Origin of the sequence: Pseudomonas fluorescens (assembly GCF_000968015.1) — a bacterium.
Classification (GTDB): Bacteria; Pseudomonadota; Gammaproteobacteria; order Pseudomonadales; family Pseudomonadaceae; genus Aquipseudomonas; species Aquipseudomonas fluorescens_W.
This window is the reverse complement of sequence record NZ_LACH01000032.1, coordinates 1-102,931: the sequence shown is the minus strand read 5'-3', so window position 1 is coordinate 102,931 and position 102,931 is coordinate 1. Positions and strand designations below refer to the sequence as shown.

Here is a 102,931-nt window from a genome sequence, read left to right as displayed (position 1 = left end):
CGAGTCCATCCAATTACAGGTTTTGTACTGGTTCGGCTGTCAGGGCTGCCAATACGTCTGTTACCGACCCAAACTCCCGATCAACCCCCGGCAACACTGGCCGCTGCAAAACAATTACCGGCACCCCACGCTCCCGTGCCACTTCCAGTTTCGGTTCGGTCGCGGTGCTGCCGCTGTTCTTGCTGATCAGTACATCTATCTGCCGACGTTCAAACAGCGCACGTTCATCCTCGATCAGAAACGGCCCACGCGCGCCGATGACTTCGCAACGTTCGTTGCCGGGGTAAACGTCCAGGGCGCGCAAGGTCCAGAATTGCTCTGGCGGTATTTCATGCAGATGCTGCAAGGGTTCGCGGCCGAGGGTGAACAGCGGTCGCCGAAACGGTTTCAGCGCTTCGATCAACTCGGCCCAATCGCTGACGTCTCGCCAGTCGTCGTCGGGCTGTGGCTGCCAGGCCGGACGCCTCAGCGCCCAGCATGCAATGCCGCTCAATTGCGCGGCAGTGGCGGCGTTCTGGCTGATTTGTGCGGCGTAGGGGTGGGTGGCGTCCAGTAGCAGGTCGATCCCTTCATCCCGAATGAACTGCGCAAGCCCTTCGGCACCGCCGTAACCGCCAACGCGAACCTGGCAGGTCAGATCCGTCGGCACACGCCCGACGCCGGCCAGGCTATAGATGTGTTCTGGCCCGAGGGTCCGGGCGATGGCCAAGGCTTCTGTCACGCCACCGAGCAACAACACGCGCTTCATTGAAAAGCTCCCGCATGGCCGACAATCCCACCCTGGCGATCGATGGCAAATACTTCAACCTGAACCTGCGCCGGCACCACGCTGCGAGCAAAGTCCAGGGCGTGCTGACACACCGCATCACCCAGGGCGATCCCGGCAGCGCTGGCCATTGCCAAGGCTTGCTGGCTGGTGTTGGCTTCGCGAATCCCTTGCTGCAACGCCTCATCGGCACCAATCGCCGCCGCCCACTCGGCCAGTTGCGGCAGGTCGATGCTCGAATGTCGGCTGTGCAAATCCATGTGCCCGGCTGCCAGTTTGCTGATCTTGCCGAAACCACCGCAGAGGCTGAGTTTATCCACAGGCACTTTGCGCAGATGTTTGAGCACGGCGCCGACGAAGTCGCCCATTTCGATCAGGGCGATTTCCGGCAGATCATAGACCCGGCGCATGGTGTCTTCGCTGGCGTTGCCGGTGCACGCGGCGATGTGCAGGTAACCGTTGGTTTTGGCGACGTCGATGCCCTGATGGATCGAGGCAATGTAGGCCGCGCAGGAAAACGGCCGGACGATGCCGCTGGTGCCGAGAATCGACAGCCCGCCGAGAATCCCCAGGCGCGGGTTCATGGTTTTCAAGGCCAGTGCTTCACCGTCCTCGACGTTCACCGTGACCTCGAAACCGCCGTGGTAATCGAGTTCCTCGGCCAGCAGGGTCAAGTGGTCGGTGATCATCTTGCGCGGCACCGGGTTGATCGCGGGTTCACCGACGCCCAGCACCAGCCCCGGCCGGGTCACCGTGCCGACGCCGCGACCGGCATTGAAGCGGATACCCGGCTCGCTACTCAGTCGCACTTGGGAATAGAGCAGCGCGCCATGGGTCACGTCGGGGTCATCGCCCGCGTCCTTGATCGTCCCTGCTTCGGCGCCGTTGTCGATCAGACGACAGAACTCCAGCCGCATCTGCACCTGCTTGCCCTTGGGCAAAACGATCTCCACAGCGTCAGCACTCAGCCCGCCCAATAACAATCGTGCAGCCGCCAGACTGGTCGCGGTGGCACAGCTGCCCGTGGTCAAACCGCTGCGCAGCGGTGCGGGTTGTTCGGCGGTTTCGTCACGCATCGAAAGGCTTCGTCACTTCCAGCAAGGTAATCGGCAACGCCTGACGCCACGTATCAAAGTCCCCCAGCGGTTGCGCTTGGGCGATATGAATGCGCGTCAGCTCGCCGCCGTGCTGCTCGCGCCAGGCCATCAAGGTCATTTCACTTTGTAGCGTGACGGCGTTGGCGATCAGTCGGCCGCCGGGTTTGAGTGCGGCCCAGCACGTGTTGAGCACGCCCTCGCGGGTGACCCCGCCACCGATGAAAATGGCGTCTGGATCCTCGAGCCCGGCCAAGGCCAGCGGTGCACTGCCGCGAATCAGCTGCAGGCCGGGAACACCGAGGGCCTCTCGGTTGTGTTCGATCAACAGCTGCCGCCCTTCATCCGCCTCGATGGCCAGCGCCCGGCAACTGGGGTGGGCGCGCATCCATTCGATGCCGATCGAGCCGCTGCCGGCGCCGACGTCCCACAAGAGTTCACCGGGAATTGGAGCGAGGCGGGCGAGGGTGATTGCGCGCACGTCGCGCTTGGTCAATTGGCCGTCGTGCTTGAAGGCTGAGTCCGGCAGGCCGGCCAGTCGCGACAGGCGCGGCGTGTTGGGTTCGGCGATGCACTCGATGGCGATCAGGTTCAGATCGGCGATCACAGGATCGTTCCAGTCATTGGCGACACCCTCGATGCGTCGTTCGGCTGCACCGCCCAGATGTTCCAGCACGGTGAGGCGACTCGCCCCGAAACCGCGTTCACATAGCAACGCAGCGATCGCGGCCGGGCTCTGACCGTCGTTGCTCAACACCAGCAAGCGAACACCGCTGAACAACTGCGCATTGAGTGCGGCGATGGGACGGGCAACCACCGAAAGTGTCACCACATCCTGCAACGGCCAGCCCATTCGCGCCGCCGCCAATGAACAAGAAGAGGGCGCTGGCAATATCAGCATTTCATCGTTGGGCAGTTTCCGGGCAAGGCTTGCGCCCACGCCAAAGAACATCGGATCGCCGCTGGCCAGTACGCAGACCGGTTCGCCGCGCAGCGCTAAAACCGGTTCAAGGGAGAAAGGGCTGGGCCACAATTGCCGCTCGCCACGGATGCACACCGGCAGCAAATCCAGTTGCCGCTGACCGCCAATGATCCGCGAAGCGCGCAACAGAGCGTGCCGGGCGTTTTTGCCCAAGCCCTTGAAGCCGTCTTCACCGATTCCCACTACTGTCAGCCAGGAGGCCATGTTGTTCCTTAATCCAATGTTCAACGTCAAGGCGACATGATAACGCGGCTTCTGTCATCTGACGCAGGTCTATGGCCGGGAAAAGGTACTTCGGGTTGCAGACACTTAATGTCGACGAAAAATTGTCTGCTGTAATGATGGTTTTGGTAGTTTGGTTTTTGTTCTGGTTACGCAATCTTATATGTATTAAATATTTGGCCTGTCGTTGATGTTGGTCGCGACACTATCAAGGATGAAAGAAACTTATATGGATAACGTGTTAGCTGAAAGTGTCATCGAGCATGATGCGCTGATGATGAATAATGTGCTGCTGGTCGGCATTGCCGGCCAGACTATCGCCGACAATAGTTTTGTCAAAAATTGCATCTATCTGGCCCAGAATGGCGCGGATAAAGTCGCAAAGAGCGAGACGCAGCCGGGGCCTTGGTTCGATCATTACGCCGGTATATTTTGGTCAATGGAATGGAAACTTGCCGAGCCTGTCGAGTACATCATGCCGCAGTTTTCGGGCAGTTTGAAACAGGCTTGGTTGAACGTGGCACGTCCCTACCTTACGAGCGCTCAAATAGCGCAGGTGGGAGCAGTACTTGGAAAGCTGGAGAGTGACGCCAGGTTGCTGGCGAAGATTGCGGGTTTAAGTGGAAAAATAGCCGGATTCAACATCGTACCGTTCAGTTATAAACCCAACGGAGATCTGGAAATGGTGGTCAGTCATGTCAGGTTGATCAAGTTGGGCATCACTACACCCTATCTGTTCTGGACGATAGACCAGAGTCTGTCCCAATTGGATATCCGGATTCGGCGGTTGGAGATCAAGCGTCGAGACATGGACGCCATTCGACAACGCGTGGAAGATGCCACGCGAGCCCTTGCGCTCGAGTTCAGCGAGTACGAGCTCTAATCCACGCAGGCCGAAGCATTCTTTTGCTTGATCGATACGTTGGCAGCGTTTCCGACCGGCAGACTTTTCATGCGCTCGGGCAAAGCAGGCATAATGGCGGCCCTTCGCCTTTCACATGCATCCAGTCAGCCGGTCACTCATTGAACGAACGCCCGATGTCCAACGCTTTACGCCCCTCGGCCTGTCCGGGGTTGCTGCGTATCGTCCAGGCGCTGGACGGTGGGATCTGCCGGATCAAGCTTAATGGTGGTTCGATCATGGCAGATCAGGCCGATGCAGTGGCCGATGCCGCCGAACGGTTTGCCGACGGGGTGATCGAGGCGACCAACCGCGCCAATCTGCAAATTCGCGGGATCGGCAGTGAACAGGGCGCCTTGATCGATGGCCTGATGGCGGCCGGGTTGGGCCCAAGCACTGCCGCTGGCGACGATGTGCGTAATCTGATGCTCAGCCCGAGCGCCGGGATCGATCAGCAGATGCTGTTCGACACGCGACCGCTGGCCGAAAAGATCCTCGCCACGCTGCAAAGCCATGAGCGCTTTCACGACCTCAGTGCCAAGTTTGCCGTGCAACTGGATGGCGGCGAAGGCTTGGCGATGCTCGAGCATCCCCACGACCTGTGGTTGTCCGCCACTGAGCGAGAAGGCGAGCTGGTGTTTGCATTCGGTCTGGCAGGGTGTCCCGTGGATTCGCCTGCGGGCGCGGTGTCACTGGAGCAGGGCCATGCGCTGGTGGTCGGGGTGCTTGAATTGTTTCTCGACCTGGCGCGTCCCGACCAGACACGCATGCGGCATTTGCTCGCTGATTGCTCGCTCGACGGGTTTCTCACTTGTCTGGCCGAGCGTGTGCCGCTGATGCCCATCACGGGTTGGCAACGCAAGGTTAGTCCGAGTGTCTTGCACATCGGCGTTCATCCACAGCGCGAGGCCGAGCGTGTGTATATCGGCGCGGTGCCGCCTCTGGGTCGCCTCAATCCCGCGATGCTCAGAGGCGTCGCACAATTGGCACGCAATCAGGGCGATGGCAGCCTGCGTTTCACACCTTGGCAAAGCCTGTTGTTACCCGGTGTCCATGTCGACGACGCTCGCGAAGTTATCCACCGTCTTGAACAGCTCGGTCTGCGTTGCTCGGCCGACGAAGCCTTGGCGAATCTGATCGCCTGCACCGGCTCGACGGGTTGCGGCAAAGGCCTGGCCGACACCAAGGGCGATGCCCGGCAACTGGCCGCGCTGTTGCAACACCAGGGCCAGACACAGAACGTGCACCTGTCCGGTTGCTCACGTTCCTGCGCGGCCGCACACATCGCACCCATCACGTTGCTGGCGGTTTTTCCCGGTCACTACGACCTCTATTTTCGCGATGCAGCGCAGCCGGGTTTCGGCGCGCTGCACGCATGCAACCTTACTATTGAAGCGGTCGCAGCCTTGCTCGACGCCCGCTCACGGAGCCCCCTTGATGCTTGATTACATCCGCGACGGTCAGGAGATCTATCGCAACTCCTTCGCGATCATTCGTGCCGAGGCCAACCTCGAGCGTATTCCGGCCGATCTGGAAAAACTTGCGGTCCGTGTGATCCATGCTTGCGGCATGGTCGACGCCATCGACGGCCTGCAGTTTTCCGAAGGCGCAGGCAAGGCCGGACGTGATGCGCTGGCCGCCGGTGCACCGATCCTGTGCGATGCGAGGATGGTCAGTGAAGGCGTGACCCGCACGCGGTTGCCTGCGAACAATCAGGTCATCTGCACCCTGCGCGATGAAAGCGTTCCGGAGCTTGCCCGCGAGTTGGGCAATACTCGCTCCGCCGCCGCGCTGGAGCTATGGCGTCCGCACCTGGAAGGCAGCGTGGTGGTGATCGGCAACGCGCCGACCGCACTGTTTTATCTGTTGGAAATGCTCGACGCGGGCGCACCGAAACCGGCGCTGATTCTCGGTTTCCCGGTGGGCTTCGTCGGCGCCGCCGAATCCAAGGCAGCGCTCGCGGCGGACAGCCGTGGCGTGCCTTTCGTCATCATGCAAGGCCGGCTGGGCGGTAGCGCCATGGCCGCCGCCGCCGTCAATGCCCTCGCTACGGAGATCGAATGATGCAGCAACCTGGACGTTTGATCGGCCTGGGCGTCGGCCCTGGTGATCCGGAGCTGATTACAGTCAAAGCCCTGCGCCTGCTGCGTGAATCGCCGGTGGTGGCGTACTTCGTCGCCAAGGGCAAAAAGGGCAACGCCTTCGGCATCATCGAGGCGCATTTGCAGGATGCGCAAACGCTGCTGCCGCTGGTGTATCCGGTGACCACCGAAGCGTTGCCGGCGCCGCTGTCGTACGAACAAGTCATCAGCGATTTCTACGATGCGGCCGGCGAAGAACTCGCCGCGCACCTGGACGCTGGCCGTGACGTGGCGGTGATCTGCGAGGGTGATCCGTTCTTCTACGGCTCCTACATGTACCTGCACGATCGGCTGGCCGAGCGCTACGAAGCCGAAGTTGTGCCGGGCGTTTGTTCGATGCTCGGCGGTGCCTCGGTACTGGGCGCGCCGCTGGTGTATCGCAATCAGAGTTTGTCGGTGCTGTCGGGCGTATTACCTGCCGACGATCTCAAGCGGCGTCTGGCCGATGCCGATGCCGCCGTGATCATGAAACTGGGGCGCAACTTTCCCAAGGTCCGTCAGGTGCTCGAAGAACTCGGGCTGGCGGAACGTGCGTTGTACGTTGAGCGCGCGACCATGGCCAACCAGAAAATCGTCCCGCTGGATCAGGTCGAGCCGATGTCCTCGCCGTACTTCTCGCTGATCATTGTGCCCGGCGAAAGGTGGCAAGGCTGATGTCCCGTCCAGTTCCGGCGATTGTCATTCTGGGCAATGGCAGCCTCGCGACCGCGCGCAAGATTGCGCAGTTGTACCCTGGCGCATTGATCCATGGCCTGGCCGAGCGGGTGGAAGGCGCGGACCGCGTCTATCACGAGTTCGGTGCCACCTTGCGTGAGTTCTATCAGCAGGACACGCCGATTATCGCGTTGTGTGCGGCCGGCATCGTGATCCGAACGCTGGCCTCGCTTCTGCTGGAAAAAGGCGCTGAGCCGCCGGTGCTGGCCGTGGCCGAAGACGGCAGCGCCGTGGTGCCGCTGCTCGGGGGGCTCGGTGGCGTGAACGTCATGGCGCGCGAGATTGCCGCTGGTCTCGAGGTTGCTGCGGCGATCACCACCAGCGGTGAATTGCGCTTCGGCACCTGCCTGCTCAATCCACCCAGCGGTTACGCCCTCGGCGATCTGGAACTGGGCAAGCGCTTCGTCTCGGATTTGCTCGCCGGCCAAAGCGTACGCGTCGAAGGGACTGCGCCGTGGCTGGCGCAAGCGCAGTTGCCGCAAGATCCTCAAGCGCAGCTGTCGATCCATGTCGGTCATGCCGAGCGGACACCGGCAGCCAATGAATTGAGGATCTACCCGCGCAATGTGTTGGTGGCGGTGAGCGGCGAGGTGACGGGGCTGCCAGGCGCGATTCGCACGGCCCTGCATCAAGCGAAAATCGCCGTGCAATCGGTGGCGTGCCTGTTGGCCAGCGATCTGCACATGGCCAACACGACATTGCGCGAAGCGGCACTTGAACTGGGTGTGCCTCTGCGGTTTGCGTCGGTCAGCGGCGGCGTTAGCGAGTTGTCCCGCCACACCGTGCCGAACGCTAGCATCGTGTCAGCGGATACCGGCATTGCCATCGCGGTGGCCACTCAGCCGCTGGACGCTGCGCAGATCGGCCGTGCACGCGGTCGTTTGGCGGTGATCGGTCTGGGGCCGGGCGCCGCCGAACTGATGGTGCCAGCGGTCAAGGCTGAACTGGCCAGGGCCACCGACGTACTCGGCTACGAAACCTACGTGCGCATGGCCGGGCCGTTCCGTGAAGATCAGGTGCTGCATTGCACCGACAACCGCGAAGAAATGCAGCGTGCCCGCCACGCCTTCGAGTTGGCGGCGCAAGGTCGTTCGGTGATTGTGGTCTCGTCCGGTGACCCCGGCGTGTTCGCCATGGCGGCGGCGGTGCTTGAAGCGTTGCATGAGTCGAGTGAGCCGAGCTGGCACAGCGTCGATCTGGAAATCCTGCCGGGTGTTTCCGCTTCGCTGGCGACTGCTGCGCAGGCCGGTGCGCCGTTGGGGCATGACTTCTGCGTGATGTCGCTGTCGGACAACCTCAAGCCTTGGGCGATCATCGAGAAGCGCCTGGACCTGGCCGCCGAAGCCGATCTGGCGTTGGCGTTCTACAACCCGATCTCGCGTTCACGTCCATGGCAATTGGGTCGGGCCCTGGAGATTGTCGCGCAGCACCGCACCGCTGAAACGCCGGTCGTATTGGGTCGCGACATTGGTCGCCCGGGCCAGACCTTGCGCGTCACCACGCTGGGGCAGTTGACCCCCGACCAGGTCGACATGCGCACCATGGTGCTGATCGGTTCCTCCACCACCTGCGTGTTCCCGCGTGCCGAGGGTGGCGAGTGGGTGTATACGCCTCGTTGGTACGGCGACAAGCCAACTTCGTGAGTGTCGGCGGCCTCGTCCTGAGGCCGCTTTTATACCTGACTGTTGTTAATGAAGACGTAGTGCTTGCGGCCGACAGTTCGATGTCTTGATGTAAGTTAATATTTGATTTGGACGTAAGGTCGCTATCGTATTTATTGATGGTCGAGCATTTTGTTGTCTTTCTTTTGTTGTTTGGGTGGGTGTTTAAGTTTCTGAATGTTCGGTTGGTCATCAATTGTTTGTTTTCTGTTTTGAGGCTGTAAGTGCGTTCGGCTAGTGTTGTTTGAGGTCGGATGGTTTCTGCATCTTAGTGGGATGCCAGCACTTAATTTTTACAAGGAAGTACTTTATGGGTGAGCAAGCAGTCGGCCGTGTGAACGGCTACGTCAGTTTTATTGATCTTTTTAAATTGTCTGATCTTGAGCAGGCATTGCAGGAGCATAAAGGTACCGACAAGTACGACGCGGTGTTTCGGTATTACTTCGCGTGTGTCGGCGTGCTCGATTTTCCGAGAATGCTGCCACCGCTAGGCTTGCTGCGCGAGGCGCTTGAATCTTTTGTTGAACCCACGAGCCGGCATCGACGCGCGGCGGGGATGGAACCGCCAATGGCGCCGGAGGGCGCTGCGACGCCGGGCCTGGCTGAAATCAGCAACAGGGTCGAAGGCTTTCATGCACGCCTGTCCGACAGCATCGAACAGCTGACTGCCGTAGCAACCGAAGTACCGAAGAATATGCACTTCGTATGGCTGGGAGGTGGCCTGGGGGACATCCAGCGCGACTACATTAATGTCTGGAAGAAGGTTCTGGTCGAGCAAGACTATGCCGTTAAACTCTGGTACGACAGCGATGCACTACTGGCTTATGAAACCAACCGGATTATTGTCGAGGCGGCGAAAGCCGATGCAATGGTTAATGGCGGGCATAGCAGCGAATCGGATCTTGATCTTGTTAGTCTGTATGAGGAACGAGCCATTGTTCTGAAGCAACAAATGTTTGCACATGTCAACAAGGCAGTAGAACGCGGTGTTCGCGCGGATGATGCACGAATTGATCTTCTGGTTCGTGGGTATGGCCAGAAGGAAGCGACACTGAAAGCCTTGCGGGAAAAGAATAGCCAAAGTATTTCCGCACTGGGCGAGGGGGGTGTGGAACTTCGTGATTTAGCGGCGAATGAAACACCGCTGCACTTGCAGGATATCTACCAACGGGAAATCAGTCTGCGAGGCAATTTTGCCGCCGCCTCCGATGTTGTGCGCATCGAGGCCTTGGATGCCGAAGGCGGAAGTTACGCGGATGTCGATAACCTGCCACCGCTTCATGAAGTGTTGGGCGATGTGGACATCAGTCAGTTCGGCACCGATGCGCGCCTGGGCATATTGCAATTGTTGCTGGATCAAAACCCGGAATGGATGCCTGGTCGTGAGGCATCAAGAAGTAAGTACACCAATTATTTTGAGCGCATCCCTGAAGAACATCGCCCGGCGCTGGAACGGTTCGCCAAAAGTCGCCCGCAGTTGAACAGTGTCTTTCGCGCGCCCGCAGAACGCCTCGTTCGTCCCGATGGACTGCGAGCGGTTTCCGAGCGGAACAGCCTGAGCAATGCGTTTCTAATGGCTCATCCCGGATCGGCGATGTTGGGCGCCGTGATCGATCGATTCAAACTCAACTATGAGATCGTTGATGCCACGGCCCGTTTGGCCATGGAGCGCCAGGTCGCCGCTACCGACTCTGAGGCGATAAGTCATATAGCGTTGGAGGTCGTCGAAAAAAAGTTCGGCCCATTGCACGCTCTGCCGGCGGATGCAGAGCTCGCCCTGTATTTTCTGGCAAAAGCTGCAACCTTTTACTACAGCGACGGCATTCGCCCGCAAAGCGAAGTGACCATCTATTTGACCGGGCCCGCAGCGATGCGCGATGCGCTCGCTGATTACGCCAAGATGCACTTCACCCCGAGTGCAGCGGGCGCCTGGCGAAAAGACGTGGCTATTGACCCCGCCGCTACGGTGAACCGGGCCACCGAGGAGGAGCTGGACCACTCCTGGAAAGAAAACGAAAGTGACACCGTCGAATGGCTCAAGAACGAAAAACAACGTTGGGAGGCCGGGCAGTTCAAAGCACGTTACGTGGGCAAAGTGGATCAGTTGTTAAAGAGTCAGACGATCCATTTCGACCATGGCTGGCCTGTTATCGAAGGTCGACATGTGTTGTCGACCGAATTGCTGCAATCCCTGGCACAGCACCTTGGCGAACCGTTTTTGCGTGCGATGAGTCAGCGGGCCACCGGTGGGGTGACTTTCGACAAGCCGTTGCAGCTGAGTTTTGACGAGCGTCAATCTATTCTCGCGCAGGAGATCGCGCTCCCGCCGTCGTTGGTCGGTGACCCGGCAACAGCGGATTTACCCCTGGATGAATTGCTTCACCGAATCGGCCGAGGCGCTTTGCAGGTTGAACAGCTTGACCCCCTGCAACGGTTGTTGATCGGTTCGTTGCTGGGCGCTCGGGCCATGGATCAGCGCAACTTTGATCACGTCAGCGCACGGCTGGAAAACCTTGCCAACAACGTCTCTGAACTGGGCGTGTCTCACCGTTACGGGGCTATTGAGCGGGAGCTGTTCAAAGAGAATCACCCAGCGTTCGTGGCAGGTTTGGCCAGTGCCTCGACGCCCACCGTAGCGTTGTCCGAGACCAGCATCGAACTGAAGAAGCAGGCGCTCGAGCAGCCACTGACTTTGCTGCAATGGGGGCGTCAGGTTGCCCGTATTCAGCAGATAGCAAAACTCGAATTCCGTGACCGTATTGGCGAGCGGATGACCGATGTGCTGGAAAGCTTCAATCACGGCAGTTTCAAGTTGGTCCCGCAGGACTTGTTGCTTCAGGGGACCGGTGACCGTATCGCCGGGCGTTGTTACCCGTTGGCACTGGCCATGGCAGCGGCCATGAGTAAAGGGAGCGATGCGGCCAACATTCTGCGTGAGCGGTTCTACCTGGCGGTCATTGAGCCCGACACCAGCGATTCCAAGGCGTTTGTGAGCATTCTCGAAGAGTTACGCGATACCGACATCCATGACCTGGGCGGGGCGATGGTGCGTTCGGATCTGACCCAAGTCATTGCGACGCTCGAAGGAAAAAACGGCACCAGCACGCTGATGCTCAACTCTGACAACCATTCCATGCTGGTGGCCAAAACGTCCAATGGCGGGCGCAGCACGTACCATTTCTACGATCCGAATTTTGGTGTTTTCGAATTTGATTCCGCCAAAGCGTTCAGCGAAGCGCTGACACATTTTTTCGTTCGACAGGAAATGGCCAGGCATTACGCAGCCTATGGAGAGGTCGCTCGTCCGAGCTTTGATTTGATTGAACTCGACGCTACCCGACTCAATGAAAGGGTGCTGTCGTCGGGTGTCCAGGTGTCCAGTCTTTCCGAGTCGGGCGGCCTGCCTGAGCAGGTGCCGCGGGTAAGACAACGGCTGGCGAGTGCCCGGGGGCAGTCGCTGGTCAACAATGCAGCGCTGGGCAGTTCATTGCTGGAACTGGACGCGCACTGGTGGGGTGGGCAGATCGCGCAGGCGACCCGGCAGTTGCAGGAGCAACACGGGTTGCCGCCGGGCGCTGTTGCGTTGTTCGAGACGCTGGAGATAACCCCGGCAGGAGAATACAAAATCAGTCTGGTCAACACCGATGCCGCGAAGACCATTGTGCGTGTGACCACCGATGATCATCGACTCCTGAGGATTAAAAACTTCCTCTCGGAAACCTTCCATTCGTTAGCCGCTCGCCCGCGTGCGCCGGTCAATCCGCTTGATCCGACGGACGCCGGCAGCGTTCATACGCTCAATGCCGGTTTCACCATACAGGCCCTGATGAATGCGCTGCGACATCACGAGGGCGCGGCCAGCGGTGGTGACAAGGCCCTGACCACCGCTATTCGCCTGCATGCCTACGTCAACTATGCCCAACTGGCCCATGGCAACGTAGTGGATTTGCTTGGCGTTGTGAAACTGGTGCGTCAGGCACTGGACGATGTAAAGCTGATCGCCCGTACCAGCGCACCGTTGGTGCAAAAGGCCTTGGGGCATATCGCCAATGAAGGCGTCGGTACTGTGCTGGGGCTGGTGAATGTCGGGTTTGATATTTATCAGTTAAGCCACGCCACCAATGACAGTGAAAAGACGCAGTTCGGAACGCAGTTGGCCTTTGACTCCGCGAGTGCGGTGGTAGGCGCCGCCGGTCTGGGGGCGGCACTGGCTGGCGCGGGTACGGTGGCCGGGGTGCTTGGGGGTGTTGGGGTGATTCTGGGTGGGCTGGCGGTGGGCGTTACGGCGCTGGCCGAAGGCTTTGCGACGATTGCGGAGGAAGCCAAGGAGGTCGCGCTGTTTTTTGATGGGCTTGAAAAGGCGTATCAACAAGGCGGCTATTACCTGGACAAGGCGTCGAATGCCTGGATTGCGCATCCCTTGCTGGTGTTTGCCGATTTGGATTTGCGCGCATCCACCGTCCATTTCGACAGTCCGAAACTGTTCCCGCTTCGGGATCATTTCGGGGTTCCGGATTTCGATGTGGATTACAACCGCGCCATCGATATTCGTCAGGGCCTTGAGTTGCCGGACTCGGCGCGTTTCTCACCGCAGGCCGGACAGACAATCGTTCTGCCCTGCAGACCCAGGACCTGGTACGGCTATCAATACAAGTTGCTGCCGTTTGTCACGTTTCGTCATGCCGGCGGGTACGACACGGCACGTCGACTGGAGAAAAAGAACGAACAGGGGCAATGGCAGTTTCTGTTCTCGTTCTATTCGTTTCCCGGCGAGTACGTGGTCAACCGGCTGAACCCGGTCTACAAACCAACGGTATTCAATGTACGGCTCGATAACGTCGAGCGTTCACTGGCGGTACCTGTGCTGCCGAAGGCGTGGCATGGCCTGGTGTCCTACCGGGTAGAAGGTGCAGGCGCTCAATGTTCCATGCTGCTCAATCCTGGGGTGAGCCTTGAACTCGCCGCACCCGGTCACACGGCCATGCAATGGGTGCTGCTGACGCCTTGGCTGGCGGAGACAGACATCCAGATAGAAGCCGGGGGGCGCCTTGTTTCGCAGACGCTGGATGTGACGTTCAGTGGCGGCGGCGTTCACCATGTATTGCTTAAGCTGGCGGGTAACAAAATCGTGCTTGTAGATCTTGCTGCCCGGCGGCTGGAGGTGGTCGAAGAGGAGGCCAATCCGGCCCTCGGGGAACAAGCGTTGCTGGATCACTTCAAGACACTGACCCATGAACATCGCCTGGCCACGTCTTACACCCCCGTTCGCAACTTCGTGGTGCCGTTCGAAAAGCCGGACGAACCCAGGACGGTAGTCGCGTATTACGACTCGGCACAGGATCGTTTTCTGTACATCCGCGACCCGAATGTGCTGTTGGCCGATGAGGCCGTGTTAGGGGCCGTGGTGGAGGGTTCGGCTTACTTCTATCACCCCGAGACTTTCTATGTCTGGCAGGTCGATGCGAACACCGGCACGCTGGTTCAGCGCTATCGTTTGCTTGTAGGAAATAGCATGGCGATTGTCCGCTGCGAGGCCGTGACCAATGGCGGCATTCAGATCGTGCAGCAGATCACTGGAAAGGACGGCCAGCGCGATGAACTGACCTATGTGATCCATGATCGTGCCATGTTGCTCAGCTCGATCACCCGCGGTCAGGATCCTGCGCTGCAGGCTGTTTTGAAGGCTGACACGCTGACGAACTGGAAGCAGGTACTGGGCGACTATTTCTTGCCGGCAGAGTCCGCCAATACCGTTAACTGGCGTCCCGGTGCACTGGTTTCGATTTGTTGGCAGATCGATGACACGTGGCGGGATATGGTCTGGGTGCGCAACGGTGATGGGTTGATTATTCGTGCGCCTGCCAGGCGTCACCACGTGCGGGGATGGGCAGACTCGATCAAGGCCTTGAATGAGCTTCTGCTCATCGCCCCTGCCGGTGCCGAGGGCGAAGTGTTCGTTACCTACGACAAGCCTCACGCAAGGCTCGTGCGACAGCAAAGGTCGATGGTGGAGGGGCGTGCACAATGGTCGTCCAGAGAAATCGCCCCACCTGGGTTGAACAATGTTATCGCCGTTGAACGGGACTATCTCGCCCTGACCGACTCTGGTCTGTTCTTTGACATTACACCGGACGGGAATCTGAGATTCGGCGGGCTGACCGAGCACTGGTTCAAGGGCAAAACCCAGTGGTGGTCGGCGCTGGCAACAGTTGCGTTGCAATACCCGGTGCCGAGTTTTGCCATCCTGGGTTTGGCCGGTTTCAAGGGCGGTTTGTGCGCCTGGTACCTGGGAGGGCGGCTGCTGCTCGCTGAAATGGGGCGCGGTAAAGAAGTACGGCTACTGAGTATTACGCCAGACAATCAGGCCACCTGGCTGTTTGATCTTTCCACCGGCAAGATTGTCCGTCAGGGTTTTATCGATCCAGACCACTTGAGCACGGCATTTGGCCAGGGAACGAAACTGTTACTGGCTGAGGCATTGCCAGCCCCGACGCAGGAATGGGCGAACTGGACCTTTAGTGACGTAACAGTGGAAGGCGCTGGCCTGAGGGCAACGACGCTTGAAGGCGTGGAGGTGGATTTAGAGCACAACGAACCGGTACGGATTACGGGCGTTAACAGCCATTGGGTCGCTGCACTGGAAGGTGAATTGAGTGAGGGGCTGGCGGCGCTGGCGAAGGAACATCGATGCGCCGATTTTCTGTCCGTCGAAGACCCCGACTACCAACAGTGGTACGTGGTCCGGACCGGACGGTTGATCCGCATTCCGAAGACCGCTATTGCTGCGCAATTCACGCTCGTCGGCACTCAGCATCAAACCAATGTGATGCTGCATGACCGTGGGGATGGTTTTTTGCACACCTACCCGCAAAACAACAGGGTCGGGCCGCTCGACTATGTCGAGCGAAACGCCGAAGTACTGGTGGTCGAGGGATCGAAAACGCGTACGGAGCTGCTCCCGTTGATTGCCGATGATGTCAGCATCCTGGTGCTCAAACTGGGTCAAGGGGCAACGACGAGTCGGCTGAGCAGGGCGGCTTGGTTGAAACTTGAGTCCGTCATCGTCGACTGCCGATACCCGCTTGATCACCGGCCCTTGGTTCCGGGCAAGCTGATTCTGGACGCCTCGGTAACGGATCAGTTGTGGGTAAGCCTGGTCGACGAACACTTGGTGATGAATGGCTTGGACAGCGGGCACAGCCTGATCTTTCGCGGAGTTTACTCATCGGATGTGACGTTGTGCGGTGATGTGTTTCTTGCGCTCAGTGGCTATCGATCGTGTGCGGTATCGGAAATAGTGGCCGAGTTGCTGAGGCAAAAGGGCGCTGCCGGCAGTGCCACGTTAAATGAGCTGATGTCGCATGATCAGGTCGAAGTGATCGCAGAGCCGGCGTTTTAGGACGTAGCGTTCTCTTGGCCGCTTATGGCACGAGGTAACCTTTCACACCTGTGAAGATAATCTGTGCCGCCAGCGCGCACACAAACAACCCCATCAACCGGCTGACGATCTGTAAGCCCTGGTCGCCGAGAATGCGCTCGATGCGGTTGGACAGATAAAGCACCACGCCGACCGTGAAACTGGCCAGGGCAATACTGAGAATGGCCGTGAGTTTGTCGTCCCAATGAGGCTGACTCACGCCCATCACCAGCAAGGCGCCGATAGTGCCGGGGCCGACCGTCAGGGGAATCGTCAGCGGGACGATGGTCACGTCCTGCTGCACGTTGTCGGTCTGCACGGCCGACTTGCCCTGGGCCATGCCCAGCGCCGAGATGAACAACACACTGCCGGCGCCGATGCGGAAGGCGTCCACGGTAATGCCAAAGACACTGAAAATCACTCGCCCGAACAGGTACAGCAAGACGCTGGAGACCAGGGTGGCAGTCGCCACTTTCCAGGCCAGTCGGCGTTGTTCCTTGCGCGAATAACCGCGGGTCAGGCTGATGAAGCAGGACAACACGAAGAACGGGCTGTAGAGCACCAGCATCTTCAGGTAAACGCTGAACAACACGTGGAGCATGGTTTCGGCTCGCATCAGGAGAGGGGTGACGGGGAGTCTATCAGTCAGTTAATTGCTTGGGGATTTGAGTTGTGGCGTACGCGACAATTAATTTTTCTGTTGGGCGTTTTTATAGTCGAATGGGCGTCTTGTAAGTTGCATGGTTTGGTTGGGTTTAATGTTACAGATTTGAGTTTGTCGTTGTTCGGTTGTTTGGTTATTGTTTTATCGCAAGTTCATGAGGAACTTGTCTGGTATTTTTAAAAGGAATTCGTTATGTATAATCAAGCTGTTCGTGAAAGTTATGTTGCCGCCTGTATTGAAGCGATTGAAGAGTGTGAGCTCGATGAGCAGGTGATTATTCGTCCTCGTCGCATGATGGTTGTGGGCGACGACATTGAAGCGCCGTCGAAAGGTTCAATTGTGGGCGAAGGCACATTGGGTTTTGCTGGCAAACTCAGTGCCGTAAACAAGTCGGATGCTGAAAACGCCTTTCTGTTTGCAACCCGTGCAGCGAACAAACTCTACCCTCAAGAACATCAGGGCAAAGAGTGGTATTTGAGGTTCCGGGAAATCATGACCATCGCAGGCTGGACACCTGTCAGCAAGTACTATAGTGGCCTGCAAGTCGGCGGCACCAGCGTGCGGATGGACAAACTGGTGCTGGAGATTCTCGGTTCGGTGGTTGCCGGCGTTGCATTGCCTGGTCCATCGACCGCGTTGATGCTCAAGGTCGCGGGGGATGCAATCGCTGCCCTGCAAAAGCGTGACACGGCTGCTCTGACTGTTTATGAGCGAAATCTGCTGGAAAACGGCGTAGGCGGAATCTCGGCCGGCGCGTGTGTCGAAGTCGAAGGTGAGGCCATCATGGCCGTCGGTGCAGTGCGTTTTCTTCGCAAGAACTACTCGACCAAAGTGATGTTCGTGGATGTGGATGTCCGTAATGTGGACCTGTATCGCGGCGAAACGGTATTTGCCAAAAATACATTGGTTGCTGACGCAGTTCGTGAATCGGTCAAGAGCAAGCTGATCCCGCATAAAGACCAGATCGCAGACATTGATATCTAATTGATCTGAATCGGCAGCCGGTTATCGGCTGCCTTTTTTTATTGTCGAGGGAGTTGATATGAGTTGCGAATATTCTGTATTGATCGTTGGGGCTTGTGTCGTGATTATTCCGGCCGCGGATGGGGCGACCCAATATAAGGATCTGGTCGATTCCGTGTTGCTGGCGCAATTGATTGCCAATAAGAAAATCGAAAAAGCTCCGGATATCGACTGGTACAACGCCTATGTGGAATTTCTGGATGACTACTGGCTGCGACATTCAAGAGCAAGACAGGAATGGCCTGTCGCACAAGATAGCGTCGAGTGTGTCGGCGACTGGGTCATCGCATCGTTGTTCAAAGATGCTGTGAACAAAAGAGGCGCAGCGGCTGCAACGTTGCAGCGGCTGACAAGGCTGTCCGGCACCGAACCCGCAATAGAGTTGCTGCGCGGGCACATGCAGAGAATTTCCACGGGGGAGCCGGGGGATGTGCTTTCACCTGCCATGGCTGTGCGTTTGCTAGTAGTTGTAGCGTACACGCCGACATCCGTCACAAGCGTGTACATGGACCTTAAGACTGACCAGGGCCTCGACTCCAACCCGTTGGCCCAGCGCTACCAGGCCAAGGATGTACGAGGCAATGTTTGCATGCGCTACGCCGACGCCAACTTATCCGAAACGCTCTACGGCCCCGTGCGCGACGCGATTGCCTTGAAAGTCAAAGACAGGCTCGAGGACAACGTTGCAATGTTGACACTGACCGATGAGGGTTCGGACAAAGGGTTCTGCGCAGCAGATTGAGTCATGGCCGAGCAGGCGCCACACGCCTGCTCAAAAGGTCGACGCCGTGCGGTTCTGCTGATCGCGCTGAGCCACCCAATGTTCGATCAGGTCACGCAGTTGCGACAGCTCGACCGGTTTGGCCATGTGCCCGTCCATGCCGGCCTGGCGCGCGCGCTCTTTGTGCTCGGCAAGGATGTGCGCGGTCAGCGCCACCACGGGGGTGCGAATCCGCTGATTACCGACTTCCCAGGCACGCAATTGCTGAGTCGCGGAGAAGCCGTCGAGGATCGGCATTTCGCAGTCCATCAGGACCAGGTCATAACGCTGGGCTTTCATCGCCTGCAAGGCTTCTTCGCCATTGCTGGCGGTATCCGGTTGCAGGTTGAGCTTGCCTAGCATGCCGCGAATCACTTTGGTCGAGATGCTGTTGTCTTCGGCCACCAGGATGCGGAAATCACTGGGTACCTTAACCGGTAAGGTCGGGCCGGTGGGCAGGTGATGGGAGATGGAAAGGCCCTTGTTTCGTTGGTTCAGCTCATCGGCCAACGTTGTCTTGAGGGTGTAACCGGCCACCGGTTTGGCGAGGATGCGTTTGATCCCGGAGTTGCGCGCGATGATCTTGCTGGGCGCATTGCTGATGCCAGTGAGCATGATCAGCAGGATGTCGTGGTTCAGGCTCGGGTCTTCCTTGATCTTGGCGGCCAGTTGCATGCCGGTCATGCCGGGCATGTTCTGGTCCAGCAGGACCACGTCGAAGTAATCGCGCAAGTGAGCCTTGGTGCGCAGCAGCGCCAGCGCTTCCTTGCCGGACGCTACGGCACTGACATTCAGGCCCCAGGCGGTGCACTGTTGCACCAGCACTTTGCGGCAGGTGTCGTTATCGTCCACCACCAATACCCGTGCACCCTGCAGGGGGCCATCAAGGTCAGACGTCGGGTGTTCGAGGCGGTCAGGGTCCAGCGGCAGTGTCAGCCACAAGGTGCTGCCCTGATTGGCGCCGCTCTTGATCCCGAACTCCCCTTGCATCAAGCGAATCAGCTGACGGGCGATCACCAGTCCCAGGTTGCCTCCCAAACGGGTGGCCGAGAGGAAGTGCTTGCTGTGCAGTTCGGCGTGCATCAATGCGTCGCGTTCTTCGGCGTCCATCGGCTCGCCGCTGTCCTGCACGGCAATGCGCAAGCGCGGTTTGGCACTGCGCTCATCGAGCGCGACGACGATCAGGATTTCGCCTTCGTCGGTTTTTTTCAGGGCGTTTTCCAGCAGGCTCAGCAGGGTCTGGCGCAGGCGAGTCGGGTCACCGCTGATGACGCGCGGCACTTGCGGCTGGATAAAGCTGATCAGCTCGACGTTCTGCTGTTCGGCCTTGGCGCGGAAGATGCTCAGGCAGTCTTCGATCAGTGCGTTGAGGTCGAACTGCACATCGTCCAGTTCGATCTGCCCGGACTCGAGTTTGGAGATGTCGAGAATCTCGTTGATCAGTGTCAGCAGTTCGTTGCCGGCACTGTGGATGGTCTGCACGTAGTCGCGCTGCTTGACCGAGAGCGGCGTGCCCAGCAGCAGTTCGGTCATGCCCAGCACGCCATTCATCGGGGTACGGATTTCGTGGCTGATTTTTGCCAGGAATTCGGCCTTGGCGTTGATCTCGGCGTTGCTGGCGGCCAGGTCGCGGCTGACGCTGAAACGGTCTTCGGTGATGCTGCGCTGACGTTCGCTCAGCGCAATGCTCATCAACACGCCGCTGATGCAGATCAACCCCAGCAGCGTCATGATCAAGCCCTGCGGTGCGACAAGGGTCAATCCCAGCAGTGCCGGCAACATGATCAGAGTGCCGATGTTGAACACCACCATCGCCGCGACGAACAGGCGCGCCGGGCGATAACCTTTTTGCCAGTGATAGGCGCTGACGAACAACATGCTCAGACCTGCCAGAGCGACCAGGGCGTAAGTCATGATGTTCAGCGGCAGCGTGTTGACGAACAACAGCAGCAAGCCGCAGACCACGATGAACAGAATGTCCCCCAGCAGCAGCTTGTTCAGCGGGTGCGGGCCGAGTGGGGCGAAGAAGCGATAGGCGAACATCAGGCCGCACGGCGCCGTCAGCAGCAAGGCGAGGTAGGCGCCGGGTGTCTGCACTGCGTGCCAGTTCGGCAGCCAGGGCCCTGCCAGATTCAGCAACAGCAACAGGCTGAGCATCAACAATGCTTCGCATCCGGCCAGCCAGAGACTGCTGCGTGAGCGGGTATAGGCGTAGCGGACGAGGCTGTGCACGATCAGCATCGCGATACAGCCGAACAACAGTCCGTAGATCAGCGTCCGATTCTGATTGGCCGCGGTCATGACCGCCGACTGCAGGGTGATGTGAGGCCTCAACTGATGGTCGGAGACCAGTCGCAGGTAAACGTCGAGAGGTTTTTCGTTTTGCGGCAGCGGCAACATGAAGTCGCTGCTGGGCAGTGGCCGTTCAGCCTGGGGCTGGCCGGTGCCGGTGTTCAGTTGCTCGATCAGCGTGTCGCCGTCCAGCACATACAGATTGAGGTGCGACAGATCGGGAGCGAACACCCGCAGCAACTGTTCATGCTTGCCGGGAGCGAGTCTGAAACGCAGCCATAACGCGCCATCGGGCTCGGCGGCGGTGAGGCGGTCGAGTTCAATGGGGCTGAATTGATTGGTGTAGCGAGCGGAACGGATGTCGCTGAGCTGCAGGTCACCCTGTTCGTCGAGCAATACCGCCCAGCCACTGCCTTGCGCGGCCTGGGCCGGGAGCATCATGCAGAGCAAGGTCAGCAGAGTGACGGTGAATCCTATGGCAATCCTGAGCCAGCGCACGGCGAAATCCCTTCGTAGGTTAATGCCAGAATATAACTATGCGCGGCGCCGGAATAGTCCGGCAAGGGCCCGAAGCCCTTGCCTGGCCGAATGGCGTTCTTATTCCTGATTTTCGCCACGCTCGCGGGCAATGGCACGGTAGCCAATGTCCTTGCGATAGAAACAGCCTTCCCAGTCAATTTTCGCCGCCAGCTTGTAAGCCTGCTGCTGAGCGGCATCGACGCTGGCCCCCATTGCCGTGGCGCAGAGTACCCGACCACCGGCCGTCACCACTTGACCGTCCTTGAGTGCAGTACCGGCGTGGAAGACTTTGCCTTCCAGTGCTGCAGCTGCATCGAGACCGTTGATGGCAACGCCTTTAGCATAGTCACCAGGATAGCCGCCAGCCGCCAGCACGATGCCGACGCTCGGACGCGGATCCCATTGTGCTTCGACCTTGTCCAGGGCTTGCGCCAGCGCCGCTTCGACCAGCAATACCAGGCTCGACTGCAAACGCAGCATCACCGGTTGGGTCTCAGGGTCGCCGAAACGGCAGTTGAACTCGATAACTTTTGGGTTACCGGCTTTGTCGATCATCAGGCCGGCGTACAGGAAACCGGTGTAGACGTTGCCTTCATCGGCCATGCCGCGCACGGTTGGCCAGATCACCAGGTCCATGACGCGCTTGTGCACTTGCGCGGTCACGACCGGGGCAGGGGAGTAAGCACCCATGCCACCGGTGTTCGGACCGGTGTCGCCGTCGCCGACGCGTTTGTGGTCCTGGCTGGTGGCCATCGGCAATACGTTCTTGCCGTCGACCATGACGATGAAGCTGGCTTCTTCGCCATCCAGAAACTCTTCGATCACCACGCGCGAACCGGCGTCGCCGAATGCGTTGCCCGCGAGCATGTCGCGTACGGCGTCTTCGGCTTCGGTCAGCGTCATGGCAACGATCACGCCTTTACCGGCGGCCAGGCCATCGGCCTTGATCACGATCGGTGCGCCTTTTTCACGCAGATATGCCAGGGCAGGCTCGATCTCGGTGAAGTTCTGGTAGTCGGCGGTCGGGATCTTGTGGCGCGCCAGGAAATCCTTGGTGAAGGCTTTCGAACCTTCCAGCTGAGCAGCGCCAGCGGTCGGACCGAAGCAATCCAGGCCACGGGAGCGGAACAGGTCGACGACACCCGCGACCAGCGGCACTTCCGGGCCGACGATGGTCAGGGAAACGTTTTTCTCGGCGAAGTCTGCCAGCTGCTCAAGGGCCAGCACGTCGATAGCGACGTTCTCGCACTTGGCTTCAATGGCGGTGCCGGCGTTGCCCGGAGCCACGAAAACTTTCTGCACACGCGGATCCTGAGCCACTTTCCAGGCCAGGGCGTGTTCACGGCCACCGCTGCCAATGATCAAAACATTCATTTCAAAAACCTCGGATGACGCTAATTCTGTAGGCAGCACTGAAGCTGCTTTTCTGTGGGAGTGAGCCTGCTCGCGATGACGGCGTTACAGTCAGAATCAATGTGTCTGAAAGGACGCTATCGCGAGCAAGCTCACTCCTACAGTTAGGCGTGTACTTAGTGACGGAAGTGGCGCATGCCGGTGAACACCATCGCGATGCCAGCTTCATCAGCGGCTGCAATCACTTCGTTATCACGCATCGAGCCACCCGGCTGGATCACCGCAGTGATGCCAACCTTGGCCGCGTTGTCGATGCCGTCGCGGAACGGGAAGAATGCATCCGATGCCATGACCGCACCTTGCACCTGCAGACCAGCGTGTTCAGCCTTGATCGCAGCAATACGAGCGGAGTTCACGCGGCTCATCTGGCCAGCGCCGACACCGATGGTCTGACGGTTTTTGGCGTAGACGATGGCGTTGGACTTAACGTATTTGGCGACTTTCCAGGCGAAGATCAGGTCGTGGATCTCTTGTTCGGTCGGAGCGCGTTTGGTCACGACTTTCAAGTCGTCGGCACCGATCATGCCGATGTCGCGGCTCTGTACCAGCAGGCCACCGTTGACGCGTTTGTAGTCCCAGGCAGCAGCGCGATCAGCCGACCACTCGCCGCAGGCCAGCAGGCGCACGTTGGCTTTGGCAGCCACGATGGCGCGAGCTTCTTCGCTGACGGACGGGGCGATGATCACTTCGACGAACTGACGCTCGACGATGGCCTTGGCGGTTTCAGCATCCAGTTCGCGGTTGAAGGCGATGATGCCGCCGAACGCCGACTCGGTGTCGGTGGCGTAGGCCAGTTCGTAAGCCTGACGGATGCCGCCTTCGGCGTCCGGGCTCACGGCCACGCCGCACGGGTTGGCGTGCTTGACGATCACGCAGGCTGGCTTGACGAAGCTCTTCACGCATTCCAGCGCGGCGTCGGTGTCGGCCACGTTGTTGTACGACAGCTCTTTGCCCTGCAGTTGGGTCGCGGTGGCGATACCGACTTCGGCTGGCTTGGCTTCAACGTAGAACGCCGCGCTCTGGTGCGGGTTCTCGCCGTAGCGCATTTCCTGAGCCTTGACGAACTGGCTGTTGAAGGTGCGCGGGAACTCGCTGCGACCTTCGGTGCTGAGGGTGTCAGCCGCCTGGTTCACGGTGCCCATGTAGTTGGCGATCATGCCGTCATAGGCGGCGGTGTGTTCGAACGCCTTGAGCATCAGGTCGAAACGCTGAGCGTAGGTCAGGCCGCCAGCCTTGAGGCTTTCGAGGACGTTGGCGTAGTCGCTGGCATTCACCACGATGGCCACGTCTTTGTGGTTTTTTGCAGCCGAGCGGACCATGGTCGGGCCGCCGATATCGATGTTCTCGATCGCGGTCGGCAGGTCGCAGCCTGGCTTGTTGATGGTGGCTTCGAACGGGTACAGGTTGACCGCTACCAGATCGATCGGCTTGATGCCGTGCTCGTTCATGATGGCGTCGTCGATACCGCGACGACCGAGGATCCCGCCGTGGATTTTCGGGTGCAGGGTTTTCACCCGACCGTCCATCATTTCTGCGAAACCGGTGTAATCCGCGACTTCCACTGCGGCAACACCGTTGTCGCGCAGCAGCTTGAACGTTCCGCCGGTGGAGAGGATCTCGACACCCAGGGCTTCAAGTTCTTTGGCGAATTCGAGGATCCCGGTCTTGTCGGAAACGCTGATCAAGGCGCGGCGGATCGGCAGGCGGGTAGTCTGGTCGGTCATTTCAATTTCCATCAAAAGCAAAGGAGTCAGCAAAAAAGGCGACCGTTTTAAGCGGGCGCCTTTCTGGTTTGATTGAATGCTTACAGCAAATCGTACTGCTTGAGTTTCTTGCGCAGCGTGCCCCGGTTCAGCCCGAGCAGCTCGCTGGCCTTGGTCTGGTTGCCCTTGACGTAGTTCATCACGCACTCGAGCAGGGGAGCCTCGACTTCGGAGAGCACCAGGTTGTACACATCCGTGACGGCAGCGCCCTCAAGGTGGGCGAAATAATTGTGCAGCGCCTTCTCGACACTCCCGCGAAGGGTCTGACCTTCTTCGCTCGGCGTATTGAGGTGCTGTTTCAAATTCACGTTGTCGCTCACGGGTGTTGTTCCACTCACTAAAGTCTCGGTCATCATCGTCATGCGGCCACCTCGTCTCCGTCCCCTGTCAGGCTCTTGTAACGTTCGGCGAAGAAGCCCTGAACGTTGGCGCATTGTGCTTCCGTATCTTCCAAACGATTGAAGTGGGCGCGAAACTCCTTGGCGCCCGGCAAGGTTGCGAGATACCAGCCCACATGCTTTCGAGCAATGCGTACGCCCATGACGTCTCCATAGAAGACGTGCAGCGCAGCCAGATGCTCTAGCAGAATGCGTTCCACCTCAATCAGTTCCAGTGCCGGGAGTTTCTCGCCGGTACGCAGAAAATGATCGATCTCACGAAAAATCCATGGCCGCCCCTGGGCGGCCCGGCCTACCAGCAGGCCATCGGCACCGGTCGCATCGAGCACGTACCGGGCCTTCTCTGGCGAATCGATATCGCCGTTGGCAAAGACCGGAATCGACACCGCCTGCTTGATCGCGGCAATGGTGTCGTATTCGGCTTCGCCGGTGTACAGATCGGCACGGGTGCGGCCATGAACCGCCAGCGCCGTAATGCCTGCCTGCTCGGCGATCTTCGCCACGGTCAGGCCGTTCTTGTTGTCCCGGTCCCAGCCGGTACGGATCTTCAGGGTGACCGGCACATCAACCGCAGCCACTACGGCCTGCAGGATCTCGGTCACCAATGCTTCATCTTTCAGCAGCGCGGACCCGGCGGCCTTGTTGCAGACCTTTTTCGCCGGACAGCCCATGTTGATATCAATAATCTGTGCGCCCAGTTCGACGTTGGCCCGGGCCGCATCCGCCAGCATCTGTGCATCACCACCGGCGATCTGTACCGAGCGGGGCTCGGGATCACCTTCGTGGATCATGCGCATCCGCGATTTGCGGGTGTTCCACAAGCTCATGTCGCTGGTGACCATTTCCGAGACTACAAGTCCTGCGCCCAGTCGCTTGCACAGCTGACGAAAGGGTTGGTCTGTGACCCCCGCCATCGGGGCGAGAATCAAGCCGTTGTGCAATGTGTAAGGACCGATGCGTACCGCCGACATAGGACTTCCCTGTTGTGGGGTCGGATCATGAGAGTTCGAAAAAGGGTTGGCATGATACCCGCTCTCGATGACTGGATAAAGGCTGAATTGAACAAAATCTGAACAGTTATTCTGTTATCGCCAGCGGTTTGGTGTGAGCGGTCAAAGTCAGAAATATGCCGTCAAAGCCGTAGCACTGAACCGTTTCACTCGGGCGAATGGAAGCTCAGGCTGTAATTCACCGCTTTGGAGCCTGGATCGAGGATATCCAGTGCGATGTGGATCGGCGTTTGCGGAGGCATCTCCGCCATCCCTTCGAGATCGCCGTTGAGGTACTCGCCGGGCTTGAAGCGACGGCTGGCGATCAGGTGGCCGTTGAGGTCGGCAAAACGCAATTCCAGCAGCGGGAAAGGCTGGGAGAAGGGCGCGCGGTTGTAGATGATCGCGTCGACCACCAGTGCGCCGTTGAATTCCGGGTGGCTGCGGACCACCAGGTTGCTGCTTTTGATTTTGGCGATGTCGACTTTGGATGGCACGGTGCAGCCGATTTGCGGGCACAGTTGCTGGAACCACGGACGGTACTGGTCCTGACGCGCCAGTTCCTCGAAATGGTAGGCGACGTACTGGCCGGCGAGCGCGGCAACGCCGAGCAGGATCAACAGCAGCCAGAAAAACCGGCGGCCCCAGGGTGAGCGGCGCTTTTGCCAATCCAGTTGCAGTGGGTCATCGGTCAGGTCTTGCAGGGCTTCCGCGCGGACAGCCGGCTCACGCTTTTTGCGCACAGGCTCGATCGAGGGCAGATCGTCGTCGATGTCATCGGTCGCCGACAGGCGTTCGTGATGTATCGGTGCGTCGAGTGGGTCGTGCAGGCGCAACTGTGGCGGCAGAGACTCGTCGTCCAGTTCCACCGGTTCCAGGGACAGCGAAGGTTCGGTGCGCGAGTATTTGCTCGGATCGAGTTCCAGCTCCGGCAAGTCGGCTTCAGCGGTCTGCGCACGATCGGCGGCCGATTCGCTGAACAGGCTGTCGGGCCACGGCGCCTCTTCGTGCTCGACGGTATCCCGGCTGGCACTCAGGTTATCTGCGCGCTGACGGCTGAATTCCGTGGTCGGCTGGATCTCCCGTTGTTCGAGGCGGGCGAGTTCTTCGTCCAGGTCCAGGCTGTCCAGATCCAGCTCGGCGGCGGTCCATTGCTTTTGGCTGATGGCCCGCGGCTCCGGTGGCTCGACGATGGCCGAGGCAGCTGGCGTGATCGCGTCTTTGCCGGCCCGTTGCTCAAGTAGCTGCTTGGCGGCGTTGAACACCTGCAAACACGAGCCGCAACGAACCACCCCGCGGGCCACGCTCAATTGAGCATGGCTGACACGGAAGCTGGTTTGGCAATGCGGGCACTGGGTGACGAAGCTGTCGGTCATGCGGCGATCCGGTTTATGCAGGCGCTCATTCTAGCGCCGACGGCCAGTGATGCGCACCCAGCCATCGCGATTGGCGATCGGGTCCAGATCGAAGTCCTGAGCGTAGGCTTTGGCGACTTCTTCACCTTGCTCGGCGAGGATGCCCGACAGCGCCAGGCGACCGCCGGATTTGACCAGGCTGGACAATTGCGGCGCCAGGGAAACCAGCGGGCCGGCAAGAATATTGGCCACCAGCACGTCGGCCTGAACCTGCGGCAAGTCTTCTGGCAGATACAGGGGGAAGAGTTCTTCGGCAATATTGTTGCGGCCGGCGTTATCGCGGGAGGCTTCCAGGGCTTGCACGTCGATATCGGTACCGACGGCTTGCTTGGCGCCCAGCAGCAGGGCGGCAATCGCCAGAATCCCTGAGCCGCAACCAAAGTCCAGCACGTTGCAGTCTTTCAGGTCCTGACCATCGAGCCATTCCAGGCACAGCGCGGTAGTCGGGTGAGTGCCGGTGCCGAACGCCAGGCCCGGATCCAGCAGCAGGTTTACGGCATCAGGCTCGGGTGCGGCGTGCCAGCTCGGAACGATCCACAGGCGCTGGCCGAAACGCATCGGCTGGAAACCGTCCATCCAGCTACGTTCCCAGTCCTGGTCTTCGATGACTTCGCTGTGATGCTCGGGCAGCGGGCTGCCGGTCAGCAACTCAAGGTGGGCCAGTACGGTGGCGGCTTCGGTGCCACCTTCGAACAGGGCCAGCAGGTGCGTGTGCGACCACAGCGGGGTGGTGTTGAGTTCCGGCTCGAAGATCGGCTGATCTTCGGCGTCCATGAACGTCACCGACACGGCGCCCACTTCAAGGAAAGCGTCTTCGTAGGTTTCGGCTTGTTCTGGGCTGATGGCGAGACGGACTTGCAGCCAAGGCATGGCGGGCACCTTTGAAAAATATTGATTGCAGCCTAGCGGGCTGCGAGAAGCGCGCAAGTTTACGCGAGCGCGGAGGTTTTGTGGGAGCGGCTTGACCTGCATCCACCGCCGGGTCCCCGGGTGACGCCGGACCCTGTGGGAGCGAGCTTGCTCGCGATGGCGTCGGCAAATCCAATATCAGCGTCGGCTGACACGCCGCCATCGCGAGCAAGCTCGCTCCCACAGGGAGGCATGGCGACAGGTCGGATGAAACTTTCAGAAACAACAAAGCCGCCCAAAGGCGGCTTTGTTGATGGGGTCGAAGCTTAGTGCTTCTCGCCTGCCAGCTTGTGCTCGAGGTAGTGAATGTTCACGCCCCCTTTGCAGAAGCCTTCATCACGGACCAGGTCGCGGTGCAGCGGGATGTTGGTCTTGATCCCGTCGACAACGATTTCGTCCAGCGCATTGCGCATGCGCGCCATGGCTTCGTCACGGGTTGCGCCGTAGGTGATCAGCTTGCCGATCAACGAATCGTAGTTCGGCGGAACGGCATAGCCACTGTACAGGTGCGAATCGACGCGAACGCCGTTGCCGCCTGGTGCGTGGAAATGCTTGACCGTGCCTGGGCTCGGCATAAAGGTTTTCGGGTCTTCGGCGTTGATCCGGCATTCCAGCGCGTGACCGCGGATGACCACGTCATCCTGGGTGAACGACAGCTTGTTGCCGGCGGCGATGCTGAGCATCTCCTTGACGATGTCGATGCCGGTGACCATTTCCGAAACCGGGTGCTCTACCTGGACACGAGTGTTCATCTCGATGAAGTAGAAGTGACCGTTTTCGTAAAGGAACTCGAAGGTGCCAGCGCCACGGTAGCCGATGTCGATGCAAGCCTTGACGCAGCGTGCGAGGACTTCAGCCCGTGCCTTCTCGTCGATGCCCGGTGCCGGCGCTTCTTCGAGAACCTTCTGGTGACGACGTTGCAGCGAGCAATCGCGGTCGCCCAGATGGATGGCATGGCCCTGGCCGTCGGAAAGTACCTGGACTTCCACGTGACGTGGGTTGGTCAGGAATTTTTCCAGATAAACCATCGGGTTGCCGAACGCCGCGCCTGCTTCGGAGCGGGTCAGTTTCGCCGAGGAGATCAGGTCTTCTTCGTTATGCACAACGCGCATGCCGCGACCACCGCCGCCGCCAGCGGCCTTGATGATCACCGGGTAACCGACTTCGCGACCGATGCGCAGAGCGGTTTCTTCGTCTTCAGGCAACGGGCCGTCGGAACCCGGAACGGTTGGAACGCCCGCAGCGATCATGGCGTGCTTGGCCGATACCTTGTCGCCCATCAGGCGAATAGTGTCGGCTTTCGGGCCAATGAAGGCGAAGCCGGAGTTCTCGACCTGTTCAGCGAAATCAGCGTTTTCCGCAAGGAAACCGTAGCCTGGGTGAATGGCGGTAGCGCCGGTCACTTCAGCCGCGGCGATGATTGCCGGGATGTGCAGATAAGAATGCGCGGCCGAGGCCGGGCCGATGCAGACGGATTCGTCTGCCAGGCCCAAGTGCATCAGCTCTTTGTCAGCCTTGGAGTAAACGGCGACAGTCTTGATGCCCATCTCTTTGCAAGCACGCAGGATCCGCAGGGCGATCTCACCGCGGTTGGCGATCAGAACTTTTTCCAACTTCGCAGTCATCAAAGTCTCTCCGCGGTTCAAACGATGGTGAACAGCGGTTGGTCGTACTCAACCGGCTGGCCGTCTTCGACGAGGATAGATTCGATCACACCGCTGGTTTCAGCTTCGATGTGGTTCATCATCTTCATGGCTTCGACGATGCACAGGGTGTCGCCTTTCTTCACGGTCTGACCGACTTCAACGAAGGACGGCGAGGATGGCGAAGATTTGCGATAGAAGGTGCCGACCATAGGCGAACGGGCAACGTTACCGTTCAGAACTGGCGCGGCCGGAGCAGCAGGTGCGGCGGCAGCAACCGGGGCAGCAGCAACAGGCGCAGGCGCCGGAGCATGCATTGGAGCCGGTGCGTAGTACTGCTGAGCCGGGGTCTTGCTGTGACGGCTGATGCGTACGGACTCTTCGCCTTCCTTGATCTCGAGTTCGTCGATGCCGGACTCTTCCAGCAGTTCGATCAGTTTCTTAACTTTACGGATATCCATGAATCATCAACTCCCAAGGGTCGGTCAGGGGCGTTACGCTTGTTGTTCAAGCTGTTGCCGGTCTTTCAAGCTGTTCTAGGGCAGCCTCCAGGGCCAGTCGATAACCGCTGGCGCCAAGGCCGCAGATCACTCCCACCGCTACGTCGGAGAAGTAAGAGTGATGGCGGAAAGGTTCGCGTTTGTGCACGTTAGACAAATGCACTTCGATGAATGGGATGCTCACCGCCAGCAGCGCGTCACGTAATGCGACACTTGTGTGCGTAAAAGCTGCTGGGTTGATCAGAATGAAGTCCACACCTTCGCTGCGGGCAGCGTGGATGCGGTCGATCAATTCGTACTCGGCGTTGCTTTGCAGGTGCAGCAAATGGTGGCCGGCTTCTCGGGCACGGCGTTCCAGGTCCTGGTTGATCTGCGCCAGTGTCGTAGCGCCGTAGGTGCCCGGTTCACGGGTGCCGAGCATGTTCAGGTTGGGTCCGTGCAGAACCAGTAGCGTCGCCATCTGCTGTTCCTTGTTATCTGTGTGCAATTGTCAGAACCCGGCGACTATGCCGCAAAGCCTTTGTGACTGTCCAGTTCTATGCAATAGCCAGCACGATGGCCGATGTTTGCGCGAAATATGTGACCGGGTTATTAAATCCGGTCATTTGCTTTCGCAACACGTTCGGCGAAGTCGGTGGCGTTGATCTCGCCGATCACCCGCACATCGGTGTGTTCGACGCCGTCCTTGCCGAAAAACATCAGCGCTGGCGGGCCAAACAGTTTGTAGCGGTCGAGCAAGGCGCGTTGCTCGGCGTTGCTGGCGGTGATGTCGAAGCGGATCAGGCGATAGCCTTTGAGGTGTTCGACGACCTTGGCGTCGTTGAGCACCTTGCGTTCGATGACTTTGCAGCTGATGCACCAGTCGGCGTACCAGTCGAGCAGCAGCGGGGTGCCCGATGATTTGGCTTCGGCGAGGACGCGGTCCAGGTCAGCCGGGGTGCTGACAGTTTGCCAGGCGCTGGTGTTTTGCGGTTGCTCGTTGCCGGTAACCGTGCGCGGCTGGCCAATCGGATTGAGCGGGTCGGTCTGGCCGCTGAACGCTCCATACCAACACGCCAGCGCATAAAACAGCAGGAACATTCCCAGCAACTGGCCCAGGCGTTTTCTCGGCGGTTTGTAGACGAACTCCAGCGCCCCCATGAACAACCCGACGCCACCGGCCAGTAAGCCGATCAGCAGCAATGTGATCTGGCCCGGCAGTACTCGACTGAGCAGACCGATCGCCAGCCCCAGCAACAAAACGCCAATCGCGTTTTTCACATAGATCAGCCAGGGTCCGCTTTTCGGCAACCAGGCGGCGCCACCGGTGGCGACCAGCAACAGCGGAGCGCCCATGCCAAGGCCGAGCATGAACAATTTCAGACCACCGCCCAATGCATCGCCACTGGCGCTGATGTACAGCAGCGCGCCGGCCAGCGGTGCCGAGACGCAGGGCGAAACCAGCAGGCTGGAAACCACACCCAGCACAGCGGCGCCCCACAACGAACCACCCTCGGTGCGACCGGCGATCCGATCCAGCCGACTGCTGATGGCGTGAGGCAGTTTGAGTTCGAAGACGCCAAACATCGCCAAGGCAAACAGCGCAAAAAACATCGCGAACGGCACCAGCACCCACGCCGATTGCAGCCGCGCCTGAAGATTGAGTTGTGCGCCGAACATCCCCATCAACGCGCCGAGCAGGGCGAAGCAGACGGCCATTGGCAGCACATAAGCGAGGGACAGATTGAAGCCGCGCAAACCACCCACCTGTCCGCGCAACACCACGCCGGACAGGATCGGCAGCATCGGCAACACGCACGGTGTGAACGTCAGACCCAGGCCCGCGAGGAAGAACAGCGCCAATTCGCGCCAGCTCCAGGCCGGGGGCGCACCTGTGCTGCCCTCAATACTCAGGCGCTCGGTCTCGGGCGGATAGCACAAGCCTTTGTCGGCGCAACCCTGATATGTAACCACCAGGGTGAAGGCGCGTTGATCGGTGCGCGGCAGCTCTACATCGAGAACCCCGTGGTAGACCTCGACATCGCCAAAATACTCGTCGTGTTTCTGTTCGCCCTTGGGCAGTTGTGCGGCGCCCAGGCTAACGTCCTGCGGATCGGCGCGAAATTGAAAGCGGTGCCGGTAGAGGTAGTAACCCTCTGTGGCGACGAAACGCAGCTTGATCGATTGCGGCGTGCTTTCTACCAGGCTCAGTTGAAAGGCTTCACGTACCGGCAGAAAGTCGGCGCTGTTGTTGATCGAGCCCAACGTCGAACTGGGCCGACTGTCCAGCAACCCGGCAGCGGTGGCCGGCAGGGCGAGCACTAAAAACAACAGGCAGAGCAAACGGCGCATGACAATCTCGCGTATCGAAAGTGAGGGCATGATAGCGGACAGTCGCGGGGTGTGCAGGGTGGGGAGTTTTGCGGTGATTGTTCTGGCGCCATCGCGAGCAAGCTCGCTCCCACAGGGGTACGCATTCCATTGTGGGAGCGAGCTTGCTCGCGATGGCGATCTATCAGACGCGGAAGGCTTGGACGGCTGTATGCAACCGTCCACCCAGCACCAACAAATTCTCCCCCTGCACGCGCCCCTCGCCAATGCGCAGCAAGTTATCCCCACCCAATTGGTGAATCCGTTCACTGTGATCGCGGATCTCGCTGACGGCGCCGCTCTGCTGGGCGGTGACATCGGCGATACGCACGGCGGTGTCGGAAATGGTCTGGATCGCGCCGACGATTTTATCCAGCGCACCGTCGGCGGCCTGGGCCTGATTGGCAGTGGCTTCGGCGTGTTCGACCTGGGCGCGCATGCCTTCCACCGATTGTCGCGCCGCGGTTTGCAAGCCGGCGATCAGTGTCTGGATCTCTGCTGTGGCGCCGGCGGTGCGTTGTGCCAGTGAGCGAACTTCTTCGGCCACCACCGCAAACCCTCGACCCATTTCCCCGGCACGAGCGGCTTCGATGGCGGCGTTCAGGGCCAGCAGGTTGGTCTGGTCGGCAATCGAGCGGATGACTATCAGCACGCCTCCGATGGTTGCCGACTCTTCGGCCAGGTGTTCGATCATTTGCGCGTTGCCTTGCACTTCACCGACCAACGCGTGCAGCCCGGTGAGGCTCAAGCCGATGACTTTCTGGCCGTGCTCCACCGCCAGCCCGGCATGGCGGCTGGCGTCGGCCGCTTGGCTGGCATCGCCGGCAACCTGTTGAATGGTCGCTTCCAGCTCGCCGAGAGAATCACGGATCAACGCCGTGTCGCCGGCCTGATGTTCGGCACCGCTGTGCAGGTCATTGCTCAACTCGGCCAGGGTTCGGCTGCTACCGGCGACCTGCTCGGCGTTGAGGCGAATGGTCCCGACCAGGTCGACCAGATAGGCGCGCAAGCGATTGAGCGAAGCTTGAATGTCATGCAGTTCGCGATTGGTCGCGCCCAGTTCAATGTCCCGACTGAAGTCGCCCTCGGCCCAGGTCGAAAGGGCCGGGGCGAGGTTGGTCAGCGTCCGGGCCAGTTTCCGTTGCAAGGTGTCGATCAACAACGCAATCAGCAGAATCAGGCCGATCATCACGCCTTGCATCAGTCGCACTTCGCCCTGGATCTGCCCGTGCTGGGCGCGAACCACCGGCTCCAGTCCGGCAATGGCCTGCTGCACGGCGGCGATTTTCTGGTGAGTGGCGGCGCTGAGGTCGGTGCGTTTCTGGATCTGGTCACGAGTACGGGAAAGTTCGGCCGGGTAGCGCGTCAGCAGGCTGTTGAGTTCGCGCTTGAGGCCAACGCCCGCATCTTCGGCAACGGCTTTTTCGGTATTCTCCAAGCCCATCATCGCGGCGAAATCATCGGTGCCGGATTCGCTGCTGCTGGCTACACCGAGCAGCGGCAAGGCGCCCAGCAACTCAGCCTGAGTGCGGATGTTGCTGACTTCACGCTCGACGTCGGCGGCCAATTCGCTGCGGCCGCTGCTGACCAGTTTGTCCCGGGCCAGAGACAACTTGCCCAAGTGCTGGGAGGCGGCGAGCAACGGCGTCAGATACGCCGCGTTAGTGCTGGCGTACTGGCTGAGCTGATCGAGGCTGGCACCGAGCTCGCGTTCGGCTTGCAGCAGCAGCGCTTGCGGATCACCCGCGAGTTTGCCGGCGGCCAGCAGGTCGGTTTTGCTGAATTCTTCGAGGTTCGACAGGCTCGGGCGCAAGGTGTCGGCCAACGCTGGCGGCAACTCACCGAGTTCCTTTTGCAGGCTGTCGATGGCTTGGCTGGCGCTGCTCAGGCGCAGGGCATCGCCGCTGGCGAGGTAGTCGTCGATGTTGCGCGCAACTTCATTCTGAAATTGCTGGGACAGGCCCAGGTAACGCTCCATCAATAGATAGGGGCGCTCCAGGGCCTTTTGCGACCACCACAGCGTGGCGCCAAGGGCCACGCACACGGCGACTAAAAGGAGGGTGTTGAGATTGGTCAGCAGCTTCAGGCGCATCGCGGGTCTACCAGCGGCAGAATGGTAAGCGCCTGAATTTATTGCGTTTGTGTTACAGGGTTATGACCGAATGGGTCGATTCCGATGAAAAGGTGGCACTTTGCTTTGCTGTTCGCGCGGCCTGCACGCGGTTGCGTCCGGCGTTCTTCGCGCGGTACAGCGCTTCGTCTGCCTGGCTGGCCATCATCAGGCTGTCGGAGTTTTCACACAATTCCACCACCCCGGCGCTGAACGTGCACCAGAGGTCCTGCGGTTGAGCCGGGTAGTGAATCTCGGCAAAGCGTCGACGGATTTCGTCGAGCACTTTATGGGCCGATTCGAGATCGGTGTCCGGCATGACAATTGCGAACTCTTCGCCGCCGTAACGGCCGATGAAATCGGTCTTGCGCAAGCGTTGCTTGAGAAACAGCGCCAGGCTCTTGATCACCCGATCGCCCATGGGGTGGCCGTGGCTGTCGTTGACCCGTTTGAAGTGGTCGATGTCGAGCATCGCAAAGCTCAGCGGCTTGTTCTCGCGACGGGCGCGGAAGCTGCAGTCTTCGAGCAATTGCAGAATGTGCGTGTGGTTGTACAGCCCGGTGAGGCTGTCGCGGACCATCCGCGCTTTCAGATTGCGTGCCCGCGCCGCGCGGTTGCGCACGGTGGTGATCAGGTGCCGGGGCTTGATCGGTTTGGTCAGGAAGTCGTCGCCGCCCTCGCTCATGGCGTCGAGCTGTTTGTCCAGATCGTCTTCGGCCGACAGGTAAATGATTGGCACGCTGACGTAACGGTCGTTGTGGCGAATCACTTTGGCCAGTTCAGTTCCGGTGCAGGCCGGCATGTACATGTCGAGGATGATCAGGTCTGGCTGGAAATCCGCGAGCTCGGCCATGGCCAGGATCGGCTCGATCAAGGTCCGCGTGACGATCCCGGCACTATTGAGCAGGCGCTCGGTGTGCAAGGCCTGGGCGCGGGAGTCGTCGATGATCAGCACTTTATAAGGTTCGTACTGGGCGACGCAGGTCAGGACTTCGATTTTCTCCAGCAGGCTCGAGGCTTCGAGGGTGCCGGTCAGGAATTCCTGGCCACCGGCACGCACGGCGGCGAGACGGGTCGGGGTATCGGTTTCGTGCAGGCTGAAGAACAACAGCGGCAATTGATGATCGAGGCCTTCCTGGGCTTCGGCGGCCAGTTTCAGGCCGATGCCGGTACCACCGAAGTCCACGTCCATGACGATTGCCGCGGGCAAGCGCTCGACCATCGAAGAGCGGAACGCCGCAACACTGTCGAGGGCTTGCGCGCTGAGCCCGAAAAACTCCAGCTGCTTGGCCAGACGCTCGGCGCGGTCGTAATCCTGCAACATCACGTAGATCGGCTTGCGCAGCGGCGGCAGGAAGGTTTGTTCGAACTGGTCGCCGTGGCGCAGGCCGGTGCGCGACAGACGCTGCATCAAACGATTGAGTTCGGTGATCAGTCCGCTGCTCAGGCGTCCGCGATTGGCGTCGACAGCCTCCAGCGACTGACCGATGTGGCGTGCCAGCTGCGTGTGTTCAGGTTGTTCGAAGCGTTCGGCGAAACGCAGCAGGCGCAGGTTGGCCTCGCTCAGTTCCGATAAGTCGGTGGTGGACCACTCATTGCGTTGCAGGCGCTGCCATATCTCAAGAATTTGACGTGCCTGATGAATTACCCGCTGGGCAAAGTGGTGCTTGAGGCGCTCACGGCTGGGGTCTTCTGGCTCGGTCATATCCTGACTACTAGTTAGGGTGCATGCTGAGATCGACTGGTGGCTCTATGCTAGCACCTCTTTTCCATCGCATGAGTGTCGTATGTCAATTAACTGCAAAGCGACCTTATTCAGTTCCTGACCGACTGGTCGCATAGGATCCAGGTTGTGCTTCATTTATAGTGGCCGTCGATCATGGTCATTGTGCGGGTAGTGTTTGCGCAGGATTTAATGCGCGGCAAACGAGGCACGATGAGATAGGGTTGTGGTCGAACCGATGAACTCAAGTGATTGAAAGGATATCGCCATGCTGGACTGGAAGAACCGCGCGGGCAGCGCGCCTGAACGTGCCGCTGAACCGAAATCGGCCACCCGGAGTTACTTCGGTGGTCTGTTGTTCAGCCGGGCGCTGGCCACTCTGATTGGCCTTTACTTGCTGGTGGCTATTGCGCTGGGCTGGTACTGGAGCCAGGAACCTGCGCTGTTCCCGGTTCAGCAGAACGCCCAGATGGCCGCCGAGAAAGAAGGCAAGCAAATGGTCATCGGCTACACCACGGTCGAAACCCTCAAGACCGTCGCCGGTACTTTGCTGACCAAGCCGGGTGGCTATATTTCCAACGACCGTTTCCCGCCGGGCCTGTGGATGGATAACACGCCGAGCTGGGAATATGGCGTGCTGGTCCAGGTCCGCGACCTGAGCCGTGCCATGCGTAAAGACTTCGCCCGTTCGCAGTCGCAGTCCACCGAAGACGCCGACCTGGCCAAGGCCGAGCCGCGTTTCAACTTCGACAACAAGAGCTGGGTGCTGCCTTCCAGTGAGTCCGAATATCAGGAAGGCATCAACTCCCTGAGCCGTTATCAGGCGCGCCTGTCCGATCCGAGTCAGAAAAGCGCGCTGTTCTATGCCCGCGCCGACAACCTGAACAATTGGCTGGGCGATGTCGGTACCCGTCTGGGTTCGCTGTCGCAACGGCTGTCGGCCAGCGTAGGCCGGGTCAAGCTCAACACTGCGCTGAAAACCGAAGTCCTGGCCCCGGGTCAGGTGCCGCAGGTCGACGAAGAAATCGTCGAGACGCCGTGGATGCAGATCGACAACGTGTTCTACGAAGCTCGCGGTCAGGCCTGGGCCCTGTCCCATCTGCTGCGCGCCATCGAAGTCGACTTCGCCGATGTGCTGGCCAAGAAGAACGCCACGGTCAGCGTGCGTCAGATCATTCGTGAACTGGAAGCTTCGCAGGAGCCGGTCTGGAGTCCTATGATCCTTAATGGCAGCGGCTTCGGGGTGCTGGCCAACCACTCTCTGGTCATGGCCAACTACATCTCCCGGGCCAACGCCGCAGTGATCGATTTGCGTCAATTGCTCAATCAGGGTTAAGTCATGGTCGATAGCGCCAGAGAGGTCGCGCACCGCGCGGCCTCGGATGCCGAACAGATCGCCTGGGTTGACGAGCAGGACAACCTGCTCGGCGCCCTGGTCCGCTCCGACCTGCGTGAGCGCGGGCTGATCGGGCGCGGCACTTACATCATGCTGTTCAATTCCGCCGGTGAACTCTGCGTGCATCGACGCACGCTGAGCAAAGCCATTTATCCAGGTTTCTGGGATGTGGCGGCGGGGGGGATGGTGCTAGCGACCGAAACCTACGCCGAATCCGCCGCCCGCGAACTGGAAGAAGAGCTGGGCGTGAGCGGTGTGGAACTGACCGCCCATGATCACTTTTTCTTCGAAGACACCGGCAATCGGCTCTGGTGTTCGGCGTTTTCGGCGGTGTGGGACGGTCCTTTGATCCTGCAACCCGAAGAAGTCCTTGAGGCGCGCTTCATCCCCGTTGATCAAGTCCTGCTGGAAATCCAGCAAAAGCCTTATTGCCCGGACTCTCTGGCCGCATTGAAGCGGTATCTTGGTTCTCGGGGGAATGACGTCGCAAAAGAGGTATAAATTGGCGCCGATTGGCTCTTAGCAAGTCGGCTTTTTGCCGTTACACTGCGCGACCTTGTAGGAGCTGTCGAGTGCAACGAGGCTGCGATCTTTTGATTTTACCGTTGAATCAAAATCAAAAGATCGCAGCCTCGTTGCACTCGACAGCTCCTACACGCATACACAGTGTTGTACGTTTTCAGTAGCGCTGCCCCTGCCTGAGTGGGGCTTCGCGGTCGATAGCCTGCCCAAGTGCTGCGACCAGTCTTTGTCCTCCCAAGAGGATTGCCGGTGGCCAAAAAAGCCGCATCCTTCGCCGCCCTTGGTGGCTTGGTATTTTCCACCGACGCAGGTCGTCATTGCCCGGATTGCAGTAAACCGGTGGATGCCTGCATCTGCAAACAGACCGTTATCCCGGCCGGCGACGGCATCGCTCGTGTGCGTCGCGAAAGCAAGGGGCGTGGCGGCAAGACGGTGACCACCATCACCGGCGTGCCGTTGGCCGAAGACGCGCTCAAGGACCTGGCGACCACGTTGAAGAAACGTTGCGGGACCGGTGGTGCGTTGAAAGACGGAATCATTGAAATCCAGGGCGATCATGTCGAGCTACTCTTGGCCGAGCTGATCAAACACGGTTTCAAAGCGAAGAAGTCCGGCGGCTAGCAGCCTCTGTGAAAACCACCCTCGGCTTGATCCAGCCCTGATCCGATTCAGGTTTGGCGTCGCCTACATGGTTTTCACAGAGCCTGTTCTGACCGGTTTCTAAACTCACTGCGGTCAGCGAGGTCTATCCCCTCGTTGACGAACCGTCATTTTCATTCTTTAGACTGCGCCGGCCTGAACCCAGGCGACGCTCTATGACTTCTTTATAGGGGACTTCAATGTCCGTACGACGCACACGCAAAGACGATGGCAGCCAATGGACAGTTGCGGACAGCCGCAGTGTTTACGGGATTCGCCATTGGGGGGCCGGGTACTTCGCGATCAATGACGCCGGTCGCGTCGAAGTTCGTCCGAACGGTCCGACCAGTTCGCCTATCGACCTGTTCGAGCAAGTCGACCAGCTGCGTAAAAGCGGCCTGTCCTTGCCGTTGCTGGTGCGTTTCCCTGACATTCTGCAAGACCGCGTGCGCCAGCTGACCGGCGCCTTCGACGCCAACATCGAGCGCCTGGAATACCAGAGCAAGTACACCGCGCTGTACCCGATCAAGGTGAACCAGCAAGAAGCGGTGATCGAGAACATCATTGCCACCCAAGACGTGTCCATCGGTCTTGAAGCCGGCTCCAAGCCTGAGCTGCTGGCCGTGCTGGCCCTGGCGCCGAAGGGCGGCACCATCGTCTGCAACGGCTACAAGGATCGCGAATTCATTCGTCTGGCGCTGATGGGCCAGAAGCTCGGCCACAACGTGTTCATCGTGATCGAGAAAGAATCCGAAGTTGAACTGGTGATCGAAGAAGCCGCCTCGCTGAAGGTCAAGCCTCAGGTCGGTCTGCGCGTGCGTCTGTCGTCCCTGGCGTCGTCCAAGTGGGCAGACACCGGTGGCGAGAAATCCAAGTTCGGTCTGTCGGCGGCGCAATTGCTGTCGGTGGTCGAGCGTTTCCGCGCGGCGGGCCTGGACCAGGGCATTCGCCTGTTGCACTTCCACATGGGCTCGCAGATCGCCAACCTGGCGGATTACCAGCACGGCTTCAAGGAAGCGATTCGCTACTATGGCGAACTGCGCAACCTCGGCCTGCCGGTGGATCACATCGACGTCGGTGGTGGTTTGGGCGTGGACTACGACGGTACGCACTCGCGTAACGCCAGCTCGATCAACTACGACATGGACGATTACGCCGGTGTCGTGGTCGGGATGCTCAAGGAATTCTGCGACGCGCAGAACCTGCCGCACCCGAACATCTTCTCCGAAAGCGGCCGTTCCCTGACCGCTCACCACGCGATGCTGGTGGTGCAAGTGACCGACGTCGAGAAGCACAACGACGACGTGCCGCAGATCGACAACAAGGAAGAACTGCCGGAAACCGTGCAGTGGCTGGTTGACCTGCTGGGCCCGACCGATATCGAAATGGTCACCGAAACCTACTGGCGCGCCACGCACTACATGAGCGACATCGCGACCCAGTACGCCGACGGCAAGTTGACCCTGGCCGAGAAAGCGCTGGCCGAGCAATGCTACTTCGCGGTGTGCCGTCGTCTGCACAACTCGTTGAAGGCTCGTCAGCGTTCGCACCGTCAGGTGCTCGACGAACTCAACGACAAGCTGGCCGACAAGTACATCTGCAACTTCTCGGTATTCCAGAGCCTGCCGGACACCTGGGCCATCGGCCAGGTCCTGCCGATCCTGCCGCTGCACCGTCTCGACGAAGAGCCGCTGCGCCGTGCCGTGCTGCAAGACCTGACCTGCGACTCCGACGGCAAGATCAAGCAATACGTCGACGAGCAGAGCATCGAAACCAGCCTGCCGGTTCACAGCTTGAACGACGGTGAAGACTACCTGCTGGGTATCTTCCTGGTCGGTGCCTACCAGGAAATCCTCGGCGACATGCACAACCTGTTCGGTGACACCGACTCGGTGAACATCTACCAGAATGCTGACGGCAGCGTGTACCACGCCGGTATCGAAACCCACGACACCATCGAAGACATGCTGCGTTACGTGCACTTGTCGCCGGAAGAGTTGATGACCCACTACCGCGACAAATGCGCCAGTGCCCGCATCACCGCCGCCGAGCGTACCCAGTTCCTCGACGCACTGCGTCTGGGGCTGACCCGTTCCTCTTACCTGTCTTCTTGAGGTAAGGCACCGCTCTCATCAGGTTGTCTGAAAATGTTCCGCACGTAGCGGAAATTTCAGATGACTTGGTGGGATGCCTCTCTGATTTCAAGCGAAATGACTTACATTCTTGGCCATCCAAGCGATGTGGTCTTCTTTTCGCGTAGGTCATTTCCTAAGTTGTACTTCGGCACTCTACTCGGCCAACTCTCTCGGAGAGAATCCCCGACCGCCCCTCCTGTAGAGAATCGCCGATGTTCGATCCAGTCAACGAGCCGTCATTTCGTCTGGATGTAGAGGGTCTGCCCGAGCCCTTTGAGGTCTTGGCGTTTACCGGTAGTGAAGCCATCAGCGAGCCTTTTGTGTTCGACGTGGATGTGCTGATCGATGACCCGACACTCGACCTTGCAAGCCTGCTGTACCGTCCGGCCTTTCTGCATGTCGGGCCTGCGGGAAACGGCTTTCACGGACAATTGCATGAACTCGTCCAACGTGATCATGACTCGGCTGTCAGGCTCTGCCGCGTACGTCTGGGGCCGAAGCTGGCGTGCCTTTCCCTGCGCTTTAGCCAGCGTATTTTCAGCGCGCGCTCGGTGCCGCAAATCCTCAGTCAGGTGCTCAAGGAGCACGGTATTGCCGGCAAGAGTCGGCGCTTTGAGCTGAGTGGCGATTACCCGGCCCGTGAATTCTGCACGCAGTACCGGGAATCAGACCTGCAATTTATCCAGCGTCTGTGTGCCCAGGAACGGCTTCACTACCATTTCGAACACGGCGAGCGCGGGCATTGCGTGGTTTTCGGTGATGGTCAAAGGCACTTTCGATTCGGTGAGCGCGCGGTCTTCCAGGTAGAGAGTGAGCAATCGGCCGTGCGTCAGTTCAAGCTTCTGGGGTGCGCCGGGCAACGAGCCGTGCCGATTGCCGAAGGTCGCACGGACCTGACGGCGCTGCGCAGCGGTCAGTTGATGCCGCTGTCCGGCCATCCGATTGCCGACTGGAATCATCTCTGGCTGCTGACTCACGTCGAGCATCAGGGCCGGCAGGATTCAACGGCGTCCTACAGCAACCAGATCCGCGCGACTCACTGGCAGATGCCTTTTGTATCGCCTCATTGCGCAACGCAACCCAGGATGCACAGCCTCCAACGGGCCTGGGTGGTCGACATTGATGAGTCACGCCCCGATCCGTCCAGGCCGGTGGCGGTGCAATTTGACTGGCTTTATCAGGGCGAGGGTGCGGCGCCCAGCCACTGTTGGCTGCCGTTGGCCGCTGAGCTGGGCGACGCGGCAGTCACACGGTTGAGTGAAGGGGACGAGGTGGTGGTGAGCTTTATCGAGGGGGATCCGGATCAGCCGCTGATTACCGGATTTCTTCACACCCCTTCGTCCGTTGAAGGCGTTGAGGAGGTCGGCCCTACGCGCACATCAGCGACAGACGACGTCGAGGGCTTGCTGGAGTTTCTGCAAGCGAGCGAACCATTGATGTTGCTCTGTCTGCTGCCCGGTGGCGGCAGTTTCAGCCATTGCACACAGCCCCTCTGCACCTGCAGGGCGGCGATGCAGTTTGGCCAGAGCGGTGCGGCATGATCGCCGTGACCCCGCAATGGCTATTGCTGGATGTGCCGGGTGCGCCACAGGCGGGGGCGATGCTGCAACAGCAGTTTGCGCATGCCCGGTGGTTCTGGTTGTTCGAAGGCACTGAGTGGCATGCGTTGCGTGAACACGGCCCGGCCCTGATCGACCTTCGGACATGCCCTGAGCTGGTCGGGTTATGTGACAGCGAAGTGCCCCTCTGGCGCGGTTTGCTGATGGCCAGCGACGTGCCGTCGGCTCTGTTGCTGGAGCATTTGCGCCGCATGCTCACGGTCACGTTCGGTCTGCATCACCGAGCCTTGTTGAGTTACTACAACCCACAAACGGCCAGTTATTTGTTCGATGCCTGCGATGCGCAGGAACTGAGTCGCTGGCTGGGTCCTATCAGCCATTTGCGCTGGTTCGGCGGGACGTGGGCCGACCGAGCGATCGGCAGTCAGGGCTGGCAGCAGTTGGTCAATCCGGGGCTTGCCGTCAGCCCTTTGGCGGTTGAAGAAAACCTCAGTCCTCATCAGCAGGAAAAACTGCAGACCTGCCTGCTGGAGCAGCATGCCTGGCTCTGGAGTCGATCCACCGGGACTGACTACAACACGCTGTGGTCCCACGTGCAGGAAGGATTGGCGCTGGATTTTACCGAGCGCCCAGTACTCGATGACTGGTTATGGCTACGCTTGCAGTACCCCGGCGCTTTGCCTGGGCACGCGTTGCCGGGACTCACCCAGCAGGAGCGTCTCGATAGCCTGCGCAACCTGTGGCAGAACGATCAACCCTGAACACGAGGTTCAACATTGATGGCGAGCACCACGCGGCGGTTGTTCAGCCTGATAATCGGCGGCGTAATGCTGGCCGTGATGACGGCGTGCTCGCCGCTGAAGTTGCTCAATGCGCTGACCCCCGACGCAACCTTCGACAAGACCGAGGGCATTGCCTATGGCCCTGATCCGCGGCAAAAACTCGATGTGTATGTACCGCGCCCTCCCATGAAAAACGCCCCGGTAGTGGTGTTTTTCTACGGCGGCAGCTGGAACAGCGGTTCACGCAGCGATTACGCTTTTGTCGGCGAGGCCTTGGCGTCCCGGGGAATTATTGCGGTGCTGGCGGACTATCGGTTGTATCCGCAGGTGCGTTATCCGCTGTTCCTTGAAGATGGCGCCCGGGCCGTGGCCTGGACCCATGAACACATTCGTCAATATTCCGGGAACCCTCAGCGGTTGTACCTGATGGGCCACAGTTCCGGGGCCTACAACGTTGCGATGCTGGCGCTGGACCCCGGATTACTGGGGGCGGTGGGTTTGTCGCCGCATAACCTCAGCGGCTGGATCGGTCTGGCGGGGCCTTATGATTTTCTGCCGATCAAGAATCCGCAGGTGCGTCCGGTGTTTTTCTGGCCGGACTCACCACCCCGGTCGCAGCCGATCAATCATGTCAGTCGTGGTGCGCCGCCAGCCTTGTTGATCGCGGCGAGCGACGATGAGCTGGTCAACCCGGCGCGCAACACTGGTGGTCTGGCGCGCAAACTGCGCGAGGCGGGCGTGCCGGTGCAGGACCTGTATTTCTCGCGCACCAGCCACGCCACGCTGGTGGCGACGCTGTCCCGGCCGATGCGCGGTTTGGCTCCGGTGCTGGATGTGGTCACGGCCTTCGTCAATGCCACGCCGACTCAGTGAGCTTTGCCGGCGAACCAGCCGTCGTTTTTGTGCAAATACCAGGCAAACGCGCCGAGGGTCAGGCTGCGCAGCAACATGAACAATAGAAAGGTTATCCACAGTCCATGGTTGCCCAAACCTTGCAGCGCCCAAGCGAACGGCAGTAACAACACCACCGTCAGCAGCATGCCGTTGCGCATTTCCCGGGCGCGGGTGGCGCCGATAAACAGCCCGTCGAGCAGGTAACTTCCGACCGCGATCAGCGGCAGCGCGGCGAGGTAGGGCAGGTAAATGAACGCCGTGTCGCGCACGCTCTGAATGTTGGTCTGCATCTCGATAAACAGATGGCCGGCGAACAGGAACAGCACGGCAAAACCCAGGCTCGCCAGCAACGACCAACCGCAAGCCACCACCAGTGAGCGGCGCAGGGCCTCTCGATCACGAGCGCCGATGGCATGCCCACACAGGGCTTCCACGGCGTGAGCCAGGCCGTCCAGCGCATGGGCGGTCAGCAGCAAACCATTGAGCAGCAGCGCGTTGGCGGCGACAGTGGCATCACCCAGTCGCGCGCCTTGCACGGTGATCAGGAAAAACACCGATTGCAGCGCCAGGCTGCGGATGAAAATGTCGCGGTTGACCGCCAATAGCGGCCGCCAGCTCTGCCACAGCGCCAGCGCGGCCCAGGCGATGTGACCGGGATAGGCGCGCAGGGCATTGCGGGTCATTAGCAGGCCGATCAGCGCGCCGGTCCATTCGGCGATCACCGACGCTCGTGCCGCGCCGACCACACCCCACTCCAGCCCGAGAACGAACCACAGGTTCAGCGCGATGTTTACCAGGTTGGTGCTCAGCAGAATCGCCAGCGGCGCCCGGGCGTTCTGAGTGCCGAGGAACCAGCCGACCAACGCATAACTGGCTAGCGCTGCCGGCAGGCCGAACAGGCGAGTGTGGAAAAACTCGCGGGTCAACTGATCCAGCTCCGCCGACGGCTGCATAAAGTGCAGCGCGACCCCGCTCAACGGCACACCCAGTGCTCCCAGGACAATGGCCAGGCCCATGGCCAACAACAGACCCTGCAACAAAATCTGCCGCAATGCCGCGCCGTCCCCACGCCCGGCGGCCTGTGCGGCGAACCCGGTGGTGCCCATGCGCAGAAAACCCATGGCCCAGGCGAGAAAGGTATACAGGCTGGCCCCGACCGCGACGGCGCCCAACTGATGGGCATGGGGCAAGTGGCCGATGACGGTACTGTCGACCAGCGCCACCAGCGGTACGGAAATGTTCGAGAGAATCATCGGCGCGGCGAGCGCCCAGACTCGACGATGGGTAGGGCGGTCGCGCCAGTCGGCGATCAGGTTGGACATGCAGGCTCCTTGGGGGAGCGGCATTGTAGCGGTTGATTGGGGATGTGCGGCGATTCGGAAATCGACCCCTCACCCCAACCCTCCCGAAACGTCGGACCGCCCCATGGGGGAGAGGGGGAAAGGGAGCTGATCTCCAGGCTTTTCAAAACCTGAGTTCGACGCGAAGTTTCAGGTCGATGTAGCTCGAGAGAACAACCCGGTCAGTCCCCTCGCCCCTCGGGGAGAGGGTTAGGGTGAGGGGGGATTGCCGATCAATGGATTATCCAGCTCAACAACCACAACCCCAGCAGCAACCAGATAATCCCCATGATGATCGACGCATTCATGAACGCCCGAATCGCCGACCACAACAGCATCAACCCCAAAATCAGCGCAACGATGCTGATGATCGACGCGTCCATGCCCAGCGCACGGGACAGCCCTTCGACAAAGTTGCTGCCGGCGTGGCTCAGCAGATTGAACAAGCCGCTGAGGCCGTCAACGATGAAACGGATAACCGAACCGAGTGCCTGGCCGAGCCATTCGAAAAAACTTTCTACCTGCATGTCGTGAGCGTCCTTGATGAAAGTGGTGGCAGGGTTGCCGGACTTGAGCCTTGGGCTATCGAGCAGGGTGCCGAGTTCCCGTAGGAGCTGCCGCAGGCTGCGATCTTTTGATTATGGTGCAAAGATCCGCGCCTCACCGAGACGCTTGCCTTCCCCCGTCATCCCCCCGAAGCTATACGCCTTCAGGAGAGCCCGATGAACCTTGTTGAACTGACCGAACGCCTGCACGCCATCCGTGACCGCAATGACTGGCGGCAATTTCACAGCCCTAAAAACCTGGCCATGGCCGCGAGCGTGGAAGTGTCCGAGCTGGTGGAGATTTTCCAGTGGCTGACCGAAGACCAGTCGCGCCAGTTGCCGGCGGACAAGCTCGCCCATGCCGGGCAGGAAATCGGTGACATCGTGCTCTATTTACTGCTGCTGTGCAGCGAGTTGGGGTTGGACATGAATGAAGTGGTGCGCAGCAAACTCGCGGACAGCGAACGGAGGTTCAGCTGATGAGCGACCGTCATTTCGATCAACTGGCCACCCGTTTCGCCGAAAAAATCTACGGCGGTGCCAAAGGCGCGATCCGTCTGGCAGTGCTTCAGTCCGACCTGGCTGAAACCCTGCCGGACCGGCCGTTGCGCGTACTGGACATCGGCGCCGGCTTGGGCCACATGTCGTTGTGGCTGGCCCAGCGTGGTCATGAGGTCACGCTGGCCGAGCCCGCCGAGCCGATGCTCGAAGGCGCCCGCCAACGCTTTGCCGATGCCGGGCAAACAGCGACGTTCATTCAGGCGCCGTGGCAGGATCTGCTCGGCCAACTCACCGAGCCCTACGACCTGGTACTGTGCCACGCGGTGCTGGAATGGCTGGCCGAACCTCACGCGATCCTGCCGGTGCTGCATCAATTGACCAAACCGGATGGCTGGTTGTCCCTGGCCTTCTACAACCGCGATGCGTTGATCTATCGCAACCTGCTCAAAGGCCATTTCCGCAAGATGCGCAAGAACGACATGGCCGGCGAGAAACAGAGCCTGACCCCGCAGCAGCCGCTTGATCCGCGCGAACTGGCGGCGCAACTTGAAGGCCTGTGGCAGGTCGAAACTCAGAGCGGGGTGCGAGTTTTTCACGACTACATGCCGGTGGAATTCCAGGCCCGCGCCGAACTGGTGGATTTGCTGGAAATGGAACTGGCCCACCGTCGTCACCCAAGCTTTGCCGGGCTTGGGCGCTACTTGCACTGGATCTGTCGGCCGGTCTGATCGGAGCGCGAAATGAACAGTCGTTCGGGGTTATTGGCGATCTGTCTCGGGTTGGCGGCCTGTCAGGGCAGCAACCCTTATGTGGCGTCATCCAACCCCTTGCCACCCGCGCCGCCTCAGGCGGCCAACACCTTTGATCGCAGCGCCTATCCGGTCGCGCCGCGCGACTATGGGCGTTACCGCAGCTGGGCCTGGCTCAACGGGCAGTTGCCGCCGGGCACCACCTGGGCGGATTCGGCGCAGGTCGCCGAAGCCGTCAGCAATGCGCTTGATCAACGTGGCTTGCGCCCGCTGCACGATAGCCGTCCGGCCGACCTGTTTGTCAGCGCCGACCTGCACCTGGAAACCCGCCTGCGTCAGGTTCAGGACGACTATGGTTATTACGGTGGCGGTTATGGCGGTTACAACCGCTACGGCAGCGGTTACGGCATGTACAACACCGTGCCGATCGTTCGCACTTATCAGGAACAGGTCGTGGTGGTGCGGGTTGATTTGTTTGACGCTCAGAGCGGTGAACCGGTCTGGAGTGCCAGCGCCGAAACCAGCAATCGCGGCAGCCAGAGCGAGCGTGTCGATGCGATACGGGAGGCTGTAGAAAAGGCGATGTCGGCGTATCCTCCTAGTTAGCTTCTGTAGTTAAGAAGCATTACGCAGGTTCATGTCTTCAACCGGAGAAATATCATGTTCCGCCGTCTCGCTTTACTGACTGTGGCCGTGCTGCTCACTGCCTGCGCCGGCAGCCAGGTCAATCATGACTTCGATGCCAGCCGCGACTTCGCCGCCTATCGCAGCTGGAGCTGGAAAGAACCCGCCCTGCAATATCGTCCCGATGACCCACGGATCAAGAGCGACCTGACTGAACAACGCATCCGCCAATCGGTGACCGATCAGCTGGATCAGCGTGGCCTGCGTCCGGCAGCGGATGGCAAAAAGGGCGATTTGAGCGTGCAGACCTATCTGATCGTCGAACAACGCCAGCAACAAGTAACCACCAACTACGGCGGCGCGTGGGGTAATCCATGGAACGGCTACTGGGGTGGGCCGATGTACAACGAAACCCGTAACGTCAGCTACAAAGTGGCGATCATCCAGATCGACCTGCTTGATGGCAAGGACGGCAAACTGGTGTGGCGCGGCAGTGACGAGCAGATACTCAGCCGCACACCGAACCCGTCGGATCGCAGCACGGCGATACGTGAAACGGTGGGGCGAATTCTCGCCAACTACCCACCCAAATAAACAGCTGGAAGATCAAAAGATCGCAGCCTCCGGCAGCTCCTACAGGGGTACATCAATCCAATTGTAGGAGCTGCCGGAGGCTGCGATCTTTTGCTTGTGATCTGCGAGCAGCCCGCAAAAGCGCCAACTACACTGCTGTTCACCCAAGGAGGTAGCCCTCGGCTGCGTACCGGCAAAGGAGTGCGTGATGTCTCCCCGTTTGCAGTTTCGCAGCCCGTCCCGGCAACGGGGTGCGATCGGTTTGATGGCGGCGCTGACATTGGGCATGGCCCTGATGTTCTTGCTGGTCGTGGTCGACAGCGGTCGTTTGTACCTGGAAAAACGTGACCTGCAGCGCGTAGCGGACATGGCCGCACTTGAAGCCTCCACCCGAGGCGGTGATTGCGCCGCTGGCAACACCGCTACCGTTTATGCCACCGCCAGCGCAAACCGTAATGGCTTCACCCTTCCTGACCCCAATCGCAATCTGCTGGTCGCTTGCGGCGCCTTGACCCTGGATGCCAATAACCTTCGAGTATTTGGCGCCGACCCGAGCAAGAGCGAAGCCATTCGGGTGATCGCCAGCCATTCGGTCCCGCAGAGTTTCGCCGGCGGTGTCGGCGCCCTGTTCGGTGGCGCTCCACGCGCGGCAACCATCAACCTGACGGCCAGCGCTGTCGCCGCATTACCACCACCGCAGGCTTCGCTGACCCTGCGCAGCACGACGTTGAGCGTCGACACCAGCAAATCGGCCACGCTCAACGCGCTGTTCGGTGGTTTGCTCGGAGGCAACCTGAACATCAATGCGGCGGGCTGGAACGGACTGGTGAACACCAACATCAGCCTGCTCGGCTACCTCGATCGATTGAAAGTCGACCTTAACCTCAGCGCTGCCGGGTATGACCAGGTATTGGGCAATACGATTGCCGTCAGCCAGCTGATTCAGACCGCCGTCAATGTACTGGACCCCGGCGGCACTCTCGGTGCGACCGCCACCATTGCGAGTCTTCAAGCGCTGAAGGTCGCGGCAGGCGCAACCACCGTCGTACTCGGCAACGTGCTGCACGTCGAGGCTGGCAGCACCGTGACGGCGCTGGGGACCACCCTGAAAGTGTTCGACCTGATCGAAGCCGTCGTGCAACTGGCCAACAAGAAAAACGGCCTGGTGGCGACCCTGCCGATCAACCTCGCGGGGCTCGCGCAAATTACTGCTCGGGTGCAGATACTGGAGCCGCCACAGCTCTCGGCCATCGGCAATCCGAAAAGCGCCGCGCTCGCGCCTTTGGGGCCCAACCGGATCTATGTGAAAACCGCTCAGGTGCGTACATTGCTGTCGATCGACTTGCCCATTCTGAGTGCGATACAACCCTTGCTCGAGGCAGCGGCGGATCTTGCCGGACCGTTGACCAATACCTTGAACGCCTTGCTGCATCTCAATCTGGTCGGTGTCATTGACTCACTGACCTGCGCGCTTGGCGCGGCCTGCGAAACACCCTCGATCGTGCCGCTTTCCAATACCGTAAGGCTCGATGTCGCACTGGACGTCGCGAGCGCCAACAGTTACGTCACCGCCTACAGCTGCGTCAGCGCCACCAACAAATCCCTGACCACCAATACCAGCACTTCACTGGTGAAGCTGAAAATCGGCAAGATCGATCCGAACACGGCTTTCGGCAACAACACCACGCCGCCCGCCGTGGTGGTACAGCCGTTGAAGGTGATCGATATCGGGGTGAAGACCTGCCGCCGGTTCCTGATCTTGCCCGTCAGTTGTGACCCGCGAATTCCAGGCGTCGGCGGCGGGATCGATATCATGGCCGACACCACCGTGGCACAGAGCGCCAACCTGCCGCACGTCTATTCCGCACCGCCGGCCACCAGCCTGCCGGAGATCAACCAGCCACCGTTCTACTATTCCTGGTCCACCAGCAATATCGTCAGCAGCCTTACCGACACGGCGACCAACATCAAGGTCAACATGTACGGCCCGACGGGCAGTCTGGTCGGTGGTCTGGGGGCCATCCTCAGCAGTGTCACCACATTGCTGGTCAACGCGATCAACAGCGTGCTCAGCCCGTTACTCGACACCTTGATCAACACACTGCTGCTCAGCCTGGGGATCGATCTGAACAAGGTCGATGTCGGCGCCAACCTCAGTTGTCACTCAGGACGAGCGACATTGGTGATCTGATCGTCGACGGCAATCGGCAGTTCGATACAAAACCGTGCGCCCTCGACCGAGTTTCTGACGCTCAGTTTTCCGCCCATGTTCTCGACGATGCCGTAACTCACCGACAACCCGAGCCCGGTGCCGACACCCACGGGTTTGGTGGTAAAGAACGGCTCGAAAATCCGCTCCAGCAACCGCGGATCGATACCGCCACCGTTGTCCTCGACCCACAGCCGCACCGAATGCGCATCACGTTCGGCGTACACCGAGATCCACGGTTTGAACTCGCGGTCGGCCTCGCGTTTGCCGAGCAATGCATCCCGAGCGTTGACCATCAAGTTGATCAATACCTGTTCGAGCTGATCGACGTAACCGCGCACTTGCACTTCAAACCCGGTCTCGTTGACCCGCAGTTCGACCCCTTTGCCGCGCATCCCTTCGGCCAGCAGCGACAGCGTGCCTTCGATGGCTTGCGCCGGATTAAACGGATGCTGCTCGATCTCCGAGCGGCGGCCAAACACCCGCATGTGATCCACCACCCGCGCGGCGCGCTGGACCTGTGCATCGATGCGGTTGAGCTTGTCGGTCAGGTAGTCGATCTGTGCATCGCCGTTGCTCAGACGCTTGAGCACGTTGACGATGGCCATGCGCATCACATTCAACGGCTGATTGATTTCATGGGCCAGCCCTGTGGCCATTTCACCGAGGGTGGCCATTTTTGCACTTTGGGTGAGCTGCTGCTGGGCGCGGCGCACCTCGGTGTTGTCGCGCCCCACGGCCTGAATCTCCAGCAAATGGCCGTCTTCATCGAACACCCCGCGATCCGACCACACCCACCAGGCATGTTCGCGTCCAGGCAGTTGCAGATTGATTTCCGCGGTGCTGACCGGGAACTCCGGGCTGAGTCGGCTGAGCCGCTGGAGAAACGCTTCGCGCTGTTCCTGCGACATCCAGCTGCCCAGATTCACCCCGGGCAGTTGTTCGGGCTGACACTCCAGGTAAGTCGCCAGCGGGCGGTTGCCAAAGGTCAGGGTCAGGTCCGGGCGGTAGCGGCAGATCATCGCCGGAGAGTCTTCCACCAGGATCCGGTAGCGTTCTTCACTCTGCTTTACCTGTTCGGCGGCCAGGGTTGCTTCGGTGACGTCCAGCCACAGGCCGACGGCCTCCACCGGCAAGCCAAGGTCGTCGCGCAGTAGCTTGGCTTCATCGAGTAGCCAGTGGTATTCGCCGCGACTGTCGCGCAGCCGATAGCGGGTGCGCACCGAACCTTCACGCAGCAAATGTCGGGTACGTTCGAAGTACCGATCACGGTCATCCGGGTGCACCCTTTCAACCAGGTTTCCCGTCGCGCAATCAGCCAGTGTCCAGCCGAGCAGCGGCAGTAGGCTGTCACTGAAAAACGTCGGTTGCAGCGCACCTTCGACATAGCGCTGCACATAGATCACCGCCGGTGAACTGGCGATCAGATTGTCCAGTCGGGCATGGGCCGCCGCGGCGTTTTGCTCCTGGTTTTTGATGTCGCTGATGTCGAGCATGAAACCCAACAACCGCCGGTTTTTACCGAGGCCCAGAACCTGGCCCTGCAGGCGATACCAGTTTGGCGTTTGTGCCAGACGCACGCAAAGCAGCAGCGGGGTGCCGTCGTCTTGCAAGGCTTGCAGACGACTGCTCAGCTCTTCCCGGTCGGCGGGGTGCACCCGATCAAGCCACTCGTGTAGCGGCAAACGATCGACCGCAAGGTTCAGGTTGCTGGCCAATGACGGCGCCAATTGCACCTCGCGACTGTCGCTGAACACCTCCCACCATCCGGTGCCGAGCAAGGCTTGCAGCGACTCCAGCCGTTCCAGCTGCAGATGGTGCCGGTGCTCGCGCAAGCGCTCAAGCAACGGGCCTGCCAGCGCGGCGGTCAGTTGTAACCAATCGCGATCTTTCAGGTCAGGTGCCTGTTGCTGCACCGGATAAAGGCCACACAGCAACCAGGCCGCCACACCCTGAGCATCGTGATAGGGCACCGCGAACCCTTCGGCATTACCGAAGATGCCTTGCAAACGGGGATGTTCAGCGGGTGTCAGGCATTGCGGCGCAGAGCTGTTCAGGCTTTCGAGCCCCGTGCCCAGGCGCTGAGCGTTTTGCCACAGGTGGGGCGCATCGAACGCCGTGTATTGCTGGTGGATCTGCCAGCCTTCTTCCTGTTCATCGAGTAACGCCACCGCAATGCATGGCATGTGGAAACGCTGGGCCAGGCCTTGCAGTTGTTCCGCTAACACCTCGGGCAGGCGCGTCAGGTTGCACCGACGCAACTGTTCGCCGATCTGCGCTGCGAGTAATTGGCATTGCTCGCGGTTGCGTGATTGCCGGCGATCGAGCAACAAGTCGCCGATGTCCAGCAACTGCAACAGCCACGCATCGGCCAATGGCTGGACCCAGCCACGCAGGTGCAGGGGTTGTCCGTTGAGGCTGTAAAAGTCCAGGTCCAGACTCTGTCCCTGCCAGTCGGTGGGCGAGCCTTCAACGGCGAGGCCGCTGTGGGGCATGAGGAAATCGAGCAGATGCGGTGCGTGCGCAGCGGGCGTCTGCTGGGCCAGCACATGCCGCAGCGGGCCGGTCAGGTGAATCACTCGACCTTCGGCATCCAGATGCATCTGCAAACCGACACTTTGCACGCTCAGGGTGTCTGGCGTGTCCACTGGCTGAGGCGGATGGCGGTTGAGCAGGCGCCCGAAAAGTTTGTCTGCGGAACTCAAAATTGCAGGCTCGAACTGGCGCTGAGGTTTGCCGGCAGATTGGGCACTTGGCCAATTCCCGGCAAGTTCAGAAACGGGATCACCTGCTGCAGTTTGCTGGTGGGGTAACTGATGCTGACCTTCAACACCCCGCCCACGTAGGTGGCGCTGGTGTCGGTGGCGACATTGAAATTCAGTGCGGCAGGAATCCAGGCCAGCTGTCGGCTCAGTTCTGTCGTGGCCACGGTTTTTACTGCGGTGTCGTATCCGGGGGTGCTCGGATCCAGCGCCACGCTTCGGCGCACCGCTTCGGCGGTCGACTGGGTGAACGATTGCATCAGCAACAATGGCAAGCTGTAAGTGACAATTCCATAAAACACGGCGAAAAAGATCAGAAACACCAAAGCGAATTCAATCGCTACAGCGCCTTTTTGCTTACGGGGGAGGCCTGTTTTCATGACTGCGTCTACCCTGACATTCACGACGTGATATCAGCATAGAATCATTCAGCCAAAACGGACGTTTTTTACCGGATGCAGAGCTTTGTACTACTGATCTGGCTGACGCTATGCGCAGCACAGGATGCTCGAGAACGGCACATCGCCAATGGCCTGACCCTTGGCGCCGCGGTGTTGGCGCTGGCGTATCTCCTGTGGACGGGCACTACCTGGCTGGGGGCCGAGGGGGTGCAGGGCGGCTGGGCTTGTTTGCTGGCGCTGGCTTTCACCTTGCCCGGTTATGCGCTGAGACGCTTGGGCGCAGGCGATGTGAAACTGATGACCGGCCTGGGGCTGGCGACTGACGGCATGCACCTGCTCGGCGTGTTCATCGGTGCCGGATTGGCCAGTGTGCTGTGGCTGCTGCTGGCGCCAAGAGTCTGGCTTCATATGGGCCAAGGGCTTAGAAATCATCTTCGATACCTGGGGCCTGGAGTGTCAAAGAAACAGCCCTTTGCACCCTTCGTGTTGGTGGGCCTGTTGCTCACACTCGCCTGGTTTCACTAGTCACCCGTTCTATGTACAGAGTCGGATAGTACGTCTACTTTCAATTCAGCAGTTGTCCAGTCTGTTGCTGTTTGTAGAGGAACGGTCAACGTTGACCCGGCAGGGAGTCGCACGTGAACACGCTTTCTTCGGCAGTAAAAATCCTTGTGGTCGACGACCAACCGTTTATTGCCGCGCAGCTTTGTGAGTTTCTTGAAGGCCGCGGTTACCGTTGCGTTCCTTGCGAGACTGGCAAACAGGCCGTCGAGCGTTTCAATGAAGACGAAGCGATTGGCCTGGTGCTTTGCGATTTGCACATGCCCGGTCTGGACGGGATTCAACTGGTTCAGGAGCTGCAACGGTTATCCGGCAAGCACCGTGTGTTTGAAGCAATCATGCTCACTGGGCGTGCGGACAAGCAGGATGTGATCAAGGCTCTGCGGGCCGGGTTTGCCGATTACTACCAGAAGCCGATCAATCTGGGTGAGTTGCTCGAAGGGATTGCGCGTCAGGTAGTGGTTTTGCAGGAACGGCAGAAGAGTGTGCAGCTGGGGCATCTGGATCAGAAGCTGCAGTATCTTGCCGAGTCGATCGATGATCTGTATCAGGATCTGGATAAGGTTCGACGTGGGCCGCGGTTATCGGTTTCCACTGATGAAGATGTCAGTGCTGTGGATCGGGTTGAGATTTCGGCGATTTTCAGTCAGCTGTCGCCAAGGCAGTGGGAGGTGGCGCGGTTGGTGGGGAAGGGGCAGACGAATTATCAGATTGCCTGTGAGTTGGGGATTACCGAGAACACGGTGAAGCTTTATGTGTCGCAGATTTTGCGGTTGACGCATATGCATAATCGGACGCAGTTGGCGCTGGCGTTGTTACCCGGTCATTCTGGATTGCGTCAGGGGGTGACTGCGCGTTAGGTTTTTGTTGGTTTACCTCTCCATTCCTGCGGTAACGACCGGCGACTCACTTTTTTTACAAGCGCCCGGAATGCCTAATGCCAGTGAGGTAAGCCGTAACGCGATTTGTAGCAGCTGCCGAGCCCGCGAGGCTGCGTTCGGCTGCGTAGCAGTCGTAAATCAGTCATTGCGGTACGTCAGGCATACCGCGTCAGCCGGCCTCACGACTGCTTCGCAGCCGAACGCAGCCTCGCGGGCTCGGCAGCTGCTACAAAAAGAGTGTCGCGGCTGGAATTACTAACGACTGGCATTACCCGGAATGCCGGCCCGAAAAAAGTCAGCCAAAGAACGCTAGTCCCAAGCGTCCAATTCCCGGATCAAGACTACCCCCCCGTCCCACTGTCCACCTGCCCGCTTTCATACTGATCGAAGTACTCCGGGATCTCATGCTGATAGCTTTTCAACCAACGCTGCATGCTCAGCTCGCGCTCGGTCGCGGTTGAGGTTTGCGGTTTCTGGGAAGCCGCTTTGTTGCTGCTTTGCAGTTGCAGCCAGCCTTCGGTTTCCTGTTGTTGGGCCGAAGAGGGGCCGGGGTCGATGGCGTGAGCGGTGAGGGGCAGGGCCAGCAGGCCGATGCAGCAGAGGATGGTTGGTTTCATCAAAAGCCTCTCCTTATTGAAGCGTCGGTGTGGCGACGGCGACCTGGTTTGCGGCGGTCGGGCCGGACTTGCCCGGTGTCTTGAGTCTTTGCGCGCGGGCCTGGGCTTCGGTGACTTGGGCGGGGCTCAGGCCGAGACGGCTGACGAGTTCGGCCGCGCGGCTCCAGTCGTCCTGGTAGATCAGCAGCGTGACCAGATTCAACGCAGCCAGTTGATCGCTTTGCTTGAGTTCCATGGCCGTCAGGAATTCAAATCGCGCATCCTCGACGCGTAATTGATTGAGGTACACCACGCCGAGGTCGTTGCGAATTTTCTCGTCCGTCGGCGCTAGCCGTGCGGCCCGTTGCAAGTGGGCTTGTGCCAGGCCGTTGTCGCCCTTGGCGGCGGCGAGTTGGCCCAGGCCGTGTTCGGCTTCGGCGGCCAGGCAACTGCCGAGCAGGCTGCGGTACAACGGCTCGGCTTCGCTGCGGCCCAGCAGTCGATAGACCTTGGCCTTGCGCAGGCGCACGTCGGCCAGGTTGTCGGGCAGGCTTTGCAGGTTGGCGAGGCTGGCGTGCAGTTTGCCGTCATTGGCCATGTCATCGGCGAGGTTCAGCGACAGCTGTTCCTCGGAGGTCAGCTTGCCGCAACTGGCCGTGTTGGTCAGGGCGCTCCAGGGCGTCGCCCCGTTGCTCGCGCAACCGCCTAGCAACAGCAGACTCAAACCGGCAATGATTGCTTTCATAACGATCCCTCTAAGAACCAAAGGCATGGGACAGGGCGGTGAAGCCCGGGCCGGCCAGTACGATCAATAACGCCGGGAAGAGAAACAGCATCATCACGACGGACATTTTGGCGGACAGCTTGGAGATGTATTCCTGCAAGCGCGTCAGGCGCCGGTCATCGAGCAATTGCTTGAGGGTCAGCAAGGATTTCATCGCCCCGCCCCCCTGATGGATCAACTGCTGAAGGATGACGCAGGTGTCGGTGAACTCGTCGACGGCCAGCAATCGGGTGGCTTTGTTCAGCTCTTCACCCAGTTCCAGGCCGGAATCGACTCGGGCCAATACCAGACGCAACTCATGGGTCAGGGCCGGCAACAATTGTTTGCCTTCATTGCTCAACACTCGCAGCGACTGCTCCACCGCCATGCCCGATTCGAACAGGATGCGTAGCAGCGGAATGAAGGTGGAAATCTCGCTCGCCAGTTGTTTCTGCCGACGCTTCGCGGCAGCGGCCAGCAACCGTTTTGGCAACAGATAGCCGATGCCGGTGGCGAACATCGGGGCCATCCAGTGGTTGTCGGTATGAGGGAAGAAAACGCCCTGGATCAGCAAGGTCAGGGCCAGCGCCAGCACCGGAGCGCCTACCTGGAACGCCGCGAACAGTGACCGTCGCCGGGCGCTGCGCCAGCCGAGACGGTTAAGCAATGCCTGGGTTTCGTTATCCAGGTTGACCGAGCGCTGACCGATCCGGCTGCTGCCCAGCAGCTGTAGCCACTGATCCACCCGGTTGTCGCTTGCCAGTTTGCCGTCGAGTCGTTGCGCCACCTGGCGAACCCGCCGACGGTGTTCCAGCAAACCGCTGAGCAGCAACAAGGTTGCGCCCAGAAACAGCAATGCGCAGATCAGCAAAGGCACTTTCATACGCTGCGCAACATATGCCAGAGCGCCAGGCTGCCGATCACCTGCAAGCCGAACGCGGACGCGAGCATGATTTGCCCTGATGGGTCGTGCCACATGGCGAGCAAATAATGGGGGTTGGTCGCGAGGAAATAGCCGGCCAGACCAATCGGCAAACAGCCCAGGACCCACGCGGTCACCCGGGTTTCACCGGTCATGGCCCTGAGCTGGCGCGCAGCCTGCTCGCGCTCGCGGATCATCTTGATCAGGTTTTCCAGCAATTCGCTGGCATTGCCGCCATAGCGGTGATTGACCTTCAAACCGAGTGCGAACAGGCGAAGTTCATCTTTCTCATACAGCTCGGCGAGGTCAGCCGCAGCATCCGGCAGGCTGACCCCCAACTGCACGTTGCGCTGAATCCGCCCCATGGCATTTTTCAGCGGGTCTTCAGCGACGTCGATGGCACCCAGCACCGCATCGGCCAGGGTGCGCCCGGACTTCAGACTGCGCACGGTGTGATCGAGCATCGGTGGCAGTTGTTCGATCATGCGCTGGAGTCGGCGCTGATAACGCCAATTGACATACAGACGCAGAATCAACGGCGGCAGCAGTAACAGAACCAGCAAGCCGACCCAGCCACCGCTAGCAAATCCGAGCAAGATGCCAAAAGCCCATAGCAGCAGCCATACCCCCAGGCGCTCGGAGGGACGCCCAAGGCCGGCCCGCAGAAAGGCCCGATCCAGACCCACCCAGGAGGTTTTCGCCTGTATCGGCTGCGGTTGCCCCTGGTTCAGGCGTCCCAGTACCCGCTCGGTGCCGGTCTGGCGCAAACCGCGATAAAACAGGCGGATCGACAGTCCGAGCAAGACCAGGCAAACGAGGATGAGCAGCACCGGTTTGAGCATGCCGTGGCCTTCAGTACGCAGAGGGAGAGCGCGCCAACTCACGGCGCAGTTTGTCGCCGGCGGGGTTGACCGCCTCGCGCATGAATCCGAAACCGCTGCGCCGGTCGAGCCGGAACAACGTGTTGGTGACATACACGTCATCACGCAAGCCAATCACCTCCACCACTTCGCTGACGCAGCGGCGGCCATCGGGCATGCGCGTCAGCTGGATCACTACGTCCAGTGCGGCGCAGATCATTTGCCGCAAGGTCCGTTCGGCGATGGTGCGGCCCGTCAGGCCCACCAATGTCTCCAGGCGCAACAGCGCATCCTGGGCGTTGTTGGCGTGCACGGTGCTCATGGAACCGTCGTGGCCGGTGTTCATTGCAGTGAGTACGTCCACCACTTCGACGCCACGAATCTCGCCGAGGATGATTCGGTCCGGGCGCATCCGCAGGGCGTTGCGAATCAGGTCACTGGATTTCACTTCGCCGTGGCCTTCGGCATTCGGCGGTCGGGTTTCCAGACGCACCACGTGAGGGTGGCCCAGTTGCAGTTCGGCGACGTCTTCGATGGTGACGATTCGCTCGTGAGGGTTGATCAACTGGCTGAGAATGTTCAGCAGCGTGGTCTTGCCGGTGCCGGTGCCGCCGCTGATCAGGATGTTGCAGCGCTTGCCCACGGCCTCCTGAATAAAGTCGAAGATCGCCTGATCGATGGTTTGCATCGCCATCAGGTCCGAGCTTTTGAGCATGTCCTTGCGAAATTTACGTATCGACAGGCAGGGACCGTCGAGCGCAATTGGTGGAATGATCGCGTTGACCCGGCTACCGTCGGGCAGTCGTGCGTCGACCATTGGCGACGACTCATCGAGCCGTCGACCGAGGGGCGCGAGGATCCGTTGCATGACCCGTTCGACGTGATGCGCATCGATGAAGCGCAGGTCGCTTTGATGCAGTACGCCGTCGCGTTCAATGAACACCCGGTGCGGGCCGTTGACCAGAATCTCCGTCACTGCCGGGTCCCGCAGCAGCACTTCCAAAGGGCCGAAACCGGTGAGTTCGTCGACGATTTCTTCGGCCAGGCGCTCCATTTCATAGCGGGAAATCGCGAGGTGCAGCCGGGCGATGTACTCGGCAACCTTGTCGATGACGAACTGCGAGAGCACCTGCCGCGAACCCTCCAGCAGGTTTTTGCCGGACTCCTCGATGGCGTCGATGATGTAGCGGTGCAGCACCAGTTTCAGACCTTCGTGGTCGGTGTTGCCGCTGGTGGTGCGCACAGGGGCACCGAAGAGTTTTTCACCGCTCATTGCGCACCCCTCAACCGGTTGAACCAGCCAGACTTGGGTTTGGCCAGCCCCTCGGAGCGCTTGGCCAGACGATCGCCGAGGGCGCGCAAGCTTTGAGTCAGGCCTTCGCGGGGGGCCAGTTCAAACAGTGTGACACCTTGGTTCTTGGCGTTAAGCCGAACTTCCGGGCTGTAGACGAGGGTCGCGATGATCTCCATGCCAAAGCTTTTGCTCAGGGTGTCGGCGTCCGGTGCGACGTTGCGCAGGTAGCGATCCACCAGCAGCTTGGCGTGATCGAGCTTCATGCCTTTTTCACGCCACTGGTTGAGTACCGCCAGGTTGCGACGGCAGTCGAGTACGTTCTGATCGGTGTACCACAGCAACTTGTCGCAATGGGTGACGAAGGTGCGTAACGCTTCGCTGTCCGGCTGGCCAGTCAGGTTCACCACGATGTGCTGGAAGTGTTGGCGCAGGGCGCTGAGCAGCATGTACAACTCGGCGGTGCTGGTGTGTTCCAGCGGCTCATCGTGGTGGGCGTAGGCGAGGATCCGCAACCCGGCGGCGCAGTGGGTGAACGCGCTGTCGATCAGCGTCGAGTCGAGGCGCCGCAGGTGCCGGAGTGCATCGCCGAAGTGGAACGAACTCTCCAGCCCGAGCAAGGCCAGGCTGTCACCGCGCGGCAGGCCCAGGTCCAGCAACAGCGTTTGCTGTCCGCTCTTTTGCACCACTTGCGCCATGTGCGTGGCGAGCAGCGCGCCGTCGGCGTTGATCTGCACACCGTAGAGCACCGTCAGGCCTCCCAGCTGGGTGTTCGGGGCCACGGGCGGCAGGCGTTTGCTCAGCCGTCGCACCAACCCCGCGACTTCACTGGAACGCGAACCATAGGCCACGAAATCCCGTGCACCGGCGCGCATGGCATTGAGTACGAGTTGGTTGTCCATGCCATCGCCCAGCGCGACGATCGCCAGCATCGGTTTGGCTTCCAGGGCGCCTTCGATCAGTGCGCTTTGGGCCACCACGTGTTCGCGGTCCAGGCCGATGAACACCAGGCTGGCGAAGGTCACGTCCACCAGCGCCAGCAATTCGTCGAGGCTGCCACTGCCGGCGCTGACCACTTGGCCCAACGGGGCGAGGGCGCCTTGCAGCCACTCAAGGTCGGTACTTTTGCGCGTGATCGCGAGGAAGGTCTGGCTCAGGTTCTGGCTCTGGCTCATTGCGATAACCCGCTGCGTTTATCGAAGTCGCCGTTTTCGAGGAAGTACAGGCGATACCAGTTCGGGTCATAGTTGCGCAGCTTTTCACCCGGCAACGACGGCAGTTGTGCGTTGGCAGCCAACGGTTGGACCAGGTGCGGCGTGACGATCATCAGCAGCTCACGCTCTTCGCGGTTGACCGATGAGGTGCGAAAAAACGCACCGAGAATCGGGATATCGCCCAGGCCTGGAAACTTGCTGACTTGCGAAATGTTGTGAGTGCTGATCAAACCGCTGATGACGAAACTCTCGCCATCGGCCAGCGAGATGCTGGTATCGGTGCGCCGAATGGTGAACGCCGGGACGGTGGTGCCGCCGATGGTCACGCCATTGTTGAAGTCGAGTTCGCTGACCTCCGGCGCCACTTTGAGGGTGATGCGGTCGTGGCTGACCACGGTCGGTGTGAGCGTCAGGCGGATGCCGAATTCCTTGTATTCGATGGAGTAGCTGTTGCTGTTGGCGCTGGGCACCGGGATCGGAATTTCACCCCCGGCCAGGAAGCTCGCGCTCTGCCCGCTAAGAGCCACCAGGCTCGGCCGTGCCAGGGTGTAGGCGAAGCCGCTGCCTTCCAGGGCGTTGACGATGCCGAGGACTTTGCTGCTGCCACCGCCCCAGACAATGTTGAAACTGTCGTTGAGCAACGGGATGCTGGGTACCGCGATCCGCGGATCAAGGTTGTGCAGCGGCACCACACCCGGCGTCACGGCCGTGTTGGGCACCGTACCGGGTGCGCCGAAGAGGAAGTTGTTCGAGCCCTTGCCGAAAATCGACGTGCCGGCCTCCTTCAGTTTGGTCCGGCTGACTTCGACAAAACGAATATCGGTCTGTACTTGCGACGGCAGCAGTGGGTCATCAGAGGGTAACCGTGTCGCGGTGGTCATCGCCGTGGTGGCCTTGCCCTGAACGAACACCATGCTCTGGCGCGGCGCGCTGGCGCAGGCAGTCCAGACCATCAGGCTGGTGGCGCCGGGGGCCATCCCTGTTAGCAAGAATGCTTGATTACCGTTGACTCGCACGTCGGCGATTTTCGGGTCACCCACCGCCACCCGAGTGATTGCTACCGGCGATTGCACCTCCTGTTGCAGCCCTTCACTGACTTCCAGCACCGCAGGCAACGAACCCAGCGCGGCGCAATTGCCGGCGGCGGCGAACGTTACGCCAAGCGGCACACCGCTCAGTAAAGAGACCCAGAGCAGGCCTTGAAACAGGGGCATGGAACGACTGCGCATTTAGATGCGTCCTTGCTCGATTCAGGGGGTTTGTTGGGTAATTTCGTTGCCGCGGATGACTTCCACGCTCGGCTTGCGCGGTGCTGTGCCACCGTGGGTGACGACAGATTTTTGGGGGGGCGTCATGGCCAGTTGACTGAACTGGATCAACTCGCGGTTGGCACTGGCAAGGTTGGCCGATGAATCGCTTTCGCCGGCCCAGTAACGAGCCAGACGTTTTTCATCGGCGCTGCGTACGGCCAGGCGCAGCACGCCGGCCTGGGCCGCTAACATCAGGCGACTCAATAGTTGTTCGGGGACGGCAAGCAAGACGCTGCGGGCGCTGGCGCGCAATTGTTCCTGCCGGAGTTTTTCTTCGAGGCTGCGGACCGGGCTTGCGGGTTGACCGTCGTTGGTCAAGCCCAACTGTTCGCCCACCCCGAGCACCCGCAAGGCCGGCACTACCAGTTGCGCCGACGGCTGAAGGTTGTTGTTGTCCATGCGCAGAAACAGCAGCACATCGACATAGTCCCCCGGTGTCAGTTGCCCACCGGCATTGATCACTTCATCCACCGCGACGGCGAGGGCGCGTTCATCGGGACGAATCATCCGTGCCAGTCTGCCGCCGGCTTCAAAGCTTTCATCATTGAGCCAGGTGCCGGCGCTGAGGGCACGCCAGGGCGTTCGGCCAATCGCTTGATCGAGGCGGCTCAGACTGCCGGCCGGGACGGTACGCAGATTTTCCAGGGTCACGTCGGCGGCGCTGATTGGCACGAACGGTGGCACATCATGCAGCAGCACCACCACCGGTTGGCGAGTGGGGTCGTCCACGGGGGCCGGCGTCTGGGCGATGGGTGCAGGCGTGGCGATTTCGGATTGTAAGACAGGCTCGGGAGCGGGTTGGCGGCTCAGCATGAGGCCCCAGTAACCGGCAATAATGGCGCCCACCAGAAACACACCGGCCAGGCCCAGAGTGATACGACTGTTCGTGGCGGCTCTCCCTTTCCTGCTGCTTGAGACCTCATCGCATCCAACGAGTCAACTTCGCAATCAGGCAGCTAAAAAAATGGAACTATTTCGCTATTTGACGGTAGCTCAGCTAGAGCAAAAAGCCATTACGGGCCGGAAAATAACTGACGAAAGTAAGGCGCCAGGGCGAAAACGAGACTTTTTTGGCGTCAACGAAGCGACTAATACTTTAGTGATAATTCGTTCTTACAGTTGTGGGTACGGGGAATGCCGACAATGCTGATGCTGGCAAAGGGGAACCATGTTGCGACCGTGCAACACCCGTCGTCTTCAGGAGAACTGCCATGTCCTTTACCAAGATTGCTCAGAAGATCAAATCCGAAATCGCTTTTTACAAAGGCCTGGCCAAAGATACCGAGGGTGCTTCGGGTATTGAGTACGCGATTGTTGCCGCCATGGTCGCAGTGGTGATTGCCGGACTCAGCGGGGATATGGGGGACTCGATCACTTCCATATTTGGCAAAATCAAAACCGCCCTCGGTTAGCGCCATAAGACACGCCGGCAACTTGCTAATGTTCAAAAGGGCTTCTAACGTCAGCGCTTAGTCCATTGCAGGTGTTGCCCATGAACGCTCCCTCACTTCCACGCCAACAGCTTCTTCTGGTCGATGATGAGGAGGAGGCGTTGCTGGAACTGGCGGAATTGCTGGAGGGCGAGGGCTTCAATTGCTTTACTGCCACCTCGGTCAAACTCGCGTTGCAACATCTGACGCGCCACCCTGATATTGCGTTGGTGATCACTGATCTGCGGATGCCGGAGGAGAGCGGCATGTCGTTGATCAAGCGGTTGCGCGAGCACACGTCCCGCCAGCATTTGCCGGTGATTGTGACGTCGGGGCATGCGGACATGGAGGATGTCAGTGACATGTTGCGGTTGCAGGTGCTCGACCTTTTTCGCAAGCCGATTTATCACGTGCGGTTGTTGGAGACGTTGAATAATTTGTTTCCACTGCCTCGCGTGGATTTAGTGAGTCCGTGATTGATCGTTCCCGTGCGCTGCGTCCCAAGAGCCGAACGCAGAGCACGGGAACGATCGGGTCAGGTAACCGGCCGCCAATGCCCCGCCATGTGCTCAAGATCCCCCGCACCCACCAACAGCAAATCCCCGCTCGACCCTGCCGCACTGGCCAGCAATGTCACTTCACTGGGTAACCGCACCGGTTTGCGAAATTGCACCGCAATCTCGACATTCGCCGCCGGTAGATGATCGGAAAGCGCCGCCAGGGTGCGCGCCTTGTTCCACAAACCATGGGCGATGGCGGTCGGAAAACCGAAGAGTTTGGCGCTGACGGCACTCAGGTGAATCGGGTTGTAGTCGCCGGACACTTTGGCGTACTGCCGCCCTATGTCCGACGGCGCTTTCCAGTGAGCCACTTCCGACATTTCCAGCGTCGATGCCAATACTTCCTCGACGGGCTCGCCTGCGAGTTTGACCCCACGGCACAACATCTGGCTTTCAGCTTCCCACAACGCCCCTAACTGATCGTCGAGCGTGGTTACCAAATCGAACGTCGCGCCTTTTTCATGGGGTTGTAGGTTTTGCACCTGAACGCTGACCCGCACGCGATTCACGCCGCCCATTGGGCGAAAGATGCGAATGCGGTTGCTCAGGTGAATCAACCCCAGCAGCGGGAACGGAAACTCCTTGGCCGTCAGCAATTGCATCTGCAATGCGAACGCGAGGATGTGTGGATACGTTGGCGGCAACAAACCGTTCTCGGCAAAACCGCAGACCTTGCGATAGTCCGCCAGGCGCTTCGGATCGACATTGATCCAGCAGCGCAAACCCGAATCGGGCAGGGTGGTGCCGGTGATTTTGCGTCGCGTCGCGGCCCGCACGTAGAGTCCCGACAGGCTCGGTTCGCGGTTGAGTGTGTGCCAATCGATGATCATGCCTAAGCCCCCAAAACACTTTGTCCGCACACTCGCAACGCTTGGCCGGTGAACGCGCCGGTGCCCGGTTGAGCCAGCCACGCCACCGCTTCGGCGACGTCTTGCGGCAGGCCGCCCTGGCCCAGCGAACTCATGCGCCGCCCGGCCTCACGCACGCCGAACGGAAGGTGCGCAGTCATTTGAGTTTCGATGAAACCGGGTGCTACCGCATTGATGCTGATGCCGCGCACATTCAGCAGCGGCGCCCAGGCTTGGGCCAGACCGATCAGCCCAGCCTTGCTCGCGGCGTAATTGGTTTGCCCGCGATTGCCGGCGATGCCGCTGATGGACGCCAGCAGGATCACCCGGCCGTTGTCGTGCAGGGTGCCGCTGTCGAGCAGAGCCTTGGTCAGCACTTGCGGCGCATTGAGGTTGACCGCCAGCACCGCGTCCCAGAATTCCGGGGTCATGTTGGCCAGGGTTTTATCCCGGGTGATGCCGGCGTTGTGGACCACGATGTCGATGCCGTCGGGCAGTTGCTCGACCAACTGCGCGGCGGCGTCTTCGGCGCAAATATCCAGGGTGATGCTGCGCCCGCCGAGGCGTGCAGCGAGGGCTTCGAGGTCAGTCTTGGCCGGTGCTACGTCCAGCAGGATCACTTCGGCCCCATCGCGGGCCAGGGTTTCGGCGATGGAGGCGCCGATGCCGCGTGCCGCGCCGGTGACCAGAGCCTTACGGCCAGACAATGGGCGAGTCCAATCCGTCACCTGCGCGTCGCAGGCGTTCAAGCGAATCACTTGCCCGGAGACGAATGCACTTTTGGGCGAGAGGAAAAACCTCAGCGGGCCTTCCAGTTGATCCTCGGCACCCTCGCCGACATAAATCAGCTGCAAGGTGCCGCCGCTGCGCAGTTCCTTGGCCAGCGAACGGCTGAAGCCTTCCAGCGCTCGCTGGGCGCTGGCGGCGAACGGATCGCTCAAGGTCTCCGGAGCGCGCCCCAGAATCACCAGGTGCGCGCTGTGATCAAGGTTTTTTATCAGTGGCTGGAAGAACTCGCGCAGCTGTTTGAGTTGATCGGTTTGCACCAGGTCGCTGGCGTCGAATACCACGGCTTTGAGTTTGGGGCCGTGGCCGGGAATCCACGCGGTGGCCAGTGAAGACTCGGTGCCGTAGCTGTAAATCGCGTCGGTCAGGCGGTTGGCGAAGGAAACGATTTTCGCCGTCAACGGGCCTCCGCCTATCAACAGCGCCCCCTCTACAGGCCGCAGCCGGCCTGCTTGCCAGCGCTCCAGCCGAACCGGCGACGGCAGACCCAGGGCCCCGACCACACGATGGCCGATGGACGAATTGGCGAAGTCGATATAACGGTCAGACATGGAACGCGCTCCAGCAGCTGGGGTTCAAAGTGTGGACCATGAATCGCAATCAGTCGTTCGATCCACGAGATTAGGCCTACGCTTGTGGGTTATGGCCTTCACAGAATAGGAAGCTTTTCATGACTCAGCTGCGCCGCGTTGCGATTATTGGTGGTAACCGTATCCCCTTCGCCCGTTCCAACGGGCCGTACACCACCGCCAGTAATCAGGCGATGCTCACCGCCGCGCTCGAAGGCCTGATCGAACGCTACAACCTGCACGGTTTGCGCCTGGGCGAAGTGGCGGCGGGGGCGGTGGCCAAGCACTCCCGGGATATGAGCCTGACCCGCGAATGTGTACTCGGCTCGCGGCTGGCGCCAACCACCCCGGCCTACGACATTCAGCAGGCGTGCGGCACTGGTCTGGAAGCGACGCTGCTGGTGGCCAATAAAATCGCGCTGGGCCAGATCGAATGCGCAATCGCTGGCGGCGTCGACACCGCCTCCGACGTGCCGATCGGCGTCAACGAAGGCCTGCGCAAAATCCTCCTGCAAGCCAACCGCGCCAAAACCACCGCCGATAAACTGAAAACCTTCCTGCAACTGCGCCCCCGTCACCTGATCCCGGATCTGCCAACCATCAACGAGTCACGCACTGGCCTGTCGATGGGTGAGCACTGCGAGTTGATGGCCCAGGCCTGGAACATCCCGCGCGACGAACAGGACCAACTGGCCTGGGAAAGTCACCAGAAAATGGCTGCGTCCTACACCGAAGGCTGGCACAACGATTTGATGACGCCGTTCCTCGGTCTGACTCGCGACAACAACCTGCGCCCGGACCTGACCCTGGAAAAACTCGCCTCACTCAAGCCGGCGTTCGAGAAAAGCGCCAAGGGCACCCTGACGGCGGGCAACTCGACGCCGCTCACCGATGGCGCGTCGTTGGTGCTGCTGGGCAGTGAAGAGTGGGCCAAGGAGCGTGGCCTGCCGGTCCTTGCCTATTTGCGCGATGGCGAGGTGGCGGCGGTGGATTTCGTCAACGGTGCGGAAGGATTGTTGATGGCGCCGGTGTATGCAGTGCCGCGTTTGCTGGCGCGCAACGGCCTGACCTTGCAGGACTTCGATTACTACGAAATCCACGAAGCCTTCGCCGCGCAGGTGCTCTGCACGCTGAAGGCCTGGGAGGATCCGCAATTTTGCAAAACCCGCCTCGGTCTCGATGCGCCACTGGGCTCCATCGACCGCAGCCGCCTCAATGTCAAAGGCAGTTCACTGGCGGCGGGGCATCCGTTTGCAGCGACAGGCGCACGGATCGTCGCGAACCTGGCGAAGTTGCTGGATGCGGCGGGGCGGGGCCGAGGGTTGATCTCGATCTGCGCCGCCGGTGGCCAGGGGGTGACAGTGATTATCGAGCGCTGAGGGCCGGGGTGCTTTGTTGTTGGGCCAGCTGCCGGTTGCGGTTGGCGTAACTCTCGGCCATGACCGAGCAGACGATCAACTGCAACGGGTGGTAGATCATGATCGGCAGCAGAATCAGCCCAAGCCCCGGGTTGGCGCCGAAGATCAGCGCCGCCATTGGCGCACCGGCGGCCAGGGACTTCTTGCTGGCGCAAAATACCGCTGCGATTTCATCGGCCGGGCTGAATTTCAATGCGCGAGCGGTGCGGGTGGTCATCCACAGGATGATCGCCAGCAGGATCGCACTGCCGATCAGCGCCGTGAGGATCACGCTGTTGCCCTGCTGTTGCCACATCCCCGAGACCATCGAATTGCAGAACGCCGCGTAGACCAGCAACAGAATCACCAGTTTGTCGACGATGTTGGTGTAGCGCTTGTGGCGGGCGAAGAACTTGCCCAGGAATGGCCGAACCAATTGGCCAAGCACCAGTGGCAACAGCAACATGGCGCAGAGGTCGAGCAGGGTTGAGCCCAGATCGATGCCACCCGCGCCGCTGCCGACCACGAAACTCACCAGCAACGGCGTCAGGAAAATCCCCAGCACGCTGGACAGGCTCGCATTGAGAATCGCCGCCGGTACGTTGCCGCCCGCGCTGCCGGTCAAGGCCACGGACGATGAGATGGTCGAGGGCAGGGCGCAGAGGTACAGGAAGCCGAGCATCAGCAGCGACGGAATGTGCGAACCCAACAGCTTGTCACTGAGCAGCCAGATCAGTGGAAACACCGCGAAGGTGAACCCCTGGACCATCACGTGCAGCTTCCAGTTTTTCAGACCGCGGGTGATCTGCTCGCTGGACAGGTTGACCCCGTGCAGGAAGAACACCAGGAACACGCCGATGTTAATCACGTATTCAGCGTGCATTCCGCCGCCGGTGGCGCCGAAGGTCGGGAAGAAATACGCCAGCAGCGTGGCGATCAACATGCCGCACAAGAACCAGTCGGTGACCACGCGTTTGAGGTGTTTGAAGGCATGCATAACAGGCACCGAATACATTTGTAAGAATTGGTGACTTAGCCTAACGTCGGCTCCATCAGCCGTCTTGCGACATAAGGCCAATCAATGCCGACTAACGGACAACTTTCCCTCGAACGGACGATTCCGACGCTGACGGCGTTGCCGCGTCCGCTGTATGCCCGTGCGGAAAGCCTCAACGCCGGTTCATGGACGCCTCCGCATCGACACGATTGGGTGCAGTTCTCCTACGCGATCAGCGGCGTTCTCGGCGTGCACACCGCCGAAGGCAGTTTCTTTGCGCCGCCGCAGTGGGGCATCTGGATTCCGGCGGATCTCGAACACCAGGTGGTGACTTCGATGCGCGCCGAGATGCGTAGCCTCTATGTGCGCCGCGAGGATTGTGAATGGGCGGACGGGCGTTGCCGGGTGCTGGAAGTGACGCCGTTGGCCCGGGAGCTGATCAAGAGTTTTTGTTTGCTGCCGGTTGAATATCCACAGGGCGACAGCCAGGAAGCGCGGCTGGTGAACGTGCTGCTGGACCAGTTGGCGCATCTGCCGGAGGTCGGCTTCTCGCTACCGTTACCGCGCCATGAACGGTTGCTCGGGTTGTGCAACGAGCTGATTGAAAGCCCTGAGTGCAATGTGACATTGCAGGCGTGGGCCGAGCGGTTGGGGATGTCGGAGAAGACCTTGATGCGGTTGTTCCAGCGGGAAACCGGGTTGAGCTTTCGAGGGTGGCGCCAGCGGATGCGGTTGCTGTCGTCGTTGAGTTTGCTGGAGGAGGGCGACAGCGTGACCAATGCCGCGCTGTCTTGCGGGTATGACTCGACTTCGGCGTTTATTGCGGCGTTCAAAAGCCTGTTCGGCTTCACTCCCGGCGAACTCTTCAGACACTGACACCACCTGACCACTGTGGGAGCGAGCTTGCTCGCGATGAGGGCTCAACATTCAACATCATTGTTGACTGTCCAGCCGCTATCGCGAGCAAGCTCGCTCCCACATTTGTTTTGCGGCGTTCTTGAGGATCAGGTTCTAAAGCGGCGAACCAACCCGTCCAGCTCGTTCGACAACCCCGCCAGACTCTGCGAATCCAGCCGCGCCGAGTTCGCCAGTTCTGCCACCAACTGCGCATCACCATGAATCTGGCTGATGTGCCGATTGATGTCTTCTGCCACCTGATGTTGTTCTTCCGCCGCGGTAGCGATTTGGGTGTTCATGTCGCGGATCACGTCCACTGACTCCCGAATCAGCCCGAAGCTGCTGCGTGCTTCACCGATCCGCGTCACCGATTGTTGGGACACTTCCAGGCTCGCATGCATTTGCTGAGTCACCTGACTGGTGCGCTTGGCGAGGTTGCCCAGCAAACCGTCGATTTCCGCCGTGGAATCGGCCGTCCGCTTGGCCAGTGCCCGAACTTCATCGGCCACCACCGCAAACCCACGACCCTGTTCACCGGCCCGCGCCGCTTCGATGGCCGCGTTCAGTGCCAGCAGGTTGGTCTGTTCGGCAATCGAGCGAATGGTCCCGAGGATTGACTGAATGTCGTTGCTGTCGCGCTCAAGCTGTTGCATCGACTGGGCCGACTGTTCGATTTCCTGGCTCAAGCGATCAACGCTGGTCACGGCCGCATCAATCTGCTGCTGACCTTCACGCGCCTGGCGCTGGCCGCTGTCGGCCGATTCCGCCGCCTGGCTGCAAGAGCGCGCGACTTCGTTGGCGGTGGCGACCATTTCGTGGAACGCCGTGGAAACCATGTCCACCGCTTCACGCTGACGCCCGGCCGCTTCGGCCATGTCGCTGGAGACCTGGGTCGAACTCTTGGAGGTGGCGAGGATCTTGGTCGCGGCGCCGCCAATGTTCTGGATCAGGTTGCGAATCGCTGCCAGGAACTGGTTGAACCAGTTGGCCAGTTGCGCGGTTTCATCGCTGCCACGGATTTGCAGGTTCTTGGTCAGGTCGCCTTCGCCTTGGGCGATGCCTTCCAGACCGCTGGCCACGCTGCGGATCGGCCGCACGATAAGGCTGGCGAAACTGGCGCCGACGATGGCGAAGAACACGGCCAGCACGGCGGCGATGATCGCGATCAGCCAGGTCAGCTGGGTGGCCGAACTCATCACGTCGGTTTGCTTGATCAGGCCGACAAAGGTCCAACCCAACTGCTCCGACGGCCAGACGTTGGCCATGTAGCGCTCGCCGTTCAGCTCGACTTCCACCAGCCCTTTGCCGGCCTTGGCCAGTTGCGCGTAGCCCTCGCCGAGGCTGCTCAAAGCTTTGAAGTTGTGTTCCGGTTGCTTCGGATCGACCAGCACGGTGCCGGTGTTTTCCAGGAGCATCAGGTAGCCGGTTTCACCGAGCTTGATCTGTTTGACGATTTCGGTGAGCTGCTTGAGCGTCACGTCGATGCTGACCACGCCGCCATTGGTGCCCAATTTGTTGTCGATGGTGCGCACGGTACTGACGTACGTAGCGTCGTCCTGGGCCCAGTAATAGGCCTCGGTGCGGAACGGTTTGCCCGGTTTGGCCTGGGCAGCCTTGTACCAGGGGCGCTGGCGCGGATCGTAATTGCTCAGCTTCGCATCGTCCGGCCAGGACACATAACCGCCCGCCGCGGTGCCGAGGATGGCATAGGCGTAGGACGGGTGACTGTTGCCCAGGTCCTGAAGGAGGCCGAAGACCTTCTTGTCCATCTCGCCTTGAGGAATGCTCTCGGCGTTGGCGCTCATATAAGTCTTGAGGCTGTCGTCGGAATTTTTGATCAGCGGTTGGGTCGCCAGGTAATCCACGTTCTGGCTGATGCCGTCAAAGAACAGTTGCATGGCGTTGCTGACCTGACGAATTTCGCGGCCACTGCCGTCAACGAAACTGTCCTTGGCATCACTGCGCAAGTTCAGCACAACCAGGGTAGCGACCAGCACCACCGGCAAGCAGGCGATGATTGCAAACGCCCAGGTCAACTTCTGTTTGATGTTCATCCGCGCTCCAGATTTTTCTTGTAGACCCACGCAGTGCAGATGACTCGCGGATTATTGGCAGCCGTAAACGTTTTTGATCGACCCGGTTCCGTGAGTGCGCCATCGTTGTTGTTGTTGTCGAAACGATTGTCGGACAAATCACTTTGTCTCTGATGACTTCGGCTGGCCGAGGCGGAAATTGAGGCCTATTTAGAAAAATCCTACGAAGGGTATGAATCGAGATGTCAGCTTCTGTCGCAAATACCCGCTTAGCCCTTCAGCAACAAGTGGCGCAAGGTCAGCTATGATCTGTGGCGCCGATGACGACCGGCGGTTGTTGCCTGATTAAACCGGCACATTGTGTGCTTGTTGACGGTCACAGGAACGTTCATAGGTCGGCAACCCCTCCCCCGAATGAGTGGATTGCCGTATAAGGAATGACTTTCGCGTGTTTGGTAATAAAGGACCCCCAATAAAAGCTGATGAAGACTCCAAAACGCATTGAACCCCTGATCGAGGACGGTCTGGTCGACGAGGTGCTGCGCCCACTCATGAGTGGTAAAGAAGCAGCTGTTTATGTGGTGCGCTGCGGCAACGAGTTACGTTGCGCGAAGGTCTACAAGGAGGCGAATAAACGCAGTTTCCGTCAGGCGGCCGAGTATCAGGAAGGCCGCAAGGTGCGCAACAGCCGTCAGGCTCGAGCGATGGCCAAGGGCTCCAAGTTCGGCAAGAAAGAAACCGAAGACGCCTGGCAGAATGCCGAAGTGGCGGCATTGTTCCGTCTGGCCGGTGCTGGCGTTCGGGTCCCTCAGCCTTACGACTTCCTTGAAGGCGTGCTGCTGATGGAACTGGTGGCCGATGAGTACGGTGATGCCGCGCCGCGTCTGAACGACGTGGTGCTGGAACCGGATCAGGCGCGCGAGTATCACGCGTTCCTGATTTCGCAGATCGTGCTGATGCTGTGTACCGGTCTGGTGCACGGTGACCTGTCGGAGTTCAACGTATTGCTGACCCCGACCGGCCCGGTGATCATCGATCTGCCGCAAGCGGTCGACGCAGCGGGTAACAACCACGCGTTCAGCATGCTGGAGCGGGATGTTGGCAACATGGCGTCCTACTTCGGGCGGTTTGCGCCGGAGTTGAAAAAGACCAAGTACGCCAAGGAAATGTGGGCCCTGTTCGAAGCCGGCACCTTGCACCCGGCCAGCCTCTTGACCGGCGAGTTCGATGAGCCGGAAGAGTTGGCCGATGTTGGGGGGATCATGCGCGAGATCGAGGCGGCACGCCTTGATGAAGAGCGCAAGCAAGCGGTGCGCGCGGCAGACGATGCGCCACCAGGCAAAACCGAAGAGCCGCCTCCTCCCTGGATGCAGTGATTGGTTAACGAAAAACCCGGCTTCGGCCGGGTTTTTTGCAGATGCTGATCTCCAGACACTGGAGATCAAATGTAGGAGTGAGCCTGCTCGCGATGGCGGTGTGTCAGTCGACAACAATACAACTGACACACCGCCATCGCGAGCAGGCTCACTCCCACAGTAGATTTTTGGTGTAACAGAGTTTTGTGTTCTCCCTGCTGCTCCCCACACTCAAGGACTGAATGTGAACTCCACCCGCAACACCCAACTGATCATCGCTGCCCGTCTGGTCTCGGACTTCGGCGCTTTCCTCAACATGGTCGCCCTGGCCACCTACGTCTACCTGCTCAGCAACAGCGCCATGAGCGTCGGCATCTTCCTCGCCAGCCGCGTGGCCGGTGGGATCTTCGCCAGCCTCATCGGCACGACGTTTTATCGCCGCTGGGCCGGGCGCCTGCCGCTGATTGCCTTCGACCTGTTGCGCGCCGGGCTGCTGGGCCTGCTGCTTGTGCTACCTGTCGGCCAGCAGATGCTGCTGTTACCGGTGATCGCTTTCGGTCTGGGATTCGGCAACTCGATGTTCGCCATCGGCCTCAACAGCCAATTGCCGCACTTGATCGAGGCTGAGCATTTGCTCAAGACCAACGCCTGGATCACCTCGGCATCGTCGGCCGCTATGGTCGGTGGAAGTCTGGTGTCGGGGCTTTTAGTGGCGGCATTTGGCTTTGAAACAGTGTTTGCATTGAACGTGGTCACTTATTTGCTGGCCGCGTTGTTCATCTTGCCGCTGCGCTTTTCACACCCCGCGCCCAGTGACGAACCCACCCACGAACGTGGTGAATGGTCGGCCCTGCGCCAAGGTCTGCGCAGTACGCCTGTTGTTGCAGCGATGCTCGCAGTCGCGATGGCCGACACCCTGGGCAGTGCCGCGCACAACGTGGGGTTCCCGATCATTTCCAGACTGCTGACGCCCGAGTCCGCCAGTACCACGCTGGGTCTGATGTTGGCGGTCTGGGCCAGCGGAAAACTCATCGGCGCGCGCATCGCCAGCCGTCTGAAAGGCTCGGATAACGTGAACCTGGAGCGGCGATTCTTCTTTGGTGTGTTGCTGATGTCCTGCGGCTTCATCCTGATGTTTCAGCAGGAAACGCTCTACGGTTTGCTGTTGTTCTCGTTGCCGGCGGGGTTGGGCGACGGTTTCTCGGAAGTCGGCCTGATGTCGCGCCTGCAGCGTGAACCGGACAGCCTGCGCCTGCCGATTTTCAGCTTCCTGACGCTGTTGCAAATGACCGGGTTCGGCGTGGGCATGTTGATCGCCGCGCCGTTCTATTCGTGGTGGACGCCGGGTGCCGTGGTGCTGTTGTTCCACGGGATACCCCTCACCACCTTGTTGGTGGTGAAGGGGCTGGCAATCAGGAGCGAGCGGGTTGTGCGCAACAGCCCGACTCCAGGTTCTTGAGGATCGGGCAGTCGGGGCGGTGATCACCGTGGCAGTGTTCGACCAGGTCCTGCAGGGTGTCGCGCAGTTGGCCGAGTTCGCGGATTTTCTGGTTCAGCTCATCAATGTGCTGACGGGCCAGGGCCTTCACGTCGGCGCTGGCTCGTTGGCGGTCCTGCCAGAGGGTCAGCAGTTTGCCGACCTCTTCCAGTGAGAACCCCAGGTCCCGGGAGCGCTTGATGAACGCCAGGGTGTGCAGGTCGTCGTCGCCATAAACCCGATAGCCGCTGTCGGTACGATGGGCGGCCTTGAGCAGGCCAATGGATTCGTAATAACGAATCATCTTCGCGCTCAGGCCGCTTTGGCGGGCCGCTTGGCCGATGTTCATCGGTTGTCCTCCAGATCCTTGGGTTTCCAGGTTTTCAACAGTAGCGCATTGCTCACCACGCTGACGCTCGACAACGCCATGGCCGCACCGGCCAGTACCGGGTTGAGGAAACCGAACGCGGCCAGCGGAATACCGATCAGGTTGTAGACGAAGGCCCAGAACAGGTTCTGACGAATCTTCGCGTAAGTCTTGCGGCTGATCTCCAGCGCTGCCGGCACCAGCCGTGGGTCGCCGCGCATCAAGGTGATCCCGGCTGCGTGCATCGCAACGTCGGTGCCACCGCCCATGGCGATGCCAATGTCTGCGGCGGTCAGGGCGGGTGCGTCGTTGATGCCGTCGCCGACCATCGCTACCACGCCGGTTTTTTTCAGTTCGGCGACGGTGGCGGCTTTGTCCGCCGGCAGTACTTCGGCGTGGACATCCTTGATGCCCAGCGCATCGGCAACCACCTTGGCACTGCCACGATTGTCGCCGGTCAGCAGGTGGCTGCTGATGTTGCGTGCGTTGAGTTGTTGCACAGCTTGCAGCGCGCCGGGTTTGAGGGTATCGCCGAAAGCGAAGAGGCCCAACACTCGTGGTTCGGAGCTTTGCTCGATCAGCCAGGAGAGGGTCCGGCCTTCGGTTTCCCACGCTGTGGCGGAGTCGGCCCATTCACCGGCGCTCAAGCCGCTCTCTTCCAACAGACGACGATTGCCCAGCGCCAATCGACGACCGTCGAGAGTGCCCGCGATGCCACGGCCGGTCAGGGACTGGCTGTCGGTGACATCGGCCACGGTCAAGCCGCGTTCGGCGCAAGCGTCCAGAACCGCCTTGGCCAGTGGGTGTTCACTGCCGCGCTGCAGGGCGCCGGCCATTTTCAGCAGGGCCGCTTCGTCATGGTTGATTGCGCTCAAATGAGCGATGCGCGGAGTACCCGACGTCAGCGTGCCAGTCTTGTCGAACACCACCGCGCTGACTTCATGGGCACGCTCCAATGCTTCGGCGTCCTTGATCAGAATCCCGTGGCGCGCCGCCACGCCGGTGCCGGCCATGATCGCTGTCGGCGTGGCCAGCCCGAGCGCGCAAGGGCAGGCGATCACCAATACCGCCACGGCATTGATCAGCGCCGTTTCCAGGGGCGCGCCGTACAACCACCAACCGATCAAGGTGGCCAACGCAATCAGCAGGACCGTTGGCACGAAGACTTGGCTGACTTTATCCACAAGTTTCTGGATCGGAGCCTTCGCCGCTTGAGCGTCTTCGACCAGGCGGATGATGCGGGCGAGCACGGTTTCCGCGCCCAAGGCCTGGGTGCGAACGAGCAACCGGCCTTCGCCATTGATCGCGCCGCCGGTGACCTTGTCGCCGGGTTGTTTGGGCACCGGCAGGCTTTCGCCGCTGATCAGCGCTTCGTCGGCGTGACTCTGGCCTTCGACCACTTCACCGTCCACCGGGAAGCGTTCGCCAGGTTTGACCATGACCAGATCATTCAGACGCAAGGCGCTGATGGCGACATCTTGCTCGCGGCCGTCGATCACCTGAATTGCCCGCTCCGGGCGCAAGGCTTCGAGGGCGCGAATAGCACTGGCGGTCTGGCGTTTGGCGCGGCTTTCCAGGTATTTGCCCAGCAGCACCAAGGCAATTACCACCGCCGAGGCTTCGAAATACAGGTGCGGCATGCGCCCGGCGGCAGTGGCCCATTCATAAAGACTCAAGCCATAACCGGCGCTGGTACCCAGCGCGACCAGCAAATCCATGTTGCCCGCACCGGCGCGCACGGCTTTCCAGGCAGCGACGTAAAAGCGCGCGCCGAAGATGAATTGCACCGGCGTGGCCAACGCGAATTGCACCCAGGCCGGGAGCATCCAGTGCACGCCGAACGGTTGTAGCAACATCGGTAGCACCAACGGTGCGGCGAGGACGATCGCCATGATCAAGGCCCAACGCTCGCGGTGCAGGCGTTGTTGTTGATTATCGGTTTGCGGGTGTTCGACTTCCCAGACACTGGCGTTATAGCCTGCCTTGGTCACTGCGCCGATCAGGGTTTGCGGATCGATCTGGCCGAGCAGTTCAAGGTGAGCGCGTTCGTTGGCCAGGTTGACGCTGACACTCTTGACCCCCGGCACCTTGGCCAGCGCTCGTTCGACCCGGCCGACGCAGGAGGCGCAGGTCATGCCATCGATGCTCAATTCCAGACTCTGCTGCGGCACGCTGTAACCCGCCTGCTGCACCGCGTCCATCAAGGCCGGCAGGCTGTCGCTGGGCGCTTGAACCCGGGCCTGTTCGGTGGCCAGGTTGACGCTGACGGCAGAGGCGCCGATGACTTTGCTCAAGGCACGCTCGACACGCCCGGCGCAACTGGCGCAGGTCATGCCGGCAATCGGCAGATCGAAAGTGGTGGATTCGGACATCGGTCACGCTCCCTGTAGAAGATGACTACAGGATCAACCTTGCCATGCTGGCAAGGTCAAGCGCCATGTCTCAGATCAAAAGATCGCAGCCTCGTTGCACTCGACAGCTCCTACAAGGTTTCGTATCCCTGTAGGAGCTGTCGAGTGCAACGAGGCTGCGATCCTGTGATCTTTTTTTACCGGCGACTCAATATTCGAGGGCAGTGGGTTTCAGATACATCCCTTCCTGCGTCATCGCAATCCGGAACTTCAACACGTCACCGGCCTTGAGCGTGATGTTCTGTGAACCCGGTGCGAGCATGCCCGGATTGCAACCCGGCGCCTGGCCCGGCAGCAACTTCAGGCGCAAGGAAACATTACCCGGCGGCAGGTTGAACGAGGTGCTTTGCTCCTGGAATAACCGCGCCGAAAGTTGATCGTGAATGTACACGCCGATCTCACAGGAGGTCGCGACTTCCAGGCGCTCGCGCGAAATGATCAGTACGCCATAGTCCTCCCCGGCGGCTTGAACTGAAGGTGTCGCGGCAAATAGGCTGAGAAAGCCAAACAGGCTGAGAGCTGACCAGCGCATGGCTGAATCTCCTGATGTCGAGTCATTGATGGACGCAGCTTGGCCGAGCGCGACGCTGATTGCCAGCCCGGCAGCTCACTTCAGAACTTGACCTTGCCACGGTGGCAAGCTCGAGACTGCACGCAACTTCACGAAAGGAGTCATCCCATGCAAGTGTTCAACGTTCAAGGCATGTCCTGTGGTCACTGCGTCAAAGCCATCACCCAGGCGCTGCAAGCCAAGGATCCTGCGGCCAGCGTGCATATCGATCTGGCCGCGAAGGAAGTCGGCGTCAAGAGCGCTTTGTCGGCGGACCAGGTGATCGCTGTGATCACCGAAGAGGGCTACGAGGCGAAAGTCGCCTGAATACGGCTCAACCCCTGTGGGAGTGAGCTTGCTCCCACAGGTTCTGTGCTTTAGCTGACAGGCATCAATTGCCTGAGGGTTTTTAATAGTTAGCGACCTAACGGAATGTTCAAGGCGTCCATGCGCGGCTAGACTGTGGGGCTGCCGCCCCCTGTCCAACTGGATGCCTGATGAATTTCCGTACCATTTTGATTCTTGGCGCCTTGAGCGCCTTCGGTCCACTGGCGATCGATTTCTATCTGCCGGCCTTCCCGGCGATGGCGCTCGCCTTCGCCACCGATGAAAAACACGTTCAGCTAACCCTGGCGGCGTATTTCCTTGGCTTGTCCATCGGTCAACTGGCTTACGGCCCGGTGGCGGATCGCTTCGGACGACGCATTCCCTTGCTGACCGGTGTCGGCTTGTTCACTGCGGCCTCTCTGGCCTGTGCCTATGCGCCGAACCTCGAATGGCTGATCGGCGCACGTTTCGTTCAGGCGTTGGGCGGTTGCGCGGGGATGGTGATCGCGCGGGCAATTGTCAGCGATAAATGCGATGCGGTGGGTTCGGCGAAGGTCTTTTCGCAGCTGATGCTGGTGATGGGCCTGGCGCCGATTCTTGCGCCGATGCTGGGTGGGCTGTTGGTCAACACCACGGGCTGGCAGTCGATCTTTCTCGTATTGACCGGTTTCAGTGCCTTGGCAGGGTTGGCCGTGGCGCTGGGGTTGCCGGAAAGTCTGCCGGCCCATGTGCCGCGTCAACCGTTGTCCGGCGCGTTGCGTCAGTACGGTCGACTGTTGTCGGATCCGGTGTTCCTCGGCCACGCCTTGACCGGCGGCATCGCCATCGCCGGGATGTTTGCCTACATCGCCGGTTCGCCGTTCGTCTTCATCAAGCTGTATGGCGTGCCGCCCGAGCATTTCGGCTGGCTGTTCGGTACCAACGCGGCGGGCTTCATTCTGGTGGCTCAGCTCAACGCGCGACTGCTGGCCAAGCGTGGCCCGGCGTTCTTGTTGTCGCGCACCGTGTGGATCTACGTCGGCGCCGGTCTGGCGCTGCTGGCCGTCAGTTCGCTGCACACCGCGCAGCTATGGCCGTTGCTGATTCCGCTGTTTGTTTGCATCGCCAGCCTCGGTTGCATCCTCCCAAACGCCTCGGCCTGCGCCATGAGCGGGCAGGGCGCACGGGCCGGTAGCGCATCGGCGATGCTCGGTTGCCTGCAATTCAGCGTCGCCGCCGGGGCAGCAGCACTGGTGGGTGTTTTACACGACGGCAGCGCCATGCCGATGGCCATGGTCATCAGCTTGTGCGGAATTCTGGTGGTGAGCGTGGCGATGCTCACCCGGCGTTTGCAAAATGCCCGGGCGTTGGCGCAAGCCCAGGTCTGAGGACGGACTCAGCCAACGGCACGCTGCTGCTGGTGTTCCGTAATTTGATGAGGGGCTTGCAGTCGCGCTTCAAGGGTGCGGGTGAAAGCGCGAGCTTCGGCTTCGCTGCGGAATGTGACGACGTGTTGGTCCAGACGGACTTGCCACTGGGATTTTGCCAGTTCTTTTATCAGGATCTTCATTGCTGATCTCTCCTCTCGTAAAAGATGTCACTTAAAGGAATTCGTCACAGAGCTTCACGATTGTAGACCCGAATACGATCGCAATTGTGACAAGGGTCAACCTTCGGACTGACGGTTTGAAATGCAAAAAGATCGCAGGCTGCGCCAGCTCCTACAGGATTTGTGTACGACCGGAAACAGGGGGGGTACACCCGACCTCGTAGGAGCTGGCGCAGCCTGCGATCTTTTGATCTTTAGAACCCTTCGAGCACAATCTTGCCCTTGGATTTGCCGCTTTCGAGCAGCTCATGGGCACGGCGCAGGTTCGCCGCGTTGATGGTCCCGAAGTGATCGCCGACCGTGGTCTTCAACGTCCCGGCGTCGATCAGCCCCGCCACGCGGTTGAGCAGTTTGTGCTGCTCGATCATGTCTGCGGTTTCGAACAACGAGCGGGTGTACATGAACTCCCAGTGCAGCGACAGGCTCTTGCGCTTGAGCTTGGTCACGTCCAGCGCCTTCGGATCATCGATCAGGGCCAGTTTGCCTTGCGGCGCCAGTGCCTCGATCAACTGATCCAGGTGGTGATCGGTCTGGGTCAGGCTGGCGACGTGGGTCACCTGATCGACACCCGCGCGTTTGAGTTCTGCGCTCAACGGCTGGCTGTGATCGATCACCAGGTCAGCACCCAGCTCACGTACCCAGCTCTGGGTTTGCGGGCGGGAAGCGGTGCCGATGACTTTCAGCCCGGTCAGTTGGCTGGCCAGTTGCGTAAGAATCGACCCCACACCGCCAGCAGCACCGACGATCAACAGGCTCTGGCCTTCATCGGTTTTGCCTTCGCGCACTTGCAGACGCTCGAAGAGTAATTCCCACGCGGTGATAGCGGTCAGCGGCAGCGCGGCGGCTTCGGCGAAACCGAGGGTTTTCGGCATATGGCCGACGATCCGCTCATCGACCACATGCAGTTCGCTGTTGCCGCCCGCACGGGCGATGGAGCCGGCGTAGAACACTTTGTCGCCGGCCTTGAACAGTGTGACTTCACTGCCGACAGCCTTGACCACACCGGCCACATCCCAGCCCAGCACTTTCGGCGCGCCCGCTTCAGGCTGGACGTTCTGGCGGACCTTGGTGTCCACCGGGTTGACCGAGATGGCTTTGACTTCCACCAACAGGTCACGCGGGCCCGCAACCGGTTCTGGCAGTTCGATGTCTTGCAACGAGTTTACGTCGCTGATTGGCAACGAGGCGTAGTAGGCAATGGCTTTCATTGGAGCTCCTGAAAAGTAATAAAGAAGGAAGAAATCAGACGATGGCGCGCAGGCGCTTGAGGTCGAAGTGTTCGAGAAAGTCGCCTGCCTTGGCGCGGAAGTTCTGGACATGCGCGCTGGCGTCATGAGCCTGCAGGGCTTCGTCACTGCTCCATTTTTCGATCATGTAGAAGGCGTGAGGATTGGCGAGGTCCTGATGCAAGTCGTATTGACCGCAACCGGTCTCGGCGCGGGTCGGTTCCAGCAGCGCTCGCAGATGCTGTTCGAGGGCGTCCTGCTGGCCGGCTTTGGCGATGAGGGTGGCGATAGCGGTGAAAGGCTGGGACATGTTCGGCTCCGGGAGCGGGATGAGTTCGATGGGGCGGATGATTGGCTATTTCTCTGCAAGATAAAACCCGCTAAAACAGCAGTCTCTTTCAAAATTTTTTTGATAATCGAGGCTGAACAATGCTGCGTTTCGATGACTTGCAGTTGTTTGTCCGGGCGGCGGACCTGGGCAGTCTGTCAGCGGCGGCGCGGGGGATGGACATGTCGGCCGCGGTAGCCAGTGCAGCGTTGAAGCGCATCGAACAGCAGCTCGGCGCCCGGTTGCTCGCCCGTTCAACCCGCAGCCTGCGACTGACGGCTGAAGGCGAAGGGTTTCTCGAATACGCTCGGGCCGCCTTGAGCAATCTCGATGAGGGGCGCCGTTTGTTGGCCAGTGGTCAGGACCAGGTCAGCGGGATTTTGCAGCTGTCGGCGCCTTCGGACTTTGGCCGCAATCTGCTGCTGCCCTGGCTGGACGAGTTTCAGCGAGAGCATCCGAAGCTCACGGTGCGTTTACTGCTGGGCGACCGCATCGCCGACCTGTTCCGCCAACCGGTGGACATCGCCCTGCGTTACGGCGAGCCGGAAGACTCAAGCCTGGTGGCGCTGCCCATTGCTCCGCAGAACCGCCGCGTCCTCTGTGCCGCTCCGAGTTACCTGGCTCGGCATGGCGAGCCTCGGCAACTGGAGCAACTGGCTCAGCACAACTGCCTGCTGTTCATGCTCGGCAGCCGGGTCCACGATCATTGGAGTTTCCACGACGGCAAACGCGAGGTCAGCCTGACCGTCAGCGGCGATCGTTTCAGCGATGACGCCGATGTCGTGCGGCTGTGGGCCGTGGCGGGTGCCGGGATTGCCTACAAATCCTGGCTCGATGTCGCGGCCGATGTGCTGGCCGGTCGATTGAAAGTGCTCCTGCCGGAACTGCTCTGTGAGCGCGCACCGCTGAATTTGCTGTGCGCCCATCGCGCACAATTGAGTAAGCCGGTGAACCTTTTGCGGGAAATGCTCGCCAGCCGATGCGCCCGGTTGAGTAGCCAATTTCCGACGTTATCGGGCGCCGATCATTAGTCGCAGGCAAATAGCGAAATTTCACTCAGGAACTATCACCACCAATGGTTTCCCAAGGGCAGGAACCGGCGGTTAACCCGCATATACTAGCGCCCGCCTCATGTACGCACCGTCGATCTCGCCATGGCGAGTCCACGTCCGAGTCAGCCAGGCCCATGGTCAATCGCCGCGGCTTTGCGAAACCTGCGAAGCAATGGCCTGTGCGATTGGCCGGCTTTGCCCGGTTTATGGCGGTTTCCACGCCTTGGCCGACGACACATTACTGGTCAAGATGTCTCTGAGCAGTAGACGAAACGATTCAACAGGGAGTGAATACATGGAACATGCACCTTGCATCAGCCAGATCGCCACGTTGCTGGCTGACCCAAAGCGCAGCGCAATGATGTGGGCCTTGATGGACGGCTCGGCACGGCAAACCGAAGAGCTGGCCTTGTTGGCCGGCCTGTCACCGTCTTCGGCCAGTGCGCATCTGGGGCGTTTGTCCGCCGGAGGTCTGTTGAAAGTCGAAATCCGCGGCCGCAAGCGGTTCTTCCGTCTTGCCGCGCCTGAAGTGGGGGCCGCGATAGAGGCACTGGCCAGCGCCACCCTGGCCAGCACGCCTCGGGAAATCCCGGACATTTTCAAGCGCACGACACCCATCGTCAAACCTCAGGCGGCACCTTCGTCACTCTTGCGCGCCAGGCTTTGTGACGATCATTTGGGCGGCACCCTTGCCGCCGATCTTTACCAGCGTCTGCTGGATGCAGGCTGGATCGAACAGTTCGATCAGCGGGTCATGATCACCCACAAGGGCGCCACGCAATTGGCGACACGGGGTGTGTTCATCCAGGCGCTGGCTCATCGCAACAACCGAGTCGCCTGCGCATGTCCGGACTGGAGCGAAAGACGCCCGCACATGGGCGGATCACTGGGTGCGGCGTTGCTGCAATTGTTCATGCAGTCAGGTTGGCTGAGCCTGCCCAACGATTCGCGAGCCTTGCAGATCACCGCCGCGGGGCAGCGTGAAATCCATCGGTTCGCCAAGGAAACCGAGCTGGAAATGGCGTTGTAGACGCATCGAGATCGACGTCCGTAGCTTCGGGCGTCGTTCAGAGCTGCGAACAGGTCGCATCCAGCAGTAACCCCCAGCAGCTATCGCGCACACTCGTCCGGGGACTTTCGGATTGGGGGAATGTGGTATGGAAACACGAGGCTTCAGCGCGGCAGAACGACTGGAACGGCTGCCCATCAGCGGTTATCACCGAATCATTTTCATCATCATTGCCCTGGCGTTTTTCTTCGACTCCATGGACCTGGCGATGATGACCTTCCTGCTCGGCTCGATCAAAACCGAGTTTGGCCTGAGCACGGCGCAGGCTGGGTTGCTGGCCAGTTCGAGCTTCTTCGGCATGGTCGTGGGGGCGTCGCTGTCGGGCATGCTGGCCGACCGCTTCGGCCGCAAACCGGTGTTTCAGTGGAGCATCGTGTTGTGGGGGATCGCCAGTTATCTGTGCTCCACGGCGCAGAACGTCGAAACACTGACGTTGTTTCGAATCCTGCTGGGGATCGGCATGGGCATGGAGTTTCCCATCGCTCAGTCGATGCTTTCAGAGCTGATTCCCGCCAAACGGCGCGGGCGCTACATTGCGTTGATGGACGGTTTCTGGCCGCTGGGCTTCGTCGCCGCTGGCGTGCTGTCGTACTTCCTGCTGCCGGTGATTGGCTGGCGGGACATCTTCCTGGTGTTGGCGGTGCCGGCGGTGTTTGTCCTGGCGATTCGCTTTTTCATTCCAGAATCACCGCGCTGGCTGGAACAGGCCGGGCACCATGACGTGGCAGACAAGGTCTTGCTGCGCATCGAAGATCGGGTCCGGACATCTCTGGGCCGTTCGGATCTGCCTGAGCCGATCCGCCTGCCGAGAGTGGCGAGTACGCCGGGCCATTTCTTTTCCGCGTTGCGGCAGATCTGGTCGCCGCTGTACCGCCAGCGCACGATGATGATCTGGAGCGTCTGGTTCTTCGCCTTGCTGGGTTTCTATGGCCTGACGTCCTGGCTCAGTGCCTTGCTGCAGCAGTCGGGTTTTGCCGTGACCCAGTCGGTGTATTACACGGTGCTGATTTCCCTCGGCGGGATTCCCGGTTTCCTGATGGCCGCCTGGCTGGTGGAGCGTTGGGGGCGTAAACCGGTGTGCGTGGTGACGATGCTCGGCGGCGGGGTGATGGCGTTTCTTTATGGCCAGAGCGCAGTGTTTGGCGGCAATGTCAGCCTGTTGATTGCGTCGGGTCTGCTGATGCAGTTTTTCCTGTTCGGCATGTGGGCGGTGCTTTACACCTACACGCCGGAGTTGTACCCGACATCGGCGCGGGCCACGGGTTCGGGCTTTGCCTCGGCGATTGGCCGCGTGGGTTCGTTGCTCGGGCCAATGGTGACCGGGCTGGTGTTCCCGATGACCGGGCAGGGCGGGGTGTTTGCGCTGGGAGCGATGTGTTTTGCGATTGCAGCGGGCGTGGTGTGGGTGTTCGGGATGGAGACCCGGGGCAAGACATTGGAGGAGTTGAGCGAAGCCACTGTGGGGTAGATGCAAAAAAGATCGCAGCCTTCGGCAGTTCCTACAAGGTTATGTGTACACCCTGTAGAAGCTGCCGAAGGCTGCGATCTTTTGACTTTAAGGTTTGACCAATCTGGCATCCAGACTGTTCTGCGCCAATCGCTTGGCCTGATCCTGGGTCATACCCAAATGGGTGTACAACGCGTCGAAGTTCTCGGTGACATAACCGCCGAAGTACGCCGGGTCATCCGAGTTCACGGTCACTTTCACGCCACGCTCGAGCATGTCGAGAATGTTGTGCTGAGACATGTGATCGAACACGCAGAGCTTGGTGTTCGACAACGGGCACACGGTCAACGGGATTTGCTCGTCGATGATCCGCTGCATCAAACGCTCGTCTTCGATGGCGCGCACGCCATGGTCGATGCGCTGGACTTTCAGCAAGTCGAGGGCTTCCCAGATGTACTCGGGCGGGCCTTCTTCACCGGCGTGGGCGACGGTCAGGAAGCCTTCGTGACGGGCACGATCAAACACGCGCTGGAACTTGCTCGGCGGGTGACCCATCTCCGAACTGTCCAGGCCCACGGCGACAAACGCATCACGGAACGGCAGCGCCTGGTCGAGGGTTTTCTGCGCTTCGTCTTCACTCAAGTGGCGCAGGAAGCTCAGGATCAATCCGCTGGTGATCCCCAGTTGCTGCTCGCCATCCTTCAACGCGGCGGCGATGCCGTTGAGCACCACTTCGAACGGCACGCCACGGTCGGTGTGGGTCTGCGGATCGAAGAACGGTTCGGTGTGAATCACGTTCTGCGCCTTGCAACGCAACAGGTAGGCCCAGGTCAGGTCGTAGAAATCCTGAGAGGTGCGCAACACGTCGGCGCCCTGGTAATACAGGTCGAGAAATTCTTGCAGGTTGTTGAAGGCGTAGGCCTTGCGCAGGGTTTCGACATCGCTCCACGGCAGGGCGATCTTGTTGCGTTCGGCCAGTGCGAACAGCAACTCGGGCTCCAGCGAACCCTCAAGGTGCAGGTGCAGTTCTGCCTTGGGCAGGGCGTTCAGCCAGTCGTACATAGTCTTTTCTCATCAGGTGCAGATGGCGAGCATTCTACAGATGCCCGTGGAAACAATTAGCAAAACCTGACCAGCCGGTTCATCACAGCGCTTCCTGTCCCCGTCGATAGGCGTAGGTATCGGCGAAGCGCGAGAGCAGGAATTCGGCGCAGGTGGTGGCCGGATACTTTGCCGGGTGCTGTTCATCCTGGCAGCCGGGCAGGCATTCGATGACCGTGTCGGGGTGCGGCTCGGCGAAGAACGGCATCGAGTAACGGTCCACGCCCAGCGGGCTGATCACCCGGTGCGGCGTCGACAGGTAACGGTCGTTGCTCCAGCGCGCCATCATGTCGCCAAGGTTGACCACGAACGTGCCGTCGATCGGCGGCGCGTCGATCCACTCGCCTTTGACGTTTCGCACTTGCAGGCCGCCGGCGGCATCCTGATACAGCAGGGTGATGCAGCCGTAATCGGTGTGGGCGCCGGCGCCTTGTTGCTCTTCGGAACTGGCGGTGTGGCGCGGTGGGTAATGAATCATCCGCAGCACGCTGACCGGTTCAACGAAACGGGTGTCGAAAAAGTCGCGCTCGATGCCCAGCGCCACGGTGATGGCCCGTAACAGGGTTAGGGCCAAGGCCTGCATGTCGACGTAATGTTGCTCCATCAGCGACTCCCAGCCAGGCATCGACGGATGGCGGTTGGGGCCGCGCAGCGGTTTTTCCGCCAGCACCTCAGGGTGATCGGCCGGCAGGGGCAGGCCCATGTCGAAGGTTTCTTTCAGGTCGCTGGGTTTGCTCGGGTCGAGTTGTTCAGTGGCGATGGCGCCGTAACCGCGGTGATGTCGGGATTGGGTGATGTCAATCTTGAGTTTTTCGGCAGCGGGCAGGGCGAAGAAACGTTGGGCGTTGTCGAGCACGGCGTTAATGCGCACGGCGCTGATCGGGTGACCCTTGATGTAGAAGAAGCCCCACTCGCGGCATGCGTGGTCGATTTGGGTGGCGACGGATTGCCAGGCGGATGGGTCATCGCTGTAGAGCGGGGCGATGTTGATGATTGGGAGTTGGTTCATGCGGCAGCCCTGGAAGGTACTCTGACTGAGAAACACTGGAGATCCATTGTGGGAGCGAGCTTGCTCGCGATGAGGCCAGAACATTCAGCATCAATGTTGAATGTTAGTCCGCTATCGCGAGCAAGCTCGCTCCCACAGGGGGTTTGTATTCGGCGCGAGAGTTACTTCGGTATCTCGGCCTTCATGCCCTCAACGTAATAATTCATCGATGCCAGCTCCGTGTTGCTCGCCGACGCCCCCGCCGCAATTTTCTCGACGCCCGCCTGATCCTTGATCGGTCCGGTGAACGGGTGGAAAGCACCGCTCTTGATATCCGCGATGATCTGCTCTGCCTCGGCCTTCACCGGCGCTGGCACCAGATCGCTGATCGGCAGTTCAACCGTGCCTTCCTTCAACCCGCCCCAGTAATCCTGCGATTTCCACAGGTGATCGAGCACGCTTTGAGTCGCCTGAATGTAGTGCGGCCCCCAGTCGTTGACGATGGACGTCAGCACCGCTTTCGGCCCGAAGTGCGCCATGTCCGAAGCGTAGCCCACGGCATACACGCCGCGACGTTCGGCCGCCTGGATCGGCGCCGGGCTGTCGGTGTGCTGGAACACCACGTCCACGCCCTGATCGATCAACGCATTGGCGGCGTCGGCCTCTTTGCCCGGATCGAACCAGGAGTTGACCCACACCACCTTGATCTCGGTGCCGGGGTTGTACTTGTTCAGGGCCAGTTGAATAGCGTTGATGTCGCGGATCACTTCGGGGATCGGGAAGGACGCGACGTAACCGACCTTCTTGGTCCTGGTCATCTTCGCTGCAAGGAAACCGCCGACGTAGCGCCCTTCATACGTGCGCGCCAGGTAGGTGCCGAGGTTCTTGTCCTGCTTGTAACCGGTGGCGTGTTCGAAGGTCACCGTGGGAAATTGTTTGGCGACTTTCAGGGTCGGGTTCATGTAGCCAAAGGACGTGGTGAAGATCAGGTCGTATTTGTCCTTGGCCATGTTGCGGATCACCCGCTCGGCGTCGGCGCCTTCAGCGACGTTTTCCACGTAGTTGGTGGTGATCTGGTTGCCGAATTTTTCGGCCAGCGCCTTGCGCCCTTGTTCATGCTGATACGTCCAGCCGTGGTCGCCAATCGGACCGATGTAGACGAAGCCGACTTTTAGCGGGTCGGCGGCACTGGCAGTCAGGCTTGCGCTCAGACCGATGGCTGCGGCGACGGCGCAAAGCAGCTTCTTCAACGGACGTTTGTGCATGAATGGGAACTCCATGTTGTTGTGAGGTTGGCAAGGCCAATGCAAGTTGCTGACCAACAGGACAACAAATGTCTCAAGACCGAGTGAAGGCCATCGCGAGCAAGCTCGCTCCCACATGACCTACACAAATCCTGTGGGAGCGAGCTTGCTCGCGATGAGGCCCTTGAGCCAATAAAAGTGCATGGCCTGGCACAGCTGCCATCCACTGGTGCGCTAAGGTGTAACGAAACGTTAGCGCCGCCCCGCAGTCAGTAGCTCATCACTCTGTTCGCTTCAGTCGGCAAAAAAGGCCCGCAATGCTCACACTCCTCAAGCAAGAAAAGTTTCTGTTGCTGGCCCTGCTCGCAGCCGTCGTCGCCTATCCGCTGGAACACTGGATGCTGCACAGCGGCCAACCCATTGCGCTGACCGCGGGCCTGGTGCTGATCGCCTTCATCGTCGTTGCTTCCATGCGCGTGGCTCATCACGCCGAACTGCTGGCCGAAAAAGTCGGTGACCCTTACGGCACGATGATCCTGACCCTGGCCGCCGTGCTGGTGGAAGTGGTGATCCTGGCGATCATGATGAGCAATGAAGCCTCGCCGACTCTGGTGCGCGACACGATTTATTCGGCGGTAATGCTCGACATCAACGGCATCCTCGGCCTTGCTGCGTTGATGGGCGGACTCAAGCACGGCGAACAGTCCTACAACGACGACTCGGCGCGCAGTTACAGTGTGATGATCCTCACCGCCATGGGCGTTTCCATGGTGGTGCCGGAGTTCATCCCCGAGGCCAGTTGGAAACTCTATTCGGCGTTCACCATTGGTGCGATGGTCGTGCTTTACGCCTTGTTCCTGCGCATGCAGGTCGGGCCGCACAGCTATTTTTTCAGTTACAGCTACCCGGAAAAACGCCGCAAGAAAGTCCCGAACGAAGAACCTGAGCCCATCAATCTGGGGCTGAGTATCGGGACATTGGTGTTCGGCGTGGTGGTGATCGGTGCCTTGGCCGAAGTGATGTCCAAGACCCTCGACCTGGGCCTGGAAGGGACGGGTGCACCGCCAGTGATCACGGCGATCCTGGTGGCGGCAATCTCGGCGGCGCCGGAAATTTTGACGGCGTTGCGGGCGGCACTGGCCAACCGCATGCAGTCGGTGGTCAACATCGCCTTGGGCGCGTCGCTGTCGACGGTCATCCTGACGGTGCCGGTGATGGAAGCGATGGCGCTCTACACCGGCCAGCCGTTCCAGATGGCAATGACCCCGGTGCAGACCGTGATGATCTTCCTCACCCTGATCGTCAGCGCGATCAATCTCAACGATGGCGAAACCAATGCCATCGAAGGCATGACCCACTTTGTGTTGTTCGCGACATTCATCATGTTGTCGCTGCTGGGGCTCTGAACACACCACAAATCCCCTGTAGGAGTGAGCCTGCTCCGGGCGGCGTTCCGACGATAGCGGTGTGTCCGACACCCTCAATGTCGACTGACACACCGCTATCGTCGGAACGCCGCCCGGAGCAGGCTCACTCCTACAGTTTGATTTGTGTTGTGTCAGGTTCCGGCGATTAGCTGTCGGGCGGCCTGGCTGTGATCGGCAATCAACCCCTTCAAATCCAGCCCTTCAACCTGCCCATCAATCACCCGCCACTTGCCGCCAACCATCACCCGATCTGCCCGATCAGCGCCGCACAGCAGCAACGCCGAGACCGGATCATGACTGCCGGAGAAGCGCAGCTCATCGAGCTTGAACAGCGCCAGATCCGCCTGCTTGCCCACCGCCAGTTCACCGATATCGGTACGCCCGAGCAAACTCGCCGAACCCTTGGTCGCCCACCCCAGCACCAATTCCGGGGTGATCTTCTCGGCGCCATAACGCAGCCGCTGAATGTACAGCGCCTGACGGGTTTCCAGCATCATGTTCGACGCATCGTTGGACGCCGAACCGTCCACGCCCAAGCCCAGCAACGCACCCGCAGCCGTCAGGTCAAGCGTCGGGCAAATGCCGGAAGCCAGACGCATGTTCGAACTCGGGCAATGGCAAATGCCGGTGCCGGCGACGCCGAGGCGAGCGATTTCATCCGGGTTGAAGTGAATGCCATGAGCCAGCCAGGTGCGCGGGCCGAGCCAGCCGACGCTGTCCAGGTAATCCACGGTGCGCAAGCCGAAGCGTTGCAGACAGAAGTCTTCTTCGTCGAGGGTTTCGGCCAGATGAGTGTGCAGGCGCACGTCGAGTTTGTTCGCCAGTTCGGCGCTGGCCGACATGATTTCCGGGGTCACCGAGAACGGTGAGCAGGGCGCCAGGGCGATCTGGATTTGCGCGCCATCGCCACGCTCGTGGTACTCGGCGATCAAGCGTTGGCTGTCGGCGAGGATCACTTCGCCTTCCTGCACGGTTTGCTGCGGTGGCAGTCCGCCGTCCTTTTCGCCGAGGCTCATGGAACCGCGCGTCAGCATGGCGCGCATGCCCAGCTCGCGAACGCTTTCGACTTGTACGTCGATCGCATTTTCCAGGCCTTGCGGAAACAGGTAATGGTGATCGGCCGCGGTGGTGCAGCCAGACAGCAGCAACTCGGCCAACGCGACTTTGCTGGCGAGGGCGAGCTTTTCAGGGGTGAGGCGGGCCCAGACCGGGTACAGGGTTTTCAGCCACGGGAACAATGGCTGATTGACCACCGGTGCCCAGGCGCGGGTCAGGGTTTGATAGAAGTGGTGATGGGTGTTGATCAGTCCCGGCAGGATCACATGCTCGCGGGCATCGAAGACTTGTCCACAGGGCGCGGAAGGTTGCTGGCCGGCGCCGAGCACTTCGACGATCAAACCGTCTTGCAGCACCAGGCCGCCACGGGCATCGAGGCCATTGGCAGTGAAAATTGCGAGGGGATTTTTTAACCAGGTACGGGTCGCAGGCATGTTGGCCGGCTCCTCTGAAAGTGGGGTTCAGGTTAGCCAGCTCAGTGATTACCCTGTCTGCTGATCCAGGGTCGTCGCGGGGACGAGGTGCGGAGTTTCAAACAAAACCGCTCGACGGGCAAGCCCGGCCCGACCAGACGACGCAAATCCATGCTTGGAATGATCCTCTGTAGGAGTGAGCCTGCTCGCGATGAGGCCGTGTCATTCAGTTGATGTGGCTGACACTGCCTCATCGCGAGCAGGCTCACTCCTACAGGTGGATTGCGGTGTTACCAGGGAATGGTTTCACCCCTGTAGTTCACAAAATGATGCCCGCCGTTACCGGTGTATGCGTTCACCTGATCGACCAATCCGCGCGTACTGGTTTCCACATCGATGTCGGCGCCTTCACCGCCCATGTCGGTCTTCACCCAGCCCGGATGCAGTGAAAGCACGGTGAGTTTCTGGTCGCCCAGTTGAGTGACGAAGCTGTTGGTCATCGAGTTCAACGCCGCTTTACTGGCCTTGTACAACGCCAGCTCCGGCGCATCCGGCATGGTCACGCTGCCCAGCACCGAACTCATGAACGCCAGCACGCCGGTATCCGGACGAATCTGCCCGACAAAACGCTGGGCCAGGTTGATCGGCGCCACGGCGTTGGTGAAAAACAGTTGCCCGACTTCGGCCAACGTCGCGCCGCCCGGTGTCTGAACCTCCGGCCCCTTGACCCCGGCATTCACGAACAACAGGTCGAACACTTCACCCTTGAGTTGTTGGCTCAGGGCGATGACCGCCTGCTGGTCGTCCATGTCGAGTTTTTCGATCCGCACCTTGCCCAAGGCCTGCAAGGCTTCGGCGTTCTGCGGGTTGCGCACGGTGGCGGTGACTTGCCAACCGTCGGCCAGCAGGGTTTTTACCAGACCGAGGCCCAGGCCCCGGGAGGCGCCGATGATGAGTGCGGTTTTTGCCGTAGACATAAGTGGCTTCCTTGATAAATGAGGATCACGGATTCAATGGACAACGTTGACCGAGCCGTTGCTGCAACTCCTGACGCAGCGCGCCGAGTTCGTCGATTCGGGTTTCGATCAGTTTGAGTTTGTCTTGCAGCAATTGCGTGACGGCGCTGTCGGGATCGGGCGACTGCCATAACGCGGCGACGCTGTTGCCGATCTCGCCGAGGGTAAACCCCAGTCGCTGAGCGGTCTTGATGTACAGCACCAGTTGCACCATGTCCGCCGGATAGTCGCGATAACCGTTGGCGCTGCGTTGCGCCGCAATCAACCCGCGCTGCTCGTAGAAGCGCAGCGTGTCGCGACTGACGGCGCTGGCCTGGGCTAATTCACCGATGCGCATCATGACATCTCGAGAGGGCTTGACCCTGGAGCATACTCCAGGCTTTAGCCTTGTTGCTCCCTGAATTTATGGAGCACGAAGGATGTGGACTTCAACGCAATATCGCCGGTTGGTGCGCGGCAGCGCGTGGTACGACTTGATCGTGACGGCGGCGTTTGTCACGCCGTGGAGTTTTGCGGCGTTGCATGGAGTTTTGTTGAGTGTGAGTCAGGCGTTCAACTTGCCTGGCGAGTTGCCGGTGTTTGAGCCGATGCACATGCTGATGGCCAATCTGTTGGGGTCGATTGTCTGCGTGTGGGCGGTGCTGCGGATTCGTGATCCGCAGCAGATTTTTGGTCGGTATGACGCGGTGGGCAGATTCCTGTTTTCGGCTTGGCAGCTCTATGCCCTGGTCCAGGGCGCCAGCTCTTTGTTGGTGATTTTCCTGTTCTTTGAATTGGCGTGGGGCGTTGCTCAGGTGTTGCCTGTCAGGGCCTCATCGCGAGCAAGCTCGCTCCCACAGGGGATCTGTGTCGACCTGCAATCCTGAGTTAAAACCGGACTACTGTGGGAGCAGCCGGTCGACGCTCGATTGCTCGCGATGAGGCCAGTGCAGGCACCGCTAATGTCCGCTCTGCCACGGCTGCCCCAACGACACCGGCGCATACAACCGCGTACGCAGCGCATCCCGGGACAACAGCACCAACACCACAATGGTCGCGACATACGGCAGCATCGCCAGCAGACTCGACGGAATTGCCAGCCCCAACCCCTGCGCCACCAAATGCAGGATGCTGGCGAGTCCGAACAGATACGCCCCCAGTAGCAAGCGCCACACCCGCCAACTGGCAAATACCACCAGCGCCAAGGCAATCCAGCCGCGGCCGGCGCTCATGTTTTCCGCCCACATCGGCGTGTAGGCCAGGGACAAATAAGCCCCAGCCAACCCGGCCATCGCCCCACCAAACAGCACCGCCAACGTGCGCACGCCCAACACTGGCAAGCCCATGGCACTGGCCGCATCCGGGTTTTCCCCGACCGCCTGAATGATCAGCCCGACGCGACTTTTCACAATCACCCAGGCCACCAGCGCAAACAGTGCGAACGACAGATACACCAGCAGATCCTGCGCAAACAGCATCCGCCCGATCAGCGGGATTTCACTCAAATAAGGAATCGCCACCGGCTCGAAACCCGCCAGCGGTTTACCGACCCACGCTGCGCCAACAAACGTCGACAGACCCACGCCGAAGATCGTCAGCGCCAACCCGGTGGCCACCTGATTGGCGTTGAACACCAACGCCACCAGCGCAAACAGAGACGACAACAGCATCCCGGCAAGCATCGCCAGCAACACGCCGAGCCACAGGTTGCCGCTGTTCAGCGCGACGATAAAACCGATCACCGCGCCAAACAGCATCATGCCTTCCTGGCCGAGGTTGAGGACGCCGCTCTTCTCGCAGATCAATTCACCCAAAGCCACCAGCAGCAAAGGCGTGCCGCAGCGGACCATGGCGTAGAAAATATTGCTCAGCAGATCGATATCCATCACAGCGCTCCTGCTTGTACGGCGGTGGTTTGTGCACGACGGGGCCAGCGCAGATTCAAACGCGGTCGGTAGAGAATCAGCACGTCACTGGCCAGCAGGAAAAACAGCATCATTCCCTGGAACAATTGCGTGATTGCCTGAGGCAGATTCATGCTCATCTGTGCGCTCTCGCCACCGATGTACAGCAGCGCCATCAGCAGGCTGGAAAACAGAATACCGATGGGATTCAACCGCCCGAGAAACGCCACGGTGATCGCGGCATAGCCGTAACCCGGCGAGACCTGTGGCACCAGTTGGCCGATCGGCCCGGTGACTTCACACACACCGGCCAGTCCCGCCAACCCTCCGCTGATCAACAGCGCCAGCCAGATCAGCCGCTTCTCACGAAAACCGACGAACCCCGCTGCGCGCTTGTCCAGGCCGAGCACTTTGATCTGGAACCCGATAAAACTTTTCTGCAGCAACACCCACACCGCCACCAACGCGAGCAAGGCGAAATACACGCCCATGTGGACTCGACCCTCCTCCATCAGCAGCGGCAAACGGCTGGCATCACCGAACATCGCTGACTCGGGAAAGTTGAACCCCGCCGGATCCTTCAGCGGCCCATGCACACAGAACAGCAACAGGTTCAGGGCGATGTAATTGAGCATGATGCTGGTGAGGATTTCATTGGCATTGAAACGCGTGCGCAACCACGCCGTCAGCCCGGCCCACGCGGCACCGGCCAGGGTGCCGGCGAGCAGGATCAGCACCAGCGCCCAGCGACTTTGCATGCCGATGATGTTCACTGCCAGCGCACTGCCGGCCAGCGCGCCAAGCAGCAACTGACCTTCGGCGCCGATGTTCCAGATTCGTGCTTGGTACGCCACCGCCAGCCCCAACGCGCAGAGCAGAATCGGCAGCGCTTTGACCAGCAACTCGGAGACGCCATACAGGTCGCTGATCGGTGCGATCAGCAAGGTGTGGAGCGTGAGCAGTGGATCATGCCCCAGCGCGATAAACAGCAGCGAGCCACAGCCCAACGTCAGGACAGCCGCCAGCAATGGCGAGCACCACAGCATCAGGCGCGATTGCTGGCCACGGGGTTCGAGAGAAAGCAGCATGTGAAACTCCGTTAAAGCGTTGCGTGTGCGGGTGATTGAGGAACGTCGAACTGTCCGGCCATCCAGCCGCCGACATCGATCAGGCGCGTTTCGACCGTGGCCTTGAGCGGCGACAATCGACCACTGCACAAAGCGCCGAGGCGGTCGCTGATCTGGAACAGTTCGTCGAGGTCTTCGGAGATCACCAGGATCGCCGCGCCAGCGTCGCGCAAGGCAATCAGCGCCCGGTGAATGGTCGCGGCAGCGCCGACGTCCACGCCCCAGGTCGGGTGTGCGGCCACCAGCAGTTTCGGTTGCTGCAGGATTTCCCGGCCGAGGATGAATTTCTGCAAGTTGCCGCCGGACAGGCTGCGGGCCGGTGTCTGGGGGCCGGGCGTCTTCACCCCGAAGCGATGGATGATTTCTTCGGCCAGCGCTTCGACCTTGCCGCGCTGGATCAGGCCGTTGCTGATCAACCCTTGTTGAAAGGCGGTGAGCAGGGCGTTGTCAGCCAGGCTCAGGTCCGGCACCGCGCCATGGCCCAGACGTTCAGCGGGGACGAAGGCCAGTCCCAGTTTGCGCCGTGCATCCGGCCGCAAGTGCGCCACCGGTTGCCCGGCGAAACTGATCGTTGCGCCGTCGTTGCGGCGTAGAGGTTCTTCGCCGCTGAGCAGCGCCAGCAACTCATCCTGACCATTGCCCGCGACACCGGCGATACCAACAATTTCACCCCTGCGCACTTCCAGGTTGATGTCCTTCAGCGAGCAGCCGAACGGATCCGGGTTGTGCCAGGACAATCCGCTCACACGCAAGAAAACATCACTGCCGATCACCTTTGGATAATCCGTAATCAGTGCGGCGGCTTCGCCGACCATCAATTGCGCCAGTTGCCGATCCGAACAGTCGGCCGGCACGCAATGCCCGGCCACCCGGCCGCCGCGCAACACCGTGGCGCTATGGCACAACGCGCGAACTTCACCGAGTTTGTGGCTGATAAACAGAATGCTGCAGCCCTCGGCAGCCAGTCGGCGCAGGGTGACGAACAAATCATCGGCCTCCTGCGGGGTCAGCACCGAGGTCGGCTCATCGAGAATCAGCAGGCGGATGTCCTGCATCAGACAACGAATGATTTCCACCCGCTGGCGTTCGCCGATCGACAAGCTGTAGACAAGTCGCTCCGGCTCCAGCGCCATGCCGTAGCGCCGGGAGACTTCACGAATTTTTGGTTCAAGCTGCTTCGGTGTGCCAGCCGCCGCGCCCATCGCCAAAGCAATGTTCTGCGCCACGCTCAACGTCTCGAACAGCGAGAAATGCTGAAACACCATGCCGATTCCCAGCCCCCGAGCCTGAGCCGGGTTTCGCAGGGTCACGCGTTGCCCTTGCCAGATCATCTCTCCCGAGTCCGCAGGGGTGACGCCGTAGATGATCTTCATCAGCGTACTTTTACCCGCGCCGTTTTCGCCGAGCAGGGCGTGGATTTCGCCGGGTGCAATGCTCAGATCGATGGCATCGTTGGCCAGGCAACCGGGGTAGCGCTTGCTGATTCTGCGCAGTTGCAGACGAGGTGTTGGATCGGGGATCGGCACGGGGTTGGGCATGACAGGCTCGGGTCGATTGAAGTGATGCCTGTGGACAAAGCAATTTCCTGGCCATTGAGTCAGGAAAAATCAAATGCGTTACAGATAAAGGCTTTGAGGACGGCGCCTCGCCCTACGTCGATTCCGAACCAGGCACCACTTGAGGGCAAAGCCGTTGATCGGGCTCCGGTTTTGCACAGGGTGTTTGGTCAAAAAACGAGCAACCGGCGGCAAGCCATGCCGGGCATGGGGCGGCGACAGCCATGAACGGGTTATCCACAGATTGCTCCACAGTATTTGTGCGCAAGCCCGAAGCTCGGGCATAAGCACTGCGTGGCTTTCTTCTAAAGGTGATAAACCGCGCTAACTGATTGTTTTTACGTGGATTTAGCTTTTTTGATGGCGGATTGGACGAAAAGTGAGCAAAGCCCGCAAAGCCGCATGACAGAAGGGTTACAGCCGGGTGTGCTCAGGTTATCCACAGCCGGGTGCACAGTAGATGTGGGCAAATGCAGCGGCTCGACGAAAGGGCTGTGAACGGTGTTGGTGCGATTAGTGCTGCAACAAAATGCGTCCGCGACTCAAATCCGCCAACTGCGTTTGCAGAGTATCGATCTGCCCTTCGGCGATGGCCAATTGCAGGTCTACGCCGTTGGCCGTGAACGTTTCTTCCACCACCAATCCACCCAATTCCGCCACCCGAAGCTTCACCAACGGCAACTCACCAAAAGCACAGGCACAACTCACCGGTACCCGACTGATCAGTTCAACCTTTGCCGCCGCTTGCAGGCACTTGTTGGCGCCGCCGCCATACGCCCGGGCGAGGCCACCGGTGCCGAGTTGAATGCCGCCATACCAACGAATCACCAGCACCGCGACCTGATCGCAGTCCTGCGCGTCGATTGCCGCCAGAATAGGCCGGCCAGCGGTGCCGCCGGGCTCACCATCGTCAGTGCTGCGGTAGTGGTCGCCAAGTTTCCAGGCCCAGCAATTGTGCGAGGCATTCAAATCGCTGTGCTGTTCGATGAACGCCTGGGCTTCAGCAGGGCTGCTGATCGGCGCGGCGAAAGTGATGAAGCGGCTTTTGCGAATCTCTTCGCGGTACTCGAAAAAACCGCTGAGGGTAAAAGGCATAAGTGTCTTAGATCGTTGCCGTCAGGCCGCAGCCCTTGAGAATGATGCGGATCAGGTTGTCGCCGGCGTCTTCCATGTCCTGCTTGGTCAGCTTGGTGCGACCGCTGACGCGGCAGATCTGTGTGGCGAAATCCGCGTAATGCTGGGTGCTACCCCACAACAGGAAGATCAGGTTCACCGGGTCGACCGGGTCCATTTTGCCGGCGTCGATCCACGCTTGAAACACGCCCGCCCGACCCTGGAACCAGGCGCGATAGTCCTGGTTGAAATACTCGGTCAGGCATTCGCCACCGCTGATGACTTCCATGGCGAAGATTCGCGAGGCTTGCGGCTGACGACGGGAGAATTCCATCTTGGCGCGGATATAACGCGTCAACGCTTCGGCCGGATCATCCTCGGCGGTCAGGGTGTTGAAGGTGCTGTCCCACAACTGGAGGATGTTGCTCAACACCGCCACGTACAAACCGAGTTTGTTGGTAAAGTAGTAATGCAGGTTCGCCTTGGGCAACCCGGCATTCAGGGCGATGGTATTCATACTGGTGCCTTTGAACCCGTGACGGGCGAACTCGTCTTCGGCGGCTTTGATGATGGTCTCTTCGTTCTTCTGACGAATGCGGCTGGCAGGTTTGCCGCCGTGAGCGGGGACTTCAAAGGTCATAGGCACTTCCGGACAAGTGGGTGGGTACAACCAGTGCGTTGATAGCGCACCCACAGGCATCAGACAAGTCCTGACGCAATAAAACCTGAACACCACAATCCCTGTGGGAGCGAGCTTGCTCGCGATGGCGGCTTAACATTCAGCATTGATGGTGGCTGACTTGGCGCCATCGCGAGCAAGCTCGCTCCCACAGGTTTCAGCGTGTCGCAGCCAGACTCTCCAGAAAACTTTCCAGCACCAGATGCGGGCGACGGCCCTTGCGGGTGACCGATGCGAGGCTCAGGTCATAAAAACGCACCTTTGGTTTCAGCGCACGCAATCGGCCTTGCTGCACCCAGAGACTGGCGTAGTGGTCCGGCAAGTAGCCGATGTAGCGCCCGGTCAGGATCAGGAACGCCATGCCTTCCCGGTCCGAGGCACTGGCAGTGCAATTGAGCGCCTGGTAATGGGCCTGGATTTCCGCGGGCAAACGGAAGGTCGGGGCGATGGCGTCCTGGCTATTGAGGCGCTCGTCATCCAGTTGTTTATCGTCGACATAAAACAACGGATGACCGACCGCGCAATACAGTAGCGAGCGTTCGCTATAGAGCGGCTGATATTCCAGCCCCGAGAGCGCGCTGGCTTGCGGCACCACGCCGACATGCAATCGACCGTCGAGCACGCCTTGTTCGACTTCATTGGGCGCGATCATGCGGATCTGAATCTGCACGTCCGGCCCACGTTCCTTCAATTGCGCCAAGGCGTGGGTGATGCGCATGTGGGGGAGGGTGACCAGGTTGTCGGTCAGGCCGATGGTCAATTCGCCGCGCAGGTGTTGGTGCAGGCCGTTGACTTCGGTGCGGAAACTTTCCAGCGCACTTAAGAGCTGTAAGGCCGATTGGTAAACCTCGCGACCTTCTTCGGTCAGGGAAAACCCGGCGCGGCCCCGTTGGCATAAACGCAGACCGAGGCGCTGTTCCAGATCGCTCATTTGCTGGCTGATGGCCGAGCGGCCGATTCCCAGCACCGATTCCGCTGCTGAGAAGCCGCCGCACTCCACCACACTGCGAAAGATCCGAAGCAGGCGGATATCAAAGTCACTGACTTGCGCCAGCGGATCGGGGCGGCGGCTGCTCATAGTTTAGTGGTGACCTGACTGAACGTTAGAAGAGTTGGATTTCACCGACTTTATCCCCGTGGCAATTTAGCTGCAAGAACGCTTTTGATCTCTATGCCGCTTATTGCCCTGCGAGGTTTTGCCCATGAACTTGCCTGAAAACAACCCGACGTCCCTGGCCAGCCAGCTCAAGCTCGATGCTCACTGGATGCCCTACACCGCCAACCGTAATTTCCAGCGCGATCCGCGACTGATCGTGGCGGCTGAAGGCAGTTGGCTGACAGATGACAAGGGCCGTAAGGTTTACGACTCGCTCTCTGGTTTGTGGACCTGCGGTGCCGGGCATACCCGCAAGGAAATTCAGGAAGCGGTCGCCAAGCAATTGGGCACCCTCGATTACTCGCCAGGCTTCCAGTACGGCCATCCGCTGTCGTTCCAGCTGGCTGAGAAAATCACCGACCTGACCCCGGGCAATTTGAATCACGTGTTCTTCACTGACTCGGGCTCCGAGTGTGCTGACACGGCGGTGAAGATGGTTCGTGCTTACTGGCGTCTCAAAGGCCAGGCCACCAAGACCAAGATGATCGGCCGTGCCCGTGGTTATCACGGCGTGAACATCGCCGGCACCAGCCTCGGTGGTGTGAACGGCAACCGCAAAATGTTCGGTCAGGCGATGATGGACGTCGATCACCTGCCGCACACCTTGCTGGCGAGCAATGCTTACTCCCGCGGCATGCCGAAAGAGGGCGGCATCGCCCTGGCAGATGAACTGCTCAAGCTGATCGAACTGCACGACGCTTCGAACATCGCTGCAGTGTTCGTCGAGCCAATGGCTGGTTCCGCTGGCGTGCTGGTTCCGCCACAGGGTTACCTCAAGCGTCTGCGCGAGATCTGCGATCAGCACAACATCCTGCTGGTGTTCGACGAAGTGATCACCGGTTTCGGCCGTACCGGTTCGATGTTCGGCGCCGACAGCTTCGGCGTGACCCCGGACCTGATGTGCATCGCCAAGCAAGTCACTAACGGCGCGATCCCGATGGGCGCGGTGATTGCCAGCTCCGAGATCTACCAGACCTTCATGAACCAGGCGACGCCGGAGTACGCGGTGGAGTTCCCGCACGGCTACACCTATTCCGCGCACCCGGTGGCGTGTGCCGCTGGCCTGGCAGCACTCGATTTGCTGCAAAAGGAAAACCTGGTGCAGAGCGTGGCTGAAGTCGCACCGCATTTCGAAAATGCGCTGCACGGTTTGAAAGGTTCGAAAAACATCATCGATATTCGTAACTACGGTTTGGCCGGTGCGATCCAGATCGCGCCGCGTGACGGCGACGCCATCGTGCGTCCGTTCGAAGCCGGCATGGCCCTGTGGAAAGCCGGGTTCTACGTGCGCTTCGGCGGCGACACCCTGCAGTTCGGCCCAACCTTCAACAGCAAGCCGCAAGACCTTGATCGTCTGTTCGACGCGGTCGGCGAAGTGCTGAACAAGATCGACTGATTTTCCCTTCTATATAGAGGCGCCCGTTGAAGGGCGCCTGTGGACAACTTTTCAGGAGCCCCGCATGAGCCTTATCCCGCATTTGATCAATGGCGAACTGGTGACCGAAGACGGTCGCACAGCTGACGTGTTCAACCCGTCCACCGGCCAGGCTATCCACAAGCTGCCGTTGGCCAGCCGCGAAACCATTCAAAAAGCCATCGACTCGGCTAAAGCTGCGTTCCCGGCTTGGCGCAACACTCCGCCGGCCAAGCGTGCGCAGGTAATGTTCCGCTTCAAGCAATTGCTGGAGCAGAACGAAGCGCGTATCGCTCAGCTGATCAGCGAAGAGCACGGCAAGACGCTGGAAGATGCTGCCGGTGAATTGAAGCGTGGTATCGAGAACGTCGAGTTCGCTTGCGCCGCACCGGAAATCCTCAAGGGCGAATACAGCCGTAACGTAGGCCCGAACATAGATGCCTGGTCGGACTTCCAGCCGTTGGGCGTGGTGGCGGGTATTACGCCGTTCAACTTCCCGGCCATGGTGCCGCTGTGGATGTATCCGCTGGCAATCGTCTGCGGTAACTGTTTCATCCTCAAGCCGTCCGAGCGTGACCCAAGTTCGACGTTGTTGATTGCTCAATTGCTGTTGGAGGCCGGTCTGCCTAAAGGTGTGCTGAGTGTGGTTCACGGCGATAAGGCTGCGGTGGACGCGCTGATCGAAGCGCCGGAAGTCAAAGCGTTGAGCTTCGTTGGTTCGACGCCGATTGCCGAATACATTTACGCCGAAGGCACCAAGCGCGGCAAACGCGTTCAGGCACTGGGTGGCGCGAAGAACCATGCGGTGCTGATGCCGGATGCGGATCTGGATAACGCGGTCAGCGCACTGATGGGCGCGGCCTATGGTTCTTGCGGCGAGCGTTGCATGGCGATCTCGGTGGCCGTGTGTGTCGGCGACCAGGTGGCGGATGCGCTGGTGGCCAAGTTGGTACCGCAAATCAAGGCGCTGAAAATCGGTGCCGGCACTTCATGCGGTCTGGACATGGGGCCGCTGGTTTCCGGTCAGGCTCGTGACAAAGTCAGTGGCTATATAGAAGACGGTGTTTCTTCTGGTGCGACCTTGGTGGTGGATGGTCGTGGTCTGAGCGTGTCCGGTCATGAGGAAGGCTTCTTCCTGGGTGGCTGCCTGTTCGACAACGTCACGCCAGAAATGCGTATCTATAAAGAAGAGATCTTCGGGCCGGTGCTGTGCGTTGTCCGGGTTAACAGCCTGGAAGAGGCGATGCAGCTGATCAACGATCACGAGTATGGCAACGGCACCTGCATCTTTACCCGTGATGGGGAAGCGGCGCGGTTGTTCTGCGACGAGATCGAAGTCGGTATGGTCGGCGTCAACGTACCGCTGCCGGTACCGGTGGCTTATCACAGCTTTGGTGGCTGGAAGCGCTCGCTGTTCGGCGACTTGCATGCGTATGGTCCGGACGGCGTGCGTTTCTACACACGTCGCAAGGCGATTACCCAGCGCTGGCCACAACGGGCGAGCCATGAAGCTTCGCAGTTCGCATTCCCTAGCTTGTAAGTAGAAGGGAAGAAGGCCGGCCCCTTGGGGCCGGCCTTTGCGTTTCAGGGGCTTTTTTCACCTATATGACAGAACTGTGAAAATAGGTGTTGACGGCAGATTCTGGA

The 102,931-nt window shown here is 60.1% G+C and carries 88 protein-coding genes and 1 pseudogene; 37 read left to right on the top strand and 52 right to left on the bottom strand.

What is annotated here, in order from left to right; genetic code table 11:
• Positions 1 to 13: 13 nt before the first annotated feature.
• Genes VD17_RS15355 through VD17_RS15345 form a run of 3 tightly spaced genes read right to left on the bottom strand, consistent with a single transcriptional unit; the run spans position 14 to position 3,046 of the window.
• Positions 14 to 748, bottom strand: coding sequence for a cobalt-precorrin-6A reductase (locus tag VD17_RS15355; RefSeq protein ID WP_046054539.1), 735 nt, complete (start codon positions 746 to 748; stop codon positions 14 to 16).
• The gene (locus tag VD17_RS15350) at positions 745 to 1,842 is read right to left on the bottom strand and encodes a cobalt-precorrin-5B (C(1))-methyltransferase (RefSeq protein ID WP_046054538.1); all 1,098 of its coding nucleotides are present in this window, start codon (positions 1,840 to 1,842) and stop codon (positions 745 to 747) included. The genes VD17_RS15355 and VD17_RS15350 overlap by 4 nt, the downstream gene beginning before the upstream one ends.
• The gene (locus tag VD17_RS15345) at positions 1,835 to 3,046 is read right to left on the bottom strand and encodes a bifunctional cobalt-precorrin-7 (C(5))-methyltransferase/cobalt-precorrin-6B (C(15))-methyltransferase (protein ID WP_046054537.1); all 1,212 of its coding nucleotides are present in this window, start codon (positions 3,044 to 3,046) and stop codon (positions 1,835 to 1,837) included. Before VD17_RS15345 ends, VD17_RS15350 begins: the two co-directional genes overlap by 8 nt.
• Before the next feature lie 247 nt (positions 3,047 to 3,293).
• On the opposite strand from VD17_RS15345, the gene VD17_RS15340 reads away from it, so the two are divergent.
• From VD17_RS15340 to VD17_RS15315, 6 genes are all read left to right on the top strand, one after another.
• On the top strand, positions 3,294 to 3,947 hold the full coding sequence (locus tag VD17_RS15340; protein ID WP_046054536.1) for a hypothetical protein: 654 nt from the start codon (positions 3,294 to 3,296) through the stop codon (positions 3,945 to 3,947).
• A gap of 155 nt (positions 3,948 to 4,102) precedes the next feature.
• Positions 4,103 to 5,410, top strand: coding sequence for a precorrin-3B synthase (cobG, locus tag VD17_RS15335; RefSeq protein ID WP_046054535.1), 1,308 nt, complete (start codon positions 4,103 to 4,105; stop codon positions 5,408 to 5,410).
• Entirely contained in the window at positions 5,403 to 6,029 is a 627-nt protein-coding gene (locus VD17_RS15330) for a precorrin-8X methylmutase (RefSeq protein WP_046054534.1), read from the top strand. Before cobG ends, VD17_RS15330 begins: the two co-directional genes overlap by 8 nt.
• Positions 6,029 to 6,760 carry a precorrin-2 C(20)-methyltransferase gene (locus VD17_RS15325; protein WP_033053597.1) on the top strand — a complete coding sequence of 244 codons (732 nt, stop codon included), beginning with the start codon at positions 6,029 to 6,031 and terminating at the stop codon, positions 6,758 to 6,760. The genes VD17_RS15330 and VD17_RS15325 overlap by 1 nt, the downstream gene beginning before the upstream one ends.
• Positions 6,760 to 8,463: a precorrin-3B C(17)-methyltransferase gene (cobJ, locus tag VD17_RS15320; protein ID WP_046054533.1), complete on the top strand. Its 1,704-nt coding sequence runs from the start codon at positions 6,760 to 6,762 to the stop codon at positions 8,461 to 8,463. Before VD17_RS15325 ends, cobJ begins: the two co-directional genes overlap by 1 nt.
• Before the next feature lie 493 nt (positions 8,464 to 8,956).
• Positions 8,957 to 15,880 (top strand): TcdA/TcdB pore-forming domain-containing protein, encoded by a 6,924-nt coding sequence (locus VD17_RS15315; RefSeq protein WP_080932005.1) that lies wholly within the window; start codon positions 8,957 to 8,959, stop codon positions 15,878 to 15,880.
• Positions 15,881 to 15,902: 22 nt separating this feature from the next.
• On the opposite strand, the gene VD17_RS15310 is transcribed toward VD17_RS15315, so the two are convergent.
• Positions 15,903 to 16,499, bottom strand: coding sequence for a MarC family protein (locus VD17_RS15310; protein WP_007937197.1), 597 nt, complete (start codon positions 16,497 to 16,499; stop codon positions 15,903 to 15,905).
• A gap of 255 nt (positions 16,500 to 16,754) precedes the next feature.
• On the opposite strand from VD17_RS15310, the gene VD17_RS15305 reads away from it, so the two are divergent.
• Both VD17_RS15305 and VD17_RS15300 read left to right on the top strand, forming a co-directional pair.
• Positions 16,755 to 17,546 (top strand): hypothetical protein, encoded by a 792-nt coding sequence (locus VD17_RS15305; RefSeq protein WP_046054531.1) that lies wholly within the window; start codon positions 16,755 to 16,757, stop codon positions 17,544 to 17,546.
• A gap of 58 nt (positions 17,547 to 17,604) precedes the next feature.
• Positions 17,605 to 18,327: a hypothetical protein gene (locus VD17_RS15300; RefSeq protein ID WP_046054530.1), complete on the top strand. Its 723-nt coding sequence runs from the start codon at positions 17,605 to 17,607 to the stop codon at positions 18,325 to 18,327.
• 30 nt (positions 18,328 to 18,357) lie between these two features.
• Here the strand turns inward: VD17_RS15300 and VD17_RS15295 are convergent, their stop codons facing one another.
• From VD17_RS15295 to gcbA, 13 genes are all read right to left on the bottom strand, one after another.
• Positions 18,358 to 21,135: a hybrid sensor histidine kinase/response regulator gene (locus tag VD17_RS15295; protein ID WP_046054529.1), complete on the bottom strand. Its 2,778-nt coding sequence runs from the start codon at positions 21,133 to 21,135 to the stop codon at positions 18,358 to 18,360.
• 99 nt (positions 21,136 to 21,234) lie between these two features.
• A complete protein-coding gene (purD, locus tag VD17_RS15290; protein WP_046054528.1) occupies positions 21,235 to 22,530 on the bottom strand; it encodes a phosphoribosylamine--glycine ligase in 1,296 nt (431 codons plus the stop codon).
• Positions 22,531 to 22,685: 155 nt separating this feature from the next.
• Positions 22,686 to 24,293 carry a bifunctional phosphoribosylaminoimidazolecarboxamide formyltransferase/IMP cyclohydrolase gene (gene purH, locus VD17_RS15285; protein ID WP_046054527.1) on the bottom strand — a complete coding sequence of 536 codons (1,608 nt, stop codon included), beginning with the start codon at positions 24,291 to 24,293 and terminating at the stop codon, positions 22,686 to 22,688.
• Between the two features lie 80 nt (positions 24,294 to 24,373).
• Positions 24,374 to 24,694: a DNA-binding transcriptional regulator Fis gene (fis, locus tag VD17_RS15280; RefSeq protein WP_007907419.1), complete on the bottom strand. Its 321-nt coding sequence runs from the start codon at positions 24,692 to 24,694 to the stop codon at positions 24,374 to 24,376.
• A complete protein-coding gene (dusB, locus tag VD17_RS15275) occupies positions 24,691 to 25,701 on the bottom strand; it encodes a tRNA dihydrouridine synthase DusB (RefSeq protein WP_046054526.1) in 1,011 nt (336 codons plus the stop codon). The genes fis and dusB overlap by 4 nt, the downstream gene beginning before the upstream one ends.
• Positions 25,702 to 25,886: 185 nt before the next feature.
• Positions 25,887 to 27,095: a DUF3426 domain-containing protein gene (locus tag VD17_RS15270; RefSeq protein WP_046054525.1), complete on the bottom strand. Its 1,209-nt coding sequence runs from the start codon at positions 27,093 to 27,095 to the stop codon at positions 25,887 to 25,889.
• 30 nt (positions 27,096 to 27,125) lie between these two features.
• On the bottom strand, positions 27,126 to 28,004 hold the full coding sequence (gene prmA / locus VD17_RS15265; protein ID WP_033059581.1) for a 50S ribosomal protein L11 methyltransferase: 879 nt from the start codon (positions 28,002 to 28,004) through the stop codon (positions 27,126 to 27,128).
• A gap of 305 nt (positions 28,005 to 28,309) precedes the next feature.
• Complete coding sequence (gene accC, locus VD17_RS15260; RefSeq protein WP_046054524.1) at positions 28,310 to 29,668, bottom strand: acetyl-CoA carboxylase biotin carboxylase subunit; 1,359 nt, start codon at positions 29,666 to 29,668, stop codon at positions 28,310 to 28,312.
• A gap of 17 nt (positions 29,669 to 29,685) precedes the next feature.
• Positions 29,686 to 30,147, bottom strand: a complete 462-nt coding sequence (gene accB / locus VD17_RS15255; protein WP_046054523.1) for an acetyl-CoA carboxylase biotin carboxyl carrier protein — start codon at positions 30,145 to 30,147, stop codon at positions 29,686 to 29,688.
• 46 nt (positions 30,148 to 30,193) lie between these two features.
• Entirely contained in the window at positions 30,194 to 30,646 is a 453-nt protein-coding gene (aroQ, locus tag VD17_RS15250) for a type II 3-dehydroquinate dehydratase (protein ID WP_033059577.1), read from the bottom strand.
• Positions 30,647 to 30,777: 131 nt separating this feature from the next.
• Complete coding sequence (locus tag VD17_RS15245; protein ID WP_046054522.1) at positions 30,778 to 32,517, bottom strand: protein-disulfide reductase DsbD; 1,740 nt, start codon at positions 32,515 to 32,517, stop codon at positions 30,778 to 30,780.
• Between the two features lie 163 nt (positions 32,518 to 32,680).
• Positions 32,681 to 33,724, bottom strand: coding sequence for a methyl-accepting chemotaxis protein (locus VD17_RS33115; RefSeq protein ID WP_440130570.1), 1,044 nt, complete (start codon positions 33,722 to 33,724; stop codon positions 32,681 to 32,683).
• A 955-nt stretch (positions 33,725 to 34,679) separates the two neighbouring features.
• Positions 34,680 to 36,350, bottom strand: a complete 1,671-nt coding sequence (gene gcbA, locus VD17_RS15235) for a diguanylate cyclase GcbA (protein ID WP_046054520.1) — start codon at positions 36,348 to 36,350, stop codon at positions 34,680 to 34,682.
• A 286-nt stretch (positions 36,351 to 36,636) separates the two neighbouring features.
• Here gcbA and VD17_RS15230 point away from each other — a divergent pair, with 286 nt between their 5' ends.
• From VD17_RS15230 to VD17_RS15200, 7 genes are all read left to right on the top strand, one after another.
• Positions 36,637 to 37,704 carry a DUF2333 family protein gene (locus tag VD17_RS15230; protein ID WP_033059570.1) on the top strand — a complete coding sequence of 356 codons (1,068 nt, stop codon included), beginning with the start codon at positions 36,637 to 36,639 and terminating at the stop codon, positions 37,702 to 37,704.
• Between the two features lie 3 nt (positions 37,705 to 37,707).
• Positions 37,708 to 38,265 (top strand): NUDIX hydrolase, encoded by a 558-nt coding sequence (locus VD17_RS15225; protein ID WP_046054519.1) that lies wholly within the window; start codon positions 37,708 to 37,710, stop codon positions 38,263 to 38,265.
• A gap of 270 nt (positions 38,266 to 38,535) precedes the next feature.
• Positions 38,536 to 38,907 (top strand): translation initiation factor Sui1, encoded by a 372-nt coding sequence (locus VD17_RS15220; RefSeq protein WP_033059567.1) that lies wholly within the window; start codon positions 38,536 to 38,538, stop codon positions 38,905 to 38,907.
• A gap of 218 nt (positions 38,908 to 39,125) precedes the next feature.
• Positions 39,126 to 41,039: an arginine decarboxylase gene (gene speA, locus VD17_RS15215; protein WP_046054518.1), complete on the top strand. Its 1,914-nt coding sequence runs from the start codon at positions 39,126 to 39,128 to the stop codon at positions 41,037 to 41,039.
• A gap of 233 nt (positions 41,040 to 41,272) precedes the next feature.
• Positions 41,273 to 42,601, top strand: coding sequence for a contractile injection system protein, VgrG/Pvc8 family (locus VD17_RS15210; RefSeq protein ID WP_046054517.1), 1,329 nt, complete (start codon positions 41,273 to 41,275; stop codon positions 42,599 to 42,601).
• A complete protein-coding gene (locus VD17_RS15205) occupies positions 42,598 to 43,380 on the top strand; it encodes a DUF4123 domain-containing protein (protein ID WP_046054516.1) in 783 nt (260 codons plus the stop codon). Before VD17_RS15210 ends, VD17_RS15205 begins: the two co-directional genes overlap by 4 nt.
• A gap of 18 nt (positions 43,381 to 43,398) precedes the next feature.
• A complete protein-coding gene (locus VD17_RS15200) occupies positions 43,399 to 44,274 on the top strand; it encodes an alpha/beta hydrolase (protein WP_046054515.1) in 876 nt (291 codons plus the stop codon).
• Here VD17_RS15200 and VD17_RS15195 read toward each other — a convergent pair.
• Complete coding sequence (locus tag VD17_RS15195) at positions 44,268 to 45,617, bottom strand: MATE family efflux transporter (protein ID WP_046054514.1); 1,350 nt, start codon at positions 45,615 to 45,617, stop codon at positions 44,268 to 44,270. The two genes, VD17_RS15200 and VD17_RS15195, sit on opposite strands and share 7 nt — an antisense overlap.
• A 251-nt stretch (positions 45,618 to 45,868) precedes the next feature.
• Positions 45,869 to 46,162, bottom strand: coding sequence for a hypothetical protein (locus VD17_RS15190; RefSeq protein WP_046054513.1), 294 nt, complete (start codon positions 46,160 to 46,162; stop codon positions 45,869 to 45,871).
• A 195-nt stretch (positions 46,163 to 46,357) separates the two neighbouring features.
• Here VD17_RS15190 and VD17_RS15185 point away from each other — a divergent pair, with 195 nt between their 5' ends.
• The 5 genes from VD17_RS15185 (at position 46,358) to VD17_RS15165 (ending at position 50,818) form a co-directional block, all read left to right on the top strand.
• Complete coding sequence (locus tag VD17_RS15185) at positions 46,358 to 46,660, top strand: MazG-like family protein (RefSeq protein WP_046054512.1); 303 nt, start codon at positions 46,358 to 46,360, stop codon at positions 46,658 to 46,660.
• Positions 46,660 to 47,409 carry a methyltransferase gene (locus VD17_RS15180; protein ID WP_046054511.1) on the top strand — a complete coding sequence of 250 codons (750 nt, stop codon included), beginning with the start codon at positions 46,660 to 46,662 and terminating at the stop codon, positions 47,407 to 47,409. Before VD17_RS15185 ends, VD17_RS15180 begins: the two co-directional genes overlap by 1 nt.
• A 12-nt stretch (positions 47,410 to 47,421) precedes the next feature.
• Entirely contained in the window at positions 47,422 to 48,036 is a 615-nt protein-coding gene (locus VD17_RS15175; RefSeq protein ID WP_046054510.1) for a DUF4136 domain-containing protein, read from the top strand.
• Positions 48,037 to 48,090: 54 nt separating this feature from the next.
• Positions 48,091 to 48,648: a DUF4136 domain-containing protein gene (locus tag VD17_RS15170; RefSeq protein WP_046054509.1), complete on the top strand. Its 558-nt coding sequence runs from the start codon at positions 48,091 to 48,093 to the stop codon at positions 48,646 to 48,648.
• A gap of 187 nt (positions 48,649 to 48,835) precedes the next feature.
• On the top strand, positions 48,836 to 50,818 hold the full coding sequence (locus tag VD17_RS15165; RefSeq protein WP_046054508.1) for a pilus assembly protein TadG-related protein: 1,983 nt from the start codon (positions 48,836 to 48,838) through the stop codon (positions 50,816 to 50,818).
• On the opposite strand, the gene VD17_RS15160 is transcribed toward VD17_RS15165, so the two are convergent.
• Positions 50,788 to 53,541 carry a PAS domain-containing sensor histidine kinase gene (locus VD17_RS15160; RefSeq protein ID WP_046054507.1) on the bottom strand — a complete coding sequence of 918 codons (2,754 nt, stop codon included), beginning with the start codon at positions 53,539 to 53,541 and terminating at the stop codon, positions 50,788 to 50,790. The genes VD17_RS15165 and VD17_RS15160 overlap by 31 nt on opposite strands.
• Entirely contained in the window at positions 53,538 to 53,978 is a 441-nt protein-coding gene (locus VD17_RS15155; protein ID WP_046054506.1) for a TadE/TadG family type IV pilus assembly protein, read from the bottom strand. The genes VD17_RS15160 and VD17_RS15155 overlap by 4 nt, the downstream gene beginning before the upstream one ends.
• 75 nt (positions 53,979 to 54,053) lie before the next feature.
• On the opposite strand from VD17_RS15155, the gene VD17_RS15150 reads away from it, so the two are divergent.
• Together VD17_RS15150 and VD17_RS15145 are read left to right on the top strand one after the other, a co-directional pair.
• Positions 54,054 to 54,524: a prepilin peptidase gene (locus VD17_RS15150; protein ID WP_046054505.1), complete on the top strand. Its 471-nt coding sequence runs from the start codon at positions 54,054 to 54,056 to the stop codon at positions 54,522 to 54,524.
• A 113-nt stretch (positions 54,525 to 54,637) separates the two neighbouring features.
• Positions 54,638 to 55,420 carry a response regulator transcription factor gene (locus VD17_RS15145; RefSeq protein WP_046054504.1) on the top strand — a complete coding sequence of 261 codons (783 nt, stop codon included), beginning with the start codon at positions 54,638 to 54,640 and terminating at the stop codon, positions 55,418 to 55,420.
• Between the two features lie 362 nt (positions 55,421 to 55,782).
• Here VD17_RS15145 and VD17_RS15140 read toward each other — a convergent pair whose 3' ends face one another.
• Genes VD17_RS15140 through cpaB form a run of 8 tightly spaced genes read right to left on the bottom strand, consistent with a single transcriptional unit; the run spans position 55,783 to position 63,243 of the window.
• Entirely contained in the window at positions 55,783 to 56,058 is a 276-nt protein-coding gene (locus VD17_RS15140) for a DUF3613 domain-containing protein (RefSeq protein WP_046054503.1), read from the bottom strand.
• A 13-nt stretch (positions 56,059 to 56,071) separates the two neighbouring features.
• Positions 56,072 to 56,782 (bottom strand): hypothetical protein, encoded by a 711-nt coding sequence (locus tag VD17_RS15135; protein ID WP_046054502.1) that lies wholly within the window; start codon positions 56,780 to 56,782, stop codon positions 56,072 to 56,074.
• Positions 56,783 to 56,792: 10 nt separating this feature from the next.
• The gene (locus VD17_RS15130) at positions 56,793 to 57,683 is read right to left on the bottom strand and encodes a type II secretion system F family protein (protein ID WP_046054501.1); all 891 of its coding nucleotides are present in this window, start codon (positions 57,681 to 57,683) and stop codon (positions 56,793 to 56,795) included.
• Positions 57,680 to 58,564, bottom strand: a complete 885-nt coding sequence (locus VD17_RS15125) for a type II secretion system F family protein (protein WP_046054500.1) — start codon at positions 58,562 to 58,564, stop codon at positions 57,680 to 57,682. The genes VD17_RS15130 and VD17_RS15125 overlap by 4 nt, the downstream gene beginning before the upstream one ends.
• Positions 58,565 to 58,574: 10 nt before the next feature.
• A complete protein-coding gene (locus tag VD17_RS15120; RefSeq protein ID WP_046054499.1) occupies positions 58,575 to 59,855 on the bottom strand; it encodes a CpaF family protein in 1,281 nt (426 codons plus the stop codon).
• The gene (locus VD17_RS15115) at positions 59,852 to 61,048 is read right to left on the bottom strand and encodes an AAA family ATPase (protein WP_046054498.1); all 1,197 of its coding nucleotides are present in this window, start codon (positions 61,046 to 61,048) and stop codon (positions 59,852 to 59,854) included. Before VD17_RS15115 ends, VD17_RS15120 begins: the two co-directional genes overlap by 4 nt.
• A complete protein-coding gene (locus VD17_RS15110; RefSeq protein WP_046054497.1) occupies positions 61,045 to 62,316 on the bottom strand; it encodes a type II and III secretion system protein family protein in 1,272 nt (423 codons plus the stop codon). Before VD17_RS15110 ends, VD17_RS15115 begins: the two co-directional genes overlap by 4 nt.
• Positions 62,317 to 62,337: 21 nt before the next feature.
• On the bottom strand, positions 62,338 to 63,243 hold the full coding sequence (gene cpaB, locus VD17_RS15105) for a Flp pilus assembly protein CpaB (protein WP_259674559.1): 906 nt from the start codon (positions 63,241 to 63,243) through the stop codon (positions 62,338 to 62,340).
• Between the two features lie 365 nt (positions 63,244 to 63,608).
• Here cpaB and VD17_RS15100 point away from each other — a divergent pair, with 365 nt between their 5' ends.
• Together VD17_RS15100 and VD17_RS15095 are read left to right on the top strand one after the other, a co-directional pair.
• Positions 63,609 to 63,809: a Flp family type IVb pilin gene (locus VD17_RS15100; RefSeq protein ID WP_046054495.1), complete on the top strand. Its 201-nt coding sequence runs from the start codon at positions 63,609 to 63,611 to the stop codon at positions 63,807 to 63,809.
• An 80-nt stretch (positions 63,810 to 63,889) separates the two neighbouring features.
• The gene (locus VD17_RS15095; RefSeq protein WP_046054494.1) at positions 63,890 to 64,303 is read left to right on the top strand and encodes a response regulator; all 414 of its coding nucleotides are present in this window, start codon (positions 63,890 to 63,892) and stop codon (positions 64,301 to 64,303) included.
• Between the two features lie 59 nt (positions 64,304 to 64,362).
• Here VD17_RS15095 and VD17_RS15090 read toward each other — a convergent pair whose 3' ends face one another.
• Together VD17_RS15090 and VD17_RS15085 are read right to left on the bottom strand one after the other, a co-directional pair.
• Positions 64,363 to 65,217, bottom strand: coding sequence for a MaoC family dehydratase (locus VD17_RS15090; RefSeq protein WP_046054493.1), 855 nt, complete (start codon positions 65,215 to 65,217; stop codon positions 64,363 to 64,365).
• Positions 65,218 to 65,219: 2 nt separating this feature from the next.
• Entirely contained in the window at positions 65,220 to 66,572 is a 1,353-nt protein-coding gene (locus tag VD17_RS15085) for a 3-oxoacyl-ACP reductase (RefSeq protein WP_046054492.1), read from the bottom strand.
• Between the two features lie 119 nt (positions 66,573 to 66,691).
• On the opposite strand from VD17_RS15085, the gene VD17_RS15080 reads away from it, so the two are divergent.
• A complete protein-coding gene (locus VD17_RS15080) occupies positions 66,692 to 67,969 on the top strand; it encodes an acetyl-CoA C-acetyltransferase (RefSeq protein ID WP_046054491.1) in 1,278 nt (425 codons plus the stop codon).
• Here VD17_RS15080 and VD17_RS15075 read toward each other — a convergent pair.
• On the bottom strand, positions 67,956 to 68,984 hold the full coding sequence (locus VD17_RS15075; protein WP_046054542.1) for a bile acid:sodium symporter family protein: 1,029 nt from the start codon (positions 68,982 to 68,984) through the stop codon (positions 67,956 to 67,958). The two genes, VD17_RS15080 and VD17_RS15075, sit on opposite strands and share 14 nt — an antisense overlap.
• An 84-nt stretch (positions 68,985 to 69,068) precedes the next feature.
• Here VD17_RS15075 and VD17_RS15070 point away from each other — a divergent pair, with 84 nt between their 5' ends.
• Complete coding sequence (locus VD17_RS15070) at positions 69,069 to 69,860, top strand: AraC family transcriptional regulator (RefSeq protein ID WP_046054490.1); 792 nt, start codon at positions 69,069 to 69,071, stop codon at positions 69,858 to 69,860.
• A 128-nt stretch (positions 69,861 to 69,988) separates the two neighbouring features.
• On the opposite strand, the gene VD17_RS33110 is transcribed toward VD17_RS15070, so the two are convergent.
• Positions 69,989 to 70,717, bottom strand: coding sequence for a methyl-accepting chemotaxis protein (locus VD17_RS33110; RefSeq protein ID WP_371917828.1), 729 nt, complete (start codon positions 70,715 to 70,717; stop codon positions 69,989 to 69,991).
• Between the two features lie 129 nt (positions 70,718 to 70,846).
• Positions 70,847 to 71,935 (bottom strand): annotated as a pseudogene (locus VD17_RS33105) (cache domain-containing protein); the annotation flags it as partial.
• 461 nt (positions 71,936 to 72,396) lie between these two features.
• On the opposite strand from VD17_RS33105, the gene VD17_RS15060 reads away from it, so the two are divergent.
• Positions 72,397 to 73,290 (top strand): PA4780 family RIO1-like protein kinase, encoded by an 894-nt coding sequence (locus VD17_RS15060; protein ID WP_033059517.1) that lies wholly within the window; start codon positions 72,397 to 72,399, stop codon positions 73,288 to 73,290.
• A 223-nt stretch (positions 73,291 to 73,513) separates the two neighbouring features.
• Positions 73,514 to 74,728 (top strand): MFS transporter, encoded by a 1,215-nt coding sequence (locus VD17_RS15055; protein WP_046054488.1) that lies wholly within the window; start codon positions 73,514 to 73,516, stop codon positions 74,726 to 74,728.
• Here VD17_RS15055 and cueR read toward each other — a convergent pair.
• The 3 genes from cueR to VD17_RS15040 form a co-directional block, all read right to left on the bottom strand.
• Complete coding sequence (gene cueR / locus VD17_RS15050; RefSeq protein WP_046054487.1) at positions 74,682 to 75,095, bottom strand: Cu(I)-responsive transcriptional regulator; 414 nt, start codon at positions 75,093 to 75,095, stop codon at positions 74,682 to 74,684. The two genes, VD17_RS15055 and cueR, sit on opposite strands and share 47 nt — an antisense overlap.
• A complete protein-coding gene (locus tag VD17_RS15045) occupies positions 75,092 to 77,485 on the bottom strand; it encodes a heavy metal translocating P-type ATPase (protein ID WP_046054486.1) in 2,394 nt (797 codons plus the stop codon). Before VD17_RS15045 ends, cueR begins: the two co-directional genes overlap by 4 nt.
• A 187-nt stretch (positions 77,486 to 77,672) precedes the next feature.
• Positions 77,673 to 78,056 (bottom strand): hypothetical protein, encoded by a 384-nt coding sequence (locus VD17_RS15040; RefSeq protein ID WP_046054485.1) that lies wholly within the window; start codon positions 78,054 to 78,056, stop codon positions 77,673 to 77,675.
• Positions 78,057 to 78,203: 147 nt separating this feature from the next.
• Here VD17_RS15040 and VD17_RS15035 point away from each other — a divergent pair, with 147 nt between their 5' ends.
• Complete coding sequence (locus tag VD17_RS15035) at positions 78,204 to 78,401, top strand: heavy-metal-associated domain-containing protein (RefSeq protein ID WP_046054484.1); 198 nt, start codon at positions 78,204 to 78,206, stop codon at positions 78,399 to 78,401.
• Positions 78,402 to 78,571: 170 nt separating this feature from the next.
• Positions 78,572 to 79,768: a multidrug effflux MFS transporter gene (locus tag VD17_RS15030; protein WP_046054483.1), complete on the top strand. Its 1,197-nt coding sequence runs from the start codon at positions 78,572 to 78,574 to the stop codon at positions 79,766 to 79,768.
• A gap of 8 nt (positions 79,769 to 79,776) precedes the next feature.
• On the opposite strand, the gene VD17_RS32200 is transcribed toward VD17_RS15030, so the two are convergent.
• The 3 genes from VD17_RS32200 to VD17_RS15020 form a co-directional block, all read right to left on the bottom strand.
• Complete coding sequence (locus VD17_RS32200; protein WP_185753156.1) at positions 79,777 to 79,950, bottom strand: hypothetical protein; 174 nt, start codon at positions 79,948 to 79,950, stop codon at positions 79,777 to 79,779.
• A gap of 233 nt (positions 79,951 to 80,183) precedes the next feature.
• Positions 80,184 to 81,197, bottom strand: a complete 1,014-nt coding sequence (locus VD17_RS15025; protein WP_046054482.1) for a zinc-binding alcohol dehydrogenase family protein — start codon at positions 81,195 to 81,197, stop codon at positions 80,184 to 80,186.
• A 34-nt stretch (positions 81,198 to 81,231) separates the two neighbouring features.
• Positions 81,232 to 81,525 (bottom strand): putative quinol monooxygenase, encoded by a 294-nt coding sequence (locus VD17_RS15020; RefSeq protein WP_046054481.1) that lies wholly within the window; start codon positions 81,523 to 81,525, stop codon positions 81,232 to 81,234.
• A 119-nt stretch (positions 81,526 to 81,644) separates the two neighbouring features.
• On the opposite strand from VD17_RS15020, the gene VD17_RS15015 reads away from it, so the two are divergent.
• From VD17_RS15015 to VD17_RS15005, 3 genes are all read left to right on the top strand, one after another.
• On the top strand, positions 81,645 to 82,574 hold the full coding sequence (locus VD17_RS15015) for a LysR family transcriptional regulator (RefSeq protein WP_046054480.1): 930 nt from the start codon (positions 81,645 to 81,647) through the stop codon (positions 82,572 to 82,574).
• A gap of 316 nt (positions 82,575 to 82,890) precedes the next feature.
• On the top strand, positions 82,891 to 83,625 hold the full coding sequence (locus VD17_RS15010) for an ArsR/SmtB family transcription factor (protein ID WP_046054479.1): 735 nt from the start codon (positions 82,891 to 82,893) through the stop codon (positions 83,623 to 83,625).
• A gap of 127 nt (positions 83,626 to 83,752) precedes the next feature.
• Positions 83,753 to 85,132: an MFS transporter gene (locus VD17_RS15005; protein WP_046054478.1), complete on the top strand. Its 1,380-nt coding sequence runs from the start codon at positions 83,753 to 83,755 to the stop codon at positions 85,130 to 85,132.
• 87 nt (positions 85,133 to 85,219) lie between these two features.
• On the opposite strand, the gene VD17_RS15000 is transcribed toward VD17_RS15005, so the two are convergent.
• The 3 genes from VD17_RS15000 to VD17_RS14990 form a co-directional block, all read right to left on the bottom strand.
• A complete protein-coding gene (locus VD17_RS15000; protein WP_046054477.1) occupies positions 85,220 to 86,173 on the bottom strand; it encodes an adenosine deaminase in 954 nt (317 codons plus the stop codon).
• An 82-nt stretch (positions 86,174 to 86,255) separates the two neighbouring features.
• The gene (locus VD17_RS14995) at positions 86,256 to 87,221 is read right to left on the bottom strand and encodes an isopenicillin N synthase family dioxygenase (RefSeq protein ID WP_046054541.1); all 966 of its coding nucleotides are present in this window, start codon (positions 87,219 to 87,221) and stop codon (positions 86,256 to 86,258) included.
• 161 nt (positions 87,222 to 87,382) lie between these two features.
• Positions 87,383 to 88,465, bottom strand: coding sequence for a BMP family ABC transporter substrate-binding protein (locus VD17_RS14990; RefSeq protein WP_046054476.1), 1,083 nt, complete (start codon positions 88,463 to 88,465; stop codon positions 87,383 to 87,385).
• Positions 88,466 to 88,761: 296 nt separating this feature from the next.
• Between VD17_RS14990 and VD17_RS14985 the strand changes: the two genes are divergently transcribed.
• The gene (locus tag VD17_RS14985) at positions 88,762 to 89,850 is read left to right on the top strand and encodes a calcium:proton antiporter (protein ID WP_046054475.1); all 1,089 of its coding nucleotides are present in this window, start codon (positions 88,762 to 88,764) and stop codon (positions 89,848 to 89,850) included.
• 152 nt (positions 89,851 to 90,002) lie between these two features.
• Here VD17_RS14985 and VD17_RS14980 read toward each other — a convergent pair whose 3' ends face one another.
• The 3 genes from VD17_RS14980 to VD17_RS14970 form a co-directional block, all read right to left on the bottom strand.
• Positions 90,003 to 91,361 carry an 8-oxoguanine deaminase gene (locus VD17_RS14980; protein ID WP_046054474.1) on the bottom strand — a complete coding sequence of 453 codons (1,359 nt, stop codon included), beginning with the start codon at positions 91,359 to 91,361 and terminating at the stop codon, positions 90,003 to 90,005.
• Between the two features lie 269 nt (positions 91,362 to 91,630).
• Complete coding sequence (locus VD17_RS14975; protein ID WP_033059490.1) at positions 91,631 to 92,317, bottom strand: SDR family oxidoreductase; 687 nt, start codon at positions 92,315 to 92,317, stop codon at positions 91,631 to 91,633.
• 25 nt (positions 92,318 to 92,342) lie between these two features.
• Positions 92,343 to 92,693, bottom strand: coding sequence for a MerR family transcriptional regulator (locus VD17_RS14970; RefSeq protein ID WP_046054540.1), 351 nt, complete (start codon positions 92,691 to 92,693; stop codon positions 92,343 to 92,345).
• A gap of 82 nt (positions 92,694 to 92,775) precedes the next feature.
• On the opposite strand from VD17_RS14970, the gene VD17_RS14965 reads away from it, so the two are divergent.
• Positions 92,776 to 93,222, top strand: coding sequence for a hypothetical protein (locus tag VD17_RS14965; protein WP_046054473.1), 447 nt, complete (start codon positions 92,776 to 92,778; stop codon positions 93,220 to 93,222).
• Between the two features lie 72 nt (positions 93,223 to 93,294).
• On the opposite strand, the gene VD17_RS14960 is transcribed toward VD17_RS14965, so the two are convergent.
• From VD17_RS14960 to VD17_RS14935, 6 genes are all read right to left on the bottom strand, one after another.
• Positions 93,295 to 94,221 (bottom strand): ABC transporter permease, encoded by a 927-nt coding sequence (locus tag VD17_RS14960; protein WP_046054472.1) that lies wholly within the window; start codon positions 94,219 to 94,221, stop codon positions 93,295 to 93,297.
• Complete coding sequence (locus tag VD17_RS14955) at positions 94,221 to 95,327, bottom strand: ABC transporter permease (protein WP_046054471.1); 1,107 nt, start codon at positions 95,325 to 95,327, stop codon at positions 94,221 to 94,223. Before VD17_RS14955 ends, VD17_RS14960 begins: the two co-directional genes overlap by 1 nt.
• Positions 95,328 to 95,338: 11 nt before the next feature.
• A complete protein-coding gene (locus VD17_RS14950) occupies positions 95,339 to 96,904 on the bottom strand; it encodes an ABC transporter ATP-binding protein (protein WP_046054470.1) in 1,566 nt (521 codons plus the stop codon).
• Between the two features lie 531 nt (positions 96,905 to 97,435).
• Complete coding sequence (locus tag VD17_RS14945) at positions 97,436 to 98,017, bottom strand: IMPACT family protein (RefSeq protein ID WP_046054469.1); 582 nt, start codon at positions 98,015 to 98,017, stop codon at positions 97,436 to 97,438.
• Between the two features lie 7 nt (positions 98,018 to 98,024).
• A complete protein-coding gene (locus tag VD17_RS14940) occupies positions 98,025 to 98,675 on the bottom strand; it encodes a TetR/AcrR family transcriptional regulator (protein ID WP_046054468.1) in 651 nt (216 codons plus the stop codon).
• Positions 98,676 to 98,871: 196 nt separating this feature from the next.
• Entirely contained in the window at positions 98,872 to 99,792 is a 921-nt protein-coding gene (locus VD17_RS14935) for a LysR family transcriptional regulator (protein WP_046044702.1), read from the bottom strand.
• 124 nt (positions 99,793 to 99,916) lie between these two features.
• On the opposite strand from VD17_RS14935, the gene VD17_RS14930 reads away from it, so the two are divergent.
• Both VD17_RS14930 and VD17_RS14925 read left to right on the top strand, forming a co-directional pair.
• A complete protein-coding gene (locus VD17_RS14930) occupies positions 99,917 to 101,266 on the top strand; it encodes an aspartate aminotransferase family protein (protein WP_046054467.1) in 1,350 nt (449 codons plus the stop codon).
• A 64-nt stretch (positions 101,267 to 101,330) separates the two neighbouring features.
• Positions 101,331 to 102,824 carry a CoA-acylating methylmalonate-semialdehyde dehydrogenase gene (locus VD17_RS14925; protein ID WP_046054466.1) on the top strand — a complete coding sequence of 498 codons (1,494 nt, stop codon included), beginning with the start codon at positions 101,331 to 101,333 and terminating at the stop codon, positions 102,822 to 102,824.
• Positions 102,825 to 102,931: the final 107 nt, after the last annotated feature.

Coding starts and splice junctions, on each gene's coding strand:
- VD17_RS15140 (WP_046054503.1), bottom strand. CDS start 56,058: ATGAAACCAACCATCCTCTGCTGCATCGGCCTGCTGGCCCTGCCCCTC.
- VD17_RS15270 (WP_046054525.1), bottom strand. CDS start 27,095: ATGACCGACAGCTTCGTCACCCAGTGCCCGCATTGCCAAACCAGCTTC.
- VD17_RS15170 (WP_046054509.1), top strand. CDS start 48,091: ATGTTCCGCCGTCTCGCTTTACTGACTGTGGCCGTGCTGCTCACTGCC.
- speA (WP_046054518.1), top strand. CDS start 39,126: ATGTCCGTACGACGCACACGCAAAGACGATGGCAGCCAATGGACAGTT.
- VD17_RS15040 (WP_046054485.1), bottom strand. CDS start 78,056: ATGCGCTGGTCAGCTCTCAGCCTGTTTGGCTTTCTCAGCCTATTTGCC.
- VD17_RS32200 (WP_185753156.1), bottom strand. CDS start 79,950: ATGAAGATCCTGATAAAAGAACTGGCAAAATCCCAGTGGCAAGTCCGT.
- VD17_RS15010 (WP_046054479.1), top strand. CDS start 82,891: ATGGAACATGCACCTTGCATCAGCCAGATCGCCACGTTGCTGGCTGAC.
- VD17_RS14940 (WP_046054468.1), bottom strand. CDS start 98,675: ATGACCTTTGAAGTCCCCGCTCACGGCGGCAAACCTGCCAGCCGCATT.
- VD17_RS15035 (WP_046054484.1), top strand. CDS start 78,204: ATGCAAGTGTTCAACGTTCAAGGCATGTCCTGTGGTCACTGCGTCAAA.
- VD17_RS15080 (WP_046054491.1), top strand. CDS start 66,692: ATGACTCAGCTGCGCCGCGTTGCGATTATTGGTGGTAACCGTATCCCC.
- VD17_RS14995 (WP_046054541.1), bottom strand. CDS start 87,221: ATGAACCAACTCCCAATCATCAACATCGCCCCGCTCTACAGCGATGAC.
- VD17_RS15355 (WP_046054539.1), bottom strand. CDS start 748: ATGAAGCGCGTGTTGTTGCTCGGTGGCGTGACAGAAGCCTTGGCCATC.
- VD17_RS15100 (WP_046054495.1), top strand. CDS start 63,609: ATGTCCTTTACCAAGATTGCTCAGAAGATCAAATCCGAAATCGCTTTT.
- accC (WP_046054524.1), bottom strand. CDS start 29,668: ATGACTGCGAAGTTGGAAAAAGTTCTGATCGCCAACCGCGGTGAGATC.
- cobJ (WP_046054533.1), top strand. CDS start 6,760: ATGTCCCGTCCAGTTCCGGCGATTGTCATTCTGGGCAATGGCAGCCTC.
- purD (WP_046054528.1), bottom strand. CDS start 22,530: ATGAATGTTTTGATCATTGGCAGCGGTGGCCGTGAACACGCCCTGGCC.
- VD17_RS15310 (WP_007937197.1), bottom strand. CDS start 16,499: ATGCTCCACGTGTTGTTCAGCGTTTACCTGAAGATGCTGGTGCTCTAC.
- VD17_RS14935 (WP_046044702.1), bottom strand. CDS start 99,792: ATGAGCAGCCGCCGCCCCGATCCGCTGGCGCAAGTCAGTGACTTTGAT.
- fis (WP_007907419.1), bottom strand. CDS start 24,694: ATGACGATGATGACCGAGACTTTAGTGAGTGGAACAACACCCGTGAGC.
- VD17_RS15030 (WP_046054483.1), top strand. CDS start 78,572: ATGAATTTCCGTACCATTTTGATTCTTGGCGCCTTGAGCGCCTTCGGT.
- VD17_RS15150 (WP_046054505.1), top strand. CDS start 54,054: ATGCAGAGCTTTGTACTACTGATCTGGCTGACGCTATGCGCAGCACAG.
- dusB (WP_046054526.1), bottom strand. CDS start 25,701: ATGTCGGCGGTACGCATCGGTCCTTACACATTGCACAACGGCTTGATT.
- VD17_RS15340 (WP_046054536.1), top strand. CDS start 3,294: ATGGATAACGTGTTAGCTGAAAGTGTCATCGAGCATGATGCGCTGATG.
- cobG (WP_046054535.1), top strand. CDS start 4,103: ATGTCCAACGCTTTACGCCCCTCGGCCTGTCCGGGGTTGCTGCGTATC.
- VD17_RS15225 (WP_046054519.1), top strand. CDS start 37,708: ATGGTCGATAGCGCCAGAGAGGTCGCGCACCGCGCGGCCTCGGATGCC.
- accB (WP_046054523.1), bottom strand. CDS start 30,147: ATGGATATCCGTAAAGTTAAGAAACTGATCGAACTGCTGGAAGAGTCC.
- VD17_RS15120 (WP_046054499.1), bottom strand. CDS start 59,855: ATGAGCGGTGAAAAACTCTTCGGTGCCCCTGTGCGCACCACCAGCGGC.
- VD17_RS15085 (WP_046054492.1), bottom strand. CDS start 66,572: ATGTCTGACCGTTATATCGACTTCGCCAATTCGTCCATCGGCCATCGT.
- VD17_RS15195 (WP_046054514.1), bottom strand. CDS start 45,617: ATGTCCAACCTGATCGCCGACTGGCGCGACCGCCCTACCCATCGTCGA.
- VD17_RS15180 (WP_046054511.1), top strand. CDS start 46,660: ATGAGCGACCGTCATTTCGATCAACTGGCCACCCGTTTCGCCGAAAAA.
- VD17_RS15175 (WP_046054510.1), top strand. CDS start 47,422: ATGAACAGTCGTTCGGGGTTATTGGCGATCTGTCTCGGGTTGGCGGCC.
- VD17_RS14930 (WP_046054467.1), top strand. CDS start 99,917: ATGAACTTGCCTGAAAACAACCCGACGTCCCTGGCCAGCCAGCTCAAG.
- VD17_RS15070 (WP_046054490.1), top strand. CDS start 69,069: ATGCCGACTAACGGACAACTTTCCCTCGAACGGACGATTCCGACGCTG.
- VD17_RS15095 (WP_046054494.1), top strand. CDS start 63,890: ATGAACGCTCCCTCACTTCCACGCCAACAGCTTCTTCTGGTCGATGAT.
- VD17_RS15020 (WP_046054481.1), bottom strand. CDS start 81,525: ATGTCCCAGCCTTTCACCGCTATCGCCACCCTCATCGCCAAAGCCGGC.
- VD17_RS15110 (WP_046054497.1), bottom strand. CDS start 62,316: ATGCGCAGTCGTTCCATGCCCCTGTTTCAAGGCCTGCTCTGGGTCTCT.
- VD17_RS15165 (WP_046054508.1), top strand. CDS start 48,836: ATGTCTCCCCGTTTGCAGTTTCGCAGCCCGTCCCGGCAACGGGGTGCG.
- VD17_RS14990 (WP_046054476.1), bottom strand. CDS start 88,465: ATGCACAAACGTCCGTTGAAGAAGCTGCTTTGCGCCGTCGCCGCAGCC.
- VD17_RS15075 (WP_046054542.1), bottom strand. CDS start 68,984: ATGCATGCCTTCAAACACCTCAAACGCGTGGTCACCGACTGGTTCTTG.
- VD17_RS15305 (WP_046054531.1), top strand. CDS start 16,755: ATGTATAATCAAGCTGTTCGTGAAAGTTATGTTGCCGCCTGTATTGAA.
- VD17_RS15125 (WP_046054500.1), bottom strand. CDS start 58,564: ATGCTCAAACCGGTGCTGCTCATCCTCGTTTGCCTGGTCTTGCTCGGA.
- VD17_RS14945 (WP_046054469.1), bottom strand. CDS start 98,017: ATGCCTTTTACCCTCAGCGGTTTTTTCGAGTACCGCGAAGAGATTCGC.
- purH (WP_046054527.1), bottom strand. CDS start 24,293: ATGACCGACCAGACTACCCGCCTGCCGATCCGCCGCGCCTTGATCAGC.
- VD17_RS14980 (WP_046054474.1), bottom strand. CDS start 91,361: ATGCCTGCGACCCGTACCTGGTTAAAAAATCCCCTCGCAATTTTCACT.
- VD17_RS15325 (WP_033053597.1), top strand. CDS start 6,029: ATGCAGCAACCTGGACGTTTGATCGGCCTGGGCGTCGGCCCTGGTGAT.
- VD17_RS15135 (WP_046054502.1), bottom strand. CDS start 56,782: ATGAAAGCAATCATTGCCGGTTTGAGTCTGCTGTTGCTAGGCGGTTGC.
- VD17_RS15130 (WP_046054501.1), bottom strand. CDS start 57,683: ATGAAAGTGCCTTTGCTGATCTGCGCATTGCTGTTTCTGGGCGCAACC.
- cueR (WP_046054487.1), bottom strand. CDS start 75,095: ATGAACATCGGCCAAGCGGCCCGCCAAAGCGGCCTGAGCGCGAAGATG.
- VD17_RS15025 (WP_046054482.1), bottom strand. CDS start 81,197: ATGAAAGCCATTGCCTACTACGCCTCGTTGCCAATCAGCGACGTAAAC.
- VD17_RS33110 (WP_371917828.1), bottom strand. CDS start 70,717: ATGGTTTCCACGGCGTTCCACGAAATGGTCGCCACCGCCAACGAAGTC.
- VD17_RS15345 (WP_046054537.1), bottom strand. CDS start 3,046: ATGGCCTCCTGGCTGACAGTAGTGGGAATCGGTGAAGACGGCTTCAAG.
- VD17_RS15300 (WP_046054530.1), top strand. CDS start 17,605: ATGAGTTGCGAATATTCTGTATTGATCGTTGGGGCTTGTGTCGTGATT.
- VD17_RS15200 (WP_046054515.1), top strand. CDS start 43,399: ATGGCGAGCACCACGCGGCGGTTGTTCAGCCTGATAATCGGCGGCGTA.
- VD17_RS14960 (WP_046054472.1), bottom strand. CDS start 94,221: ATGGATATCGATCTGCTGAGCAATATTTTCTACGCCATGGTCCGCTGC.
- VD17_RS14975 (WP_033059490.1), bottom strand. CDS start 92,317: ATGTCTACGGCAAAAACCGCACTCATCATCGGCGCCTCCCGGGGCCTG.
- gcbA (WP_046054520.1), bottom strand. CDS start 36,350: ATGACCGAGCCAGAAGACCCCAGCCGTGAGCGCCTCAAGCACCACTTT.
- VD17_RS15350 (WP_046054538.1), bottom strand. CDS start 1,842: ATGCGTGACGAAACCGCCGAACAACCCGCACCGCTGCGCAGCGGTTTG.
- prmA (WP_033059581.1), bottom strand. CDS start 28,004: ATGCCTTGGCTGCAAGTCCGTCTCGCCATCAGCCCAGAACAAGCCGAA.
- VD17_RS15330 (WP_046054534.1), top strand. CDS start 5,403: ATGCTTGATTACATCCGCGACGGTCAGGAGATCTATCGCAACTCCTTC.
- VD17_RS15005 (WP_046054478.1), top strand. CDS start 83,753: ATGGAAACACGAGGCTTCAGCGCGGCAGAACGACTGGAACGGCTGCCC.
- VD17_RS15060 (WP_033059517.1), top strand. CDS start 72,397: ATGAAGACTCCAAAACGCATTGAACCCCTGATCGAGGACGGTCTGGTC.
- VD17_RS15115 (WP_046054498.1), bottom strand. CDS start 61,048: ATGAGCCAGAGCCAGAACCTGAGCCAGACCTTCCTCGCGATCACGCGC.
- VD17_RS14965 (WP_046054473.1), top strand. CDS start 92,776: ATGTGGACTTCAACGCAATATCGCCGGTTGGTGCGCGGCAGCGCGTGG.
- VD17_RS14985 (WP_046054475.1), top strand. CDS start 88,762: ATGCTCACACTCCTCAAGCAAGAAAAGTTTCTGTTGCTGGCCCTGCTC.
- VD17_RS15210 (WP_046054517.1), top strand. CDS start 41,273: ATGTTCGATCCAGTCAACGAGCCGTCATTTCGTCTGGATGTAGAGGGT.
- VD17_RS15205 (WP_046054516.1), top strand. CDS start 42,598: ATGATCGCCGTGACCCCGCAATGGCTATTGCTGGATGTGCCGGGTGCG.
- VD17_RS14950 (WP_046054470.1), bottom strand. CDS start 96,904: ATGCCCAACCCCGTGCCGATCCCCGATCCAACACCTCGTCTGCAACTG.
- VD17_RS14925 (WP_046054466.1), top strand. CDS start 101,331: ATGAGCCTTATCCCGCATTTGATCAATGGCGAACTGGTGACCGAAGAC.
- VD17_RS14955 (WP_046054471.1), bottom strand. CDS start 95,327: ATGCTGCTTTCTCTCGAACCCCGTGGCCAGCAATCGCGCCTGATGCTG.
- VD17_RS15155 (WP_046054506.1), bottom strand. CDS start 53,978: ATGAAAACAGGCCTCCCCCGTAAGCAAAAAGGCGCTGTAGCGATTGAA.
- VD17_RS15230 (WP_033059570.1), top strand. CDS start 36,637: ATGCTGGACTGGAAGAACCGCGCGGGCAGCGCGCCTGAACGTGCCGCT.
- VD17_RS15190 (WP_046054513.1), bottom strand. CDS start 46,162: ATGCAGGTAGAAAGTTTTTTCGAATGGCTCGGCCAGGCACTCGGTTCG.
- VD17_RS15045 (WP_046054486.1), bottom strand. CDS start 77,485: ATGTCCGAATCCACCACTTTCGATCTGCCGATTGCCGGCATGACCTGC.
- VD17_RS15015 (WP_046054480.1), top strand. CDS start 81,645: ATGCTGCGTTTCGATGACTTGCAGTTGTTTGTCCGGGCGGCGGACCTG.
- VD17_RS15090 (WP_046054493.1), bottom strand. CDS start 65,217: ATGATCATCGATTGGCACACACTCAACCGCGAACCGAGCCTGTCGGGA.
- VD17_RS15185 (WP_046054512.1), top strand. CDS start 46,358: ATGAACCTTGTTGAACTGACCGAACGCCTGCACGCCATCCGTGACCGC.
- VD17_RS14970 (WP_046054540.1), bottom strand. CDS start 92,693: ATGCGCATCGGTGAATTAGCCCAGGCCAGCGCCGTCAGTCGCGACACG.
- VD17_RS15000 (WP_046054477.1), bottom strand. CDS start 86,173: ATGTACGACTGGCTGAACGCCCTGCCCAAGGCAGAACTGCACCTGCAC.
- VD17_RS15245 (WP_046054522.1), bottom strand. CDS start 32,517: ATGCGCCGTTTGCTCTGCCTGTTGTTTTTAGTGCTCGCCCTGCCGGCC.
- VD17_RS33115 (WP_440130570.1), bottom strand. CDS start 33,724: ATGATCGGCCTGATTCTGCTGATTGCGTTGTTGATCGACACCTTGCAA.
- VD17_RS15315 (WP_080932005.1), top strand. CDS start 8,957: ATGCTGCCACCGCTAGGCTTGCTGCGCGAGGCGCTTGAATCTTTTGTT.
- aroQ (WP_033059577.1), bottom strand. CDS start 30,646: ATGGCGACGCTACTGGTTCTGCACGGACCCAACCTGAACATGCTCGGC.